General features: G+C 37.3%; 102 protein-coding genes and 2 pseudogenes (2 of these 104 only partly in view). 67 read left to right on the top strand and 37 right to left on the bottom strand.

Features of this window, described 5'->3' with window-relative positions; all coding sequences use genetic code 11:
- Both EGT34_RS01860 and lipA read right to left on the bottom strand, forming a co-directional pair.
- Positions 1–318: the start of a helix-turn-helix domain-containing protein gene (locus EGT34_RS01860; protein ID WP_000367581.1), read on the bottom strand. It extends 822 nt beyond the left edge of the window; 318 of the gene's 1140 nt are visible here — the first part of the coding sequence; its start codon is at positions 316–318; its stop codon lies off the left edge, out of view.
- A 157-nt stretch (positions 319–475) separates the two neighbouring features.
- Positions 476–1462, bottom strand: a complete 987-nt coding sequence (lipA, locus tag EGT34_RS01855; protein WP_000364553.1) for a lipoyl synthase — start codon at positions 1460–1462, stop codon at positions 476–478.
- A gap of 364 nt (positions 1463–1826) precedes the next feature.
- Here lipA and EGT34_RS01850 point away from each other — a divergent pair, with 364 nt between their 5' ends.
- The 6 genes from EGT34_RS01850 to EGT34_RS01825 are packed head-to-tail and all read left to right on the top strand — an operon-like array spanning position 1827 to position 8664.
- Positions 1827–2789, top strand: coding sequence for a thiamine pyrophosphate-dependent dehydrogenase E1 component subunit alpha (locus EGT34_RS01850; protein WP_001177517.1), 963 nt, complete (start codon positions 1827–1829; stop codon positions 2787–2789).
- Between the two features lie 13 nt (positions 2790–2802).
- A complete protein-coding gene (locus tag EGT34_RS01845) occupies positions 2803–3822 on the top strand; it encodes an alpha-ketoacid dehydrogenase subunit beta (RefSeq protein WP_001133052.1) in 1020 nt (339 codons plus the stop codon).
- Between the two features lies 1 nt (position 3823).
- Positions 3824–5350, top strand: a complete 1527-nt coding sequence (locus EGT34_RS01840) for a 2-oxo acid dehydrogenase subunit E2 (protein ID WP_001289746.1) — start codon at positions 3824–3826, stop codon at positions 5348–5350.
- Between the two features lie 10 nt (positions 5351–5360).
- On the top strand, positions 5361–6764 hold the full coding sequence (lpdA, locus tag EGT34_RS01835; RefSeq protein ID WP_001287535.1) for a dihydrolipoyl dehydrogenase: 1404 nt from the start codon (positions 5361–5363) through the stop codon (positions 6762–6764).
- A 26-nt stretch (positions 6765–6790) separates the two neighbouring features.
- The gene (locus EGT34_RS01830; RefSeq protein WP_000238439.1) at positions 6791–7576 is read left to right on the top strand and encodes an acetoin reductase; all 786 of its coding nucleotides are present in this window, start codon (positions 6791–6793) and stop codon (positions 7574–7576) included.
- 29 nt (positions 7577–7605) lie between these two features.
- Positions 7606–8664 carry a 2,3-butanediol dehydrogenase gene (locus EGT34_RS01825; RefSeq protein WP_000642318.1) on the top strand — a complete coding sequence of 353 codons (1059 nt, stop codon included), beginning with the start codon at positions 7606–7608 and terminating at the stop codon, positions 8662–8664.
- A 47-nt stretch (positions 8665–8711) separates the two neighbouring features.
- Here the strand turns inward: EGT34_RS01825 and EGT34_RS01820 are convergent, their stop codons facing one another.
- Positions 8712–9623, bottom strand: coding sequence for a bestrophin family protein (locus EGT34_RS01820; RefSeq protein WP_000636994.1), 912 nt, complete (start codon positions 9621–9623; stop codon positions 8712–8714).
- Between the two features lie 69 nt (positions 9624–9692).
- Positions 9693–10964, bottom strand: a complete 1272-nt coding sequence (locus tag EGT34_RS01815) for a sigma-54 interaction domain-containing protein (protein ID WP_001096440.1) — start codon at positions 10962–10964, stop codon at positions 9693–9695.
- 191 nt (positions 10965–11155) lie between these two features.
- Between EGT34_RS01815 and EGT34_RS01810 the strand changes: the two genes are divergently transcribed.
- From EGT34_RS01810 to EGT34_RS01795, 4 genes are all read left to right on the top strand, one after another.
- Positions 11156–11851, top strand: a complete 696-nt coding sequence (locus tag EGT34_RS01810) for an MBL fold metallo-hydrolase (protein ID WP_000465445.1) — start codon at positions 11156–11158, stop codon at positions 11849–11851.
- Positions 11852–11860: 9 nt separating this feature from the next.
- Complete coding sequence (locus EGT34_RS01805) at positions 11861–13516, top strand: TIGR01244 family sulfur transferase (protein ID WP_000421165.1); 1656 nt, start codon at positions 11861–11863, stop codon at positions 13514–13516.
- A gap of 116 nt (positions 13517–13632) precedes the next feature.
- Positions 13633–14424, top strand: a complete 792-nt coding sequence (locus EGT34_RS01800) for a sulfite exporter TauE/SafE family protein (protein WP_000925654.1) — start codon at positions 13633–13635, stop codon at positions 14422–14424.
- Positions 14425–14533: 109 nt separating this feature from the next.
- Complete coding sequence (locus EGT34_RS01795; protein WP_000822386.1) at positions 14534–15538, top strand: homoserine dehydrogenase; 1005 nt, start codon at positions 14534–14536, stop codon at positions 15536–15538.
- Between the two features lie 32 nt (positions 15539–15570).
- On the opposite strand, the gene EGT34_RS01790 is transcribed toward EGT34_RS01795, so the two are convergent.
- Complete coding sequence (locus EGT34_RS01790) at positions 15571–16488, bottom strand: DMT family transporter (protein ID WP_001023744.1); 918 nt, start codon at positions 16486–16488, stop codon at positions 15571–15573.
- Between the two features lie 166 nt (positions 16489–16654).
- Between EGT34_RS01790 and EGT34_RS01785 the strand changes: the two genes are divergently transcribed.
- Entirely contained in the window at positions 16655–17509 is an 855-nt protein-coding gene (locus EGT34_RS01785; protein ID WP_000331400.1) for a helix-turn-helix domain-containing protein, read from the top strand.
- Here EGT34_RS01785 and EGT34_RS01780 read toward each other — a convergent pair.
- Complete coding sequence (locus EGT34_RS01780; RefSeq protein ID WP_071543088.1) at positions 17506–17901, bottom strand: winged helix-turn-helix transcriptional regulator; 396 nt, start codon at positions 17899–17901, stop codon at positions 17506–17508. The two genes, EGT34_RS01785 and EGT34_RS01780, sit on opposite strands and share 4 nt — an antisense overlap.
- Before the next feature lie 95 nt (positions 17902–17996).
- Between EGT34_RS01780 and EGT34_RS01775 the strand changes: the two genes are divergently transcribed.
- Positions 17997–18605, top strand: a complete 609-nt coding sequence (locus EGT34_RS01775; RefSeq protein WP_024437285.1) for an FMN-dependent NADH-azoreductase — start codon at positions 17997–17999, stop codon at positions 18603–18605.
- A gap of 83 nt (positions 18606–18688) precedes the next feature.
- Here EGT34_RS01775 and chrA read toward each other — a convergent pair whose 3' ends face one another.
- On the bottom strand, positions 18689–20038 hold the full coding sequence (gene chrA, locus EGT34_RS01770) for a chromate efflux transporter (RefSeq protein ID WP_001186380.1): 1350 nt from the start codon (positions 20036–20038) through the stop codon (positions 18689–18691).
- Positions 20039–20279: 241 nt separating this feature from the next.
- Between chrA and EGT34_RS01765 the strand changes: the two genes are divergently transcribed.
- From EGT34_RS01765 to EGT34_RS01730, 8 genes are read left to right on the top strand one after another with little or no spacing between them, the layout of a single operon-like run.
- Positions 20280–21023 (top strand): GntR family transcriptional regulator, encoded by a 744-nt coding sequence (locus EGT34_RS01765; protein WP_000080820.1) that lies wholly within the window; start codon positions 20280–20282, stop codon positions 21021–21023.
- Between the two features lie 28 nt (positions 21024–21051).
- Positions 21052–22785, top strand: coding sequence for a fumarate reductase/succinate dehydrogenase flavoprotein subunit (locus EGT34_RS01760; RefSeq protein ID WP_000448785.1), 1734 nt, complete (start codon positions 21052–21054; stop codon positions 22783–22785).
- 20 nt (positions 22786–22805) lie between these two features.
- The gene (locus tag EGT34_RS01755; protein ID WP_000864074.1) at positions 22806–23051 is read left to right on the top strand and encodes a 4Fe-4S dicluster domain-containing protein; all 246 of its coding nucleotides are present in this window, start codon (positions 22806–22808) and stop codon (positions 23049–23051) included.
- Between the two features lie 19 nt (positions 23052–23070).
- Entirely contained in the window at positions 23071–24501 is a 1431-nt protein-coding gene (locus EGT34_RS01750; RefSeq protein WP_024437284.1) for an ABC transporter substrate-binding protein, read from the top strand.
- A gap of 34 nt (positions 24502–24535) precedes the next feature.
- On the top strand, positions 24536–25390 hold the full coding sequence (locus EGT34_RS01745) for an ABC transporter permease (RefSeq protein WP_000096309.1): 855 nt from the start codon (positions 24536–24538) through the stop codon (positions 25388–25390).
- A gap of 1 nt (position 25391) precedes the next feature.
- Positions 25392–26231, top strand: coding sequence for an ABC transporter ATP-binding protein (locus EGT34_RS01740; protein ID WP_000028992.1), 840 nt, complete (start codon positions 25392–25394; stop codon positions 26229–26231).
- Entirely contained in the window at positions 26228–27226 is a 999-nt protein-coding gene (locus EGT34_RS01735) for a HEAT repeat domain-containing protein (RefSeq protein ID WP_024437283.1), read from the top strand. The genes EGT34_RS01740 and EGT34_RS01735 overlap by 4 nt, the downstream gene beginning before the upstream one ends.
- Positions 27210–27491, top strand: coding sequence for a gamma-butyrobetaine hydroxylase-like domain-containing protein (locus EGT34_RS01730; RefSeq protein WP_001194841.1), 282 nt, complete (start codon positions 27210–27212; stop codon positions 27489–27491). The genes EGT34_RS01735 and EGT34_RS01730 overlap by 17 nt, the downstream gene beginning before the upstream one ends.
- Positions 27492–27530: 39 nt before the next feature.
- Here the strand turns inward: EGT34_RS01730 and EGT34_RS01725 are convergent, their stop codons facing one another.
- Entirely contained in the window at positions 27531–28817 is a 1287-nt protein-coding gene (locus tag EGT34_RS01725) for an MFS transporter (protein ID WP_000222732.1), read from the bottom strand.
- Between the two features lie 518 nt (positions 28818–29335).
- Here EGT34_RS01725 and EGT34_RS01720 point away from each other — a divergent pair.
- Positions 29336–31540, top strand: coding sequence for a TonB-dependent siderophore receptor (locus EGT34_RS01720; protein WP_000546107.1), 2205 nt, complete (start codon positions 29336–29338; stop codon positions 31538–31540).
- Positions 31541–31595: 55 nt separating this feature from the next.
- Here the strand turns inward: EGT34_RS01720 and EGT34_RS01715 are convergent, their stop codons facing one another.
- The gene (locus EGT34_RS01715; RefSeq protein ID WP_000982135.1) at positions 31596–33014 is read right to left on the bottom strand and encodes an aspartate ammonia-lyase; all 1419 of its coding nucleotides are present in this window, start codon (positions 33012–33014) and stop codon (positions 31596–31598) included.
- Between the two features lie 413 nt (positions 33015–33427).
- Here EGT34_RS01715 and EGT34_RS01710 point away from each other — a divergent pair, with 413 nt between their 5' ends.
- From EGT34_RS01710 to EGT34_RS01695, 4 genes are all read left to right on the top strand, one after another.
- Positions 33428–33613 carry a hypothetical protein gene (locus tag EGT34_RS01710; RefSeq protein WP_000922092.1) on the top strand — a complete coding sequence of 62 codons (186 nt, stop codon included), beginning with the start codon at positions 33428–33430 and terminating at the stop codon, positions 33611–33613.
- Positions 33614–33704: 91 nt separating this feature from the next.
- Positions 33705–33926 carry a hypothetical protein gene (locus EGT34_RS01705; protein WP_000668585.1) on the top strand — a complete coding sequence of 74 codons (222 nt, stop codon included), beginning with the start codon at positions 33705–33707 and terminating at the stop codon, positions 33924–33926.
- 777 nt (positions 33927–34703) lie between these two features.
- Positions 34704–35600 carry a LysR substrate-binding domain-containing protein gene (locus EGT34_RS01700; RefSeq protein ID WP_001047847.1) on the top strand — a complete coding sequence of 299 codons (897 nt, stop codon included), beginning with the start codon at positions 34704–34706 and terminating at the stop codon, positions 35598–35600.
- 237 nt (positions 35601–35837) lie between these two features.
- Complete coding sequence (locus tag EGT34_RS01695; protein WP_001983834.1) at positions 35838–36734, top strand: LysR family transcriptional regulator; 897 nt, start codon at positions 35838–35840, stop codon at positions 36732–36734.
- Positions 36735–36793: 59 nt separating this feature from the next.
- Here the strand turns inward: EGT34_RS01695 and EGT34_RS01690 are convergent, their stop codons facing one another.
- The 6 genes from EGT34_RS01690 to EGT34_RS21105 form a co-directional block, all read right to left on the bottom strand.
- Entirely contained in the window at positions 36794–37966 is a 1173-nt protein-coding gene (locus tag EGT34_RS01690) for a thiolase family protein (RefSeq protein WP_000095309.1), read from the bottom strand.
- A 65-nt stretch (positions 37967–38031) separates the two neighbouring features.
- Complete coding sequence (locus tag EGT34_RS01685; RefSeq protein WP_000414929.1) at positions 38032–39441, bottom strand: short-chain fatty acid transporter; 1410 nt, start codon at positions 39439–39441, stop codon at positions 38032–38034.
- A gap of 116 nt (positions 39442–39557) precedes the next feature.
- A complete protein-coding gene (locus EGT34_RS01680) occupies positions 39558–40199 on the bottom strand; it encodes a 3-oxoacid CoA-transferase subunit B (protein WP_000312583.1) in 642 nt (213 codons plus the stop codon).
- Between the two features lies 1 nt (position 40200).
- Positions 40201–40905, bottom strand: a complete 705-nt coding sequence (locus tag EGT34_RS01675; RefSeq protein WP_001045563.1) for a CoA transferase subunit A — start codon at positions 40903–40905, stop codon at positions 40201–40203.
- Positions 40906–41150: 245 nt separating this feature from the next.
- Positions 41151–42032 (bottom strand): LysR family transcriptional regulator, encoded by an 882-nt coding sequence (locus EGT34_RS01670; RefSeq protein ID WP_000172956.1) that lies wholly within the window; start codon positions 42030–42032, stop codon positions 41151–41153.
- A gap of 147 nt (positions 42033–42179) precedes the next feature.
- Positions 42180–42569: a hypothetical protein gene (locus tag EGT34_RS21105; protein ID WP_000989977.1), complete on the bottom strand. Its 390-nt coding sequence runs from the start codon at positions 42567–42569 to the stop codon at positions 42180–42182.
- 197 nt (positions 42570–42766) lie between these two features.
- Between EGT34_RS21105 and EGT34_RS01660 the strand changes: the two genes are divergently transcribed.
- On the top strand, positions 42767–43594 hold the full coding sequence (locus EGT34_RS01660) for an RsiV family protein (protein WP_001044078.1): 828 nt from the start codon (positions 42767–42769) through the stop codon (positions 43592–43594).
- A gap of 202 nt (positions 43595–43796) precedes the next feature.
- On the opposite strand, the gene EGT34_RS01655 is transcribed toward EGT34_RS01660, so the two are convergent.
- A complete protein-coding gene (locus tag EGT34_RS01655; RefSeq protein ID WP_024437505.1) occupies positions 43797–44198 on the bottom strand; it encodes a DoxX family protein in 402 nt (133 codons plus the stop codon).
- A gap of 109 nt (positions 44199–44307) precedes the next feature.
- On the opposite strand from EGT34_RS01655, the gene EGT34_RS01650 reads away from it, so the two are divergent.
- The 5 genes from EGT34_RS01650 to EGT34_RS01630 all read left to right on the top strand — a co-directional run bounded on the left by EGT34_RS01650 (position 44308) and on the right by EGT34_RS01630 (position 49663).
- Positions 44308–44922 (top strand): TetR/AcrR family transcriptional regulator, encoded by a 615-nt coding sequence (locus tag EGT34_RS01650; RefSeq protein WP_000622632.1) that lies wholly within the window; start codon positions 44308–44310, stop codon positions 44920–44922.
- A 101-nt stretch (positions 44923–45023) separates the two neighbouring features.
- Entirely contained in the window at positions 45024–45425 is a 402-nt protein-coding gene (locus tag EGT34_RS01645; RefSeq protein ID WP_024437506.1) for a J517_1871 family lipoprotein, read from the top strand.
- A gap of 687 nt (positions 45426–46112) precedes the next feature.
- A complete protein-coding gene (locus EGT34_RS01640) occupies positions 46113–47534 on the top strand; it encodes a GntP family permease (protein WP_000263714.1) in 1422 nt (473 codons plus the stop codon).
- Between the two features lie 33 nt (positions 47535–47567).
- Entirely contained in the window at positions 47568–48353 is a 786-nt protein-coding gene (locus EGT34_RS01635) for a 3-hydroxybutyrate dehydrogenase (protein WP_000163850.1), read from the top strand.
- A 323-nt stretch (positions 48354–48676) separates the two neighbouring features.
- Positions 48677–49663, top strand: a complete 987-nt coding sequence (locus EGT34_RS01630; protein ID WP_024437643.1) for an AraC family transcriptional regulator — start codon at positions 48677–48679, stop codon at positions 49661–49663.
- Between the two features lie 68 nt (positions 49664–49731).
- On the opposite strand, the gene EGT34_RS01625 is transcribed toward EGT34_RS01630, so the two are convergent.
- The gene (locus EGT34_RS01625) at positions 49732–51075 is read right to left on the bottom strand and encodes an MFS transporter (protein ID WP_000848250.1); all 1344 of its coding nucleotides are present in this window, start codon (positions 51073–51075) and stop codon (positions 49732–49734) included.
- Positions 51076–51405: 330 nt separating this feature from the next.
- Here EGT34_RS01625 and EGT34_RS01620 point away from each other — a divergent pair, with 330 nt between their 5' ends.
- From EGT34_RS01620 to EGT34_RS01600, 5 genes are read left to right on the top strand one after another with little or no spacing between them, the layout of a single operon-like run.
- Positions 51406–52656, top strand: a complete 1251-nt coding sequence (locus EGT34_RS01620; RefSeq protein WP_024437642.1) for a dienelactone hydrolase family protein — start codon at positions 51406–51408, stop codon at positions 52654–52656.
- A 12-nt stretch (positions 52657–52668) separates the two neighbouring features.
- Positions 52669–53454, top strand: a complete 786-nt coding sequence (locus tag EGT34_RS01615) for an SDR family oxidoreductase (protein ID WP_001017888.1) — start codon at positions 52669–52671, stop codon at positions 53452–53454.
- A 43-nt stretch (positions 53455–53497) separates the two neighbouring features.
- Positions 53498–54736: a styrene monooxygenase/indole monooxygenase family protein gene (locus tag EGT34_RS01610; protein ID WP_001252597.1), complete on the top strand. Its 1239-nt coding sequence runs from the start codon at positions 53498–53500 to the stop codon at positions 54734–54736.
- Positions 54737–54764: 28 nt separating this feature from the next.
- Positions 54765–55295 carry a flavin reductase family protein gene (locus tag EGT34_RS01605; protein ID WP_000379658.1) on the top strand — a complete coding sequence of 177 codons (531 nt, stop codon included), beginning with the start codon at positions 54765–54767 and terminating at the stop codon, positions 55293–55295.
- A gap of 51 nt (positions 55296–55346) precedes the next feature.
- The gene (locus EGT34_RS01600) at positions 55347–56294 is read left to right on the top strand and encodes a SphA family protein (protein WP_000843224.1); all 948 of its coding nucleotides are present in this window, start codon (positions 55347–55349) and stop codon (positions 56292–56294) included.
- 58 nt (positions 56295–56352) lie between these two features.
- On the opposite strand, the gene EGT34_RS01595 is transcribed toward EGT34_RS01600, so the two are convergent.
- The 4 genes from EGT34_RS01595 to antA all read right to left on the bottom strand — a co-directional run bounded on the left by EGT34_RS01595 (position 56353) and on the right by antA (position 60810).
- Positions 56353–57411, bottom strand: coding sequence for an AraC family transcriptional regulator (locus tag EGT34_RS01595; RefSeq protein ID WP_001070635.1), 1059 nt, complete (start codon positions 57409–57411; stop codon positions 56353–56355).
- Positions 57412–57860: 449 nt separating this feature from the next.
- Positions 57861–58895, bottom strand: a complete 1035-nt coding sequence (antC, locus tag EGT34_RS01590; protein WP_086241982.1) for an anthranilate 1,2-dioxygenase electron transfer component AntC — start codon at positions 58893–58895, stop codon at positions 57861–57863.
- A 5-nt stretch (positions 58896–58900) separates the two neighbouring features.
- Complete coding sequence (gene antB / locus EGT34_RS01585) at positions 58901–59392, bottom strand: anthranilate 1,2-dioxygenase small subunit (protein ID WP_000076815.1); 492 nt, start codon at positions 59390–59392, stop codon at positions 58901–58903.
- 2 nt (positions 59393–59394) lie between these two features.
- Positions 59395–60810 (bottom strand): anthranilate 1,2-dioxygenase large subunit, encoded by a 1416-nt coding sequence (gene antA, locus EGT34_RS01580; protein ID WP_000204405.1) that lies wholly within the window; start codon positions 60808–60810, stop codon positions 59395–59397.
- A 222-nt stretch (positions 60811–61032) separates the two neighbouring features.
- On the opposite strand from antA, the gene EGT34_RS01575 reads away from it, so the two are divergent.
- The 7 genes from EGT34_RS01575 (at position 61033) to EGT34_RS01545 (ending at position 66447) form a co-directional block, all read left to right on the top strand.
- Positions 61033–61383 carry a winged helix-turn-helix domain-containing protein gene (locus EGT34_RS01575; protein ID WP_000664112.1) on the top strand — a complete coding sequence of 117 codons (351 nt, stop codon included), beginning with the start codon at positions 61033–61035 and terminating at the stop codon, positions 61381–61383.
- Between the two features lie 191 nt (positions 61384–61574).
- Positions 61575–62360: a molybdate ABC transporter substrate-binding protein gene (modA, locus tag EGT34_RS01570; RefSeq protein ID WP_000253144.1), complete on the top strand. Its 786-nt coding sequence runs from the start codon at positions 61575–61577 to the stop codon at positions 62358–62360.
- Positions 62357–63049 carry a molybdate ABC transporter permease subunit gene (modB, locus tag EGT34_RS01565; RefSeq protein ID WP_000971589.1) on the top strand — a complete coding sequence of 231 codons (693 nt, stop codon included), beginning with the start codon at positions 62357–62359 and terminating at the stop codon, positions 63047–63049. Before modA ends, modB begins: the two co-directional genes overlap by 4 nt.
- 4 nt (positions 63050–63053) lie before the next feature.
- Positions 63054–63674, top strand: a complete 621-nt coding sequence (locus EGT34_RS01560; protein WP_000903975.1) for an ATP-binding cassette domain-containing protein — start codon at positions 63054–63056, stop codon at positions 63672–63674.
- Positions 63675–64033: 359 nt separating this feature from the next.
- Entirely contained in the window at positions 64034–64804 is a 771-nt protein-coding gene (locus tag EGT34_RS01555; RefSeq protein ID WP_001257949.1) for an SDR family oxidoreductase, read from the top strand.
- Between the two features lie 72 nt (positions 64805–64876).
- Positions 64877–65518 carry an isochorismatase family protein gene (locus EGT34_RS01550; RefSeq protein WP_000026859.1) on the top strand — a complete coding sequence of 214 codons (642 nt, stop codon included), beginning with the start codon at positions 64877–64879 and terminating at the stop codon, positions 65516–65518.
- A gap of 527 nt (positions 65519–66045) precedes the next feature.
- A complete protein-coding gene (locus EGT34_RS01545) occupies positions 66046–66447 on the top strand; it encodes a transcriptional repressor (protein WP_000207886.1) in 402 nt (133 codons plus the stop codon).
- A gap of 67 nt (positions 66448–66514) precedes the next feature.
- Here EGT34_RS01545 and EGT34_RS01540 read toward each other — a convergent pair whose 3' ends face one another.
- The gene (locus EGT34_RS01540; RefSeq protein WP_031972167.1) at positions 66515–68296 is read right to left on the bottom strand and encodes a bifunctional metallophosphatase/5'-nucleotidase; all 1782 of its coding nucleotides are present in this window, start codon (positions 68294–68296) and stop codon (positions 66515–66517) included.
- Between the two features lie 449 nt (positions 68297–68745).
- Between EGT34_RS01540 and EGT34_RS01535 the strand changes: the two genes are divergently transcribed.
- The 14 genes from EGT34_RS01535 to EGT34_RS01465 all read left to right on the top strand — a co-directional run bounded on the left by EGT34_RS01535 (position 68746) and on the right by EGT34_RS01465 (position 85799).
- On the top strand, positions 68746–70746 hold the full coding sequence (locus EGT34_RS01535) for a type I restriction-modification system subunit M (RefSeq protein WP_024437641.1): 2001 nt from the start codon (positions 68746–68748) through the stop codon (positions 70744–70746).
- Positions 70746–70925 (top strand): hypothetical protein, encoded by a 180-nt coding sequence (locus tag EGT34_RS01530; protein ID WP_038405887.1) that lies wholly within the window; start codon positions 70746–70748, stop codon positions 70923–70925. The genes EGT34_RS01535 and EGT34_RS01530 overlap by 1 nt, the downstream gene beginning before the upstream one ends.
- Before the next feature lie 2 nt (positions 70926–70927).
- Entirely contained in the window at positions 70928–72250 is a 1323-nt protein-coding gene (locus EGT34_RS01525; protein ID WP_024437640.1) for a restriction endonuclease subunit S, read from the top strand.
- Between the two features lie 93 nt (positions 72251–72343).
- Entirely contained in the window at positions 72344–75628 is a 3285-nt protein-coding gene (locus tag EGT34_RS01520) for a type I restriction endonuclease subunit R (RefSeq protein ID WP_024437639.1), read from the top strand.
- Positions 75629–75630: 2 nt separating this feature from the next.
- Entirely contained in the window at positions 75631–76995 is a 1365-nt protein-coding gene (locus tag EGT34_RS01515) for an ISL3 family transposase (protein ID WP_024437638.1), read from the top strand.
- Positions 76996–77169: 174 nt separating this feature from the next.
- Positions 77170–79245, top strand: coding sequence for a polyphosphate kinase 1 (gene ppk1, locus EGT34_RS01510; protein WP_000202690.1), 2076 nt, complete (start codon positions 77170–77172; stop codon positions 79243–79245).
- Between the two features lie 223 nt (positions 79246–79468).
- Positions 79469–79543 (top strand): pyrroloquinoline quinone precursor peptide PqqA, encoded by a 75-nt coding sequence (pqqA, locus tag EGT34_RS01505; protein ID WP_001982218.1) that lies wholly within the window; start codon positions 79469–79471, stop codon positions 79541–79543.
- Positions 79544–79618: 75 nt separating this feature from the next.
- The gene (gene pqqB / locus EGT34_RS01500; protein WP_000548481.1) at positions 79619–80530 is read left to right on the top strand and encodes a pyrroloquinoline quinone biosynthesis protein PqqB; all 912 of its coding nucleotides are present in this window, start codon (positions 79619–79621) and stop codon (positions 80528–80530) included.
- Between the two features lie 8 nt (positions 80531–80538).
- On the top strand, positions 80539–81297 hold the full coding sequence (pqqC, locus tag EGT34_RS01495) for a pyrroloquinoline-quinone synthase PqqC (RefSeq protein WP_000195110.1): 759 nt from the start codon (positions 80539–80541) through the stop codon (positions 81295–81297).
- Positions 81294–81578 (top strand): pyrroloquinoline quinone biosynthesis peptide chaperone PqqD, encoded by a 285-nt coding sequence (gene pqqD, locus EGT34_RS01490; RefSeq protein ID WP_001031359.1) that lies wholly within the window; start codon positions 81294–81296, stop codon positions 81576–81578. Before pqqC ends, pqqD begins: the two co-directional genes overlap by 4 nt.
- Positions 81575–82729, top strand: coding sequence for a pyrroloquinoline quinone biosynthesis protein PqqE (gene pqqE, locus EGT34_RS01485; RefSeq protein ID WP_000134708.1), 1155 nt, complete (start codon positions 81575–81577; stop codon positions 82727–82729). Before pqqD ends, pqqE begins: the two co-directional genes overlap by 4 nt.
- 16 nt (positions 82730–82745) lie before the next feature.
- Complete coding sequence (locus EGT34_RS01480; protein ID WP_001015451.1) at positions 82746–83798, top strand: dipeptidase; 1053 nt, start codon at positions 82746–82748, stop codon at positions 83796–83798.
- Between the two features lie 1010 nt (positions 83799–84808).
- Positions 84809–85045, top strand: a complete 237-nt coding sequence (locus EGT34_RS01470; protein WP_000044010.1) for a hypothetical protein — start codon at positions 84809–84811, stop codon at positions 85043–85045.
- 166 nt (positions 85046–85211) lie between these two features.
- Positions 85212–85799: a uracil-DNA glycosylase family protein gene (locus EGT34_RS01465; RefSeq protein WP_000582742.1), complete on the top strand. Its 588-nt coding sequence runs from the start codon at positions 85212–85214 to the stop codon at positions 85797–85799.
- 8 nt (positions 85800–85807) lie between these two features.
- Here EGT34_RS01465 and EGT34_RS01460 read toward each other — a convergent pair whose 3' ends face one another.
- The gene (locus tag EGT34_RS01460) at positions 85808–87367 is read right to left on the bottom strand and encodes a phospholipase D family protein (protein WP_002086381.1); all 1560 of its coding nucleotides are present in this window, start codon (positions 87365–87367) and stop codon (positions 85808–85810) included.
- 432 nt (positions 87368–87799) lie between these two features.
- On the opposite strand from EGT34_RS01460, the gene EGT34_RS01455 reads away from it, so the two are divergent.
- From EGT34_RS01455 to EGT34_RS01445, 4 genes and pseudogenes are all read left to right on the top strand, one after another.
- The gene (locus EGT34_RS01455; RefSeq protein WP_001136787.1) at positions 87800–88267 is read left to right on the top strand and encodes a hypothetical protein; all 468 of its coding nucleotides are present in this window, start codon (positions 87800–87802) and stop codon (positions 88265–88267) included.
- An 813-nt stretch (positions 88268–89080) separates the two neighbouring features.
- Positions 89081–89167 (top strand): annotated as a pseudogene (locus EGT34_RS21430) (hypothetical protein); the annotation flags it as partial.
- Between the two features lie 41 nt (positions 89168–89208).
- A protein-coding gene (locus EGT34_RS01450) for an IS5-like element ISAba27 family transposase (protein ID WP_076611894.1) occupies positions 89209–90031 on the top strand; the annotation gives its coding sequence in 2 pieces (ribosomal slippage) (positions 89209–89589 and positions 89591–90031; 822 coding nt in all).
- 16 nt (positions 90032–90047) lie between these two features.
- Positions 90048–90332: pseudogene (locus EGT34_RS01445) on the top strand (hypothetical protein); the annotation flags it as partial.
- A 77-nt stretch (positions 90333–90409) separates the two neighbouring features.
- Here the strand turns inward: EGT34_RS01445 and EGT34_RS01440 are convergent.
- Positions 90410–91573 carry a catalase family protein gene (locus tag EGT34_RS01440; RefSeq protein ID WP_024437637.1) on the bottom strand — a complete coding sequence of 388 codons (1164 nt, stop codon included), beginning with the start codon at positions 91571–91573 and terminating at the stop codon, positions 90410–90412.
- A 182-nt stretch (positions 91574–91755) separates the two neighbouring features.
- On the opposite strand from EGT34_RS01440, the gene EGT34_RS01435 reads away from it, so the two are divergent.
- Both EGT34_RS01435 and EGT34_RS01430 read left to right on the top strand, forming a co-directional pair.
- On the top strand, positions 91756–93627 hold the full coding sequence (locus EGT34_RS01435; protein ID WP_024437636.1) for a hypothetical protein: 1872 nt from the start codon (positions 91756–91758) through the stop codon (positions 93625–93627).
- A gap of 229 nt (positions 93628–93856) precedes the next feature.
- Positions 93857–94966 carry an S-(hydroxymethyl)glutathione dehydrogenase/class III alcohol dehydrogenase gene (locus EGT34_RS01430; protein ID WP_000842124.1) on the top strand — a complete coding sequence of 370 codons (1110 nt, stop codon included), beginning with the start codon at positions 93857–93859 and terminating at the stop codon, positions 94964–94966.
- Between the two features lie 57 nt (positions 94967–95023).
- On the opposite strand, the gene EGT34_RS01425 is transcribed toward EGT34_RS01430, so the two are convergent.
- The 8 genes from EGT34_RS01425 to EGT34_RS01390 all read right to left on the bottom strand — a co-directional run bounded on the left by EGT34_RS01425 (position 95024) and on the right by EGT34_RS01390 (position 104476).
- Complete coding sequence (locus tag EGT34_RS01425) at positions 95024–95998, bottom strand: DUF4882 family protein (RefSeq protein WP_005110853.1); 975 nt, start codon at positions 95996–95998, stop codon at positions 95024–95026.
- Positions 95999–96110: 112 nt separating this feature from the next.
- Positions 96111–97139, bottom strand: a complete 1029-nt coding sequence (locus EGT34_RS01420) for a fimbrial protein (RefSeq protein ID WP_024437635.1) — start codon at positions 97137–97139, stop codon at positions 96111–96113.
- Positions 97136–99694: a fimbria/pilus outer membrane usher protein gene (locus EGT34_RS01415; protein WP_024437634.1), complete on the bottom strand. Its 2559-nt coding sequence runs from the start codon at positions 99692–99694 to the stop codon at positions 97136–97138. The genes EGT34_RS01420 and EGT34_RS01415 overlap by 4 nt, the downstream gene beginning before the upstream one ends.
- Positions 99695–99751: 57 nt before the next feature.
- Complete coding sequence (locus EGT34_RS01410) at positions 99752–100486, bottom strand: molecular chaperone (RefSeq protein ID WP_000774086.1); 735 nt, start codon at positions 100484–100486, stop codon at positions 99752–99754.
- An 88-nt stretch (positions 100487–100574) separates the two neighbouring features.
- Positions 100575–101108, bottom strand: a complete 534-nt coding sequence (locus EGT34_RS01405; RefSeq protein WP_000731819.1) for a fimbrial protein — start codon at positions 101106–101108, stop codon at positions 100575–100577.
- 490 nt (positions 101109–101598) lie between these two features.
- Positions 101599–101889, bottom strand: coding sequence for a hypothetical protein (locus EGT34_RS01400; RefSeq protein ID WP_000794351.1), 291 nt, complete (start codon positions 101887–101889; stop codon positions 101599–101601).
- A gap of 1128 nt (positions 101890–103017) precedes the next feature.
- Positions 103018–103848 (bottom strand): aldo/keto reductase, encoded by an 831-nt coding sequence (locus EGT34_RS01395; protein ID WP_031972142.1) that lies wholly within the window; start codon positions 103846–103848, stop codon positions 103018–103020.
- 31 nt (positions 103849–103879) lie between these two features.
- A complete protein-coding gene (locus tag EGT34_RS01390) occupies positions 103880–104476 on the bottom strand; it encodes an NUDIX hydrolase (RefSeq protein WP_024437604.1) in 597 nt (198 codons plus the stop codon).
- A gap of 230 nt (positions 104477–104706) precedes the next feature.
- Here EGT34_RS01390 and EGT34_RS01385 point away from each other — a divergent pair, with 230 nt between their 5' ends.
- Positions 104707–105720: a glycoside hydrolase family 3 N-terminal domain-containing protein gene (locus EGT34_RS01385; RefSeq protein ID WP_024437603.1), complete on the top strand. Its 1014-nt coding sequence runs from the start codon at positions 104707–104709 to the stop codon at positions 105718–105720.
- 52 nt (positions 105721–105772) lie between these two features.
- Here EGT34_RS01385 and EGT34_RS01380 read toward each other — a convergent pair whose 3' ends face one another.
- The 3 genes from EGT34_RS01380 to EGT34_RS01370 all read right to left on the bottom strand — a co-directional run bounded on the left by EGT34_RS01380 (position 105773) and on the right by EGT34_RS01370 (position 109464).
- On the bottom strand, positions 105773–107386 hold the full coding sequence (locus EGT34_RS01380) for a GMC family oxidoreductase (RefSeq protein ID WP_225489022.1): 1614 nt from the start codon (positions 107384–107386) through the stop codon (positions 105773–105775).
- A gap of 20 nt (positions 107387–107406) precedes the next feature.
- A complete protein-coding gene (locus EGT34_RS01375) occupies positions 107407–108276 on the bottom strand; it encodes a sugar phosphate isomerase/epimerase family protein (RefSeq protein WP_024437601.1) in 870 nt (289 codons plus the stop codon).
- 108 nt (positions 108277–108384) lie between these two features.
- Entirely contained in the window at positions 108385–109464 is a 1080-nt protein-coding gene (locus EGT34_RS01370; protein ID WP_024437600.1) for a substrate-binding domain-containing protein, read from the bottom strand.
- Between the two features lie 222 nt (positions 109465–109686).
- On the opposite strand from EGT34_RS01370, the gene EGT34_RS01365 reads away from it, so the two are divergent.
- From EGT34_RS01365 to EGT34_RS01355, 3 genes are all read left to right on the top strand, one after another.
- Positions 109687–110352, top strand: a complete 666-nt coding sequence (locus tag EGT34_RS01365) for a ThuA domain-containing protein (protein WP_024437599.1) — start codon at positions 109687–109689, stop codon at positions 110350–110352.
- A 44-nt stretch (positions 110353–110396) separates the two neighbouring features.
- On the top strand, positions 110397–112187 hold the full coding sequence (locus tag EGT34_RS01360; RefSeq protein ID WP_024437041.1) for a thiamine pyrophosphate-binding protein: 1791 nt from the start codon (positions 110397–110399) through the stop codon (positions 112185–112187).
- 107 nt (positions 112188–112294) lie between these two features.
- Complete coding sequence (locus EGT34_RS01355) at positions 112295–113155, top strand: helix-turn-helix domain-containing protein (protein WP_024437609.1); 861 nt, start codon at positions 112295–112297, stop codon at positions 113153–113155.
- 59 nt (positions 113156–113214) lie between these two features.
- Here the strand turns inward: EGT34_RS01355 and EGT34_RS01350 are convergent, their stop codons facing one another.
- Together EGT34_RS01350 and EGT34_RS01345 are read right to left on the bottom strand one after the other, a co-directional pair.
- Positions 113215–114423, bottom strand: coding sequence for a maltoporin (locus EGT34_RS01350; RefSeq protein WP_044114014.1), 1209 nt, complete (start codon positions 114421–114423; stop codon positions 113215–113217).
- Positions 114424–114580: 157 nt separating this feature from the next.
- Positions 114581–115343, bottom strand: partial view of a thiazole synthase gene (locus EGT34_RS01345; protein ID WP_024437036.1) — the 3' portion only. The gene runs 23 nt beyond the window's last position; 763 of the gene's 786 nt are visible here — the last part of the coding sequence; its start codon lies off the right edge, out of view; the stop codon is at positions 114581–114583.

Below are 115343 nucleotides of genomic sequence, written 5' to 3'. Positions count from 1 at the left end.
TTCAACAAAATGGACTTGTTCGGCAGATGAACGCATAGGCGTACTACTCCATGTCCAGAGTAAAGTACCGTGAGGGTCAGTCACCCCAATTGCCATATCCGCATCTTCAGCAATATGCATCAAATTTCTATGGCACTCTTGGATTGAACGACCAAATAAGGAATGTTGCCATTCATGATCTAGATCAAATATAGGAGCCGCATCTAGATCGAGTGACGGCTTTTTTCCTAAACAGGGTGTTTCAGAGATTGTTTCCGGTCTAAAGAAAGACGGAAGGTTGTCTGTAGAAGGCAATAATAATTGTTTTGACATATCCATATCGAAGTTCCTTTATCGTTGAAATGGCGTATCCGTGGCCGCTCAACAGGTTTAGCTTTCTTATTGTGACTATTTCCTCATTATTTCATTTACCTTAAATAATTTTAAACGGTTTGACTATTATCCTATTGGGTAAGTTTTGTTATTTCGCCTCGCCCTATGACAAAACATCTTCTCTTGAAAATGGCTTTGGTGCAAATTCACCGAAATATTGCCGATCGGCAAAATAGCTAGAACGGACCATTGGCGCACTCCAGATATTTTTAAAGCCTAAACGCTGGCCATGCTGAGTGTATCTTTCAAATTCTTGTAAATTCACAAACCGGTGAATAGGGGCATGTGATTTAGAGGGCTGTAAATATTGTCCAATAGTCACTAAATCTACATCATGATCTTTTAAATCGTTGAGTAGAGCAATAACCTCAGCTTCAATTTCTCCTAGCCCTACCATTAGGCCGCATTTAGTTTTGATATCAGGACAGTATTTTTTAAAACGTTTTAATAAATTTAACGAATGCTGATAGTCCGAACCGGGGCGCATCGCTTTATATAAACGCGGCACTGTCTCAATATTATGATTAAACACATCTGGTGGTGATAAGCTTAATGTAGAGAGTGCTGTTTCTAAACGGCCACGAAAGTCCGGAACTAAAATTTCAATCAGCGTATCTGGACAACGGTTTCTGATTTCTTCAATACACTTCACAAAATGTGCTGCACCACCATCGTGTAGATCATCACGGTCTACAGAGGTAATGACTACATATTTTAAGTTTAGGTTAGCGACCGTCTCAGCTAGATGTTTAGGTTCATTTTCATCTAAAGGCATTGGACGACCATGTGCTACATCGCAGAAAGGGCAACGTCTTGTACAAATATCTCCCATAATCATAAATGTTGCCGTACCACCGCCAAAACATTCAGGTAGATTTGGACATGCGGCCTCTTCACAAACACTATGTAGCTTTTGTTGGCGTAATAAATTTTTGATACGTTGAATTTCTTCGAAATCAGTTATTTTTGCTCGAATCCATTCAGGTTTTTTAGGTAGTTCTTCGGTAGGTAAAATTTTAATAGGAATACGAGAAACTTTATCTATTCCTCTTAACTTAATACCTGTCTCTATTTGCCTTTTTAAGTCCATATATAAAATTCCATTTTATATTAAATAAATTTGCAACTAGACTAGTTATAATAAAAAACCTTATTTCTATAAATAAGAAATAAAGAATTTATTAATGCGTATAGTGCACAGCAAATATTATAAATTAATAAAGGTTGGTTAAAGGTTTGTTTTACAAGTATATGAAATGAATTAAAATTTTTTAATTTTATTTTTGCGGTGTAAGCTTGTGATAAATAAAAATTAATAGCTAGAAAACTTATTTAAAACTTTTTAGTCTAATAGCATATTAAATTAAATTGAGCTTTATTATTTATAGCGAAATATATAACACTCGCTGAAACTTGGTTGATTTTTAATAATCAAGATAATAAAGGAAAAGGATATGCAATTAACGGAAGAGCAATTACTCGCAGCGTATAAACGCATGCGTGATATTCGTGAATTTGAAGATCGACTTCATGAAGAAAATACCAATGGTGATATTCCAGGCTTTATTCACTTATATAGCGGAGAAGAAGCTGTAGCAGTCGGGATTTGCGAAAACTTAACCGACAAAGACTATATCACTTCAACACACCGTGGACATGGACACTGTATTGCAAAAGGCTGTGATATTCACGCCATGATGCTGGAAATTTTCGGTAAAGATGACGGGCTATGCCGTGGAAAAGGCGGTTCTATGCATATTGCCGATTTAGATAAAGGTATGCTCGGTGCCAACGGGATTGTGGGTGGTGGGCCTCCTTTAGCAATTGGTGCAGCGTTGACAGCGAAAACTTTAAAGACTGGTGGCGTCGGACTGTCTTTTACAGGTGATGGTGGTTCAAACCAAGGCCTTACTTTTGAAGCGATGAACATGGCTGTTGTTCTTAAACTTCCTGTGATTTTCGTTTTTGAAAATAACGGTTTTGGTGAGGGGACTGGTCATGATTACGCTGTAGGAAGCAAAGACATTGCTGGTCGTGCAGCAGGCTTTGGTTTACCGGCAGTTAAAGTTGATGGTACAGACTTCTTTGCCGTCTATGAAGCCGCTCAAACTGCCATTGAACGTGCACGTCGTGGTGAAGGTCCAAGCGTGATTGAAACCATCACAAACCGTTTTTATGGCCACTTCGAAGGTGATCCTGGCTTGATTCGTTCTAAAGAAGAAGTCGAGTTCATTAAAGAAAATAAAGATCCTTTGAAAATTTTCCGTGAGAAAGTCAAAGGCAAAATTGATGAAGCCAAACTAGACGAGATTGATGCAGCTTCAAAGGCAAATGTTGATGATGCCGTTGCTAAAGCCCGTGCTGCGGCATACCCAAAACCAGAACAACTCCTTACTGACGTCTATGTCTCTTACTAAAGGAATAGTAAAGATGCCAAATAAAAGTTTTCGTAATGCAATTAAAGAAGCCATTGAATCAGAAATGCGCCGTGATCCAACCGTATTTGTTGTTGGTGAAGATGTTCGTGGTGGGCACGGCGGTAAAAACACTGAAGAAAACCAGTTAGAAGGTTTCGGTGGTGTATTGGGCGTAACCAAAGGTTTATGGACAGAATTTGGTTCGGAACGTGTTATTGATACCCCAATTACCGAGTCTGCAATTATCGGTATGGCTGCTGGTGCTGCAGCAACAGGTTTACGTCCTGTTGCCGATTTAATGTTTATGGATTTCTATGGCGTGTGTCATGACATGCTCTATAACCAAGCCGCTAAATTCCGTTATATGTTTGGCGGAAAAGCAAAAGCACCAATGGTTGTACGTGGCATGATTGGCGCAGGTTTCTCTGCGGCAGCTCAGCATTCTCAGTCACCGTATAACGTATTTGCTGCGGTTCCGGGCTTAAAAGTTGTAGTTCCATCTAGCCCATATGATGTGAAAGGGCTGTTAATTCAAGCTATTCGTGATGATGACCCTATAGTGTTCTGTGAGCATAAAATGCTTTATGACATTAAAGGCGAAGTTCCAGATGATGCCTATACTATTCCTTTTGGTGTAGCAAATTATACCCGTGAAGGGACAGATGTGACCATTATTGCTTTAGGCCTAATGGTACACCGTGCCAATGAAGTAGCAGACAAACTGGCAAAAGATGGCATTTCGGTTGAAGTGGTCGACCCTCGAACAATTTCACCTTTGGATGAAGAAGGAATTTTAGAGTCTGTTGCATCGACTGGACGTGTGGTTATTGTGGATGAATCAGCGGCACGCTGTGGCTTTGGTCATGATGTTGCTGCACTGATCGCCCAAAAAGGTTTCCACTATTTGAAAGCACCTGTTGAACTCGTAACGCCACCACATACGCCTGTTCCATTCTCTCCAGTTTTAGAAAAAGAATGGATTCCAAGTGTAGAGCGTATTGAGCAAGCTGTGCGAAAAACATTGGAGGCTTAGGATGAGCGAAATTAAAACGATGGAGATCCCGAAATGGGGATTATCCATGGAAGAAGGCACGATCGCCCAATGGTTGATTAAAGAGGGTGATAGCTTTAATAAGGGCGATGAAATTTGTGAAATTGAAACCACAAAAATCGTCAATGTGTTAGAAGCGCCTTTTGCTGGAACGCTCCGTAAAATTTTAGCGAAAGATGGTGATACTTTACCTGTTGGTGGTCTTATTGCCGTATGTGCTGATAATGAAGTTTCTGATGCAGAAATTGAAAAGTTTATCGCATCATTAGGTGGTTCAGCAGCTCAAGCACCTTCGGAACAAAGTAAAGCGGAAACATCTGCACCTATTGCTGAAAAAGCAGAACAGCCACAGACTGTAGCAGCTAGTGCTTCAGCTCCTGTAAAGGTCGCTAAAGGTGACTACGCTGTACCAGAGTCATTAAAAGGCTATCAAACATCTAATGAGTTGTTTGCAACGCCGCATGCCTTGAAGCTTGCAGAAAAACACAATGTAAACTTGGCAAAAGTCACAGGTTCTGGTAGTGAAGGACGTATTAGTGTTCAAGACATCCAGAAGGCTGTACAAGCGTCTGGTGGTCAATGGCCTGATGTTAGGCAGCAAACTCAAGCTAAAGTGGTTAAATCTACGGCCGATGATAGCCAAGTTTTAGCAACGCCTGTAGCGCGTCGTTTAGCAAAGCAGTGGGGCATTAACCTAAATGATTGCCGTGTTTCAGGTACTCGTGGCCGTGTCTGTAAAGAAGATGTTGAGGCAGTTTACTATCGTAATAACCCAGTGTCGGTAAGTGAACAACCTGTACAATGTGCAGCCCAACCACAATCAACCGTTACGACGGTGGCGATGAATGGGATGCGTAAAGCGATTGCTTCACGGTTACAGACTGCAAAACGTAATGCACCGCATTTCCGCTTGGTGGTCGATCTCAACGTAGAGGCTTTGCAAAAATTACGTAAGCAGATTAATGAGACTGTTCCACAAGTGAAACTTTCTATTAATGACATGCTAATTAAGGCAGCTGCCGCCGCACTGATTAAAGTACCTGAGGTGAATGTTCAATTTGATGAGGCGACCCAATCAATTTTACAGTTCTCTCAAGCGGATATTTCGGTGGCCGTAGCGATTCCAAACGGTTTAATTACACCCATTGTAAAAGCAGCAAATCAGAAGTCTTTAGCACAAATTTCCGATGACATGCGTGATTTGGCAACGCGTGCTAAGACTGGCAAGTTACAACCTGACGAGTTTCAGGGAGGCAGCTTTAGCATTTCAAATTTAGGAATGTTAGGCATTAAACAGTTCGATGCCATTATCAACCCACCGCAAGGTGCAATTATGGCATTAGGTGCTTCGGAATCTCGCGCTGTTGTTGAAAATGGCAATGTAGTGGTTCGTGAGATTGTCACAGCGACGTTGTCATGCGATCACCGAGTTATTGATGGCGCAGTTGGGGCGAAATTCTTGGCCAGCTTTAAGCAGTTTGTTGAAAACCCTGCTTTAATTTTGGTGTAGGAGAACCCGCATGTCAGAAGCTCAATTTGATTTAATTGTGATTGGCGCGGGACCGGGTGGGTATGTGGCTGCAATTCGTGCAGCCCAGCTCGGGTTAAAAACCGCAATTGTAGAAGAGCGACATTTAGGCGGAATTTGTCTAAATTGGGGCTGTATTCCAACCAAAGCTTTGCTTGCAGGGGCAGAGCTCGCAACCCAGTTTAAACATGCCGGACAGTTTGGTTTTCAGGTATCCCAACTCGATTTTGATATTCAAAAGCTTGTGCAACATAGCCGACAAGTGTCAGCTCAATTAGTACAAGGCATTGATTACTTGTTGAAAAAGAATCAGGTCACTGTTTTTAGTGGTCGCGCTCAACTTACAGCGAAAGAAAAAATTGAAGTGACCGATGCTCAAGGTAATAGGCAGGCTTTGAGTGCACCACATATCATTTTGGCAACTGGAGCTAAAGCCCGACATGTTCCTCAACTTCCTGTCGATGGAACATATGTCTGGAGCTATAAAGAAGCGCTTGTTCCAGAGCAGTTACCGAAAAGTTTACTGGTTGTAGGTTCAGGTGCAATTGGTAGTGAGTTTGCTAGCCTTTATCAAGATTTGGGATGTCAGGTGACCCTTATTGATTTGGCTAAACAAATTTTACCTACTGAAGATGTGGAAGTTGCCCAATTTGTCAGAAAACAATTTGAACAAAAAGGTATGAAAGTCTTAACCGATGCTGTCGTTCAAAGTATTCAGATTGAAAATGAGCAAGTCCACTGTGTGGTTGAAACGGCAAATGATGTTCAAACGCTTGTTTTTGATCGCGTGCTTTCGGCAATTGGTGTACAGCCGAATACCACAGGGCTAGGACTAGAACGTTTAGGTGTAGAACTCAATCCACAAGGTTTTGTGGCAATTGATGACTATTGTAAAACCAACGTAGCAGGGCTTTATGCCATTGGTGATGTTGCTGGAGCGCCTTGTCTCGCTCATAAAGCAAGCCATGAAGCCATGATATGTGTCGAGAAAATCGCTGGTGTGGCAAACGTCCATTCACTCGACCGTAGCCAGATACCCGGTTGTATTTTTACACATCCACAAGTGGCAAGTATTGGTTTAACGGAAAATGCAGCAAAAGCTAAGAATCTACCTATACGTATTGGTAAGTTTTCTTTAACTGCAAATGGTAAAGCTTTAGCAATTGGAGATGCGTCAGGTTTCGTTAAAACGGTGGTACATGCAGAAACGGGCGAGCTGCTTGGTGCACATATGGTGGGTCATGAAGTGACCGAACATATCCAAGGATTTGCCATTGCGAAATATCTAGAAGCAACTGATGAAAGTTTAGCTCAAGTGATTTTCCCGCATCCAACATTATCAGAAGCCATGCATGAATCTATTTTGGCTTCAATGCAACGAGCGATTCATATGTAGAAATTCTACATTTACAGGAGTTGAACATGGTTAAGGGATTAAAAAATAAAGTCGCTTTAGTGACTGGGGCAGCCCAAGGCATTGGCCGTGGGATTGCCCTGCGCTTGGCGCAAGAAGGGGCACATATTGCATTAGTTGATATGAAACAAGATCGACTGAACGATGTGCAGCAGGAAATTCAGGCTTTAGGTGTAAATGCGAGCACTTTTATTGCTGATGTAAGTGACCGCGAGCAGGTGTATGCTGTTATAAATCATGCTGAGCAGGCCCTTGGTGGGTTTGATGTCATGATTAATAACGCTGGAATTGCACAAGTTCAAGCGATTGCGGATATCACACCTGATGAATTTCAAAAAATTGTTGATATTAATATTGGTGGAGTACTGTGGGGAATACAGGCTGCTGCTGCAAAATTTAAACAACGCGAACATAAAGGTAAAATCATTAATGCTTGCTCAATTGCAGGCCACGATGGGTTTGCTTTACTCGGTATTTACTCGGCAACCAAATTTGCGGTACGAGCACTTACTCAAGCTGCGGCAAAAGAATATGCTAGTCACGGTATTACGGTAAATGGATATTGTCCCGGAATTGTCGGAACTGACATGTGGGTTGAAATCGATAAACGTTTTGCTGAAATTACCAGTGCCGCAATTGGTGAAACTTATAAAAAATATGTGAAAGGTATTGCTTTAGGTAGAGCCCAAACACCAGACGATGTAGCCGCATTAGTTGCTTTTCTGGCAAGTGAAGATTCGGACTATATAACAGGTCAATCTATTTTAACGGACGGTGGAATAGTCTATCGCTAAAACAACATCCTGATTTGAGGGAGATAATAATGAAAGCAGCGCGTTTTTATGACAGAGGTGATATCCGTATTGAAGATATTCCTGAACCAGAAGTCACTCCCGGCACTGTAGGCATTAAGGTAGCCTGGTGTGGAATCTGTGGTACAGATTTGCACGAATTTATGGAAGGACCAATTTTTATTCCACCTTGTGGACATCCGCATCCTATTTCAGGTGAATCTGCGCCAATTACCATGGGACATGAATTTTCAGGTGTAGTCTATGCCGTAGGTGAAGGTGTGGATGATATTGAAATTGGTCAGCATGTCGTCGTAGAGCCTTATATTGTGGCCGATGATGTGCCGACTGGACCGGGTGATAATTATCATCTTTCTAAAAATATGAACTTCATTGGTTTAGGCGGTCGTGGTGGTGGTTTATCGGAAAAAATTGCAGTTAAACGCCGTTGGGTGCATCCAATTTCCAATAAAATTCCGCTAGATCAGGCAGCCTTAATTGAACCGTTATCGGTGGGTCATCATGCTTTCGTACGTAGTGGTGCAAAAGCTGGTGATACTGCACTGGTTGGCGGTGCAGGTCCAATTGGTTTGTTGCTTTCGGCAATTTTAAAAGCTAAAGGGCTTAAGGTCATCATTACCGAACTAAGTGCAAAACGTAAAGAAAAAGCCAAAGAGTCGGGAGTCGCAGATTATATTTTAGACCCGTCAGAAGTTGATGTTGTTTCTGAGGTCATGAAAATTACTAATGGCGATGGTGTCGACGTCGCGTTTGAATGTAGTAGCGTTAACAAGGTATTAGATACCTTGGTTGCAGCAGTAAAACCGACAGGCGTTATTGTTATTGTTTCAATTTGGAGCCACCCAGCATCAATTAATGTGCACAGTGTTGTAATGAAAGAGCTCGATGTAAGAGGCACAATTGCCTACGTAAATGACCATCAAGAAACCATTAAACTGGTCGAAGAAGGTAAAATAAATCTGGAACCTTTTATTACCCAGCGCATTCAACTTGATGATTTGATTTCACAAGGTTTTGAAACCTTAATTCATAACAATGAATCAGCCGTTAAGATTATTGTACATCCATAAATAGACACTTAAGCCTATAAAAAAGAGCGATGATTCGCTCTTTTTTATTAAAGTAAATTGTTGTCTTGGGCTTCAATAATGGGTGGTAATGGCTGTCCTAAAGAGCTTAGAGACTCTCGCTCAATCAAACGCACAATTGAATCGAGCGGTAAATCATTTTCTTGCAAACCGAAAGGTTCTTCAATTTGAGCGCTTAATGCATCTAGTCCTAAAAACATATAAGCGATTAAGCCGACAATAAGCGGTGTCCAAATACCTAGAGCTGCTTCAAGGCTAAACGGTAATATGAAACAGAAACAATAAACGGCACGGTGTAAAAGTACTGAATATGAGTAGGGTAAAGGTGTCCCAGCAATACGGTCACAACCTGCTTGGATATTGCCTAGCTCAACAATATGGCGTGTCAGAGTGCCATAGATAATGTCACTAATTTCGCCGTCCTTTAGTATTTTAACTAAATCTTTTTGAATATTTTCGAGTACAAATTGCGGTGCATTAATATGCTCATTTAAATAATTAAGTGAAGAGTTATTTAAATAGGCATGCTCAAGAAATTTGGTGGGTTCGACTGTTTGTTGACGTAGTCGATCACGCAACAAGTTACTAAAAATTAAGACCTGATGAATTAAATGTTCACGTTGTTCATTAGGTAAAACATGGCTATCTCTAACAATATGTCTGGCATTGGCAATTAAAGCACCCCAGAGCTTGCGGCCTTCCCACCAACGGTCATAACATGCGTTATTTCTAAAGCCTGTACAAATGGACAGAATCACACCAAAGATGGTAAATCCGATCGCGGGTACGGTAGGAATTTGAATCCAATGATAATAAGAGAGCCAGACCACACATGCTGAAATAAAGACAACAAAACTCAGTGCTGGCAAGACCTTCGGTAAAATTGTTCCTTTCCAAGCAAATAATAATTTAAATACATTGCTTTTATCACGAACAATCATATAAAGCCTTTGAACTAACGAACCTAACCAAGTGCAATATGATACGCCTTAGATGAGCTAAATACCTAGCTAAAGCTTATGCTTTTGTCTGTATCGCCAAAGCGTGGTACGGCTAATTCCAAAAATATTCGCGACCATATTCAGGTTATGGTTATATTTTTCTAAAGCGGCTTGTACATTTTCTGGACTAAGCTCTGCATTTGTCTCGGGTAATTTAACGTAATCATCTGCATTTAAGAGTTCATTTGGTAAGTCTTCGACTTCAATTTCAACCTTACCATTTGCCATGGTTAAAGCATAAAGCAGGGTGTTTTTTAACTCACGAACATTTCCTGGCCAGTCATAATTCAATAAAACTTGCATGGCTTTTTGATTGACATGTCGAGGCATTGTGTCGAGTTGAGTGGAGCTCTCTTTTAAAATTTGATCGACAATAAGAGGAATATCGACTTTTCTCTCTCTGAGTGGTGGTATGAAAATTGGAATTACGCGTAGACGGTAGAGTAGATCATGACGGAAACGCCCAGCCTTTGCCTCTTCGCGTAAAGCTTTATGTGTTGCTGTAATAATGCGGATATTGGCCTGAATCGGTTTTTCACCACCTACAGGAGTAAATTCACCTGTTTCTAACACCCGTAATAATTTAGCTTGAAGCTCTAAAGGAATCTCGGCAATTTCATCCAGAAACAGCGTTCCGCCTGCGGCACGTTCAAACACGCCTTTATGGTCACGAATTGCTCCCGTAAAAGCACCTTTCACATGCCCAAAGAGTTCACTTTCTAAAATATTAGAATTTAAAGCTGCACAGTTAATCGCTACAAAAATCTTATTTTTACGTTGGCTATAATCATGAATTGCTTGTGCCACCAGTTCTTTACCGCTACCAGATTCACCGCGTACGAGCACTGGAAACTCAGTAATTGCCACTCTTTGAATAATTGAAAACATACGAGTCATTTCTGGTGAACAACTATTGAAAACTTTAGCCAAGTCTTGCAATTGTTCTGTTAGCTCTACTTCATCAACAATATCATTCTCTATGCTAACGGGCTGTAGAATATGCAATTTCCCGATAATTCGATGCTCTGCGATGTAAATATCATGTTCTTGATAGATAAATCGCCTTCTCATTTTAGGAGTATTAACTTCGAGATATTGATTGTGATGGTCTTGAGTAAGCGCTGCCATGCTCTCAACAGAAATATCATCTGTATTAAATTTATAGTGAATTGCTTGAGTCGTTGTGTCTGCTAAAAACAGACTCGCATTTGGGAATAGAGCTTTAAGCTGCTCAAATAAAATATAAAAATCCTGTTCTAACTCAAAATTTAACTTTGCCATTATCTTTGTTTCACAATCGTTTCATTGAAACATACTTGAGTTTCAGGGGAACATCAAGCTGAGTTCATTTTCTAAGTTTAGTTTTACTTGTTATTTTAAATATTTGATTTTTATATTTATTATTTAATTTTAAATAATTGGCATCTTATTTGCAAAATATAGGAAAGAAATAAATTATTGGGGCATAAATCATGTTCTTTAAGCAGTTTTTTGAAAAAGAAAGTTCGACTTATACATATATGCTTGGGTGTGAAGAAACACGCGAGGCTGTTTTAATTGACCCAGTTGCATCAGATATAGAGATTTATACAAAAGAATTAGAGCAGCATCAATTTACGCTCATCTATACCTTAGATACACATGTTCATGCAGACCATATTACCGCTGCAAATTTACTTCGTGAACGTTTTCATTGCAAATCGGTTTTACACCGAAACTCAGAAGTAAGTTGCGGAGATATTTTAATTACTGATGGTTGCATGCTTAAAGTTGGCGACCTCATTATTGAAGCACGTTACACACCAGGTCATACCAATGCTTGTACGAGTTACCTAGTTGGAAACATGATTTTCACTGGTGATGCATTATTAATTGACGGCTGCGGTCGAACTGACTTCCAGCAAGGTAATGCAGGTACACTTTATGACAGTATTCATAAACAACTTTTTAGCCTGCCTGACGAGACTATTGTGTATCCAGGGCACGATTACAAAGGTCGTCTGTCTTCAACAATTGGTTATGAACGCTTAAATAATTCACGTCTAGGTCAGAATCGCTCGCGTGAAGATTTTATTGAATTAATGAATAACTTAAATCTGCCATATCCAAAACAAATCGATAAAGCACTTCCTGCTAATCAGTCTTGCGGCTCAATTTCACAATTATAAGGTGGCAATATGGAACTTAAACGAGTTAATCAAGATTTTTATGTTGCTGGCCAGATTACTGCCGACGATATTGCGAAAATTGCAGATCAAGGAATAAAAACTCTGATATGTAACCGTCCAGATGGAGAAGGTGCAGATCAACCTAACGTGATTGAAATTGAAGAAGCAGCTCAACAATATGGTCTAAATCTAATCTATCAACCTGTTACCAGTGGTAAAATTACCGATCAACAAGTTACCGAGTTTAAGCAGCTTTATCAGAATGCCCAAAAACCTGTTTTAGCGTATTGCCGTTCTGGTATGCGTGCAATCAGTTTGTGGGCTTTGGCTGAAGTTGCCCCACAAGATGTAGCACTGTTAGTTGAATCGGTTAACAAACTTGGTTTTAACTTAAAAGGCTTAGTGCCACGTATTTTAAAACGTGATCATGAACCAGCCACAATTCCTTGTTATAGCGTTGTGGTTGTGGGCGCTGGAGCAGCAGGAATTTCTGTAGCGTCTAGTCTTTTATGTCGTGAACCTCATTTAGATATTGTCATTATTGATCCCGCAGATACACATTATTATCAACCGGGCTGGACCATGGTTGGTGGCGGTATTTTCAAACCACAAGTAACCGCACGCTCAATGACAAGTGTGATACCTTCAAAAGTAAAATGGATGAAAGCTGCGGTTGCTGGATTCGACCCAGAGCATAATCAGGTTATTTTGGAAGGATGCCAACCTATTCAATATAAAGCTTTGGTCGTCTGTCCCGGTTTAAAACTCAATTGGCATGGCATTGAAGGCTTAGTTGAAACCTTAGGTAAAAATGGGGTGACGTCTAACTATCGTTATGATTTAGCGCCGTATACATGGGAACTGGTGCAACAGCTAAACGGTGGAAAGGCAATCTTTACCCAGCCACCTATGCCGATTAAATGTGCCGGTGCTCCTCAAAAAGCAATGTACCTTTCAGCGGACTACTGGTTAAAGCAAGGCAAACTTAAAGATATCTCTATCCATTTTTATAACACTGGTGCTGTTTTATTTGGTGTGCAGGAATATGTACCTGCACTAATGCAATACGTTGAAAAATATGGTTCAGAACTTCATTTTAACCATCAACTTGTCAAAGTAGACGGGCCTGCAAAGAAAGCATGGTTCAAAGTGGTGAATGATGAAAATGCAGCATTGGTCGAAACAGATTTCGATATGTTGCATGTTGTTCCACCACAACAAGCGCCCGACTTTATTCGTGCAAGTACTCTTACTGATGAAGCCGGCTGGGTGAGTGTGAATCCTCAAACCCTACAACACACACAGCACGCCAATATTTTTGCTTTAGGTGATGTGATGAATGCGCCTAATGCCAAAACTGCTGCTGCGGCACGGGCACAAGCTCCGATCGTTGCGGTTAATGTTATAGCCCAGCTCAAAGGTGAGCAAAACTTCTGCGAGTACAACGGCTATGGCTCATGTCCACTCACAGTAGAGCGTGGAAAAATCGTTCTGGCTGAGTTTGGCTACGGCGGCAAATTACTTCCAAGTTTTCCAAAATGGGTGATTGATGGACAAAAACCATCTCGTTTGGCATGGCTACTTAAAGAGCAAATTTTACCGCCGATTTACTGGCAAGGCATGCTCAAGGGCCGCGAGTGGATGGTCAAACCTGAGCGAGGATAAGTAAAGCAACGCTTTACCCTGAGAAGCGACTAAAGCTTCGCAAGAAGACAATATCTACTCACTCATTAACCAGCAGTCTACTGCAAACGATGTATATGCAATTTTAGGCTTTTAATATGTTATTACTTGTCGTTGAAGGCATTGTGATTGGCTTTTTACTTGGTCTTACTGGTGCGGGTGGTGGCATTCTTGCTGTACCCGCGCTTATGACCAGTCAAGGCTGGAGTGTGGCGCAAGCTGCGCCAATTGGGTTATTGGCGGTTGCGCTATCTACTCTCATAGGAACCATTGAAGGCTTATTTAAAAAGATTGTTCGTTATCGTGCTGCGATCTGGATTGCCTTAATTGGTGCTCCTATGGCACATATCGGCATTTTAATAGCTAACACGATTTCACCTATTTGGCTCATGTTAATGTTTAGCTTGGTCATGTTTACAGTGGGCTATCGACTTATCAGTAACCGAGTTTCAGATTTTCATAACCCGCCGTGTCAGGTCAACCCAAGTACGGGACGCTTTATCTGGAATTTTAAAACTGGTGGTGTGCTTGCAAGCATCGGGATTATTGCTGGGCTTTTAACTGGTATGTTAGGGGTTGGAGGCGGCTTTGTAATTGTACCCGCGCTTAGAAAAGTCACAAATTTGGATATGCATAGCATTGTTGCAACCTCACTTATGATTATTTTCCTGATTAGTGGAATGAGTATTGTGATGCATATTGCAGAGGGCTTTCACTATCCAGTCGCCATTACTAGTGCGTTTGCACTCGCATGTGCATTCGGTATGTTATTAGGACGCCGAGCTATTCGGTTTATTCCGTCTGTAATTGTACAAAAGGTCTTTGCTTTAATGGTTTTTGCTGTCGCAATTTATATGGTTATTAAGATTGTTAATCTAACAAATATCTGAGCGATATAGTATTTTAACCTTCTCTATAAATAGCAATTTTTCCAAGATGAGATATTAAAATTATCTTTGGAAAATTGATTTAAACCATTTAATTTTTTGAGAAAGTGAAATGAAGCGAATTAACGTGGCAATTTGTGGTTTTGGACGGATTGGGCAACAAATTGCAGAGCTTCTTTTAAATCGATCGACCTACTATAAACAAAAATATCAAATTGATGCCCGTTTAGTGGGTGTTTGTAACTCATCATCAGGCTTAATTGACCAAGAAGGTTTACAAGCTTCAAAGTGGCTAGATAAAACACAATATCAAGCAGGCCTAACTGAGCAAAAGTTTTTAGAACAGGTTCAAGCAGATGTCATTATTGAAACTGGACCAAGTGATTATGTTACCGGTGGGAAAGGCCTATTTTATTTAAATTATGCTTTAACACATAACATGAATGCGATAGCAGTATCTAAAGGTGCTTTAGTCGTAGAAGGCAAAAAAATAATTAGCTTGGCACATCAACATAATAAAAAACTATTTTTTAGCGGTGCAACTGCTGCAGCTTTACCGACGGTTGATTTGTTTGAATATAACTTGGCGGGCTGCCAAATTTTAGAAGTTGAAGGTGTGTTTACAGGCACCACGAATTTTATTTTGAATGATATGTTGCAACATGAATGCGCATTTACAGAATCTCTTGAAAAAGCTCAAGCAAAAGGTATTGCGGAACCTGACAGTTCTTTCGATGTAGATGGATGGGATACTGCTGCAAAAATTACGATACTAGCCAATACTGTTTTGGGAGCTGATGTAAAAATTCAGGATATTCCAAGACAAGGAATCAGTCATGTTACGGCCGATCATATTCGTGATTGGAAAAAAGGAAATGTAATTCCTCGTCTAGTTGGTTTTATTCATATTAAAAATCAGCAAATTCAAACAGGCGTTGAATTAAGGTTAGTCCCAGCAAATCATCCGTTTGCTCATCTGCAAGGTTCCAATAAATGCATTCGGGTGTTAACGCAAGAAATGGGGGAATTTGTGGTCAGTGGAGGGGCATCTGCGCCCTTAGCCACAGCCGCTGCAGCTTTAAAAGATTTCGAGTTGATGCTAAAAACGGGCTGCTAAAATTAATTATGATTTATAAAAAAAGCAGGCTTTTATGCCTGCTTCTCACAATTTTTTTGACTGCTAAATAACTTCTTTCCAATTTCAAACTTACTAAACATTAAGTAGTTACCAAGTAAGATGAGTAAAATTCCAAATACAGCATTTAAAGTCCACTCATATCCTTCAAAGAAAGTAGAAACTGTTAGAGCAACTAAAGGAAAGAGCAACGTGCTATAGGCTGCTTTAGCTGCGCCAATTCGTCCGACCAGAGAAAAATAAGCTGAAAACCCAATAACCGTGCCAAATACAGCTAAGTATAGTACCGAGCTTAAAAATGGGAAATTCATCGGCGGCATTAAATCTTGTCCTGTAAATAAAGCCAGAATTAACATCACCAATGCGCCATAAGTCATGGCATAACAGTTTGTTGAAAAGATATTTAGGCCACGTTTTTGGTGTCTAACACTAATCATATTCCCTAAAGAAAAACCGTAAGTGCCTATTGCACATAGCCCAATACCCATTAATAACTGCGCATTAAACTGGCTATTAATCAGATCGTGCCAAAATAGTAAAACAATACCACTTAGGCCCAAAAGTGCAGCTGGCGCAAAGTTTGGGGAAGGTTTCTGCTTAAAAAAGATAAGTGCATTAATGGCATTAAAGAAAACCGCCATCGAAAAAATGACAGACTCTAAACCGCTATTTACATATTTAACCGCAGTATAAAAACAAATAAAGTTTAGGCCAAAAACACAAAGTCCTTGCAGCATACAGAACAAGTGATCTTTTAAAGCAATTCGCTGTAATTTTCCTGAAAATAGTAAAACCACCCAAAGTAATAAGGCTGAAATGGCAAAACGCCATAAAATTGCGACAACGGGTGTTGCATAATGGCTTTGAACGGCAATTCCAATCCATGTTGTTCCCCAAATCAACACCACCGCAACATAGAGTAAAATATTCATAACTTCATCCTCGATTACCAAGCTTAAGTATCTAGGAATGCTTCATTTTTCACGTATATATTCTTGTGTTGTACATGCAAGATCTTGCGTTTTTTATAGATCTAAACTAGCTGAATTTTGCTGAATATGGTTAACTTAAGCTCAATCATATTCGTTTTAATTTTGCATGGCTTATCAAACTTTAGAACAGCTGCAGCAGTCTAAAGCCAAGCTTCACGAAACTGTGGTGCTTGATGAAAATATGCAACTTGCATTTTGGTCTAATCAGCAAGATCGTGTAAGTGTCTGTAGCGATCACCACACTTTAAGTCTTTATATTCAAGATGGTTATGAAAGCTATCAAAAAACACCTGCGGGCTGGAAAAATGGTGGTGGGCCGGGACGTTTTTGCCTATTACCCGAACATCAGGAGTCAACTTGGGACATACGTGGTGGGCTTAAATTTGTCCACTTGTACTACACCGACCAACATTTGCGTGATGTTGCTGAAAAAATATGGGACAAAGAGCCGAATCAAATTGAACTAAACGAAGTTGTCTTTAATGACGATGAACGGATTCGAGCGTTATATCAATTTTTCTTATTAGATTGCGATTGGCAAGATTCTTCAAATCATTTGCAAATGAGTACAACGGCAAGTTTATTGTTGAATCACTTAATTCGAAAATATAGCAGTGTTCAATGGCAACAGCCTACTATCAAGGGTGGGCTGGCACCTCATAAACTCAAATATATTCAGGAATGGATTGAAGATCATCTAGATCAGGCACTCACTTTGTCTGATTTGGCAAATGTTGTGAATTTAAGCGAATACCATTTTGCTCATATGTTTAAACAGTCCATGAATATGGCGCCTCACCAATATGTCATGCAAAGACGCTTAACCAAGGCCAAAGGGCTAATTCAGTCATCTCAGCTTTCTTTGCAAGATATTGCCCTAGTATGTGGGTTTAGTTCAGCAAGCCATTTAAGTCATCGCTTTAAACAATTTTATGGCATGAGTCCTTCGCAGTTACGTTAAGTGTCTAATGTAATTGGTTTCTCCTGAGCTGCGTCAAATGCAGCTCTTGCCGCATCAATATCCGCAATATGCTGCTGAGCCCATTGGCCTAAAGCAATTACAGGCTCTGTAAGTGAATGGCCCAATGGAGTTAATTCATATTCAACATGAGGTGGAATTACAGGATAAACCGTACGTTTAACCAACCCATCTCGTTCTAAACCACGCAAACATAAGGTAAGCATACGCTGCGATATTCCATTGATACGTCTCTTTATTTCAGAAAAGCGATGAGGGTGTGATGCAAGTGTCATTACAATGAGTATACTCCATTTCTCTCCAACTCTAGCCAACACTTGACTGACTCTTTGGCAATCTGAACTCTGGATATCATGAGGTATGGTTACAGTCATATTACTTGGTTCCCTAAATGTGCCTTCTTGTGCATAAGAATAATAGTAGTAACATAATTAGCTCAAGTAACAATTTTATACTGTAGGTATAAGCGATGAAACTACTTCAAATTGACACAAGTATTTTAGGTGAGCAGTCTGTTAGCCGCCAACTCACCTCATCTGTTATTCGTCAGCTCAGCACAGCTTATCCAGATGTAGAAATTATTCATCACGATTTTGCTTTAGAGCCAATTCCTCATTTGTCTGATGCTGAGTTTTTAGCATGGCAAGGTGTTGAACCTAATAATGAAACAGCGCAACAACGTGTTGCACGAAACACCCAATATTTGGATGAGTTCTTATCGTCAGATATCGTTGTAATTGGCGCACCTATGTACAACTTCAGCTTCCCATCACAGTTAAAAGCGTGGCTTGACCGACTATCTGTTGCTGGAAAAACATTCCGTTATACGGAAAATGGTCCTCAAGGTTTAGTAGAGGGGAAACGTGTCATTATTGCTTCTTCGCGTGGTGGTGTGTATTCAGAAGGTTCACCAGCTGAAGCTTTAGACTATCAAGAAACATATATCAAAGCGTTTTTCAATTTTATTGGGGTGACTGATATCACTTTTGTGCGCGCGGAAGGGATCGCTTTCGGACCAGAAGCACGTCAAGCTGCCTTAGATAATGCAGCAGCGCAAATTGCACAGTTAGCAGGCTAAAAATATAAATAGCCGAACAGTAATGGGGCTGTTCGGCCTTATTGAGATTATGATTTTGAAAAATCAATTCAATCAGTAAATAACTAGAAGAAAGTGACAGCGAGCCCAACCAAGGCTGAAGCAAAAATGACATATAGCACATTAATGTTAAATCGGAATAAAGCAATAAATGCTGCAGCAGTAATTATTGCTGCAATAGCATCAAAATGGCCTGAAAAGCCTTGTGGCCATAACACGTGATAACTAAAAAATAGTGCTAAATTTAAAATGACGCCGACCACAGCTGCAGTAATGGCAGTGAGGGGGGCAGTAAATTTAATTTCGTTATGTGTAGACTCAATAATGGGCGCACCCGCAAAAATAAAGACAAATGAAAATAGAAAGGTAAACCAAGTCACAATGACTGCACCGAGTGCTCCAGCAAAAAATAAATGCTCAGAGCCTAGTAATGAATGATTTACACCTCCTAAAAAACCAACAAAGGCAACGACCATAATCAGTGGACCGGGTGTAGTTTCACCAAGTGCCAATCCATCAATCATTTGTGTAGGTGAAAGCCATCCAAAATGATTGACAGCCCCCTGATAGACATAAGGTAAAACCGCGTAAGCGCCCCCAAACGTAAGCAGCGCAGCTTTAGTGAAAAACCAAGCCATTTGGGTATAGGAATGATGCCATCCAAAATATGCGCCTAAAGCTAAAATTGGCAATAACCATAAAGCGATTGCCACAAAAATAAGTCTGGCTAACCGTGACCAATGGAATTTAGCGTGCTCTGGTGTTGGGGTATCATCATCAATATATGCCGGACCATAATCTTTTTGACTAGCTTTATGCCCACCCGCGGAGGAAAATAGTTCTGGGTACTTTTTACTCGCTAAATAGCCAGCAATACCTGCTGATAAAACGATAAGCGGGAAAGGAAGCTTTAAGACAAAAATGGCAAAAAACGCTGCAATCGCGACGGCCCATAAAAACTTATTTTTAAGCGAACGACTACCTATACGGTAAGTTGCATGAAAGACAATTGCAGTGACGGCAGGCTTTATCCCGTAAAAAATACCTGCAATAACAGGCACATCTCCAAATTTTATATAAACCCAAGATAGCCCAATTAAAATAAATAAAGAGGGCAATACAAATAGAATACCTGCAACCAATCCTCCCGCAGTTCTATGCATAAGCCAACCAATGTAGGTTGCTAACTGCTGTGCTTCAGGACCGGGTAACAACATGCAGTAGTTCAGTGCATGTAAAAATCTTTTTTCTGATATCCAGCGCTTTTGTTCAACCAGTTCTTGATGCATCACAGCGATTTGTCCAGCTGGCCCCCCAAAGCTAATAAAACCAAGCTTGAGCCAAAATAAGAAGGCTTGCCAGAAGGTGACTTGTTCCACTGAATCATCAGGGGTATTTAATTGTTTTTGTTGCATATTATCCCCTAAAAAATAATATTAATTTTTACGTTTATGGCATAACGGAGTATGTTTTATAGCATAACAAACACAAATGTATTTTTTATGATAACCATTCAACTTTTATAGATAACTATTTATTAATTTATTGATAATCAATGAAATTATTTTTTTAACTAAAGTTATCGCTTTAAATTATTTCCAAAGCTGAAACATTTTAAACATTATTTGCTCAAGTTGTTATAACAGGTTGTGAGCCGTGAGCCAGCTACCCCAAGATCCCAAAAATCACAAGCCTCTTTACGATCAGTTAAGGGAACTCATCCTTAACAAAATTGTAAATGGTGAATATGCCGTGTTGAGTCAAATTCCATCTGAAAACGAGTTTGCTGAACAGTTCGGTGTAAGCCGAATCACAGTTCGCCAAGCACTTAACCAATTACAGTTGGAAGGCTATATTTTTAAGGTGCCAGGTAAAGGGACCTTTGTAAGTAAGCCAAAAACGTTCCAGAACATTTCAAGTTTGCAAGGTTTTGCAGAAGCAATGTCATCTGCTGGTCACGAAATTTTAAACCGTGTCATCTCCGCCGAGCTTAAGCAAGTTCCGATGCATGTTGTACCCAAATTAAAGTTACCCGTTAAAGCCAATGTTTATGAAATTCAACGTGTTCGTTTACTCAACCGTCAGCCAGTGTCGTATGAGTTGACTTATTTGCCAGAACATATTGGTTTGAAACTTAAAGAGAAAGCGATTGATTTACGTACAACCGATATTTTCAAGGCATTAGAGCAAGAGTGCGATATTCCTTTGGGACATGCGGATTTAAGTATTGATGCCACGGTAGCGGATGAAGAATTAGCGGCTTTGTTACAAGTCGAAATCGGAACTCCGGTATTACGGGTCGAACGTTTGACTCATAACGCAAATGGCCAACCTATTGACTATGAATATCTCTATTTCTCGGGCGATACCTTCCAGTACCGTTTACGTATTCATCGTTAATAACTCAAATAAAAATAAGGAATATTCAATGGAAACTAAATATCTTGAGTTCGATATTGTGGTGATTGGTGGTGGAACTGCAGGGCCAATGGCTGCGATTAAAGCCAAACAAGAAAACCCGAATTTAAAAGTCTTGCTCATTGAAAAAGCGAATGTAAAACGTAGTGGGGCGATTTCAATGGGAATGGATGGACTGAATAATGCTGTCATTCCGGGCTACGCAACACCTGAGCAGTACACCAAAGAAATTACGATTGCCAATGATGGGGTAGTTAACCAAACCACTGTATATGCATATGCGAAGCATAGTTTCAAAACCATTCAACAGCTCGATCAATGGGGCATTAAGTTTGAAAAAGATGAGACCGGCGAATTTGCAGTAAAAAAAGTACACCACATGGGGGCATATGTTTTACCTATGCCTGAAGGTCATGACGTTAAAAAAGTTTTATACCGTCAATTAAAGCGTGCTCAAGTCAAAATTAATAATCGGATTGTCACCACAAAGCTTTTAAAAAATGAGCAAGGTGCAATCAATGGTGTACTTGGTTTTGATTGTCGTAGTGGCGATTTCTATGTCATTAAAACGAAAGCTGCCATTTTATGTTGTGGTGCCGCAGGGCGTTTAGGTTTGCCAGCTTCCGGCTATTTAATGGGCACTTATGAAAACCCAACCAATGCAGGTGACGGCTATGCAATGGCATACCATGCAGGTGCTGAGCTTGCTAACTTAGAATGCTTCCAGATTAATCCATTGATTAAAGACTATAACGGTCCGGCTTGTGCCTATGTGACCGGACCTTTAGGAGGTTATACCGCTAACAGTAAAGGTGAACGTTTCATTGAATGTGACTACTGGAGTGGTCAAATGATGTGGGAGTTTTACCAAGAACTGGAAAGTGGTAATGGTCCTGTTTATTTAAAAGTAGATCATCTGGCCGAAGAAACCATTCAAACCATCGAAGAAATCTTGCATACCAATGAGCGCCCAAGCCGTGGACGTTTTCATGAGGGTCGAGGAACCAATTATCGTCAAGATATGGTGGAAATGCATATTTCAGAAATTGGTTTCTGTAGCGGACACAGTGCTTCTGGTGTATGGGTCAATGAAAAAGCTGAGACTTCAGTTAAGGGATTATACAGTGCTGGCGATATGGCGGCTGTACCTCATAACTATATGCTTGGTGCATTTACCTATGGTTGGTTTGCAGGTGTAAATGCCGCGCAATACGTGAATGCAGTTGAAGATAGTGAATTAAACCAAAGCGAAATAGAAGCAGAAAAAGCTCGAATATTTGCGCCACTAGATTGCTCAGAAGGTTTACCTCCAGAGCAAGTGGAATATAAGCTGCGCCGTTTTGTAAATGACTATTTGCAGCCCCCTAAAACTCGCCAAAAAATGGAAATTGGGCTCAAGCGTTTTGAAGAAATTAAACAGGATATTAAGCGAATTTCTGCCAGAAACCCACATGAGCTGATGCGTGCCGCTGAAGTTTCTTTTATTCGAGATTGTGCGGAAATGGCAGCAAGAGCTTCACTGTTTAGAGAGGAAAGCCGCTGGGGACTGTACCACTATAGAGCAGATTTCCCTCAAAAGAATAACTCGGATTGGTTCTGTCACGCGCATTTGAAAAAAGATGAACACGGCAACATGGTCAGTTTCAAAAAGCCAATCGAGCCTTATGTGGTTCCGATTAATCAAGATGAAGCTGTGTCGTATGACCGTTTACGCATTCAAAAAGATGTTGCTCTAGCAGACTAAATAAATCAGGAATTCAAATCATGGCTTTTATTTTTAAAGAAGTACAGCACCGTACTGTCGCACCCGTCATTATCGATGAAGATAAATGTATTGCTGATAAAGGATGCACTGTCTGTGTAGATGTTTGTCCAATGGACTTATTAGCAATCGATCCAACAACCCAAAAAGCTTATATGCAATTTGATGAATGTTGGTATTGCATGCCTTGTGAAAAAGACTGCCCAACAGATGCAGTCAAAGTAAATATCCCATACCTACTCAAATAATTAATTTGGAATACGCAACATGAGACAAAATAAATTGATCAATAAAAAACTATTACTCAGTAGCTTAATTGGTGCCATTGTACTTGGCACTTTGGGGTGCGGCAGTAAAACAGAAACCGTTCGTGTAGCGATTGGTACACAAGACACCACCATTAACTGTGCAACAGGTGGGTTGCTCATTCGTGAATTGAATTTATTACCAAAATATTTACCCAAAGATGGTGAAAACAAGAATGTTAAATATGACATTCAATGGAAAAACTTTACCTCTGGTGCACCACTTACCAGTGAGATGGTAGCTGGGCGTTTAGACTTGGGAGCAATGGCTGACTTTCCTGCGGTTAATAATTTAGCGGCATTTAAAAAAGCTGGGAAAGAAAGCATATTTTTAGCGCCATTGTCAGGCAGTATTAATGGTAGCGGCAATGCGATTGTTGTTCCAATTGACTCAAAAGTAACTTCACTTAAAGAGCTAAAGGGGCAGACTATTTCCGTACCTTTTGCGTCAACTGCTCATGGACTTTTGCTACGAGCAATTCAAGCTGAAGGCTGGCAACTTGATAAAGATATTAAAGTGATTGCTCAGGCGCCAGAAGTGGCGGGACCTGCATTAAAAAGTCATAAGATTGCTGCACATGCTGACTTCGTACCATTTGGAGAGTTATTTGCTTACCAAGGTTTTGCCAAAAAAATCTATGATGGTTTACAAGCAAAATCACCAACATTTCATGGTTCGCTTGCCAGCAAGGAATATGCACAGCAGCATCCGGAAGTTATAAAGGCTTATTTACAGGCAACTATTGAAGCGAATCGTCTGATTCGGGAACAACCAGAAAAATATAGTGAACTTATTGCTGAAAAAACAGGTATTCCTGCCGAAGTTGTTTATCTATTTCATGGCCCTTTAGGTCTGCAAACTCGTGACTTAACGTGGAAACCTGAATATCGAAAAGCGACTCAAATTGCGATAGATACCTTAAAAGTTTTAGGCAAAAACGACGGTACGCTTGATGTAAATAAATTTATTGATGATCAATACATTAAGGATGCATTTCAGGCATCTGGACTTAATTACAGCCAGCAACTGTCTGACTATGCAAAATCACCTTTGGTTGCCAATGATGCTTTAACAGGCCAACCCATCAAGACATTTGATCGGGTGACTCAAATTTGGGTAAAGGGTGAAGAAAAAGTGCGTAGCTATGAAACGCCTGAGCATGCTTTTTCTGATTTAAAGAAAATACAAGCCGATGGAAAAACGGTGCGTGTGGTTTATAGCCAAGATCATCAGTCCGACATTAAGTTACTTGCCAATTTGGCATGGTATGCCACAGACAAAGCAGGACAAATTCAAGCCTTTTTATTAAAAGATGATGCTGAAAAATGGGCTAAACAACAGGGCGGAAAAGTATATGACTTTAAAGCTATTCAGCTTGTAACACAGAGCTGATGTGTTGTCTTACCTAATGATCAGGAGGTGACAAATGAGTAGTTTAGCCCAGACAAAACCTAATAACCAAAGTACATTTTTGACTAAATTTTTTCAGCAGTTGAGATCATATCCGGCGCGTTTAAAAAGCTACGTGATTGCTTTTACATCCATAGCTTTTTGGATAGTCATTTGGCAAGGACTTGCTCAGTTTAAAGTAAATTTAGGCTTTGTGAACTTTAGCAATGTCCCGACACCTTTAGATGTCATTCATGCGCTATGGGCTTTTTTTCAACTCAGCGCTGCATTTGAACATGTTGAATCTAGTGTGTTTCGTGTAGTGATTGGTTTTGTGCTTGCGGCTCTAATTGGTGTAGGTATTGGTTTGTTGGCAGGACGTTACCAAAAACTGGCTGCCTTTCTAATGCCACCATTAGAAGTATTACGTCCAATACCAGCAGTTGCATGGATTCCTTTAGCAATTCTGATTTTTCCCTCATCAGAAGCTTCCATGATTTTTATTACCTTTATTGGGGCTTTATTTCCAATTTTATTAAACACGGTACATGGTGTTGCTGCAGTTGACCCAAGGCTCGTTGCATCTGCAAAAAGTCTAGGTGCTTCTGATCTTGCCATTATTCATGAAGTCATTATTCCGGGTGCATTACCTAACATTATTACTGGTTTATCCATTGGAATGGGCACTTGCTGGTTCTGTTTAGTGACTGCCGAAATGATTTCGGGGCAACATGGAATTGGATACTTCACATGGGAATCTTTCACCTTGCAAAACTATAGCAATATCGTGGTTGGCATGGTGCTAATAGGAGCGTTAGGTATGTTTAGCAGTACATTGGTGCGTGTGATTGGAAACCGATTTACTCCATGGTATCAATTAAGGAAGTCTTAAAATGTCAATTACACAAGGCCATGTACGTATTCAAAATCTATCTCTACATTTAGGGCAAGCTAAAAATCGTTTTCAGGCATTAGATCGGGTTAATTTCGAAATACAACCGGGCGAGTTTATATGTCTACTTGGCCCATCTGGTTGCGGTAAATCTACATTATTAGGTGCCTTGGCAGGGCATTTACCGATTAGTTCTGGGTCTTTAACGGTCGATGATGAATCGATATTTGAACCGCATCCAGATAGAGGTTTGGTATTTCAGCAACATACCTTATTTCCGTGGAAAAGCGTGCTCGAAAATATTGCCTTTGGTTTAAAAATGAAAGGCATCGCTAAACAAAAGCGTATTGAACAAGCTCAGAAAATGATTGATCTGGTCGGACTTAAAGGTTTTGAACATAAATTTCCAGCTGAACTTTCTGGTGGCATGCAGCAACGAGTTGAAATTGCGAGAGTATTGATTAATCAACCTCGCATTTTATTAATGGATGAGCCTTTTGGTGCGTTAGATGCTCAAACTCGTTTAAAAATGCAAATGCTATTACTCGAAATTTGGCAAGAAATTCAAACGTCGGTTTTATTTATTACCCACGATATTGATGAGGCACTTTTTTTAGCCGATCGAGTGTTGATTATGAGCCATCGACCAGGACGGATTATTGAGGAAATTTCGCTTAAGTTTGAACATCCACGGGATGTTGAGCTTGTAACGAGTAGTGAATTTACAGCCATTAAAAAACATTGCATCCAAACGTTAAAAGAAGCCACTCAACAAGAAGAGTTAAGCCGTTTAAATCCATTAGGGCTTGGAAAGAAATCACAAATTAAGGAATACGAATGAGTTTTTATTATCAAGCTTTAGATGATATCGATGAATATAATCAGGAATTTCTTGCGCAGCTCAATCATGCAGATGAAAAGATCCGCTTTGTCGCTTTAATGAATATTGGTGATGAAGAAAATCCGGATTTACTTCCTTGGTTGCATACAGCACTACAACACGACTCTTCAGCTTTAGTTCGTGAAGAAGCAGCAAAAAAACTAGAAAGCTGGGAAGACCCAACCAGTTTGCAGGTATTAGCTCGAGCCTTATTTGATGCTGATCTGAATGTGAGACAAGCTGCCAGCCAGAGTTTAAGTGAAGTTAAAAATGCGGCATCAGCCCAGATACTGGCACCGTATTTAAAGCATACGGATACTTTTGCTCTTAGTGCAATTCTGCGTGCTTTAAAACCTTTACGACCACAGCAATTATTTGAAGAGATATCTGCTTTGGTACACCACGAAGATGCATTTGTACGCCGTGAGGCAGTCAGTGCATTAAGTTGGTTACAACAAGACCAAGCAATTACGATATTGGCAAAAATTGCCGAAACAGATACAGATGATGAAGTCCGCCGTATTGCAACAGGTGGTTTAGCTTATAGTCAGAACATATCGGTTGAAATTATCCAAGCACTTCAACATTCTTTAACTTCGGAAAGTTGGCAACTAAGAGTGGAAGCTGCTCTTACGATTGGAAAATTACGTATTGTTCAGCTCGAAGCTCCTTTAATTCATGCTGTATCAGACTTGTATTGGCAAGTACGTATTGCAGCAGTACGGAGCTTGGGACTACTTAAATCACATCTGGCAGTTGCTCATTTGACTGATAACTTTAAGCATGAAATTAGTAACTTGCGTAAAGAAGTCGCTTTAGCACTCGGTGAAATTGGTACAGCAGAAGCTCAGAAGCTATTGGAACAACATCAAAATGATCCAGATCCTGAAGTACGAAAAGCGATTCGTATTGGATTAAATCAAATTGGTGAGGTGAAGTATGCAAACCAGACCTGATATCCGTGTCGACACTATAAATAAGCAGGTTCACTTTATATGGACCGATGGCTCAAGCGTATGTGTGAGTCATCAAAGTTTAAGGGAAATTTGCCCATGTGGCTTTTGTCGAGCGAAGCGGATTAAACAAATTAAAATAGAGCATCAAAATGTTGAAGTGACAGCTATGTTTGATCAAGGTTATGGTGCCCAAATTTGCTTTAGTGATGGGCATGATAAAGGGATTTTTCCGTGGGCTTTTTTAAAAGAATTTGCTACGGGATAAAAGATGCCTTCTGCTTGGGACAGAAGGCATCTTATTTAATTAATGATCATGTTCTAAATAATCTGGTTTTTTCGGAAGCGCAAGGCTACATAAGAAACAGATAATCAGCATGACAATCACATATATAAAGAAGGTGTTTTCAATTCCGGCAGCTTTGAACTGTAAAGCAACTGAAGGTGCAGAACCACCAAACAGCGCATTACCTACTGCATACGAAAAACCTACGCCTAAAGCTCGCACATGAGGTGGGAACATTTCAGCTTTTACCAATCCACTAATAGAAGTATAGAAGCTGAGTAACATCATCATAAAGATAAGTAGCAAGGTAATGATGATCGGAGAATCTATATAGGCACGCATCCCGATCACCATGACGGGATAAATAAAAATGGCGGACAATAAGCTAAATGCCAACATTGAAGAGCGTCGCCCAATACGGTCCGAAATTGCACCAAATACAGGTTGAGCACACATATAGACAAATAGGGCGAAGGTCATGATATAACCAACGGTTTTTCCGTCCATCCCTAAGTTGGTTAAATAGGTTTTTGAATAAACAGTCTCTACATAAAACGTTAATGAACCAGCAGAAGTGTACCCAACCACCAACAAAAAGGTTTTCCAGTGCTTTTTAAAGAGTTCTCTTAAGCTACCAGACTCTTTTCGTTCGCTGTCTTGATGAGAAAGCGTTTCTTCTAAACGACTACGTGCAAGCAAAGATAAGATTGCTGCGATACCACCAATAACAAATGGAATACGCCAACCGCCATCATGTAATTGTTGTTCACTTAAGAACGTCAACAAAATAACGCCCAGTAAGCTTGCAAGCAATTGACCACCAGAGAGAGTGACATATTGGAAAGATGAGTAAAAACCACGCTGACCTTTTAAGCCTAATTCACTCATATAAGTCGCAACGGCGCCATATTCACCACCCACTGATAAGCCTTGAAGTAAACGAACAAGGAGCAATAGAAAAGGGGCAAATAAACCGACTTGATCATAAGTAGGCAAAGCTGCAAATAAAAAGGAGCTTAAAGCCATCAAACAGATTGATATGATCATCGACTTCTTTCGGCCATGTCGATCTGCAATACGACCAAATAGCCAGCTTCCAATCGGACGCATAAAGAAGCTTGCGGCAAACACCCCCCAAACATAAATAGACTTGGTTGTACTATCCATATCTGGCGCGGTTAAAGCTTGAGTAAAGTAAGCAGCAAATACTGCATAAATATAAAAATCAAACCATTCGACTAAATTACCGGAGGCTGCGCCTACAATCCCACGTATCCTGCTACGTTTTTCTTCCTGAGTATATGTCATATTTCTTCCATCACTTTGTAGACAAAAACTAGGAACTTTTTAGGTGGGCTAAACAGAAAATAGAATGAACTTTTTAAAAATCACTCAACCCTGAGCACGTCCTTAGAATTCCTAACCATTCATTTTTTCTAATTTTAAAATTCGATTCTAGTGTGATTACTTCCTTTTGTTCGATTTAAAGAGATTTTTACCAATGATCGAACACTTCCTTTTATTTAACTGAATAATTAATTGTTTTTAAAATCAGTAAGCTAATTTAATACCAGTATTTTTCTATTCTGTTTCTCCTTTTAAGTGCCATTTTGAGCTTAAGTGTATTTTGAATATTTGATAATACTTAAAAAGTTATAGTATCAATTCCTAAGAAAATAAATGAAATTCATAGAATGATAAGTTGAAAAAGTCGAACTAAATTCACTTAATCGAAAAAATACAGAATATGTTGTTTCTCAATATATGTAGCTGTATTCTTGCGTGGCTAAAAATCGGCTCAGCACTTATTTCTAGCGCTTCAAATTATGCACGGTATGGCAGGTAGTTATTCAATGGAAAGACGTTCGTTAAATCTTCACTTCATGACATGCTCTAAAACAGCATTGGCTTCATCTATTGCACTCATAACATCTGTCGTCTATGCAAATGAAGCAGAGGTTTCGCAGCTCCCAACCATTACTGTGAACGCTACACAAAATAGTGATGCACTATACACATCAAAAAAAGTGAGTTTATCTGGTTTTCAAACTGGTGATGTAAAGAAAGTACCTGCATCTATTACCACCATTACATCTGAACGTATAGCAGATCAACACGCAAAAACACTGACCGATGTGATTAAAAATGATTCATCGTTAGGCGATGGCTACGCTGCTATTGGCTACTATCCAAACTTTGTAGCACGTGGTTTTGCCCTCGATTTAGGTTCAAGTTATCTCATTAATGGCCACAACATACGTGGTGAGCAAAATGTTGCTTTAGAAAATAAAGAGCAAGTTGAAATTTTAAAAGGTATTTCTGCGATTCAAAGTGGAATGTCGACACCAGGTGGTGTGGTTAACTATGTAACCAAAAGACCTGCGGATGTTAAAACTATTACAGTCGATGCAAATTCAGAAGGTGGCTATACGCTGGCAACAGATGTTGGCGGCTTTGTTAATAATAGTTTTGGTTATCGAATCAATTTAGCCCATGAAAGCATCCATCCAAATGTTGATCACGCAAATGGTAAGCGTGAGTTTGGTTCAGTTGCTTTAGACTGGAAAATTAGTGAGCGTTCTAAATTATTGTTCGATATTGAAGCCCAGCATCAAAGTCAACGTTCAGTACCCGGTTATCAACTGCTTGATGGGCAAGAAGTACCAACAAATGTAGATCAAGACCGTTTATTGGGTTACCAGTCTTGGAGTAAACCTGTTGTAAATAACAGTCTAAATGCGAGTTTGAAATATCAATATGCATTTAACGATCAATGGAATGGTAGCTTAAGTGCGTCTCAAAGCCGTGTTGTGATTGATGATAATAGTGCTTTCCCATGGGGATGTTATAGCAGCATTTGTGAAGTTACCGGTTTGGGCAATACTTTTGATAAACACGGAAATTATGACATTTATGACTTCCGCAGCCCAGATGATACACGAATTACTAACCAGTTCGCTGCTGGGTTAAATGGTCAATTCAACACTGGCAATATTCAGCATCAAATCGCTTTCGAATTACAACGTACATATAAAACCTTAAAGCACCATACACCACTGAATGTAGCGGTAGGAACAGGCAATATCTATGAAGATACGGTCGACTACAGTCCTTCATCGGAAAGCCCAGGCGATCGTTACAAAGCTCTAGAGAGTGATCAGACTGCACTTACTGTATCTGACCGAGTTCAATTTAATGATCAATGGTCAACTCTACTCGGTGGAAAACTGATTCACCTTGATGAGCAAGCTTATAATTCAGATGGGCAGCAAAGCCGTGATACGGATTTAAACAAATTCTTGCCACAATTAGCACTCATGTATAGTCCAACTTCCACGACTAATCTTTATGCTTCATATGCCAAAGGATTATCAGATGGTGGTGAAGCTCCGTGGTTCGCTAATAATGCTCTAGAAGTTCTATCTCCTAAAAACTCTGAACAATATGAAGTTGGTGTTAAGCAACAAATTCGGAACTTCTTAGTAACAGCAGCTATTTTTGATTTAAAACAAGACAATCAATATAACAAAGTGAATGCAGAAGGAACTTTCGATTTTATTTCACAAGGCGAACAACACAATCAAGGTATTGAGTTGGGTTTAACAGGTGCCTTAACCGATACACTCGATGTAAGTTCAGGTGTTACCTATACCAAATCTCGTCTTATTGATATTGATACGGACATCTACAAAGGTCATCAAACTCAAAATGTACCGAAAGTACGTGCCACAGCCCAGTTATCTTATAAAGTACCGTCAGTTGAAGGATTAAGATTACTCAGTGGTATGCAATACAGTAGCAGTAAATATGCAAATAAAGAGGGAACGGCAAAAGTAGGCGGATATAGTGTCTTTAATATTGGTGCCGCCTATAAAACAAATTTTGCTGGGCATGACACAACTTTTAGATTCAATATTGATAACTTATTTAACAAGAAATATTGGCGTGATGTAGGGGCATTTATGGGGGATGACTATCTGTTCTTAGGTAATCCTCGCACAGCTCAATTTTCTACAACTTTTAGCTTTTAAAAGTTATGGAACAAATAAAAAAGGAGCTTTAAAAGCTCCTTTTTTATTTCAGGAATTAAGCCGACATTTTTGGTTTAACCATATTATTAATCGACAAGATATCATCAAGCACTTGGGCAGATAATAAACCTTCATTTTGAACTAAAGCCAATACGCTTTGCCCAGTTTCGTTTGCAGTTTTAGCAATACGAGTTGTAGTTTCATAACCTAGGTATGGGTTAAGTGCAGTCACAATACCAATTGAATTTTCAACCAAAGCTTTACAGTGTTCAGGGTTCGCCGTAATCGTATCAATACACTTAGTTTGGAACATTGCCATTGCTTTACCAAGCAAGTCCATCGATTCAAACAGTTTGAATGCAATAAGTGGTTCCATTGCATTTAACTGTAATTGACCAGCTTCAGCAGCTAAAGTTACAGCCAAATCATTTGCAATGATCTGGAAGCAAGCAAGGTTCATTGCTTCAGGAATAACTGGGTTTACTTTACCCGGCATGATCGAGCTACCAGGTTGACGTGCTTCTAAATTAATTTCATTAATGCCAGTACGTGGACCACTTGAAAGTAAACGCAAGTCATTGGCAATTTTTGAAAGTTTAGTTGCAGTACGTTTTAATAAACCAGATAAAAGAACAAAGTCACCCATATCAGAAGTGGCTTCAATCAAATCTGGAGCTGACTTAATTTTCTTACCAGAGATTTTTGCAAGTGCTTGAATCGCGAGTTCACGGTAACTATATTCAGTGGTAATTCCTGTACCAATCGCTGTACCGCCAAGATTCATATAAGCTAAAACATTTGGAATAAGCGTATTAATTTGCTCAAGGTCTTTTTGTAGAGTTACCGCAAAAGCACCAAACTCTTGACCTAATGTCATAGGCACAGCGTCTTGTAACTGAGTACGACCCATTTTTAAAATGTGTGCAAACTCTTGAGATTTATTCAAGAAGCTAAGAATCAAATTGTTAAATGGAAGATTTAACTCATCTAGGCTAAGTAATAAACCTAAACGAATTGCAGTAGGGTATACGTCATTTGTTGACTGCGACATGTTAATGTCGTTATTTGGATGCAAGTATTGATATTGACCTTTAGAATGGCCCATATATTCTAAAGCAACGTTTGCCAATACTTCATTTGCATTCATATTGGTTGAAGTGCCAGCACCGCCTTGCATCATGTCGATTGGGAACTGGTCATGGAAATTACCACGAATAAGCTGATTACAGCTGTATTCAATCGCTTCAAATTTAGTTTGATCTAAGTTTTTAAGATTATAGTTTGCTTCAGCACAAGCTAGTTTAACCATAGCTAATGCTTTAATTAAATTAGGGAAATTTCCAACTTTGCTATTTGTTAAGTTGAAATTTTCTAAAGCACGTAATGTTTGAACTCCGTAATAATGGTCATTGTTGATTTCTCGATGACCAATAAGATCCTTCTCAATACGGGTAGTAATATCAGTGTTCATCATTAAACTTCGAATTAGTTAAGATGATTCATCTTAGAATTCGAAATGCTTCACTTCTAATGCATTTATTAAAGCAATTATGCATTTTTTGCATAACAAAAAAGAGGGTAGTCGAGAAATAATCGTTGGTATATGAGCATATATAGAATGAATACTTGTTCTAAAGTTTAATATATTCAAATATTTATTTAATTTTATAGATTGGTCAAAGGTGTGAAAATATAAGTAAATCAAAATTTATACAGAAAACTAAGCAATCATTTCCGTGTATTAAAATCAAAAAAATATTTGATTTTTCATGTGAAAGTTAATTTATATAAGCAAATAATGAGTTTTGTTTAATAAATTTTAATAAAATTGTGATGCATTTCACATAAAAATACTTATAATACAGAAAATTTTGATTTATTAAGTTTATGTTAAAAGTAACTGCTGCTTTATTAATATTGGGAAGTTTTGCTTGTTATCTCCTTTGGGGTAATGAAGAAAAAGCTGAAACTAAAAGTTCGCACATGCTTAAAGAAGCTGAGCAATCAATTAAGAATGCTGAGTTATCTATTCAAAAAGCTAAACAAAATATCCCTACTGCATCGTATCAATAATTTAGGCATTCAAGATTATTGTCTGTTAAATAATCTTTTGACTGAAATTTTATAAGGTGTAAGCACGCTGTAAAGAGACAAATGCATGAGAATGAAGTTTATTGCATATGACCCTAACTCTGGTGAGAAACTCAGCTTGAAAGAGCATATTCATCACATGGATAAATACACAACTTATGTTTTTTTTAGTGATGAAAAAGACAATATGGTTTTCAATCCACAGAAAAAACAGATATTTGAAATCAGTCAATATACTTCTAATATGATGGTTGAAATTTCAAGAAAGTTATACTACTTGATTGGTGAATATTAGGTCATTTTGATCAACCCGTCTGCGAAAATCGTCACCGCTTTTAAAGGGGACTCAATACGTTTGCGTACACCTAAATAGATACTTTAGTATAATAGTCGGGATTATCTTTTTATCTTATACTCTTTTCAAATATTGTATTTAAATACAATCAATTATTATGACTGCTTAAATCCTGAAATGAGGTAAGGTAATCATTTTCTTATCAATTATTACCTTACCAACCCATTGAGAGAGTAAAAAATCATTTTTCATGTTTTTTGGGTTAGGCAAAGTAAAAAGGGTATGAAAATAGATTTTTTAACTACCTTTTATAGTGGAAAAGTATCTTAATTAAGATTCTGAAAAATTTAATCAATAACATAAGGATCAGTTATTGAAACAGTTTACAGTCCGCATTCTTCCCCAAGGTGCGGACTTTTTTTATCAATAAAATGTACAAATATAAGTTCGTGCCTATTTCTAAAAGTTATCTTGTTAAGTTCACTTATTTATTTTTATGATGGGTTTTTATTGTTTGATTTAAATAATTTTTTTAGCTGAATTGTACTTATGTTCATCTCTTGTCTCGTGAAAACAAAACCTATTATTTTCTTATCTTCTTTTCTATGTCAGAATTATTAAATACTTAATTTTATAGATTGGCTTTGTCCTTTCACTTCTCGCATTTTTGCAGGTACTCCCTATGTTTTATCATTCTTTCTCATCACTAAATTTATTTATGCTACTTCCCAAAAATATTAATTAATAAAATTACAAATCTAAAAGGGAATAGATAAGATGAATTTAGAAGTCCGTTGGGTAGAGGATCTCCTCACATTAGAACGTGAACGTTCAATCTCAAAAGCAGCAGAGAAAAGATTTATTAGCCAGTCTGCATTTACTCGAAGAATTCAACAAATTGAAGAAATGATTGGTGCTGAAGTCATTATTAGGAACAACAAAAACAACATCGAATTTACAGACATTGGTCGAATTTTATTAGTGATGTCTAAAAATATTGAAAAACAGGTAGAGGAGACCGCAAAACTAATTAAAAATATTAAAAATGAAACTGAATCGACCATTCGTTTCTGCGTTGTTCATTCTTTAGCCTCTGGATTTTTAACTACTTTTTTAAAGAAATTTCCTACACTTATTCGTGATTTAAAAATTGAAATTGTCGCAACGAATAGTGGAGAAGGCCTGTCTTTGTTAAAAGAAGGTGCCTGTGACTTTATGATTTGCTATGCAGATAAAAGCAATATTAGAAAAGTTGGGGATGATATTTTAAGTGGTATCAAAATTGCTGAAACGGTTATTGTACCGGTTTCTGCAACTGAACCTGACCACAGTCCTAAACATACAATACAAAGTAATTTTGCTCTGCTAGCGTATAGTAAACACGCGTACTTAAGAAAATTGGTAGATCAACTGATTGAAGGTAAGCTTGTATATAAAACGTTATATGAAACAGATAATGCCACCAATTTAAAAGAGCTGGTTTTACAAGGTCTAGGAGTTGCTTGGATTCCAAAAATTAATGTTGAAGAAGACCTTGCAGCCGGAAAATTAGTCATTTTAGACCAACAAGAATATTGCCTTGCTCAAGATATTTATATCTTCAAAAATAATTTGAGTGATAATAAGTCGGTACAGAAAATATGGAATGGTTTTAAAGGTCAGCAAGATCTATAACGTCTACTCGTTTGAAATAATGAAGTACACGATATTTATATATAAATTAAGCAAATAAGTAGATTATGCTTTGGTCTTTACGATGAAAGGCAGTATAAAGCATTGCCCCTTGTCTAAATTCTTTGATAATTTAGAGTAAATTTCAATAAGTCAAAAGTAGAGTATAGGAGTATTTATCTCTTTCATACCTACTTTGAGCTTATTTCAATGGATTATTGAGTCCAAGCGGAGACAATTTTGTTTGATCTAGACAGTAGATTATTAAATATTTTTTATCATATTTATCGGTTCAAAAGTGTTTCAATGGCTGCAGATGCTATTGGTTTGACACAGCCGAGCGTTAGTAATGGTCTAAACAAAATCCGCCAACATTTTAATGATCCTTTGTTTATTCGAGTCGGTAATGAAATGATTCCGACTGAACTGGCAAAGCAAATTTTTCCACTCATTAGTGAAGTTATTGATAAGGTTGAAAGCATTAATAATTTTAATGTGAACTTTGATCCGTTGACCTCAGATCAGTTGTTTACGATCGCGATGACTGATGTATCTCATTTGGTTTTGTTGCCGCAACTAACCAATTATTTAAAAGAAAAAGCACCTTTGATTCGTTTAAATATTAGGCCTATTACACCAGAAACTAGCTATCAAATGGCAAACGGTGAAATTGATCTAGCCATAGGTTTTTTACCGCAGTTAGAAGAAGGTTTTTATCAGCAGAAGTTTTTTCGTCAACACTATGTCGTAATTAGCTCAAAAAGCCATCCACGTTTAGACCCAAATAATTTCACTTTAGAGGATTATATGCGTGAATCTCACATCGATATTGATGCGGGTATTGGGCATTATCACATTAAAAATGAGCTGCAGAATAAAGGGCTGGACCGAAATATTTTAATTCGCTTACCAAGTTATTTAGGTGTGGGATTGGTCGTTCAGGAAACAGATGCTATTGCCACTGTGCCATATTATTTAAGTCAGGTTTTATTGGTTAGAGAGAACTTACAGATTTTACCGGCACCGCTTGATTTTCCAACTTATGATGTTAAGCAACATTGGCATATGTCTTGTCACCACAAGAGTAGCCATAAATGGTTCCGTCAAACTTGTTATGAACTATTTAAAACTGCTTAAAAGTTTTAATTATAAAAAGAAGATGTAAGAAAATCCTTACATCTTCTTTTAATTTTAAATTAAATTTCAATCGCAACGGCTGTTGCTTCACCACCACCAATGCAAAGGGCAGCGACACCTTTCTTTTTACCTAAGCGTTTTAATGCATAAATAAGAGAAAGGATAATTCTTGAACCTGTAGCACCAATTGGATGGCCTAATGCACATGCACCACCATGGACGTTTACTTTTGCTTCATCAATTCCTAGCTCATGAATTGGTGCCATTGCCACCATTGCAAAAGCCTCATTAATTTCCCAAGCATCTACTTCATCAACAGACCAACCAGCACGCTCAAGTACTTTTTGAATTGCACTAATTGGCGCAATTGTGAATTCGCTTGGATGTTGTGAGTGAGTAGAAGTTGCAACAATTTTTGCTAAAGTATTTAAACTATGGCTTTGAGCATATTCTTCAGTGGTAAGTACTAACGCAGCAGCACCATCAGAAATCGAGCTTGAGTTAGCAGCTGTAATTGTCCCATCTTTACTAAAAGCTGGACGCAATGTTGGGATCTTCTCAAGATTAGCTTTTAATGGTTGCTCATCTTGATCAATAACTTCGACACCTTTACGTGTTTTTACTTCAACAGGAACAATCTCTTCTTTGAAATAACCTTCCGTAATTGCAGTTTGTGCTTTTTTAAGTGAAGAAATTGCAAAGTCATCCATTTGCTCACGGGTAAAGCCTTTGGTATTTGCCATGTCTTGAGCAAAAGAACCCATTAAACGACCTGTTTCTGCATCTTCGAGGCCATCTAAAAACATATGATCCTTAATTTCGCCGTGTCCCATACGATAACCACCGCGAGCTTTAGGCAAAATATAAGGTGCATTCGTCATAGATTCCATGCCGCCAGCCACAATAATATTGGCACTGCCTGCTTTTAAGGTATCTGATGCCATTAACACAGCTTTCATTGCAGAGCCGCAAAGTTTATTAATGGTCACAGCTCCGACATGATCAGGCACGCCAGCTTTACGCATGGCTTGACGAGCAGGGCCTTGACCAATACCTGCACTGAGTACGCAACCGAAAATCACTTCATCTACTTGTTCAGGCTTAACACCTGCACGTTGGATCGATTCACGGATGACAGCAGCGCCAAGTTCTGGAGCAGTTAGAGAAGATAAACTACCCTGAAAACCACCCATTGCAGTACGGCTACCTGAAACTATAACAATTGAACTCATCTTAATATCTCTTATTGGTGTATTTGCTAAATTTGCCTTTAGCCTAAACTAAAGGCGCCACTAAATTAAAAAGTTGGAGGGGTATAGCTGAGCGTTCTACCAAAGAACCACAGCAAGAATAAAACTAAAGGAAAGTGCACAACGAGCTGCGTCACTGTAAAACCAATCACATCTTTTGCTTTTAGTTTTAAAATGCCTAACATTGGAAGCATAAAAAATGGATTGATTAAGTTTGGTAAAGCTTCGGCTGCATTATAAATTTGTACAGACCAACCCAAATGAACCTTTAAATCATTTGCTGCTTGCATTACATATGGGGCTTCAATAATCCATTTTCCACCACCTGAAGGTACAAAAAATCCAAGTACCGCAGAGTAAATTCCCATCACAATTGCAAAGGTTTCTTTTGAAGCGATTGAAACGAAAAACTCGGCAATATAATGTGACAGCGATAAGTCTTGGCTATTTAAAGCTTGGGTCATAATAAAGGCGATACTTCCGTAAAGTGGAAATTGAATTAAGATGCCCGATACTGCCGGAACTGCTTTTGCAACAGCATTTAAAAAGTTCCGTGGTGTGCCATGTAAAGCTAACCCAAGCATTAAAAACACGAAGTTGTAGGTGTTGAGACTTGAAATGGCAATGATGGGATTGCTTTTTGAAAATTCAAAAAACATCCAGATTAAGCCTAAAACCACCACAATAATCGTTAAGATAGGCGAATTTTCTAACCAGTCACCTGGACGAGTAGATTTTGCTTCATTTGTTTTTTCTTCTTCAAATTGCACATCAAAACTATCAATGGTTTTAACGCTATTGCCTTTTGGGGCAGACCAATATGCAATAGCGATTGAAACAATCACTAAAATAATGGTCATTGCAATTGATTGCCAAAGGAAAATCGTTTCGGTAAATGGAATAACACCAGTTAGGTTATAAATTGACTCAGGTAAACTGGTTTTATTTGCCTGAAGCTGTGCTGCTGATGAACTAATTCCAAGAGCCCAAGTTGCTCCCATACCAATGATTGCAGCTGCCGCAGCAGCACGATAATCCATATTCAGCTCTTTACGTTTTGCTAATGCAATCACTAAAAGTGCAGTAAGAATCGTACTTATTGCCCAATTGACTAGTGAAATTAATAAACTAACGGTTGCCACCAAAACAATAGCACCACGTCCAGAACTTGGAATACGCGCCATTTTTTGGATCAGGAATTTTACGGGCTTAGATACAGAAACGACATAACCTACAATAATGAGCATAGTCATTTGCAGGGTAAAGGGAATAAGACTCCAGAAGCCATTACCAAATGAAGTCGCTACATCATGGATTGGAGCACCAATACCCAAGGCGGCAACAGAGACAATAATGACGCCAAGCAGAGCAAAAATATATGAATCAGGAAACCATTTTTCAGACCAGTCACTAATCCGAAGAGCAAATCTTTCAAAAATTCCTTGCTGTTTTTCCATAGCTGAAAAAATCCTTCTCATTCTTATTTATAGACAGCACATCCGGTGCTTGATAGGGCTAAGACTCAAGCTCACTTACTAACTTGAGTCTTGTACAGCTAACTAAGCCTTAGAATTTACGCGACTAAGGTTTTATAAAACTCGACACCTGTAGCAGCTTGAATTTGTTCGAGCGTTACGTCTTTAGCAAGTTCAATGAGCTCTACACCTTGTGGCGTAATATCCATTACGCCTAAGTCTGTAATCACGCGGTGAACAACACCTTTACCTGTTAAAGGCAAACTACAGTTTTTCACGATTTTTGGTGTACCGTCTTTTGCGCAGTGTTCCATTAGAACAACAACTTTTTGAACACCAACAACCAAGTCCATTGCACCGCCCATACCTTTGACTTTTTTACCCGGAATCATCCAGTTCGCTAAGTCTCCTTTTTCAGAAACTTCCATTGCACCTAAAATTGCAATGTTGACATGGCCACCACGAATCATGGCAAAAGATTCTGAGCTTGAGAAAAAGGCTGCACCAGGGCGAGCAGTAACCGTTTGTTTGCCGGCATTAATTAAATCGGCATCGACAGTTTCTTCAGTCGGGAATTCACCAATACCTAATAGGCCATTTTCAGATTGAAGCCAAACATTAATATTCTCAGGAATATAATTGGCAACAAGGGTAGGTAAGCCAATACCTAAATTGACATAAAAACCATCTTCAAGTTCTTTTGCAGCACGTTGTGCCATTTCATTACGTGACCAAGCCATTTTATACTGCCTCCGTGCTTAAAGTTTTATGCTCAATGCGTTTTTCAGGTGATGCGTTTAATACAATGCGGTTCACATATATACCTGGTAAATGGATTTCATCCGGATCCAATTCACCAATTTCAACCACCTGTTCAACTTCTGCAATTGTAATTTTTCCAGCCATTGCGCATTCGGGATTAAAATTCTGAGCAGTTTTACGAAATACTAAATTACCTGCCTTGTCTGCCTTATATGCTTTAACAAGAGCTACATCGGCTGTTAAAGATTCTTCTAAAATGTAATTTTTGCCGTTAAAAATACGTTCTTCTTTACCTTCAGCAATGAGTGTACCTACACCAGTTTGTGTGTAAAATGCTGGAATTCCAGCACCTCCAGCACGTAACTTTTCAGCTAAGGTGCCTTGTGGGGTTAGTTCAACTTCTAATTCACCATTTAAATATTGACGCTCGAATTCTTTATTTTCACCCACATAAGAAGAGATCATTTTTTTGATCTGTTTGGTTTGAAGCAATATACCTAAACCGAAATCATCTACACCTGCGTTATTCGAAATACATGTGAGACCAGTCACACCACTTTGCTTAACTGCAACAATTAGTTTTTCTGGAATTCCACACAAACCAAAACCACCAACAGCAAGTGTTTGATTGTCTGCAATTACATCTTTCAGTGCTGCCTCTGCGTTGGCATAAACTTTATTCATTCTGTTGTTTTCCTATATCCCTTAGTGTTTCTAGTTTTAGCATCACATTTTGTGTTATAGAAGTTAATTTTTTTAAATGATTAATAAGTATAATCAATGAATAATATCAAATTAAGTACAAAACTTAAGACGCATACTAGCTAAAAAATTTAAAAATTACTCTACAACATATTGAAACTTATAAAAATTAAAGAATTTAACTTATCCATAAGCTTAACTTATACTAAAAGACAATCTTTAATTTTTTAAAATTTATATTGAACCAGTGCCTCAATAAATTGAGCAGAAATATTTGAAATTTCAAAGTTCTTTTTATAAACAATTCCTACTGTTTTATGAATGGCTTCGTCTTTTAAATCAATCAGTACGTTATGTTCTTTATCAATGTGTTTAGCAAAATGCCTTGGAATTGCACTTACCCCAATTCCATAAGCAACGAAACTTGAAAGAGATGAAATTTGGTGGCATTCAACTTTTAAATCGAGCGTTATATTATTTCTTAAACAATTTTGCTCAACTAAATATCGAACAATTGAGGGTTTTTGCAAGGTTACAAATGGATTTGAACAAAGCTCATGCCATGTAATAGAAGATGATTGAGCGAGTGGGTGACTCTTAGGTAATAGAGCTAAGAAGTCTTCTTCAAACAACGGTTTAAACTCTAAACCTTCGGTGAGATCAGGTTCAAAACAAATACCAAGCTCAAAAATACCATCTTGTACTTTTTCTATAATGGTCTCATTTGGAATATCGTGAATTGAAAAATTAAGATTGGGATGGACTGCTAAAAATTGATGAATCACCTCTGGCAAAATTGCATGGGTCACAAAGGGCATTGAGGCAATACTTAATGTTCCGCGATTGAGTTTAAAGCGTTGTTTAACATCGTTTTCCATTTCATCCCAATTGGCGAGTAATTTTTTTGCATATGGAATGAGTGATTTGCCTTCTTGAGTAAGTTCAACACGGCGTGTATTACGGTTAAACAGTTTACCGCCTAATTCTTCCTCTAAGCTTTTGATGGTGAGACTTAAAGCAGATTGGCTGAGATGTAACTCTAAAGAAGCATTGGCATAGTTGAGTGTACGCGCAAGGGCCAAAAAAGCTTTTAGTTGTTTAAGCGTCATTTCTTTCCTTTAAATTACTCAACTTACCTAGAAGAGTAATTTATACGAAAATTTGCCTAATATGATGTTTTTTGACAAAAAATTATGAAAAAGAAAAAACATAGACTTATTTAACAGAGAGCTAGAAATAAATGTAAAAATCTTGAATTACTTTAATAAATTGTCCCAACAAAACTCGTCTCTATTATTAGAAAAATATATAAACACGCCAATTATATGGAAAAACAAATAACCTAGCCAAATTGCTTGAGGAGCAACTTTCAAGCCTTCTAATAAAACAGTTGTTGAATAGATTGCCAATAAAAAGGTGAAGAGGATGACGTAAGTAGTACTCACTACAAATTTATATTTCGGTGCTAGATGAGGGATTTTATAACCAATAAGAATTTGCATCCCGCAATTTATGATCAATGAAATTATACCTACAAAGACTTGTGGCATATTTAGAGATGTTAAAGAGAGTTGCGTAATTATAAAAATAGCTTGCCACAGTACAAACATACCAAGAGGATACAAGATAAATTTAATCCACATCATATTTTGTTTTCTTATCAATATCTTACTTCGCTATTGTATTAAATAATTTAAATTAAATAAATATTATTTTTTCAAAATTTATTTTCAAAAAATATCAAGATATAAAGTCATTCTAATTTCAATTAATATATCTATGAATTTTTAAATTCTTTAAAATTTAATTTAAAAGATAAATAAATTATGTAAGGGTATAATTGATGAATAAAACTATTCTTGGCTTAATGGTAGTACCACTTGTATTGAGTGGATGTATAAAAAAAGCAGAGGAAAAACCAACAGAAAAAACGGAAAAAACCTCTACTATAAAAGCAACTGAACAGCCCCCAAAAGAAGAAAATATAATTCCTGCTATGCTAGTACGTAATTTTCTTGTGAAGTTTCAACAACCCAAAATTTGTGCTCCAAATCCAGATGTTGATGGAATTGTATGTACCTCTAAAGAAGCGATTGCACTTAAAAGTAATATTGAATGGATTGATCAAGTAATCGATAAGGAAATCCGTAAAGATTATGCAGATGCTCTTACACCTCCTTCAGAAAAGCAAAAGCAACTAAATCAAACCCAAGCTGAAGGGTTTAATAACTGGTCACAGAGTGTGGTTTATCGCTTTAATGGACAGTTTGGCCAATATGTGCAAATTTCAAAAGTAAGTTCAGAATATTCTGGCGGGGCTCATGGTATAGCAACTTTTGAAGATTATATTTTTGACTTAAAAAGTAAAAAACGCATTGAATTAAAAGATATTGTTATCAATGGAAAGATGAATGCGCTTAAAGAGGAATTGTGGAAACAATACGGATATTGGTGTCAAGAAAAAGATATGCAGCCTTACATTAGTAAAGAAGACTTTAAAGTAAGTGAAAATTTCTATATTAATCAATCAGGCGGACTTACATTTGATTTTCAGATTTACGAATTGGCTCCATATGCCGCAGGTCCTGTGAGTTTAGAACTCTATGATACAGATCAATTGATAAAATCAGATTTTTTACCGCCAATGCCTACTTTAAAAACTGAAATGTAAAAATAACTCCTGCCTAATCCGATAAAGATAGTAGAGCAAAATTTTTATATTAATTTACAATCTCTAGTAAATGGTAATAGTCACAATGGCACAGAATTTTTTGAGGAAGAGGATTATTTGGAGTCTCTATTAAAGAGCCCTGTGAAGACAGAACTCACTATGTATGTAACACAGAAGATTTTGAGTTTTTGATTATCTCAACTTATTTCTTGGTGGCTATTGCTGCTAATAGAAGCCCTCCACTTAAAGCAATATGTTCTAATACAATTTGGAAATCCTGAGTTCTTTGTGGTTCAGCTAATTTCCAAAAAGGATGTCCAATAGGAATACAAAGTAAAGTGAAAATGGCTAGTATTCCTGCACCCAACCATGTAAGCCCTGCAAAATTTGAAATAAGTAGAATTGATCCTATAAGTTGAATGGCTATAGTTGCAAAAGCAAATAATTCAGGAAGTGGTAAAATTGCTCCAATCATTTCATTAACAACAGTATCAAAGTTAAACACACCAAAAATACCAGCGATTAAAAAGAATGAAGATAAAACTATTCGCCCAATAACTAATGTGTAATTACTTGATAAAGTATTATGAATTAAGGATGCCATAAGAAGATTATTCCTATATAGAGTTGATGGTAACGATCGTTACCATCATACTTTTGTACATGGTAATGTCAAGAACCATGGCACGCCTTTTATTTTGTAGGAAAGAATTGTGATAAGTGAAAGTACCAAAACCAATCAAATTGATAATAAAAATCGCCTTATAATTCAAACAGTAGGTGATCTTTTTCTAGAGTATGGTTACTCAAGAGTTTCTATTAATTTAATTATTTCCAAGATCGGGGGGTCTAAAAGAGATCTATATGCTCAGTTTGGTGATAAGGAGGGGCTTTTTAGGAGTGTGATTGCGGATGTGTGCCAGCAAGTACTTGATCCACTAAAAGCCTTACCAGTAGAAGGTGGCTCAATTGAGCAAGCTCTTACTTCTTTTGGAAGAATATTTTTATCAGTACTTTTATCTTCTCGCGTAATTGCTTTACAGAAACTGGTACTTTCAGAAGCGACTCGTTATCCAGAGTTTGCAAAAACATTTGTACAATTAGGTCCAGTTAGTGCATATAACTTAGCAGCAGAACTTTTAATGAAAAGGGCTGAGGTTGGGGAGATAAGAGTTTCAAAACCGAAAGTCATGGGTGCTTTATTTTGCGATATGCTCATCTCAGATCTACAATTTAAAATTATATCTGGTGAAATAGTTACTGATAGTCAAATAGATGAGCGTGTTGAAATGGCAGTTTTAACTTTCCTAAATGGTATAAAAAGCTAAAGTTCGGTTCAACTGAGCGAATACAATTGCTCAAAATCCGTAAAATTAATGAAAAAGATCTGAACTGTTAAATTTTACACATTATTAAAATGGATAATTTCATGAAAAAGATTATTTTATTAGGGATAACAGTTTTATTAAATGGATGTTTAAATCCTGCTAATCAACTGATTAATAATAAGTTTATTAAAGTAAAACCATCCATATCTTCAGTGTCAGGTATATGGACGTTTTCGAGTGGCCCTAACATATCAACAATAAAACTTTACCCAAATGGGAGTGGAATAATTTGTGATGATATTAGTGGAAATATTGTATTTAACAAAGTTAAGTATGCAAATAATATGATTTACATTCAAAATGGTATGGTTCTAGAAGTTAAGCTTCTTAACAAAGATATACTCAAAATTAGAACAATTTTAAGTGCCTCTACTTCAAATATGATCTATAAAGCTGATAACGACTTAAAGGCAGCTTCATTAAAATGTGTTAAAGAAATATAGATACCACTTTATAAATAAGAATTGGCATGACTTTATAACAGCTGATACAGCTTCTTTCAATAACCTAAGTGTTATTATTCCTAATAATATTTAAAACTATTTATTTTAAATCAACATATCGCATCCATAGTCTCAGCTAGCCAGTAACCATGATTTGTACAAGTATAGGGAATAGAAGGGGTGACTTGTGTGGATTTTACTCATATATTTGATTTGTGCTTTAGGTAAAAGAAATTACTCATATTTAAGTCTCATTTCTTTAATTTAAATGTAGATTAGTTAGTTCACTTAGAGGGAAATTTTATCTGGACAATATTAAAAAGAATCAAGTGAAGAGTATTTATAATATTGTTTTAAAAAATATATTATTCAATTGGCTTTATTAAATAATATAGAAACATTAATTTAATTTACTCAATAATTAATAAGTTTTATAAAACAATAATATTTTTTTAATAATTAAATTTTACCAAGAGAGCCAAACAAGTTCTTGTAATTTATTGTTATTTAAAAATTTCAATAAATTACATTGTTTTTAAATATTTTAGTGATATTTTATTTTTAAGCTCATTTACCTATTACCACACATGGATATTGTGATTTTTATCATTATAGGTTTGGGATAACCTAAATATCTTTTGGTAATTTTATTGAACCTAATATCTATTCTTTAGGGAGAAAGAATATATGTGGGAATTATTTGTAATTCTACTTTCGCTTGGGCTGTTGATGTATACAGCTTACAAGGGCTTTTCTGTCATTCTCATGGCACCAATTTGTGCCTTACTTGCAGTTTTACTCATTAATCCAGCCAATGTTTTACCGTTTTATTCGGGTGTTTTTATGCCCAAAATGGTGAACTTTATAAAAGATTACTTTCTTGTGTTTTTGCTGGGGGCAATTTTCGGTAAAGTCGTTGAAATGTCAGGAATTGCTGAGTCTATTGCTCGAACCATTGTAAGATGGATTGGGGCAAAAAAAGCAATTTTAACGGTTGTATTACTAGGTGCAATTTTAACCTATAGCGGTGTAAGTTTATTTGTTGCTGTATTTGCAATTTATCCCTTTGCAAACCAGCTTTTTAGAAAAGCGAATATTCCAAAACGTTTAATTCCAGGAACCATCGCGCTGGGTGCATTTACATTTACCATGGATGCATTGCCTGGTACACCACAAATTCAAAACGTAATTCCGACCACTTTCTTTGGCACTAATATTTATGCCGCACCATTTCTAGGAATTATTGGTGCTATTTTTGTTCTATGCATGGGTTTGGCTTACTTAGAATGGCGTCGCCGAGCTGCTGCAAAAGCTGGCGAAGGTTTTTCGGGTTTTGGCGTAGACAATACACCATCTCAAGAAATTGAAGCCGATATGAATTTGCAAAATAATGGAAGTACGGCTCGTCAGTTTTTAGCGTTTGTGCCTCTCATTCTTGTTGCCGTAATGAACAAATATTTGTCTAAAGCAATCAAAGAGTGGTATCCAAATGGTTTTGATTTTGCCGCAGTTGGATTAGCGGATTACACCGTAGACGTTGCAAAAACCGGTGCGATCTGGGCAGTTGGTCTTGCGCTGATTGTCGGGATTATTACTGCAATTTTGTTTGATTACCAACGTGTAGTGACGAACTTTAAAGAAGGCATTAATGCCAGTATTGGTGGCTCACTTTTAGCTGTGATGAATACAGCTTCTGAGTATGGTTTCGGTGCAATTATTGCGTCATTACCGGGCTTTGCCATGATTAGTCATGCAATGAGCAGTACTTTTACAAATCCACTAGTAAATGGGGCTGTGACGACAACTGTTCTAGCAGGTATTACTGGTTCAGCTTCTGGTGGTATGAGTATCGCTTTAAGTGCGATGGCTGAACAATATAACGCCGCGATTTTAGCTGCGGGTATTCCACCAGAAGTCATGCACCGTGTGGTTGCAATGGCATCAGGCGGTATGGATACCTTACCGCACAATGGTGCTGTTATCACTTTACTCGCTGTTACAGGTTTAACTCATAAACAATCGTATAAAGATATTTTTGCAGTCACAGTAATTAAGACATTAGCGGTATTTGTAGTGATTACGGTCTTTACCGTAACAGGTATTGTTTAAATCAGCACGTTATAAGTATTAAGGAGTAAATAAATGACAAAACTTTTAGACGGTAAGGTCGCTTTTATTACAGGTTCTGCAAGTGGTATCGGTCTAGAGATTGCTAAGAAATTTGCTCAAGAAGGTGCCAAAGTTGTTATTTCTGATATGAATGCTGAAAAGTGTCAAGAAACAGCAAACTCACTTAAAGAGCGAGGTTTTGATGCATTATCTGCACCATGTGATGTGACTGATGAAGATGCTTATAAACAAGCCATTGAGCTTACTCAAAAGACCTTTGGTACGGTTGATATCTTAATTAATAATGCTGGTTTCCAACATGTTGCATCTATTGAAGAATTTCCAACGGCTGTTTTTCAAAAGTTAGTTCAAGTCATGTTAACTGGGGCATTTATTGGTATTAAACATGTTTTTCCAATCATGAAAGCTCAGAAATATGGTCGTATTATTAATATGGCTTCAATTAATGGCTTGATTGGTTTCGCTGGAAAGGCAGGTTATAACAGCGCTAAACATGGTGTGATCGGTCTAACAAAAGTTGCCGCATTAGAATGTGCACGTGATGGTATTACGGTAAATGCTTTATGTCCGGGGTATGTAGATACACCATTGGTTCGTGGGCAAATTGCAGATTTGGCTAAAACCCGTAATGTAAGTTTAGACAGTGCACTTGAGGATGTAATTTTGGCAATGGTTCCTCAAAAGCGTTTGCTATCTGTTGAAGAAATCGCTGATTATGCAATTTTCCTTGCGAGTGAAAAAGCAGGTGGGGTAACAGGCCAAGCTGTCGTGATGGATGGCGGTTATACGGCCCAATAATTTAATTGTTTTATGAAAGCCGCTTATTTTATATAAGCGGTTTTTTACTCGTTAAAAATTTATGATTATCTACTGTTCAAAATAATGCTTTATCTCTACTATAAATTGTTATAAAAAACTAAGAAAATAAGTTCGTTAGGGTATAAATTTATACTTTAAAGGTATTTAACTTATTTCCATTTTTAAAATTTAATAGAGTATGAGAAAGTAATATTTACGCTATTTCCTGATTAGATATTTTCAGGAAAACTCGTCAATTAAAGGGTATTAATTGGCATACAAGTTGCTTTTTTAGCAATAAGTTTTAGCTAGGTGAAAAGGATATGATATCACTCAGCCAACAGATGGAACTCAATCATTATTCACGCAAAGCTGAATTTGCGCAGAATCTGATGTCCACAATTTGTGGTGAACACCGTCTAGACACAATTTACAAAGATAATCTCGATTTCCACTATGACGGAATGCGTTTGCCCAATAAAAAAATGGCAATCGGCACAATCAGTTATGGTGCAAACGTCGCTATCAACATCTCAAATTTAAAAGCTTATAGCATTAGTTTACCTATACAGGGGCGACAAGCTCTCAACATTCGTGGTGCACATTATCAATCTGATGAAAACAGAGGCCTCATTGTTTCAAATAATGATCAACAAGATCTGATTATCCATAAAGACTGTAGAAAATTTCAGGTGGTTATTCCTGAGCGAAGTATGCAGATTGTCCTTGCAGATTTACTGAATAAACCTATAGAAACGCCTATCATTTTTAACCCTGAAATGCACTTAGACTCTGAGCAACTGATTGGAGCGTGGTGGAAGAATATTCAGAATTTTTTACAGCTAAAATCGCAATATAGCAATTTTTATGGTTTACAGATGTTATCTGAAGACTATGAAAATTTTGTAATTAAAGCCTTACTATTATCTCAAGAAAACAACTACTCTGAAGCTTTAAAGTCACTCTCACATCAAGATGAGCCAGCTTATATTCGAAAGGTTCGTAATTTTATTATTGAACATGCTCACGAAGAAATCTGTGCAGAAGACTTGCAGCGTTTGGCTGGGGTTTCAAAATCAAAATTGTATGATGAATTTCAACAATACTACGGCACCAGCCCAATGTCGTATTTGAAAAAATATCGTCTTCAACAAATTTACAAAATCTTGAGCACTACAGGAGCAGATAAAAAGATTTCTATTTCAAAGCTTGCGTATGACTGGGGCTTTAACCATTTAAGCCGTTTTTCTCAAGAATATCGTGAAGAATTTGGAGAAAACCCAAGTGAGACCAAAGGCAAAATTTTCTGATATTTAATTTTCCAAATTAAAAAACTGATTTAGGCAACTAAATCAGTTTTTTATTTATCGATTAATATTTATAGGCTTTCCTCAAACTTTAACACTTGTTTGTGTTTAGATTTTTCATAGATCACTTTGAGACTAAGTGCAATAAATGAGATGAAAGTTGGTATTGCTAGAATAAAGAAAATACCGCTTAAGCTTAAGTTAAAAGTAAAAATGAGCGAGCCAAAGAAAGCACCTAAAATTGCACCGATACGACCAATACCATGCATCCATGAAACACCAACCGCGCGGCATACTGCTGGATAGAACATAGCTGCAAGTGGCAGTAATGAAGACTGTGCACCAGCGAGTAATGCACCAATTAAGAAGATAGTAAGACCCAATAAGAAAATATTTGAGCTCACCAAACCTGCAACAATGAATAGGACGAAAGCAATCAGATATGAATATTTAATGACTGTAGTTGGGTTCAGTTTATCCATGTACCATCCCATAATGGTTGCGCCAATTACACCACCAAAAGGGAAAATCGCAGCAATTAAACTAAACTGTTGGGTACTGAAACCTGCTGTTTTTAAAATCGTTGGCATCCAGCTTGTTAAAAGATAGAACACCAAAAGACTAGTAAAACAGCAGAGCCAAAGCATGCTTGAACCCCAAAGATATTTTCCTAAAACCACTTTAACCGGATGTTCATCCGCTGCAGTTTCTGCTTGAGTTAAAACAAGTTTTACAGGCTCTTCAAAAGAATGACCTTGAATGTTTTCTAAAATACGCTGTGCTTTATCTTGCTGATGACGTGTAATTAAGTATTGCGTTGATTCAGGTAATTTAAGTAATAAAGCAACCACTAAAATTAGGGGAATGCTTCCGCCAATAATAATCACTTTGGCCCAGCCATAGCTTTCTAATAGATAAGCTGACAACACACCACCACAAGAAATACCCAGCATAAATCCACAGCCAGCAAGCCCTGTGAGAAATGCTTTACGTTTTACAGGCATATATTCTGAGACAATAGTACTGATATTTGGCATAGCTGCGCCTAAACCAACACCTGTAATAAAGCGATAAATCATTAAGTCTTGGGTTGAATTGGCAAAGCCACACAAAATGGTAAATATGGAAAACAAGAGGCTGGTAAAAACAATAACGCCTTTACGGCCAAATTTATCGGCTAAGGGTCCCGAAATGATTGCACCAATTGACATGCCAACTAAGGCTGCACTTAAAACTGGTGCAAGTTGAGGCTTGGTAATTCCCCAGTCATCTAATAATGCCGGAGCAACAAAACCAATAATTCCTGTGTCTAGACCATCACAGAAGAAGACAAAAAATCCTAGGATAAAAACCATCCACTGTAATGGAGATAGTTTCTCACGGTTGATAATCGTGTTTGCATCTATCGTTTTCATATGTATTCCTTCTTAAAATTATTTAATTCCCTGAGTAATTCAATGTATTCGTTACAAAACCTGTATCTTTGATTGAACTATTTTTAGCCAGTCTTCACTATCCAATAAGTCCTAATCTTCATCCATTTTTTCCAAATTAGATAAAAAGTATTAATTTCATTTTTTAGTTTAAGTTTTTGAAATATAGATATTTTTCTGTTTTTAATTTTTTATCCAGTTTGATTGTTTTTGATAATTGCGCAGAGATTGGATAATGCTTGCAGCTTTTGGACAGTCTAAAAAAAAATTCGGATAGAAGATAAAGCCATAACAATGTCAGGAGTTGACACTATGGCTGGTCAAACCATTCAAATTAAAACTGCATCTGGAAAGCAGTTCAGTGCATATCTAGCGACACCAGAAACAGGAAAAGGACCTGGAGTGGTGCTTTGTCAGGAAATCTTTGGGGTGAATGCAGCAATGCGGGAAAAGGCAGATTTTCTTGCAGAAGAAGGCTATACCGTTTTAGTACCTGATTTATTTTGGCGTGTAGCACCTAATATTGAACTGGGTTACACACCAGAAGATTTTCAAAAAGCTTTTGAACTTTATCAGCAATATGACGAAAACCTCGGTGTTGAAGATATTCAAGACAGCTTAGCTTTTTTAAAGACACGACCAGAATATGATACCTCTACAGGTCTCGGTGTGGTGGGCTATTGTTTAGGTGGAAAGCTAGCTTACTTGGCAGGCTGTCGACTTTCTGAAGTAGCATGTGCCGTAGGTTATTACGGTGTAGGTATTGAAAAAGCCTTAGATGAGTTAGCTAACGTAAAAGGGCGTTTGGTTTTACATATTGCAGAACTGGACCAATTTACACCGCCAGATGCGAGACAAGCGATTGTCAATGCAGCCAACCAGTATTCAAATGTACAAGCCTATGTTTATGAAGGTGTTGATCATGCCTTTGCACGCCCAAAAAGCAATCATTATCACAAACCTTCAGCACGCTTTGCCCACGAGCGTACTGTAACAGCTCTACATAACACGATTGGACCGAAATATGACCTAGTCGCGCTATGGGAAGAGCATATTCGTCATGAGTTCGATACGCGTGACGTACCAGCAACCATGGCAACAATGGTCGCAGAACCTTATGTCAACCATATCCCAACCTTAACTGGTGGGGTAGGCCAAAGCCAGCTTGCCCGTTTTTATCAATATCACTTTGTTCATCAAAACCCAAAAGATATGAAGATCACTTCGATCTCTCGTACGGTTGGCTCAACGCAAGTGGTAGACGAATTCATTATGAGCTTTACCCACGACGCAGAAATTGACTGGCTATTACCGGGTGTAAAACCAACTGGTAAATATGTCGAAATTCCAATGTTAGGTGTAATTCAGTTCAGAGGTTCAAAGCTGTGCCATGAGCATATTTACTGGGACCAAGCGTCGGTACTCGTTCAAATTGGTTTATTAGACCCGACAGGCTTACCAGTTGCAGGTGTAGAGACCGCGCGAAAACTTCTTGATGAAGATCTTCCTTCCAATACGTTGATGCCATCTTGGTCAAGTAGCGAAGGCAAGCCAGTCAATTAAGGAGTATCTGTAATGAATATAGATTTAAAAGGAAAAGTCGCTGTGGTAAGCGGCGGCGCAACACTGATTGGTAAAGCTGTTGTGCAAGCCTTAGTCAGTGCAGGTGCTCATGTCGCTATCTTAGATATTGATGCCAAAGGCAAGGCAATTGCGGAAAGCTTTAACCATGATGTGATGTTTATTCAAACCGATTTAACCAGTGATGCGGCTATTCAACAAGCTGTGGCAGATATTCACCAACATTTAGGTGAAGTGAGCTACTTGGTGAATTTGGCATGTACTTACTTAGATGATGGTTTTAAATCTTCACGTCAGGACTGGTTACAAGCACTCGATATTAATTTGGTCTCTACAGTTGAGCTGAGCCGTGCTTTATACAATGACCTAAAAAAGCAGCAAGGTTCAATCGTTAATTTTACTTCAATCTCGGCCAAAGTGGCACAAACAGGGCGCTGGTTATATCCAGTTTCTAAAGCCGCGATACGTCAACTCACACAAAGCATGGCAATGGATTTTGCTGCCGATGGTATTCGCGTCAACTCCGTTTCACCGGGTTGGACATGGTCTCGTGTCATTGCAGAAGTCAGTGGCAATAACCGTGAAAAGGCCGATAGCGTGGCAGCCGATTATCACTTACTAGGCCGATTGGGTCATCCCGAAGAAGTCGCCAATGTTGTTTTGTTTTTATTGTCACCCGCTGCGAGTTTTGTCACCGGAGCAGATTATGTGGTCGATGGCGGATATTCAGTGATGGGCCCTGAAGGATCACAGCCCGCTATTCCACGTTTAGCCGAATAGCACAGCGTTTTAAAAGCACATTTAGAAAATTATGGAGAAGATTATGCGCCGTATTGCAATTGTTGGAGCAGGACAGTCTGGTTTACAGCTTGGTTTGGGCTTATTAGATACAGGCTATGACGTGACCATGATCACCAACCGAACTGCTGATGAAATCCGTCAAGGTAAAGTCATGTCAAGCCAGTGTATGTTTCATACCGCTTTACAAACTGAACGTGACTTGGGACTAAATTTTTGGGAAGAACAATGTCCAGCAGTAGAAGGTATTGGGCTAGCTTTAGTTAATCCTGAAAATAGTGCTAAAGCATTTGAATGGAGTGCTCGTCTTGAGCGCTACGCACAATCGGTCGATCAACGCGTCAAAATGCCATATTGGATGGAAGAGTTCGAACGCCGTGGCGGTCAATTGGTGATTCAGGATGTGGGTATAGAAGAGTTGGAACAACTCGCAAACGACTACGAGCTTGTATTACTCGCGGCTGGTAAAGGTGAGGTTGTTAAGCAATTTGAGCGTGATGATGCACGTAGTGTTTTTGATAAACCGCAGCGCGCTTTGGCATTGACCTATGTCAAAAACATGAAGCCAATTTCACCTTATTCACGTGTGACTTTTAACATTATTCCCGAAGTTGGTGAATACTTTTCATTTCCGGCACTAACCATCAATGGGCCTTGCGACATTATGGTGTTCGAAGGTATTCCAAATGGACCGATGGATTGCTGGCAAGATGTGAAAACACCAGAACAGCACCTGCAATGTAGTCTGGACTTACTCAAGAAATTTGTGCCTTGGGAATATGAACGCTGTGCAAATGTTGAGATAACCGATGCTGGCGGTTATTTGGCAGGGCGTTTCCCGCCGACGGTACGTAAGCCCGTTTTAACCTTACCGTCTGGCAAAAAGATTTTTGGCATGGCAGATGCCTTAGTGGTCAATGATCCAATTACCGGTCAAGGCTCAAACAATGCGGCTAAGTGTAGCAAGATCTATTTTGATGCCATTTTAGCCAATGATAATCAAAGCTTTAGCGAACAATGGATGGTTCAAACTTTTGAACGCTATTGGGCTTATGCAGAAAAAGTCGTGGCTTGGACCAATAGCTTGTTATTACCACCAGAGCCTCATGTCGTTGAACTCCTAGCAGCTGCAAGCCAAAACCAGAGCATTGCTTCAATTATGGCCAATAACTTTGATGACCCGCGCGCCTTTGCTCCGTGGTGGTTTGATGCAGATCAAGCTCAGGCATTCTTAGCTTCAAAAAACACAGCAAAAGTCGCTTAAGGTCAAAATATCAAAGGGAGATTTAAAAATGGACACAATTGAAACTTTATCTTTACAAGCGATTAATATTGAAAACCCAAGAGAAATTCGTAACTTGCTTGGTCAGTTTGCAACTGGCGTTACCGTGATTACCACTCGTGGTAAAGATGGCCGGAAAATAGGTATGACAGCCAATTCATTTTCATCTCTGTCGTTAGATCCGCCATTAATTTTGTGGAGCCTTTCAAAAACAGCGCCAAGTTTGCCTGATTTTGTAGAAGCTGAATATTTTGCTATTCACATGTTGGCACAAGAGCATCATCAGCTTTCGGGACATTTTGCTCGAGGTGCGGAAGATAAATTTGCAGGCATTGCCCATCAGCAATGCAATGCAGGCGTTCCAATTTTGACGGATGCACTCGCAACCTTGGTTTGCCGTAATGTAAATCAGTATGAAGGCGGAGATCACCTGATTTTTATTGGTCAAATTGAACAATACCAACAGCGTCAAGGTGAGCCTTTAGTATTCCACGCAGGAAAATATCGGATTGCCGCTGAGCATCCAGAATTAGCACATTAATTCACCATAATCACGATCAATCCGGTCGTGATTTTTTTAGGAAATAAGAAGATGAAAAGCACTTTAATTAAACATGGCTTTTTAGCAGGGACATTGTTAGGTTTGCCGTTGGTTACACATGCCTATGATTTACCGACCGTAAATTTAGGCATGACCAGCTTTCTCGATGGCGGATTACCTGCAGGGCCCGGCTGGTATGCTCAAACCTATTTTCAAAATTATGATAGCAATAAACTGGTTGATGCCAATGGACAAAAACTCGGTTTACCTAAAACAGATTTAAATTATCAAGTACTGGTTGAGCAGATTAGTTATTTATCGAATGTCCGAGTAAAAGATAAAGCTAGTCTAGGCATAAATTTTTTAATTCCTTTTGTCAGCAAAATGGACATGGATGATGGCTTAAATAATGCTGCTATTAAGGCCCAAAGTGGCTTTGGGGACATTATGATCGGACCTTTTATTCAGTTCGATCCAGTCATGGGTGCGCAAGGGCTGAAGTTTGTACATCGTTTTGAGTTTCAGGTGAATTTACCTACTGGCGAATACGACCAGCAAAAAGATATTAACCCAAGTAATAACGCTGTTTCATTTGACCCGTATTGGGCTGCCACATATTGGTTTAATCCCAAATGGACTGCGTCAACACGTATCCATTATCTCTATAACTTTAAAAATGATGACCCAAGCTATGCGTTTGCAGGTGCAAATGATATGCAAGCTGGGCAAGCAATTCATGCAAACTTCGCAACAGACTATGCCATTACTGAACAGTTCCGCTTGGGACTAAATGGCTATTGGCTAAAACAAATCACTGACACTGAAGTGGATGGTGAAAAAGTTAAAGGTAGACGTGAGCAAGTCTGGGCAATTGGTCCGGGGGCGATGTATAGTTTTTCTAAAAATGATCACTTGGTTGCAAATGCTTATTTTGAGCAAGACGCTGAAAACCGACCAGAAGGAACACGATTACAAGTTCGTTATGTTCATCATTTCTAAGTCATAAAAAAAAGCCTTTTATATTTATTGATATAAAAGGCTTTATCTATTTTTTAGTTTAAGAAAAAATAGAAGTAATTAAGCCTGAGCCTTCACTTTGACCAGAACGGCGAGTAGAAGAAGGTAATTCACCATAACGGCGTTTGTACTCTTGAGAAAAACGGCCTAAGTGAGTAAATCCCCATTTAAATGCAACGTCAGTGACCGATAGATGTTCATTATGCATAAGTTCTAAATGGGCTTGTTCAAAGCGTAATTCTTTAAGATAAGACATTGGGGTGGTTCCCAAATAATTTTTAAAACCAGTAAATAGGGTTCTTACGCTCACGCCTGCATGTTCAGCTAAAATCTCGACATTAAGCGGCTCATGCAAGTGTTCTTTAATATATGCTTCTGTGCGCTTCACGAAATAAGGAGATACCGTTTTTTCTTTATATTGATCAATTTTATGTAATGCATTATTGGGCTGACCATAAATCAGTGCATTAAATAAATTTGACTCAAACTGTTTAAAGGCTAAAGGATGATGGAGAGGGTGTTGCTCGCATGCTAAAGCATCCATCAATGTTCTAACCAGCTGCAAAAAATAGGCTCCACCTTGGGTAGAAAAATCTAATTTTGGGTCAAAAATGAGTAAGTTATTTTCTGAATCGGTAATGTGTTGACGGCAATGGTAAGTAAAATCATCCTTTGACACTTTTAGAATGAGCTGTGGTGAGTTTGCATGCCAGCGCATACGTAAAGATTGCTGAGGAGAAATAAGAGAAGCAACTTGAGAATAAGAAATGAACTTTTGCGAACCAAACTCGATTTCTGCATAGCCCTGAGTTGGAATCTGAATTAAGTAAAAGTTATCCAGATGATCTGGTTCAATAATGACATCTGCGCCATATTCCAAGCGACTAATAGACAATGCGCCTGTTTTAACATGGTGCATAGTTGCACTGAAATCTCGCTTCTGATGAGAGATTTTAAGATCATGCGGTTTAAAAATTTGGCCTACATTTCGGCAGGTTTCGCTTAAATCGTGGTGATCGAACACCAAATTATGATCAGTAAAGATCGGCTCATTTTGAAAATGACGTCCATTGAGTTCGTGGGAGTTGGCTTGGTTCATATTTATCCCTTTTGGCTCACTCCTGTATTTACCAATGTTGCAAAAGTTTTAAACTTTCACTGTGCAATAAGTAAATACGGCACTTAAAAATTAAGTTAAGCGTAAAATACAATGAGATATAAGCAAGATATAGACCAATCTAACCGCTAGTTATTGTGATTTTCTCAAACTTTTACGTCGGATTTTGTCCATCAATTTAATACATTCGAGAAATAGAATAGGGGGATATAAAAGGTGCTATAACTTAATCTCATCATGATCTTATTCCTTAAGATCTATCAAAATTTATAACAAATCCGTGCGAACTGGTCAATTTATTTTGTCGGAATTCATTATTTTATATTATTGATATATAAAAGCTTTTAATTTAAATGCAAAAATTCAATATACCCCTTATAAGAGTATATTGAATCATTTCAGGTTTAGTAGTTTTTAAGCTATTTATACTTTTAACGTGAGGTATTGCTCTGTAAAAATTTCTCGCTGTAGATACGGTAGTTTTGCAGAGCTTGCTCATCTAACCAATTTTTAACGGCTTCAATCATTGGCGGTGGGCCACATAAATACATATCAAAAGCTTGCTCGGCCAGTTGATCTTTATTTAAGTGCTCATGGATATAACCGGCTTTACCTTGCCAAGTTTCCGTTGCCTTAGTCACAATCGGGTGATAGCTAAAGTTGGGTAGCTGTTCTGCATAGGCCTGTAAACGCTGTTGTTCACACAAGTCGGTTTCACTATTTACGCCGTAGTACAACTGAACTGCAGGTGAGTTAGGCTGATCAACCAAGTTATCAAGCATTCCCAAGAAAGCTGATAAGCCAGTTCCACCTGCCACAAAAACCAATGGTCGTTCTACTTCACGTAAATAGAAACTACCAAGCGGTGCTTCAATAAGTAAGCTTTGTCCAACCTGACAACGGTCACGTAAGTAATTACTCATCACACCGTCTGGTAAGAGACGAATTAAAAATTGTAATTGATTGGTCGCATTTGGTCTGTTTGCAAAAGAATATGAGCGCCAATCTTCAGTATCTGGTATTTGCAAACGAGCGTATTGACCTGGCAAAAACTGAAGTTGTTCAGCATGACTGCTCGCATCAAGATGTAAAATTGCTGTTGTTTCTGAAACCAGCTCAACCGCAGTCACTTTGGTTTCAATTTTTAAGGTATCACCAGCATTGCAAATAGCAGAATCATGATCGAAATAAAAAGCTGCATCTGATTTTACACGCGTCTGGCAAGCTAACATTTTTCGCTCGGCCAAATCACGTTCACTTAATGCATCTTCATCGACATATTCTTGCTCATAAATGCCGGTTTCACACTGTCCCTGACAGGTACCACAAACACCTTCGCGGCAGTCTAACGGCAAGTTAATTCCTTGACGAACTGCTGCATCAAGCAGCAATTCGTTGTTATTTACTGAAATGAAAAAGGTTTTGCCATCGGCAAAATTAAGTGCAACTGAATGTCCCATTTTCATTCCCCTTAAACGTGATAGAAGTCTAAAACGGAATCAATTTTGTCATTCAGCAAAATGCTGTGCTGACGACGAATACGGAAACTATCTGCTGTTTGGCGTAAAAGATAGGTTGCGTGTCCATAAAAACAGCCTTCTAAACCTTGACGGTTATAAAGCGTTTGCCATACAACTTTTGCTTCGATAAGACCATCTTCCAGTGTTTTAACTCGAATGTTGTTTATGCTGTGCAAAGTACGTGGTAACGGCGTTGCAGAGGCTGCTTTTCCGGTACGAATACGGAATACACGGTCTTCAAGGCCTGTACGGTCCGCATAATAAATATAAGACAAGCCCTGATTTGGATCTTGAACATAGTTATGGTCATCAATCCACTGTGGAATATGATATTCACTATCTTCATCGTAAAGCTCTAGGTAGGCATCCCAGTCATAAGCATCACAAAGCTCTGCCTTTTTGTACAAAAACTGAGATACAGCAAAATGTAGTTCTTGTGACATGGTTACACCTCATCCATTACGGCATTGTTTTCAAAAGTAATATCCTGCATTTTCAAAGCTTTCTTGTTTAAGCCGTCGAGCATGAGACGTTGCCAGTGTCCATGCTGGTTTACATAGAGTCCTTCATGGGTAAATTCACGGCCAGTAATAACGGGTTGAATGCCTAAATCTTGTGAGTTTTTGGTCGCGCCATATTCCCAAGACTGACAACCACGCGAAATATCGCTCCAACGTTCCAGCCGTGCCTGAAAACCTTTTTGTTGCTCACGGAATTCAACCAAATCGTCTGGTGTACCAAGGCCCGACACATTAAAGAAATCTTCAAACTGGCGAATACGGTTACGGCGTGCTTCAGCAGATTCACCTTTAACCCCAATACATTGGCTAATGACTTCAGTTTTATTCCATGCCACAGGGCGAACAATACGAAGCTGTGAGCTAATTTGATCCATAAAAAATAGGCTAGGGTACAAGTTCAAATTTCTTAAACGATGCATTGCCCATTCAGCATATTTTTCGCCGTATTTTTCAACCATATATGGCATAACTGTGCTGTAGCCCGGACGAACTGTCGGATTTGGCATGTCACTAAATAAAACACTATGACCATTCTTAAAACTAAACCAGCCATCATCAGTTTCTGAGTCACCTGCACCTAATTTGCTGTAGTCGAGCGTGTCGAGTTTGGCACCTTTTGATGCATTGACTTGCTGACGGTGTTGAACTGTAGAGACATAGTTATAGTGAACAGTGCTGACATGGTAGCCATCTAAGCCATTTTCATTTTGTAACTTCCAGTTACCTGCAAAGGTATAAGATGACTTACCTTGTAATACTTCGAGTTCACCTGTTGGCGACTGGTTAACCATTAAATCAAGGAACAGTTTTGCATCGCCCAAAAAGTCTTCTAGGGAATCTGTTGCTTGAGTATCAAGGCTTACAAATACAAATCCACGGTAGCTGGCAATACGGCCTTGTTTTAAACCACGGCTTGATTTATCAAAATCTTCACAATATTCGCTAGGCGCTTTGACTTTAACCAAACGGCCATCTGATTTATAACACCAAGCATGAAACGGGCAGGTAAATGTAGATTGATTGCCTTTAGCAACACGTGTTAAGGTCGCACCGCGGTGTTCACAAGCATTCACCATGGCATGTAGTTCGCCTTTACCATCACGGCTTACAATAATCGGTTGGCGGCCAATTTGAACGGTTAGGAAATCATGATTGTTTGGAATTTCACTTTCGTGACATGCGTAAATCCAAACCTTTTCAAAAATAAATTCCATTTCCAAGTCAAATAGTTCTGGCTCGGTAAACATGTCGCGTGCAATACGGAACACGCCATCGTTAGGACGGAAGTCGATACATCCATCTATAAAATCATTCCATTGTTTTAAATTAGATGAGGTCATTTACTCAATCCTCCAATCAATCAGCTTTTAACTGATTGAACCGCGATTAAGCATTGCTCTCTATCCGTTTTTTCCAGATCTTTATCCACTTTGTGCAGTTTTGATTTTTTAATTGAACTCTTTTGAAGAAAGAGTAGAGATTTAAATTTGTATGTGTTTTAAGCTATTAAAGTTTTCTATAATGTTAAGCAGCATAAAAATGAAACTTTGTGAACTAAGTCTATGAAAGAACAAAACTTAAAATTACAAATAAGAATTCTTTTAGAGCAAAATATTGCATTTGGTCCGGGTAAGGCGGATTTACTTGAAGCAATTGCGAGAACTGGTTCAATCTCACAAGCTGCAAAATCTATGAATATGAGCTATCGCCGTGCATGGCAGTTAGTCGACACCATGAATCAATGCTTTGAAACAGCTTTAGTGGAAACACAAACGGGGGGAACACATGGTGGTGGGGCAGCTATCACAGCTTTGGGCCAGAAAGTCTTACAGCATTACCGTCAAATGGAAAACAATGCCCGACAAGCTTTAGAGCATGATTACCAAATCATGAGTAGTTATTTAAAAGGTTAAGATAAAAGATTGCATAACGATGAAATCTTTTGATTTGGTATAGCTTTTGCTTAATATCAAGTGCACGCCGAAAAAGCACTGCTGCATTCCAGTCATCTATAGTTAACGAATTATGCTTTTCATAATCTTCGTGTAGCGCTATATTCTTGGGTATATATCGCTGCAAAAAAAACACAAAAAAGGTAAACATAATGGTAAGTGATACGAAGATAAAAAATTTGGCTTTCGCCTGTTCAGTCCTCAGCATAGGATTGGTCTTTAATGTTCCAGCCAAGGCTGAATCAGTTACTGTTTATGCAGCAGCAAGTTTAACGAATGCAATTAACGATTTAGAAAAAATTTACGAAAAACAGAATAAAGTAGAAATTAAAACTTCATATGCAGGTTCATCGACCTTAGCTAAACAAATTGAAGCTGGAGCACCAGCTGATATTTTTATTTCAGCAGATACTCAGTGGATGGATTATCTGCAAAATAAAAAATTAGTTGCAACAAATGACCGTATAAATTTATTAGGCAACCGTTTGGTTCTAATTACCCCAAAAGGGCAGTCATTAAACATCAAATTAGATAAAGCCACAGATCCTAATAAAGTGTTTACAGGAAAGATTTGTACAGGGGATACCAAAAGCGTGCCTGTAGGCAAATATGCTAAACAAGCTTTTACCAATTTAGGTTGGTGGAGCCGTATTGAGCCAAAATTAGTTGAAACAGAAGATGTTCGAGCTGCTTTAAACTTTGTTGCGCGTGGTGAATGTCAGGTTGGGATTGTCTATGCAACCGATGCAGCGATTAGCAAAGACGTGAAGGTAGCAGGCGTATTTCCAGAAAATACACATTCGCCAATTATTTATCCTTTAGGGTTGATTAAAAAGAACTCAAACTCAGCAAAGTTCTATCAATTTTTACAAAGCAACCAAGCTAAAGCTGTCTTTAAAAAATATGGCTTTAGTGTGTTGGCTCCAGTCAAGCCATGATGTTTTCTCTAACCCCAGAAGAGCTCAGCGTGCTACAACTTTCTTGTAAGGTGGCAGCGAGTTGTCTTGTGGTTAGTATTATTCCTGCAATTTGTGTGGGATGGTTTCTAGCACGTAAAGAGTTCTGGGGGAAGTCATTCATTGAAACATTGGTGTTTTTACCTTTAGTGCTACCACCAGTTGTTCCTGGTTACTTGCTCTTACAAGTTTTTGGGAGCCGCGGCATTCTTGGACAATATTTGGCACCGCTCGGAATTGATTTTGCATTTAACTGGAAAGGCGCCGTTCTTGCTTCGGCAGTGATGGGTTTTCCGCTATTGGTGCAATCTATTCGTCTAGCGATTGAACTGGTCGATCAGCGTTTAGAAATGGCAGCAAAGACATTAGGTGCCTCATCTTTAGGGGCATTTTTCCATGTCACTTTACCTCTTGCCAGCAGTGGTATTTTAATTGGTGCTATTTTATGTTTTTGCCGTAGTTTAGGTGAGTTTGGTGCGACCATTACCTTTGTGGGTAATATTTCAAATGAAACGCGTACTTTGCCCTTGGCTATGTATAGCTTAATGCAACAGCCCGATACAGAAGCAGCTATTCAAAGGCTTATTGTTTTATCATTAAGTGTGGCTTTTTTAGCCTTATGGTTTGCACAGTGGTTTCATCGTGATCAAAAGAAGCGTTTAGGACGGTAAGGTTATGTTGATTGATTGCCGTTTTCAGCTACAGATGGGTCAATTTCATATTGAGCCTAGTTTCCAGTCAGATGCTGCTGTTATTGGATTATTTGGTGCCTCTGGGTCAGGTAAAACATCAATTTTACACGCCATTGCAGGACTGAACACTCCGCATAGTGGACTCATTAAAATACAGGGCCAAACATGGTTTGATTCAGATCAAAACATTAATGTCAGCACGCAAAAGCGGCATGTTGGATTGGTTTTTCAAGATGCTCAACTTTTTCCGCATAAAACAGTCAAGCAAAATTTATTATTTGGTTTTAAGCATCTTTCGCAAAAAGAACGTCACTTTGAAGCAGATTACATTATTGAATTATTAAAGTTAGAGCATTTATTACAACGTATGCCTATCAAACTCTCAGGTGGGGAAAAGCAGCGCGTGGCACTAGGTCGAGCATTATTATATTCGCCTAAGCTGTTACTGCTTGATGAACCATTATCAGCATTAGATGCGAACCATAAAGCTGAAATTATTCCTTTTTTTCAGAAAGTAAAAGAGGAAATTAAAATTCCGATGATTTATGTAAGTCATGATATTCAAGAGATTAAACAACTGACCGAAACAATGTGGATTTTATAATTTTTCATTTTTTATACGCATTTCTAAACTTACGAGAGTCGGAGTTATAGAGAACTCATTCTGAGCCTGCGGGAGATTGAACCCTAAAAAGTTACTAGTTTTGATAAACCATAAATCTGATTTTAGTCGAATAAATCAAAACCCGTCTTATTGAAAATGATTATTAATAACAAAATATTCTTGACCTTTAAATTTTATAAACTGCCTATAAAACAATATTTTAGCTTGTAATTTTAAGCTGTAACTCATTTGTGTAAGATCATAATTTGAACTTTTATATCCATTTGCTCTTGATAAGAATGATAATTATTTGCAATTATATTTATAGATTTCTTTATAATATAAATTGGAGTATTAACATGCGCTCTACCATCGTGGTCACAGGTGCTGCAAGAGGGATAGGAGCGGCTATCGCCAAGCAACTACTAGATCAGGGCTATCATGTTATTGGTATTGACTGTCAAAAAAATCCTGAACAATGGGATATCAGTAAAACAATGACGTCAGATCAATCTTCACAATGGCAAGGCATCTCACAAGACATTACCCATCAACAAGAAACACAAACTTTAATTTCAGAGCTGTTAGAAAAATACGAAATTACGGGGTTAGTAAATGCAGCAGGAGTATTAATTATGCGCTCCATGCTTGAAGCAAAAACGGAAGATTGGGAAACACTTTTTGCGGTCAATGTCATGGCGCCTATCGCGATCAGCCAACAAGTTGCTAAACATTTTTGTGCAAAAAGGCGGGGTAGCATTGTCACTATTAGTTCAAATAGTGCGCGTATGCCACGTATGCAACTTGGTATGTACGCCACCACTAAGGCTGCACTGAGTCATTTTTGTCGCAATCTGGCGCTTGAAATCGCCCCTTATCAAGTCAGGCTGAATATCGTTTCACCTGGATCTACTCTCACTCAAATGCAGCAACAACTCTGGACAGATAATGCACCTCCACCTGCAGTAATTGATGGTGATTTAAGCCAGTACCGAACAGGTATTCCCTTACGGAAACTCGCGCAACCAGATGATATTGCCAATACCGTGAGCTTTTTACTTTCGGACCGAGCGGCCCAAATTACTATGCAAGAAATAGTGGTAGATGGAGGAGCTACACTTGGGGTTTAAAGCTTACTTCAGCACAACAATACACTGAAATTAAAGAACAAATATTTTTAAAGATAGAAAAGGAAAATACCAATGAGTATTCCAAAGATTGCAAGTTACAGCATGCCCCAAGCCCATGAATTTACTCCAAACAAAACAAATTGGCCACTACATACCAGTCGTGCTGTTTTATTGGTTCATGATATGCAGCAATATTTTTTAGATTTCTATGATCTAACCCAAGAACCTATTCCAGAACTAATTAAAAACACAAAAGCATTAATTGATGCTGCTCGCCAGTCTAATATTCCCGTTGTCTATACAGCACAACCTGGCAACCAATCACCTGAATATCGGCAGTTATTAACCGACTTTTGGGGGCCTGGTTTAAAGGATGAGCCAAGCATCACACAGATTTTTCCGAAAATTTCACCTCAAAAAAATGATACGGTGCTTACTAAGTGGAGATATAGTGTTTTTAAATTTTCTCCGCTCGAACAACTCATGCGAGACTCTGGTCGCGATCAACTCATTATCTGTGGTGTATATGCACATATTGGTTGTCTAATGAGTGCTGCGGAAGCATTTATGCTAAACATACAGCCATTTTTATGTGGTGATGCGCTGGCTGACTTTAGCAGAGAAGAGCACGATATGGCATTAAAATATGCCAGTACACGATGTGCTCAAGTCATGACAACACAACAAGTAATCCAAGCATGGATACAAGAATAAGATGCACTACCTCTAGAATAAAAATCATTTAATTTTCTGTATTTAAAATATAAAGAGCAGGTCATTGATCTGCTTTTTATATGGGCCGAAATGAATACTTATAATAGAGGATGGATGCAACTCATCATTATCTAATCAATAAAATATAATGGTTATCATTATGTATTTGATAATTACTTAATATTGAATATTAAAACTTATGTGTATATGATACACCGTTAAACACAAATGATAATAATTATCATATGTTAACCATTATACAAAATAATGTTGAAGAGTGACATTAATGAAGAGGGTCGCCATATGGTTCAGTTCAAGAATGCATCTATTCGCAAAGTGCGCACATGTAGAAAGCAAAGAGAGGGATAATATGGGAGTTATTTTAAAACGTAATAATTAGCTCAGAGCTTATTTATAGGGTAGTAAGTTCTAATTTATAGATCAAATCATTTCCATAATTTTCAGGTAAATATAGTCAAAATAATTTTAAAAAATTCCTATATTTCTAGACATTAAGGTTCAGTAAGATGACGACAATATCAAAATCATTATTAAATGGATTACCGATAAAAAAATCGAGGGTACAAGTTTTTGAGATTTTAAATCAGAACCCACAAGGCTTAAGCGCGGTAAGTATCTATGCGCAAATTAAAAATGAACATAAAATTACCTTAGGTACCATTTATCGAATTTTATCTGAGTTTGAAAACCGTAAAATCATCAAAAGGGTGTTTTTAGGAAAAAGTAAAAGTATTTATAAGCTTAGAAAAGACAAGATGAGCTGTAACCTCATTTCGCTCAAAACCTCTGAAGCCTTGAACTTTGAAAATGAGAAAGTTAAAGAATTACTTCATGAGGTTACGGATATTATTTTTGCAAACACCGGAGTCGACATTAGTAGTGTTGAACTTAATCTTTATACCGAATAAAAATCTTTTAAACTGTTATAAAAATAAAGGACAGCTTCATACTGTCCTTTATGTATTCTTAAATGAGTTATTTAATGACTTTAATACGAGTCGTAGCCGGAATAATTAACGGTGAGTTCTTAGCAACATAGCTTTCAAGCGCATCAATATCTTGACCACCACCGACACGGTTTTGGCCTTCTTTTAATACCGTAAAGTTGTCACCACCATCTGCCAAGAAACTATTTACCGTCACACGGTATACTTTAGTGTCAACTAATGGTGAACCAGCAACCATGATGTTACTTGCTCGTGGTGAAACAGATGTATTTGCCGCATATTGATAACTCAACTCTTTAGACGGCTGTAAAATTCTAGGCGAATTTGCATTTGCACCAGACCACTGCTGTTCAAGCACATCTCTAATCTGTTTACCGGTTAAGCTCAAAGTCACAATCGAGTTACCGAAAGGTTGAACTGCAAAAATATCACCAAACGTAATCTGGTTATTGCTGTTAATTAGTAGATCAGCACGTACACCACCCGGGTTCATTAACGTAAAATCCGAGCCTTGATTACTTGCTTGAAGAGCAGCAGCTTGCTGTGCATCGGCAATCATATCACCTAGTGGGCTTTCACCACTTTCGACTTGTGTACGGCTCACAACGGCAGTAGAAGTTCCAACAACACGTCCAGAAATTGTGGTTACTGCTTGACGGTATTTATCTAAAATCGCTTCGATACTTGGCGTTTTACTAAATTTTTGATAGAGGTCTGTCAGACTTACAGTGGTTGTACCCGAAGTATAGGCCTCACTTTGAACCGGAATTTGTTTAGCATCTTTTTTAATGATATCGCCAGTTTTACCATCCAACTCCACCTTAATATCGGTAATAAGCGTGCCGTATTGGCCAGCTGAGGTTAGTAAAAATGGTTTAGCTGGATTCTTGGTTGCATAATCACAAATATAAGACTGATGTGTATGCCCCGAAACAACAATATCAACTGCCGGATTTAACCGATCTAAAATACCTAAAATTGGTCCACTTAAGCCATCACATGTTTTTTGATTGAGTTTCGTACTTGGCGCTGCACCTTCATGGACAACGACGACAATCGCTTCAATACCTTGTTTTTGGAGTTCAGGAATTAAAGCATTTACCGTATCTGCTTCATCACGGAATTCAACATCCTTAATACCCGCCGCTGAAACAATACTTGGAGTCGCTTTGAGTGTTAAACCAATAAAAGCTACAGGAATCCCGCCATAAGTTTTGACTTTATAGGCAGGAAAAATCGTTTTACTTGTATCATTTTTCATTGCCACGTTAGCTGCAAGGAAATTGAATTTTGCGCCGCTAAAGTTTTTATTAATTTGGCATGGGGCAGTGCTGGTATATTGTTGACAACCGCCATTTTGTAAACGACGCAATTCATCTGTACCACGGTCAAACTCATGATTTCCAACCGCATTAAAGTCAATTTGAATATCATTCATGACTTCAATAGTAGGCTCATCTAGAAATAACGAAGAAGTGAGCGGGGAAGCACTAATTAAGTCACCTGCTGACACAACAGCATTATTGGGATTTTGAGCTTTAAGTTTCTTAATTGCATCTGCAAAGTAACTCACACCACCGACAGGAATACGTACAGTTTGAGTTGCATCATTTGGATTCGCTGCTTCAACGTAACGTTTAGGTGGTTCTAAATTTCCATGAAAGTCATTGAAAGCTAAAATATTTACAGTTTGGTTACTTCGCGGTGCTGGTGTGCTTGAATCATTGTCATCGTTATCATTACAGCCTACCAATAAGGCCATTGCCAGACATAAAGATGTTGTCTTAAATAGTATGTTTAAAGTTGTCATTTTTTTATCAATTGATGAATTAAGATGCATAAAAAATACGCATAGAGTATGAATATTTGATGAAAATTGAAACTGAATCGAAATAGAATGATCTTTAAAAAATTAATGTTAAGATGATGGTAGATATGGATGACTAGAAGGAAGTAAATAAGGCAAAAATAAATATTAATTTGGGTATTTGCATTCTAGGGTGGAATTTTAATTAATTCCACTTTTTTTATTTCTATAATATTTCCCCATTTTTGCAATCTAAGGTTGAATCAAAAAAATAGAAATCATTCCATTTTTGCAATACAGGGTTGAAATTTAGATAATGAATGCCAGTTTTATTTAACTAAAAAAAATAAAAATTGAAATATGAGAAAACTTTGATTTTTGCATTTTAAGGTTGAAATTCATACTTTTTATGATACTATTTTAATATGCATTCTAAGGTTGGAAAATGAAAAATGGCTGTAATACCAAATAACAATGATACGGTACTAACAAACTTTATTTGGAAAAATGCTGACGATCTACGTGGTGACTTCCCACATACACAGTTCGGTAGAATCATTTTGCCTTTCACAATTCTTAGACGTTTGGAATGTGTACTAGAAGAAAATAAGCCGAATGTTCTTGCAACTTATGAACAATTCAAAGATCAAGACCTTGCTCTTGATGTGATTCTAAAGAATGCAAGCCAACGTCCTTTTTATAACATCTCCAATTATGACTTAGCTTCATTAGGTGGTAATAAAACCAAAGCCAACCTTGAAGACTATATTTCAAAATTCTCAGAAAACGTCCGTAAAATTTTTGAAGGTTTTAAGTTTGCTCAAATTATTGCTGATCTAGATGCTGCAAACCTTTTACTTCTAATCTCAAAAAACTTTGCTGACATCGACCTACATCCCAATGTAGTACCTGACCGCACTATGAGTAATGTGTATGAACATCTCATTGCCAAGTTTGGTGCTGAGGTGGGTACAGGGTCGGAAGACTTCATGACACCACATGATGTTGTGCATTTGGCGACAACCTTATTACTACACCCTGATAATGAATTATTTGAACAAAATCTTGGACTTGTCAGAACTTTATATGATATGACCTGCGGTACTGGTGGCTTCCTAAGTGACATGATGAATCATGTTGAAACCTATAAGGACAAATATAAAGTTGCTCCTGTATTAGTGCCACATGGTCAAGAATTACAGCCTGAAACTCATGCTGTTGCTTTAGGTAATATGCTGTTAAAGCGTTTGGAAACAGACCCAAGCCGTGATCTATCAGCAAATATCAAACTTGGTAGCACCTTAAGTAATGACCAGTATGAAGGTAAACGCTTCCATTACCAATGCGCTAACCCGCCTTACGGCATGAAATGGGATAAAGACTCTGCTGCCGTTAAAGCAGAACAAAAATTAGGTTTTGCAGGGCGTTTTGGTGCAGGTGTTCCAAAGAGTAGTGATGGTTCAATGCTATTCTTACAAAATTTGGTTGCGAAGCTTGAAACCCCTGAGAATGGTGGTGGGCGTGGTGCAATTGTGCTTTCAGGTTCGCCTTTGTTTAATGGTAAGGCAAACTCAGGTGAATCTAATATCAGACGTTGGATGCTTGAGAATGATTTGATTGAAGCTATTGTTGCTTTACCTACAGAAATTTTCTTCCGTACTGGCATCACGACTTATATTTGGTTGATTTCAAACCGTAAACCCGCTCACCGTCAAGGTAAAGTTCAGCTTATTGATGCATCAGGTTTGGGTTCATCAATGCGTAAAAATGAAGGTAACAAACGTACTTACCTTGATGAAAACTCTATTGCAGAAATCACCCGTATTTATGCTGACTTTGAAGAAAGTGAAATCAGTAAAATCTTCGATTACACTGAATTTGGGTATCGCCAAGTTCAGGTACAACGCCCTCTACGCATGGATTTCCATTTCACTGAGGACAAGCAACGCTTGCTTCAAGATACTAAGGAATTTAATAAGCTTAGTGCTGTTGAACAAAGCGAAGTGTTGAAATTTATTGAGCAATTAGGAAATGAGGTTAAACCGTTCTCATGGTTTGAATCTGAGTTTCTTGAAAAGCTGCCTGTCAAAAAATTAAGTAAGGCATTCAATCAATCTCTGCTTATGATTTTTGGTGAGAAAAATCCTGATGCTGAGATTGTTTCGCTGAACGGTGAGATTTTATTTGATGCAGAATTGAATGATTCTGAAAATATTCCATTAAATCAAGATATTCATGAATACATGGCGAAAGAAGTATTACCACATGCCCCTGATGCTGTTATTGATGAAAAAGTGGTAGATGCTCAAGACGGTCAAATTGGATTGGTTGGATACGAAATTAACTTTAACCGTTATTTCTATAAATTTGAACAACCTCGCCATCCAAGTGAAACTTTAGCTGAAATTAAAGAGCTTTCAGCAGAAGTTGCTCAACTATTGGGGGAGATTTAATGATGATTTGTCCTAACTGTGAAGAACATATTGTGCTTGAGGATTATGAAGATACTGCCCCATTTCAATGTGAACATTGTGACACTTGGTTGGAGCTTGAGATTGATGAAGGCACTTATTTAGGTGCTAAACATACAGCTTTACGCATTGTTGATGATCAAGATTTGGGTGAGGTGTAATCATGAATTTTAAACAGTACCCAAGTTACAAAGATAGTGGTGTGGAATGGTTGGGTGAAGTGCCTGAGCATTGGTCTGTAAAAAAATTTGGCTATATATTTCGAGAAAATAAAATTAAGAATAGTGGTCTGATCGAAACTAATGTTCTTTCTCTTAGTTATGGGCGTATTAAAGAGAAAAATATTGAAGATAATAAAGGTCTGCTACCTGAATCTTTTGAAACTTATCAAATTATTCAGCCTAATGACATTATTTTTCGTTTTACAGACTTGCAAAATGATAAGCGAAGTTTAAGAAGTGCAATTTCCAAATTTCATGGAATTATAACTTCCGCTTACATAGGAGTTAGAACTACTGCGAATGCAGAGTTTTATAACTATTTATTTCGTGCGTATGATCAACAGAAAGTCTTCTATTCAATGGGAGATGGAATGCGCCAATCATTAAAAATTGATGAATTAAATCGAATGCCGATTGTTTTTCCGAGCGATGTTGAGCAACAGCAAATCGTTTCATTCCTCGACTCCGAAACTTCCCGTATCGACAACTTAATTGCAAAGCAAGAAAAGTTAATCGAGAAGTTAGAAGAACATCGTAAATCTATTATCTCTCATGCGGTAACGAAAGGTTTAGACCCAGATGTACCTATGAAAGATAGTGGTATTGAATGGTTGGGTGAAGTACCTGAGCATTGGAAGCTTTTACAAACACGACATATTTTTAATTTTGGTAAGGGTCTAACAATCACTAAAGAAGATTTGAGTGATGAAGGCATACCATGCATTAATTATGGCGAGATTCATTCAAAATACGGATTTGAATTTAATCCTTTGGATAACCCGCTAAAATGTGTTTCCCATGATTTTATTGAATCCAATAAAAACTGCCTTCTCAATGAAGGAGATTTTATTTTTGCTGATACATCAGAAGACTTAGAAGGTTCAGGAAACTTTAGCTATCTCAATCAAAAATCTACAGTTTTCGCAGGTTATCACACCATTATTGCAAGACCTAAAAGTGGATTAAACCATCGCTATTTAGCCTATATGTTCGATTCCAATGCTTATCGAGGTCAAGTTAGAACTGAAATGAAGGGCGTTAAAGTCTACAGTGTTTCACAAGGCGTTCTAAAAAGTCGTTTAGCTTGGCTACCTCCAATTGAAGAACAAGATCAAATCGTGAAGCTACTTGATGAAAAAACATCAAAAATTGATACTTTGATAGCGAAACAAAGAGAATTAATTGCAAAACTCAAAAACTACCGCACCTCAATCATTTCCCATGCTGTAACAGGAAAAATTGATGTACGTGACCTAGTTGCCTAGTCTGAAAGAAATATTCAGTAAATAAGGCTGTTGTAGTGGTATGTAGAGGGGGTCTACATACCACCAAATAAAACCGAATATGTGAGAATAAATATGAACATGCTACTTTCAGACAAAGCACACTATGAGTCACACTTAGAAGAATATATCGTGTCTAAACTCAAGGCGCAGGGTTGGCTTGTTGGTGAAAGCAAGAATTATGACACTGACACAGCTTTATATACCGAAGATTTGATTGGTTGGATTAAAGATACACAACCTGAGAAATGGGACAATCTGTTTAATAACAATGGTGAAAATACAGAAAAGACCATTGTTAGTCGTTTAGTCGCTGAAATTGAACGTACTGACAACATCAGTGTGTTCCGTAAAGGATTTAAAATGGCGGGAGCAGGTACAGGCGGTATTATTCACCTGACTGAAACAGCACCCGAAGACAAGCGTAATGAAACGACCATTAAGAACTATAAAGCCAATCGCCTACGTGTCGTCCCTCAGCTTAAATACAATCCGACCCGTGATTTCCGTATTGATTTGGTCTTTTTCATCAATGGCTTGCCAATGGCTACGGTTGAAATCAAAACTGATTTTAATCAATCTATTGATGCCGCTAAAGATCAGTACAGACAAGACCGCAAACCGATTGACCCGAAGACTAATCGTAAAGAGCCGCTACTGTTAAGCAAACGTGGGGCGATTGTCCATTTTGCCTTATCAGACTCAGAAATCTATATGACCACCTGCTTAGATGGTGATAACACCTTCTTCTTGCCATTTAACAAAGGTAATGATGGTCACGCAGGCAATCCACCTGTAGGTGAAGATGGTGAATATCCTGTCGCCTATTTTTGGGATTATATTTGCCAACCTGACAACTGGCTCAAAATCTTCCATGATTTCGTCTATATCGAGAAGAAAAAGAAAGCCGATCTAACAGGTAAATACACCGTTCAAGAACGTCTGATCTTCCCTCGTTATCATCAGTTTGATGCTGTTCTAAAAATGCTGAATGATGCTAAAACAAATGGCGTTGGATTTAACTACTTATGTGAACATAGTGCAGGTTCAGGCAAAACTTCAACGATTGCTTGGACAAGTCACGGCTTAATCCGTCTAAGACAAGACGATGGTACTGCCTACTTTAACTCTGTGATTGTAGTGACAGATAGAACCGTACTTGATGATCAACTTCAAGAAGCGATTAAGCAGATCGACCATCAAAAAGGTTTGATTGCTACGATCAGTCGTGAAAATAAAGAAAACGGTGGTGGAACAAAGAGTAAGCAGCTTGAAAATGCGCTGATTTCAGGCACACCGATCATTGTTGTGACCATTCAAACCTTCCCGCATGTGATGGAAGCAATTCTTACAGAGAACAGTCTAAGTGACCGCAGATACGCCATCATTGTTGATGAAGCGCACACCTCACAAACAGGCTCTACAGCATCCAAATTACAGGCTACGCTTGCCTTAAAATCAAGTGCCGAATTGGAGAAGTTGTCAGTTGAAGAGTTACTGGCGCAAGTACAAAAGGCAAGAGGTAATATCAAAAATATTAGCCATTTCGCTTTCACTGCAACGCCTAAGCATTCAACTTACATGCTGTTTGGTCGTACCAAAGATGGTAAGCCTGCAACAGATGACAATCTACCATTGCCATTTCATTTATATACGATGCGTCAGGCGATTGAAGAAGGCTTTATCCTTGATGTGCTGAAAGGTTATGTGCCATATAAAACCGCATTCAAACTTGGTGGTGAAGCCGTTGATAATGATCAACGTGTCGAAAGCAAGGGTGCTAGACGGGCATTGGCTCGTTGGATGTCGCTACACGCTACCAATGTCACGCAGAAGGTTCAATTCATCGTTCAACACTTCCATCACAACGTAGCGCATTTACTGAATAGCCAAGCGAAAGCAATGATTGTGACAAGTTCACGACCTGCTGCTATTCGTTACAAACTTGCTTTAGAGAAATATATTAATGAGAACCCTGAATACAGCCAATATCGTGTTTTAGTGGCATTCTCAGGCACGATTAAAGGTAGTGCTGTAAAGCATGATGATGATACCGATGCTCATGACATTTTCAATTTCAGTGATGATATTGAGTTTAGTGAAAAATCGCTAAATGAAGATAATCCGTGTGCTGATTTAAGAGATAGCTTTGATCGTCCTGAATACCGTTTAATGGTGGTCGCAAACAAATTCCAAACAGGCTTTGACCAACCAAAACTGTGTGCGATGTACTTGGATAAGAAAATCGCCAACCCTGTTGAAGTGGTGCAAACCTTATCTCGACTTAACCGTACTACCACAGGTAAAGATCAAACCTTTATCATTGACTTCGTAAATGACCCTGAGTGGATTCGTACTTGCTTTAAACAATACGATAGCGGTGCTGAGATGTATAACATTCAAGACCCTAACGTAGTTTATACCATCAAAGATACCTTGGATGAGTTAGAGTTATATGATGAAGACGATCTCGAAGCCTTTAAAAAGGCGAAGTTTAAGACCATTCGGGATTTAACGAAAGATGCTCATGATCATAATCAGCACAAAGCGTTATACCAAGCGACTGATAAGCCAACACGCTTGTTTAACTCTAAGTTAAAAAACCTTAAAGAAGCGATTGATGCGCAAGAAGAGTTGCATCAAAAGGCAAGAAAGGATGGTAATGCAAGTGGTCAAAGCCAAGCAGAGTTAGAGCGTAAAATTTTAGATGTGGAGCTTAAAAAACTCCTGAACTTTAAAAATGACTTGCTCAAGTTCGGCAGAATTTATAGCTACATTGCACAGATTATTGACTTTGCTGACCCTGAATTGGAGAACTTTGCAGCATTCAGTAAGTTGGTGGGCAAACGCTTAAATGGTATTGCAGCTAAAGAAGTGGATATTTCAGGTCTTGTGCTTACAGGCTATGGCATCTTCAAGAAAAAAGATGGCGAAACTGAGGGGGACGCAGAAGGTGAAATTTCAACTGTTCCTGTTGTTCCAATTACAGGCTCAGGTTCAACCGACCCTACACCAACGGCTTTATTCTACCTGCAAGAAGTTATTGATCGTATCAGTGCCGCCTTTGGTGATATTTCAACTCGTTATGAGCAAGCTGTTTTTATCAATCACCTCGCTGCAATTTTACGTGAAAATGAAGTGGTAATGGCTCAGGTTGAAAACAATCCTAAAGAAGTTGCATTACAAGGAAACCTTCCGACTGCCGTAACCAGTGCCATTATTCAAGCAATGGCTTCACATCAACAGTTGTCTGCTCATCTGCTCAAGACTGATAGCCAAGCGATGCAAAATATCCTTTTGGCGCTCTATCAGATGCTTAAAGATGGTGAAACGCTTGATGTTGAAAAAATGAAGGGATAATCATGCTAAACATACTGCAATTGGATGGTGCTACACCCACAGATATTCGACATGAAGATGGTTCTATTATTATTTCAATAGAACCATCTGATGATGCTGTAGCGAAGCATTGTCACAATTGCGGTGCTAAAGTTTATAAACATGGCAAACGAGTCAATCACTTTGCTGATACACCAATGCAAATGCAGCCTGTGAGTCTAGAGGTGACTCGCACTCGTTATCGCTGTGCAGAGTGCAAAAGCATGTTTATGCCTGAATTTACGTTCTTGGATGATAAAAGACGGGCAACCAGTCGATTAATTGATGCGATTAAAAAACGCTGTTTAAATAGCACATTTACGCATTTATCAGAAGAAACTGGCTTAGCAATTAATACCATCAAAAATATTACTTCTGATTATATTACTGAACTAGAAAATACGGTCAATTTTGAAACGCCGACCATTATGGGGATTGATGAACTTTTATTGGGTGGAGAATACCGTTGTGTAATCACCAATTTAGGTATGAAGAGCTTGTATGACATGCTGCCTAATCGCAGACAAGAATTGCTCATTCCGTATTTTGAGAAGCTTTCTGATGCAGATAAGGTTGAATGGGTCTGTACCGATATGTGGCGACCTTACAAGCGTTCATTTCGAGATTATTTACCCAATGCAACATTGATCATTGATAAATTCCATGTGGTTCGTATTGCAAATGAATTGATGGAAAGAGAGCGCAAGGTTTTACAAAGTCAATTAACTAAAGTTGCACGGCTACATGCCAAAAAGAATTTACGTTGGTTAACCTTAAAAAGACCTGATAGCTTGAATGATCAGGAACTTGAGATGCTTGAGGACATGGAGGAAACCATGCCAAAGCTTAAGCTTGCCTATGATGTGAAAGAGGATTTCTACAAGATTTATGATTGTGAAACCAAAGAAGCAGCAGAAAAAGCATTTAAAAATTGGGCTGATAATATTCCAACCGATCTACCTCAATTTAATGATTTAGTAAAAACCGTATCCAATAATTATGATGACATTTTTGCTTATTGGGATGCACCGTTCAGTATTACCAATGCTTATACTGAGGGACATAATGGACTGACCAGAGTTGCAAACAGACTTGGGCGAGGTTATTCATTTGAAGTGATTCGAGCAAGGATGTTGTACAACAAAATTGCGAGATCAGTAACAAGCATTTCAACCAAAACAACTTCAACCAAGCCATTAACTGTTACACCCAATAGTCCTGTTACTACTGTATCAAATAAAGATTTGAACTTTAGTTTTTCAACCAAATATAGAAAAATGAAAACAGAATATGGAGCACACATTCCAACCTTGGTTGAATTGTTTGAAGAAGAATATGAGATTAAGTAATTTAATTATTCAACCTCATAATGCGAATACCCATTAATTTTAAGGTTTTCATAAAAAATTCATGAATTTGCAATAAAGCAGTTACAAAATGTCCGGTGAATAAAATCGGTTATACATTAATAAATTAATCTTTTTTATTCATTTTAACTTTTTTACCCAGTATAAGAGTCAAGAATGACATCATTGCCCACTTTAGCTAGCTCAAACCAGCACAATTTAGAAACGTATATTAATAGAGAACTCTCTTTATTAGAGTTTCATAAACGGGTGCTTGCTCAAGCCAAAGATATAGAACACCCATTACTGGAACGTTTGAATTTTTTAATTATTTTTTCGCGTAATCTGGATGAGTTTTTTGAAATTCGTGTGGCAAGTTTAATCCAGAAAATTAGCTTGATGAGTCAGGCAACCGGACCAGAAGGTTTACCGTTAGTAGAAGTATTAAAGCAAATTTCCAAAAATGCTCATGAGGCGGTTGAAGAGCAATATAAAATCTTAAACTATACTTTGTTACCGCAACTCCAAGGCTATGGCGTTCATTTTATTCAGCACGGCGATATATTAGAAAAGCATAAAGAATGGATTAAAGAATACTTTTTTAAAGAAGTACAACCTGTAGTTACGCCAATCAGTCTAGATCCAGCACATCCATTTCCACGGCTGGTCAATAAAAGTCTAAACTTCATTGTAACTTTAGAAGGTAAAGACGCTTTTGGACGTCAAATTGATTTAGCTATTGTGCCGGCACCGCGTTCGTTACCAAGACTTGTTAAAATTCCAGAACATATTTCTGGCGGTGCAGAGCATTACATTCTGCTCTCTGCTATTATCCATCAGCACATTTCGGATTTATTTCCGGGCATGAAAGCGACGGGCTGTCATCAATTTCGTGTAACTCGAAATGCCGATTTAACCGTTTCTGAAGATGTAGAAGACTTGGCTGCTGCTTTAAAAGGTGAATTATCTTCACGCCGTTTTGGCCAAGCAGTTCGTTTGGAAGTAGCAAAAAAATGTCCTGAAGAAATTGCTAACTATTTATTAGAGCAATTCGATTTAGATGCAGAACATCTTTACTACGTCGATGGCCCTGTTAATTTAGCCCGTTTTATCTCAAACTTTGATTTACCAGAGTTACGCTATAAACTATATCAACAAGTTTTGCCTCAGCTTTTATACACTAAAAAACCGATTTTTGATGTGTTAAAAGCAGGAGATGTTCTACTTCATCATCCATTTGATTCTTTTGCACCTGTTATCAAGTTCCTTCGGGAAGCTGCACAAGATCCAAATGTTTTAGCAATTAAACAAACCTTATACCGTAGTGGTGCCAACTCGGAAATCGTACAGCTACTTGCAGAAGCTGCGCGTAATGGTAAAGAAGTGACCGCGGTTATTGAGTTGCGGGCACGTTTTGATGAAGAATCAAATATTGAAGTCGCTAACGTTTTGCAAGAAGCTGGCGCCGTCGTGGTGTATGGCATTGTTGGCTATAAAACTCACGCTAAAATGATTTTAGTGGTTCGCCGTGAACAAGACAAAATCAAAAGATATGTGCATTTAGGTACAGGTAACTATCATGCAGTGAATGCCAAAATCTATACCGATTTTGGTTTGCTGACCAATGATGCGGAAATTTGTGAAGACGTCCATAAAATTTTCCAAGAACTGACCGGTATGGGCAAAATGGCAAAGCTTAAAAAGCTTTTTCATGCGCCATTTACCTTACATTCTCAGCTGTTAGAACTTATTGAACAAGAAATTAAAAATAGCCTTGCTGGTAAAAAAGCACACATCATCATTAAAGTGAATGCGCTTACTGAACCACAGCTCATCAGCGCGCTTTATAAAGCATCACAAGCTGGTGTAAAAATTGATTTAATTATTCGTTCAATTTGCTGCCTGAGACCACAAGTTGCAGGACTTTCAGAGAATATTCGAGTACGTTCAATCGTTGGTCGTTATTTGGAGCATACGCGGGTTTACTATTTTTATAATGATGGCGATACAAAAGTTTATTGTGCAAGTGCAGACTGGATGGAACGTAATTTGTTCTCTCGTATTGAAACCTGCTTCCCAATTGAAAATAAAAAATTAAAGAAACAAGTCATTGAAGATGGCCTAAACAACTATTTGAAAGACAATCGTCAAGCATGGGAATTACAAACTGATGGAACATGGGTGCAATGTCATCCTAAGCCGGAAGAAGAACTTTATATTGCACAGCAACACTTGATGAACTTAGCTGGGTAAGGCATAAGTCATAACAGAACATTGACCTGTTATGACTTTTCAAATGCTTTTGAAAGATCAGGATTTATTAAAATTTGGACAAAAAACACAATTATCGAACAATATCTTGTTCCGAGCTTATCTACAAACGTGGCATTTTTAATTAGAATAAATTTTTAATTGCCTTATGAGATTTAATCAAGTGATTCATTTCACGAGATTAATACTGACTGGAGTAAAATTTATGCAATGGACAAAACCAGCTTTCACTGATTTACGTATTGGTTTTGAAGTAACAATGTACTTTGAAGCACGTTAATCATTTCTATTCAAATCTGTCATAAGCCCTAGTCTTGTTCTAGGGCTTATGTCTTTCTAATAAGATATTAATTTTATGCATATTTATATTTTAGGTTCAGCAGCTGGAGGCGGTTTCCCTCAGTGGAACTGTAATTGTCCTAATTGTCATGGGGTTCGTACAGGTACGATTAATGCCAAAGTGCGGACTCAATCTTCAATTGCAATTTCAGAAAACGGCGTAGACTGGATTTTATTAAACGCATCACCAGATATCCGTCAACAATTATTTGATTTTAAAGCGGCTCAACCAGCGCGAAAATTACGTGATACTGGTATTACCAATGTTATTTTAATGGATAGCCAACTTGACCATACCACTGGACTTTTAACTTTACGTGAAGGCTGTCCAATGAATGTGTGGTGTACTGAAATGGTCTATCAAGATCTCACCACGGGTTTTCCGGTGTTCAATATGCTGAAACACTGGAATGGTGGTCTTCAATATCATCAAATTGATCCTAAACAAGCTTTTAAAATTAATGGTTTCGAAAATTTAGAATTTTTACCCTTAATTATTCAAAGCGCGGCACCCCCATATTCTCCACATCGCCATGACCCGCATGAGGGCGACAATATTGCCTTAATCATCAAAGATCACAAAACACAAAAACAGTTGTTTTATGCGCCAGGGCTTGGAAAGATTGACGATCAAATCATGCAGATTATGCAAGATTCTGACTGCGTCATGATTGATGGCACACTATGGACAGATGATGAAATGCAGCAAACCGGTGTAGGGAAAAAAACTGGCCGTGAAATGGGGCATTTATACATTAGTGGTGAAGGCGGTTCGTTATCTTACTTAAACCAACTCAGTACACCAAAGAAAGTGCTAATTCATATTAATAATACCAATCCGATTTTAAATGAAGACTCTGCTCAATTTGCTGAACTAAAAGCAAATGATGTAGAAGTTGCCTTTGATGGCATGCAAATTGAACTCTAAGGTGAAACATGACTCAAACACCTGAAGCTTTAACGACCGAACAATTTAAACAGGCTATTATCGATAAAGGTCAGTATTATCATATCTATCACCCATTTCATGTGATGATGTATGAAGGAAAAGCCACTCAACAACAAATTCAGGCTTGGGTTGCAAACCGCTACTACTATCAAATCAATATTCCGCTCAAAGATGCTGCGATCATGGCAAATTGTCCTGATCAACGTGTGCGACAGGAATGGATTCAGCGCATGATTGACCAAGATGGTGAATACCCTGATGGCGGTGGACGAGAAGCATGGTTACGGTTAGCCGAAGCTGTAGGCTTGAGTCGTGAGCAAGTGATTTCCGAAGAATTGGTTTTGCCGGGTGTACGATTTGCTGTAGATGCCTATGTAAATTTTGCACGCCGTGCGTCATGGCGTGAGGCAGCAAGCAGTTCTTTAACTGAGCTGTTTGCGCCTCAAATTCATCAGTCTCGTCTTGAGTCATGGCCACAGCATTACCCTTGGATTGATGATAAGGGCTATGAATATTTCCGCTCTCGTTTAAGTCAAGCACGCCGTGATGTTGAACATGGTTTAACAATCACGCTTGATTCATTTACTACTCATGAACAACAACAAAGAATGCTGGAAATATTACAGTTTAAACTGGATATTTTATGGAGCATTTTGGATGCTTTAACACTGGCATATGTACACAATGAAGCACCGTATCATAGCGTGACTCAAGAACGAGTATGGCACAAAGGACTATTTAAATGAATAAAGAACAATTTGATGTAAATCTTGTGCCTACCTGGCGCCAAGGTTATCGCTTTCAATTTGAACCTGCTCAAAATGGTTTTGTCATTTTATATCCTGAAGGCATGATCAAATTAAATGAAAGTGCAGGGGCCATTGGACAATATATTGATGGGAAAAATAATGTTTCTGCAATTATTGCCCAGCTCAAGCAACAATTTGGTGATATAGCCGAAATTGACAACGATGTTATTGATTACATGTTAGTTGCCCAGCAACAACACTGGATTGATTTAATATGACAGAAGGTGTTGGTCTACCTTTATGGTTATTAGCGGAGTTAACTTATCGTTGCCCGCTACAATGTCCATATTGCTCAAACCCTTTAGACTACGCACAGCACAAACATGAACTGACCACGCAAGAGTGGTTTGATGTTTTTGATCAAGCGCGTCAAATGGGGGCTGTACAACTCGGTTTTTCCGGTGGTGAACCTTTGGTGCGTCAAGATCTGGAGCAGCTTGTGGCGCATGCACACCAACTTGGCTTCTACACCAACCTGATTACCTCAGGCATGGGACTTACCGAACAGCGTATTTCGCATTTAAAGCAAGCTGGCCTAGACCATATTCAAATTAGCTTTCAAGCGAGTGATCCGGTCGTTAATGATGCTTTGGCAGGGTCGAAACATGCTTTTGAACAAAAGTATGAAATGTGCCGACTTGTTAAGAAATATGATTATCCGATGGTCCTCAATTTTGTAATTCATCGGCATAACATTGAACAGATCGATAAAATTATTGAGCTTTGCCTAGAACTTAATGCAGATACAGTCGAGCTAGCAATTTGTCAGTTTTATGGATGGGCATTTTTAAACCGTCAGGGTTTATTACCGACACAAGAACAACTCATACGTGCTGAACGTATTACCAATGAATATCGGGAAAAGTTAAAAGCGCAAAATCATCCTTGCAAACTTATTTTTGTAGTGCCTGATTATTACGAAGAAAGACCAAAAGCCTGTATGAATGGCTGGGGTAAAATTTTCTTTACAGTTGCTCCAGATGGTATGGCACTGCCTTGTCACGCAGCAAGACAATTACCGATTTCTTTCCCAAATGTTCGTGAACAAAGCCTATCAAGAATCTGGTATGAGTCTACTGGTTTTAACCACTTCCGTGGTGATGCATGGATGCCAGAAGGATGCCGTAGTTGCCCAGATAAAGACCGCGACTTTGGTGGCTGTCGTTGTCAAGCTTATATGTTAACAGGTGACGCAAGTAACGCAGACCCTGTTTGTGGTAAATCGCCGTATCATCAATTCATTGAACAGGCACGTGCCGAGAGCGAAATTGATTCCTCTCTGGAAAAATTGGTATTCCGTAATAGCCGAAATTCAAAGCAATTCACGGTTAAACAAAACATTCCGGTTCAAAATATTGTAGATGATTAGCTATGAGAAAACCGATATGAACCATGGCACATTTCCTGTTTTTGATGGCCATAATGATGTACTAACCCGATTGTGGTTAAGTGATCATAACAATCCTGCTCAAGCTTTTATTCAAGAAGGTTTAGCCGGACATCTCGATTTAAAACGTTGCCAACAAGCCGGTTTTGTTGGCGGTATGTTTGCTATTTTCTTGCCGCCTTTTCATTATGTTAAGCAGCATCATCCCAACAAACTATTTGACCAAGACGCATCTGACTTCACGCAACAGCAAATTGAACACATTTGTTTGGCACAGCTCGATTTAGCAAAACAACTTGCCGAGTACTCTAACGACATTCAAATTTGCACAACTGTTCAGGATATCCAGCACTGCCTAACACAGCAAAAGTTAGCCATTGTATTGCATATGGAAGGTGCTGAAGCATTACAACATAATCCAGATTTACTCGATGTATTTTATGATGCTGGGCTTCGTAGCATCGGTCCACTTTGGAATAGACCAAGTCGTTTTGGTCATGGTTTAAATGCCAAGTTTCCGCATTCACCTGATACCGGAGCAGGGCTTACAAACGAAGGTAAAGCTTTTATAAAGCGCTGTGCTGATAAAAAAATGGTGATTGATGTTTCCCATATGAATGAACGAGCTTTTTGGGATACAGCTAACATTCTTCAGCAGCCAATTGTCGCAACTCACTCAAATGTGCATGCTTTATGTCCACAAGCCAGAAACTTAACAGATAATCAACTTAAAGCAATTAAGGACTCTAAAGGCATAGTCGGGTTAAATTTTGATGTCGCATTTTTGCGTAAAGACGGGCAGCGTGATGCAAACACATCCATTGAGGTACTTTTAGAACATCTTGAATATTTAATAGATCAAATGGGAGAAAATCATGTCGGTTTTGGTTCTGACTTTGATGGAGCACTGATTAGTCATGAAATTGAAGATGTAAGGGGACTACACCTACTGATTGAAGCAATGCAAAAGCGACATTATTCGAATGAAATTATAGAAAAAATTTGTTTTTCTAACTGGCTAACCGTGCTCAATCGCATCCTAAGTAAATAATTTATTGCTAAATATATTAAAAATAGCGAATTATTTTACATTTTTTATTGGCCGAAATGACTAAAAAAAGTACAACTAGTTTAATTGTCAACCAATTGCTAAGTTAATTAGAATCAACATTACTAAATGTAAGAACATTTGGTATTTCAGGTCTTTAATGGTTTTCACTTACGCTCATTTCTTTTTGAGAAGTAGAAATGGGCGTTTTCTTTTGCTTAATTACAAAATGAGAACCTCATCACAAGAATAGCCAATTAATTGCAAATCATCGCTTTCCTATCTTGACTAAAAGTTCAGCATTAAATACATTGGAATTGTATTTAAACATAAATAAGATTGCTTAAAGCAATTAATAATACTGCTTAATCCTGAAATACAGTAGAAAGCCTATTCTGTTTTGAGAATAGGCTTTTTGCTTTGTATCAAAATTTATTTTCTCAAAATATTATACTTTTTAATTAACATAAAAATTAAATACCTTACAAAAGCGGCTCAAATGAAAGCCCTTAAATAACAAAGAATATGCTATTAATTTAAGTTGATTTCTCAGAAGTTTCTCCGTCAATTGAAGAGGTGCAAAATGTTAAAGTCAATTTTAGTATTAGGAACAGGTATTGCGATTGGCATGTGTATGTACAAGAAAAAGCAAAAGAACAGTAAGAGCTTCTCTACTGATAGTGATACTGACTCATTGATTAGTAAGGATAATAATAAGAGTAAAGATGACAATTCACTCGATAATGCTGTCCAGGTTTAAAGTTAAATGCAAGGGTTCATACGTGAGCCCTTTAAATATTATTTTTTATAAAATTAATTTTACTTAAAATAAAGATAGCTTTAATAAGTTAATTTAATAATAAAACTTATTTTTAAAGATATTCCACTATTCATTTAATTATTAAATAAATATGTTTAAAACAAAAAAAACACTTCAAATGTTAAATTTTACACATTGTAGCAAAACACCCTTTACTATTTTTTATGTTAAGAATAAAAAAATGGAGATTAGAATGTCAAAGCGCCATATTTTAAAAGAAGTTAATGCGAAAAGTATGTGTGGGATGGAAATTGTGGTAGAGCAAATTTTTGAAAATACATTGGAGAAAAATTTAGCTTCGGCTGAAATCGAACAAAACTGGTTACCGCTTTCCAAGATTGTGATTTCAGATAAAGTTATCAATTTAGATCAAGATAATACCTTTGCTCATCCCAGAACAGGGAAAGTCTTTAAAGTTTTAAATTCTTAAATATTTTGGTTTTTAGCATGAATATAAAATTAGAAATGATTGAGGCGAAACAACAAAACGTTTCGCCTCAATACATTTAATTAAGATAATTTGCACTTCTTGACTCGTGATTAACCTTAAAATACGTTAAGTTATTTATAAATTTTGAAGTAAATACTGATTTTTTATGATAATTGAGATAGAGACCCATCCACTGCAACCGTTTTTGCCAGAAAATGCCCGTTTATTAATGTTAGGAAGTTTTCCACCACCACGTAATAAATGGAAGATGGACTTTTACTATCCGAACTTTCAAAACGATATGTGGAGAATTTTTGGTTTAATCTTTTTTCAAGATAAAACTTATTTTTTAAGTGAGAACCAAAAAAGCTTTAACGAAGAAGCTATCCGCAGCTTTCTGATTGAGACAGGCATTGCTATTTTTGATACGGCGTATCAAATTAAACGCCTAAAGGGCAATGCTTCAGATAAGTTTCTTGAAATTGTCACTCCGACAGACTTAGCGGTTTTATTGAAACAGATTCCTCAATGTCACACTATTATGACTACGGGCGATAAAGCCACAGATACCTTAATCTCAGTTTTACCTGAGAACACGGAAAAACCTTTAATTGGGACATCTACATCAACTTATTTTGCAGACCGCGATATTAATTTATATCGATTACCGTCATCTTCTAGAGCATATCCATTAGCTCTCGAGAAAAAAGCAGAAGCCTACCAGAAATTTTTTAAGGAAATCGGTTTCTTGTAATAAGAAAATTACATCATCCACTCAATTGGCAAATAAGAGACAGCTTTAATCATTGTTCTCTGAAAACGGCTAGTTCCCGGGTCTTTATCATATTCAATGACTTGTCCGTTTGCTTGGTAATCTAGCCAAGTAATTTGGCCTTGGCTATTTAGCTTAAGTTGATAAGCTACTTGAGGTAAATGTTGATCTAACATAACAGAAATCTGAGTTTGTAATTGACTGGACTCAATCACCAAACCTACTTCGGTGTTTAAATAGGTAGAGCGGGGGTCAAAGTTAAATGATCCTATAAAGACTTTGCCATCTACATCAAAAAACTTGGCATGCAAGCTCGACTTATTTTTTCCTTTTGCTGGTATAACGCTGCCTGTTACGATTTCGTACCACGTTCTACGTCGTCGTTCCAGAACAGGTTTAAACTCATACAGTTCAATACCATTCTTAAGCATTTCTACACGGTATTGGCTATAAAAGGCATGTACGATCGCAACATCGTTTGCAGCAAAAGAATTTGTTAAAGCGCGGACTTTTATACCTTCAACTCGTAGTTGCTTTAAGTAATAAGTGCCTTGTTGGGTAGGTACAAAATAAGCTGAAGCTAATTCTAAGTGTTGCTTAGGTTTACCCATAATAGACAAGACTTGGCCATAAAGCATTTCATGTTCAGTTGCAGTGCCCAGTATTTTCTTCGGAGAGTCAGCAACAAAATGGGCCTTAGACCATTGAATAGGGTTATGCTCTAAAAGCTCTTTTAAATAACTCTGCGCATCGTAAAGCTTATCTTCAGTGAGGCTATGGTCTTCGTGATGGAGTTGTTCATAGTGCTCTCTTAAAGCTTTTAAATGGTGCTCAGCACAAGTTCCGATAATCTCAGTTGCATTTACACTTAAGGTACTTTCCCAAAAATCAGCAAATACAGCTTGGGCATGGCGTACTGCATGCCCGTAAAATAAGATATCCATATCCGTAAATTGAAACTTACTACTTGCTTCAAAATATTCACTACTAATATTTCTACCGCCTGTTACTGCAATCGATCCATCTGCAATAATAAGTTTATTGTGCATACGATGATTTACTTTTTTAAATCGGAACAGATAATCAAAGATACGTAAGTATCGAAATTTATAAGGATTAAATAATCTAATTTCAAAGTTGGTATGCTGTAAAAGGCTTCTTAATATACCATCGAGCTTTATACCGTTTTGATCATCAATTAATAAGCGAACTTTGATGCCACGATCCGCTGCCTTGAGCAGCTCATGTAAAATAAGGTTCCCCACAAAATCATTGGTCCAAATGTAGTATTGTAGATCAATCGTTTCCTTGGCATTTCTAATTAAATAAATTCGTGATGCAATACTCATAAATGCGTCATCAAGAGCTACAAAGGCAGTAAGACCTTGCTGAGTTTTTTCCTCTGCTGCCTCATCATTCAACCAATTATTTGTCTTTATCACTATATCTTTCTCATTAGGATCATATTTATCTGTATAAGAAGGTAAATCAGTAAAGCCCCAAGCACTTAAGGCCATAGTACTATACTGTTCATATAGCTGATTGATCATGTAAGCATTTAATTTGCATCCAGGTTAGAGCTATAAGAGCATTCTTATATTCAATTTATATGTCAAAATTCACAATAACTGTATGATTTTGTTATAATCTAAGAAGATTAAAATTTAAAATATAATAAAAACAGTGGCTTATAAAATATTTTTTAAATTTTCTATAGTTATATATGACTAATCAGCCTAATTATGTGAGCTGTATTTTATTGCAAACAATTATTTCGATAGTTTACGTTTTTTATAAGTAAAACAGTGACGTAATTCTCTTTGTCGGTATAAGATGCGTTTTATTAGATACTTAGATTTCATAACTTTACAATACTTACAATTAAGTTACCAACAACTACATTACAACACATGATTTCTATCATACTTCCTTAAAAAGCTGAGTAAGCAACCAGCTAGAAAGAGGAAGGAAGGAGATAGGAAATGCCACAATATTTAATGATTGCTGAAAAGGTGTATAAAAAAATTAAAGAAGATGATCTTTTCTCTGATACTCCGACCGAGCATTTAAATAACTTAATAGGTGTGATTCGAAAGGAAATCAAAGGTACAAAGTTTAAGCTTAAATATAATTTTATTGACTTTGACGAATGTTTAACAAAGCCACTAGATGAATGTGCCGTCAAAATTGATATTAGCCTCATGCCTAGTCATAAAAATAAAGATGAATATATTTTATGGTTAGCTGGATTTATAGAACGAATGACGACAGGCGGAGAAACCCATCTTCCACCTATCTCAAAATTTATCCCGCCCGATTTTAAGTTTAATTGCGAATTTGACAACGCTAAGACACCAGCAAAATCTACACATCCAGATGATGAAGGTGAACTGATCATTAACTATTTTAAATCTGAAGCTTTTATGAAAATTATAAACGAAGAAAAATAATGTGATAAGAAATATAGAAGGGTTTCTACTGTACTTCTATTCATAGCTGTTAAAATTCAGCAACCGCCTTTTGGGGCGGTTTTTTGTGGCTTAATCCCTTTTTATCTCGTTCTCTTCACATAAGTTTTCATTGTAAACAGAAATCACTTGTTCCCTATAAAAACAGATACATAGATTAGTGCTACCTTTTACTTATCTTCATTGAGTAAGGAGATAAGATATTTTGAAATATTTTCTTTTTGCTTTAACTTAAGCTTTTTCACATACCTTTCAAAAAAGATATGGTGAAAAATTGTCCCTTTTAGACAATTGAGTCTAGATGTATTCTGAATCTCTAAAAAACTTCCATAATTGTTGGTTTTTTTAAGGAGGTGTCTATGCTCCATAATATTAGACAATTTTTCTGCATACACATCTGGGAATATGATTTTGATATTTCACATGATGAAGTCAGAGAATGCAGAAAGTGTGGGAAAATTCATAAAATGAAGAGTTCCCATAAAATGACTTAAGTTTAAAGTGAAATACTTCAGTCATACTAAGCCAATTAAAGATAAGCTCAATAATTAAAAGTGTTGAGCTTATTTATTTTAAAGAAGAGCATAGTTTAATTCAGTAATCATATAAAACCTATTAATTTACTCAGAATATAATTCAAAGTAGTTCGCACTTTAAAATAATAAAAAGTTGCAACTTACATAAAACTCTATTAATTTTAAAAAATAAATAACACTTCAATAAAAACTGAAAACTTAAATTTATAACTTTAATTTTATACTCATATTTTATAAAAAAATTGATAAGGAGATAGAAATGCCAAAATACTTACTATTAGCAGAAAAAATTTCTAAAAATATTAAACAAGATTCTTCAAGCAATTATCTAAAAAGCTTAAATAATAGACCTCTTGCGAAAGTAAAAACCACCTCAATCTAAATTTCATGAGATATCAGAAATTAAATCGTTTTTCAGATTCTGAATTCCAGCGCTTGGTTGGTGTACCTCGACCAGTTTTTAGTGAAATGATCGAAGTTTTAAAAGAAGTAGAATCACTTAAAAAGAAATCTGGGCGTCCTCATACTTTAGCTATAGAGGATCAATTATTATTAACACTCAATTACTTACGGAATTACAGCACTCAATTGGAGTTGGCTGCAAATTACCATATCGCTGAAAGTAATGTGAATCGAACCATTAAAAAGGTTGAAGATGCATTGATGAAATCAAGACGGTTTACTCTGCCAAAACGAAGCATTACCACAGCAGACGAACAGTTTAACTGGGTCATTATTGATGCGACAGAATGTTCAATAGAACGTCCGAAAAAAAAATCAGAGTAAGTTCTACAGTGGTAAAAAGAAGAAACATACGCTAAAAGCACAAGTGATCTATCATCCGAACAGCAAACAAATCATAGGGCTAGATATATCGAATGGCAGTCAGCATGACATTAAATTGGCAAGAAGAACGGTTAAAAAATTCAAACATTGTAAATATGTTATGACCGATTTAGGGTACTACGGATTAGAGCAAGATGGCTTTAAATTATTGATGCCAATAAAGAAAAAGAAGAATTTACCCTTATTTGATGTTGAGAAAAAGTACAATAAAATGATTGGAAAAATACGAGTTGTGATCGAACATATTAATAGTCAATTGAAAACATTTAGAATATTAAGTGAACGCTATCGAAATAGACGGAAAAGATTCGGTTTACGCATTAACTTAATCGCTGCACTGGTAAATCGGATGAACTTGCAATAACGACTTTCGCAAGAGGTCTAATTTAATTATAGAAATAAAAAAAGCCATTACAGGAACAGAATTAAAATTTTTATATAATTTTTTAGATTTCAGTGGTTCGCTGCTTAACCCTCAAGATGAAGTATTGCTCAAATTTGATAGCAGTCTGATTCCTAGCTATAAAAATGAAGAAGAATTTATTTTATGGTTAGCAGACTTCATTGATCGGATCACCATAGATACGAGTAAAGGAGATTATCCAATAAAAAAGAATTTAGCCAACCTAAGCTCTATTGCTGAGAAATTGATGTATAGACATTAGAAAATCTATGGCCATCCTCATCAAATACTGAACTATAAAGAACTGCTTTGGTTATTGGCAGTTCTTTTATACTTAAATTAGTTTTTGGGTTCTTGTCGGGGAGCTGAGTTGATATCGTGTCTAACTCTGCTTATATTTTCATAAATAATTTTACGCATTCTATTTATTGCGCCAAGCGGTTTATGCTCAGGTAAAGCATGCCACGGTGTAAAAGAGAGATTTTCACAAAATTGATTCTGTTCAGGTGTATCAAAGCTTTGCTTTGGAATATGAATGGTCGCAACTTGATAAAAAGGTGCTTCATTTTCTTTCCACTCGGTCATTGCATCTTCAACCAGCATTTTAGTCGAAGTTCTTGGCTGTATAAGAAATTCCATACACACGTCTTGCTTTTGCAATGTATCTTTTAAGGCATCTCGTAAAAAATTATGGCTAGGATGATCAGGTAGAGCTGCAGTCACTGTAGAGCAATTTCTTACGGAGTATTTAACCGCTTGACGGTCAACACCTAATCCTAATTGATAGGGCACCATAGACCAATACCGTGCATATAGTGGATTTGCAATTTTAGAATTACGCGCACCTAAAGCATTCATGGTACCTTTAAAACCTAAAGCAAACGGCATATGAAGCTTTCTGATCATATTATGGCTATTTAGATCATTCATAAAAGACAGGTATCTTTGCCCGTCATTTACAAAAAAGACGGGGTGATTAATCATAATAAAGTCTTGAGTTGTAGCTTCTTTTTCATTTTCTAAAATTTTCTGACCTGATACATCTAAGATTTTTATTGCCATTCCACGTGCGTCTTTTTCAATATCTGCTCTAGAAGCATCATTAGAAGCATTCGAAAAACGAATCCATGCTTCATAGTTTTTATCTGGAATAAAAATACCTTTTGCAAGTTGAGCTGGTATATTTTTAATTACATGAAATTCAGCACGAACACATCCATGCGCTTTAGGGTGTGCATCACGCAAAGCATTTCCCGCTGTATACTGTTCACGAATAGACTTCTCAATAACTTGAGTTATTTGATGAGCTATTACTTCCTCATTCGGTTGTAACTTTTCTCCTAGTGCTGTATCGATCTCTGGATAGTCGATATTTTCTGAAGAAGACTTTACTGATGGGATTGTTTGGGAATATAGCGCTTCACTACAACCTATTGATACAAACAGAAGAGGAGTAAATATAAACAAAGCCTTAAAACTGATAGGCTGTATTAATTTTGACATTTATAGTCTCCTCGGTAGAAAAAATATTTTAGAATAATATTAAGTTTTTTGTTTAAGTTTATTTTGAGCTTTTTAAAATTATTCACTGTAAATAATTTAAACGTCATTGTTACTTATCTGAACAGTAAAATAAGAATACTTATTTAATATAAAACTTCTTAATACATTAAGAGAATGACGTCATGATAACTAATCGACAAAATGTGCAAAATAATACTAATACATCACCTCATCCAATTACCCAAAATACACTTATTGATCGGTTTAGTCCTATTTACTGGAGAATAGACGGCCCACAAACCACGTCTTTTGCCATTACAAATTATGGAAATGGATTTGAAGCATCTTTTAGATCACGTATGACAAATGACTTGGTAGGGATTAGCTGGGATTCTTATGATACGAAAGATCATAAACTTTTAGCATATGAAACCAAATATAGTTATGCAGGGGTAGTTTGGGATTTTGATATTGAATTATCGGCTTCTATGCCCGTACTTAATAATCCAAGTTTAACGCCAACTTTAACGGTGTACTATCATGACAATGGCGTAGATAAAATTGCATATATCGTCTTATTTAATTATGCAAATAATCCTTCGTCGCGAACGGCGCACATTCATATTAACTGGGATACAGTTAAAGCCGGTTTTTCTGCTACAGATAGCTTTCCGGTAACCAATATTCAACGTATCTCATTTTCAGGCTTTACTAGCCACTATAACGGCCAGTCAGCTACGCCTTTAAGCCAGCCGGAAGATGGTTATATTCGTATTACCAATTCAGTCGTGACTGGAACAAATGCAAAGTTAAATCTGAGTCGTGTTGTTGTACCCCAGCACAATTATGGGATCTGTACCAGCTATGATGACCATTATGACTTGAACCCGCAGCGCCTAGTCAACAATATGGTCGCTTTGGGATATCAGGGATTGGTAAACCACTATTGTGGAATGTCACATTATCCTGAAATGACATGGAAAAGCGATATTAATAAATGGCAAATACCAGATACGTTGGTAACAGGTGAGGCAGTCGTCAACGCATGTACCCGAAAATGGCATGAGAAATATGCCCAAGCTCTACATAATGCAAACATGCAACCCATTTTTGGGGTAAGTTTTGAGATGTATTCACTTGGAGCAAATGAGTTTTGGGCACAGCGTGACTGGAATAGCAATTTAGGTAAAACAGGTTACCAACCACCGAGTTATTTCTTTAGCTTAAGTGATCAAAATGCTTTGGCTTATTTGCACAAAGTTTTTATTGAGTTCGCAGATACAATGGTTGCTGGCGGCTGTAATGTTAACATGCAAATTGGTGAACCTTGGTGGTGGTATAACACGGACACGAATCTACCTTGTGTGTATGACTATCCAACAAAATTAGCCTTTAATGCCGATACAGGACTATATGCGCCAGACCTAGGCACAATCTATGAGGCTATGAATAAAACAGGTACGCCGTATGATGAGTTTAAAACTTGGTTAAGAAATAAGTTAGGACAGACCTGTCAAAATATTCGAGCAGCCATTAAAGCTAAATATGCAAATGCTCAAGTGTGTCCTTTAATATTTTTCCCATCCATTCGTTCTCCAATACAAACCCTAGCAACCTATATCAACTATCCAAGCCAGCACTACTCATATCCAAATTTTGATTACATCATGACTGAAGCTTATGACTGGCTTTTAGAAGCTAAATTAGATTTAGCTCATCAAGCTGTTTCTCAGATACCAACTCAAGATTTAGGTTATCCGGCAAATAAAGTTGCTTATTTATCTGGATTTGTACCAGATGCATCTATTGCTTATATCTATGGATTCGACAAAAACAAACCTTATCGAACTCCAATTTGGCAGAGGATTTTTGGCGATATGAAAAATAACGTATCTCTTGGCCTAATGAAGCAGTTTATCTGGGCCTATCCGCAAGTCATGTTCGATTCAATTACAATTGATACGACCCAAGCCCCAAATGGCTTCTTTGTTGAAAATACACTTTACTCACCAATTAGTGATAACACACCGTATCCACCAGATATTTACCTTTAAGTAAACATAAGCTGTTTATAAGAGAAGTAATCTGATAGAAAACCTCTTCACTTAGGAGGTTTTCTTCTTTTTTTAGTACAGGCTTGCTTAGACGTTTCTGACTGGCTATGCTGTGATGGATTGTCATGAAAGCCAATTTTAATTTAAGCAAAATTAAGCTCTTGTATTACGGTTACATAATCTATTTTGCTCGACTATAAGTACCGAATGATATAAAGGAAACCCAAAGATGAAATCTCGTGCAGCTGTCGCCTTTGCCCCAGGAAAACCTTTAGAAATTGTTGAAGTTGATGTTGCACCACCCAAGGCTGGTGAGGTTTTAATAAAAATTACCCATACAGGGGTATGCCATACCGATGCTTTTACATTATCTGGCGATGACCCAGAAGGTGTTTTCCCAGCGATTTTAGGTCATGAAGGTGCAGGTGTTGTAGTTGAAGTAGGCGAGGGCGTAACAAGTGTTCAACCTGGCGACCACGTGATTCCACTTTATACAGCTGAATGTAAAGAATGCTTATTCTGTAAATCCGGAAAAACTAACTTGTGTGTTGCGGTACGTGCGACGCAAGGTAAAGGTGTAATGCCGGATGGAACTACACGTTTTTCATATAACGGCGAACCGATTTACCATTACATGGGTTGTTCAACCTTTAGTGAATATACAGTAGTTGCGGAAGTCTCTTTAGCTAAAATCAATCCTGAAGCGAATCACGAACAAGTTTGTTTACTTGGATGTGGTGTAACGACCGGTATTGGCGCCGTGCATAACACAGCTAAAGTACAAGAAGGTGATTCGGTTGCCGTATTTGGTTTAGGCGGTATTGGTTTAGCTGTTGTACAAGGTGCACGTCAAGCGAAAGCAGGACGCATTATTGTCGTAGATACAAACCCAGATAAATTTGAACTTGCTAAACAGTTTGGCGCTACAGATTTCTTAAATCCAAAAGATTATGACCAACCTATTCAGCAAGTGATTGTAGAAATGACAGGTTGGGGCGTAGATCATTCATTTGAATGTATTGGTAACGTCAATGTTATGCGCTCGGCTCTAGAGTGTGCACATCGTGGTTGGGGACAATCCGTTATTATTGGTGTTGCTGGTGCTGGTCAAGAAATTTCGACACGCCCATTCCAGTTAGTTACAGGCCGTAAATGGTTAGGTACTGCGTTTGGTGGAGTAAAAGGCCGCTCACAACTTCCTAAAATGGTCGAAGATGCTATGAAAGGTGAGATTCAACTTGAACCTTTTGTGACTCATACTATGCCTCTACAAGACATTAATACCGCTTTTGATTTAATGCACGAAGGTAAATCAATTCGTACTGTTATCCATTTCTAAACGAAATAAAAAAAGGGCTGTGATTCAGCCCTTTTTTACCACTTATAATTTTATATCTTAGATGGCATTACCACACATGTCTGTTGTGCCCTGAGGGTAGTTAAACTGTAGCGCATTACGGTCAGTAATGAGTTCGTTCGACAACTCTTGTCCAAATAATTGTTCGGCATCTATTGATATATCACTTGAAACAAAAAAGCGTATATTCTCAAGTGGCGCAGGCAAAGTAGATTTATATCCTTGATCAACACCATTTATAATAAAGCCAACTTGCTTAGTGTTCTGATTAATATAAATACCTAATCTTTGGTATCCATTTGCATTATTTGTCATGTTTTGACCTTTAGAATATCGACTGTCAGGGCCAGTCTCATCACTAAGTCGGTAAGCTACAGAATAGCTTAATCTAGCAGGATTCTCACCAAAATCTGGATCATAAGTACCCATATTAAACCTAAAATTGGATCTGACGGTATAGCCATTATTTGTTACACCATTAAAACCAATGCCAGAGGAGTAATAAGTAGAATTTCCAAGTGATGAGCTCCCAAGAGCTGAGGTTGGGATCTTAAGCTCTATTTCAAATGCAATAATACCTGTGTGAGGTATTATTAAATCACCAATATCATTAGTAGAATTAAGACTAGCTTTACTTCTAGCTACATACTCTACAGTACCATACTCATTTTCTGGCATAGGCTCTACTTTAAGACTAAATTTTTGGCCAATTATTAATGGGAATATTTTAATTGGCCAATAGTCAGTATGTTCATTGTTCCAAAGATCATAATCTTCTTGAGTCGCATCAAAATTATATTTACAGACTGGGGCAGAGGAATTAAGGGAGGTAGTTTGAGCCAAGAGAGTTTGAGACGCTAACTTTTCATTCTTTGTAGTGGATGGAATGCTTTTAGATACAACTTTTTGGTTAGATTCGCCACGCATTACTGTATTGGTATTTTCAGAAGATACCTCATACATTGCCCAACATAATGTCACTGCACTAACTGCAACTATACCTATTCTTTTCATAAATATTCCTATTAAGTTAAGTATGAAATTCTTAGAAAGTAGTGTTAAAGTAAAATTTATTATTAATATTTAAATATTTGAAATTATTAGGTTTAAAAACTATTGAATATGATTAATCATATTCAATAGTTACAGTAGCCATTGCACGGACCTTACCAGCAGTCACATTTGTTGCTGTTTGATAGTAGCGGGCAGTCATCGGTACGTTATATTGAATTGTCTGGTTAGAAGACAATGTACCTAATGCTAATTTGTCACCTTTTTTGATGACCTGATTCTTATTTTGATAGTTCCAGAGTAACTGTACACCTACTCCGTTTGCTTTTTCAGATGTCGGAGCAGTATTTGCAAGTACCTGAGAGTTTGTTCCATCTTGGGTAAAGTCGTAAGTTAAACTAATAAGGTTTTTCTCTTCATAGCCAGTAGGGTTAATACCACCATTACAGAGAATGTTCATATCAAAAGTTTGGTCGCCTTGAGTTGAGCCAACACCTTTAAAACCTGCCTTTGTAACTGTAGGCAACTGTACAACTTTATTAATATTACCTTGAATTTCACATGAAGAGGAAGCGATGGTAATTGCATTACCATATACTGTACTTGTTAACCAAGGAACAGCTGAATAACCTGAGGCATTATACGTACTATAACGACCAGGTACTAAGGTACCTGAGCCAGTCTGTGCGGCTGTTTTAACAATCTCAACTACAAAATATCCACTTGCTAGTGTATATCTTGTGTTCCTTTGAGTAGCTGCTCGGTAAGGATAATAACCAGAGAAATTTGTAGCATTCTCTGCTTCACGATATAGACGAATACCAATCCCAGGGATATTTGTTGAATAGACACTATTTCCTATGGGGCTGATAGCATAATTTTGTGTAAGATTAGCTTCTAAATATCCTCCATATGAATCACACCAGTAAGTTGAACCATTAGGAGTAATTGGGAAAGTAGCTTTTCTTAATACTTTTCCAACTTCATCAGTTGGGCGAACTACCACACGTCCAACTGCCATAGGAATATCTACAGTCTTAAATATTTTGTTGTATCCAGTTTCAGGGGTACAAGCAGCATTAGCTTCACCATACACACCAAGACCAGCCGTAAATAAAAAACCTGTTAATAATATTCTTTTCATTTGCAGACAGCCTCAGTCATTACCATGCTTTGTTGCTTATTTTGCAACTGATTACTAATGTTGTACTCAACTGAACAACGCTCATTGCTTTCGTCGCCCCATTTTACATAGAGACGATCTTGAGCAAGTGGGGTACGTAAGTAAATCATACTACCTTGTGCAACAATACCTACAGCTTCATCTTTTTGATTAAAGACTTGAGCGCCAAACGGTAAACTGTTGCCATCAGCAGTTTTACTATTAATGTAGACTGCATAACCTGTCTTAGTCGCAAAATCTACTTTCGCAATTGCACCAGCAAAAGGTGCGATACGTTGACTTGTTTCTTCAAGTTCAACTTCGCTCGACATTTCTTGTGGGTCAAGAGTAATGTCATTAAGGCGGTATGGCGTAACATAAGGAACTACTGCATAACCCGCTTTATTTACACTTAGACCAACCGTGTTATTCACTTTTGCTCCAGCGGCATCAGGTGCATGCACAAGTACCATGGTTTGGCCTTGCTCAGGTCCAAATAAAATACCGTCAGAATGTGCAACAACACTACCGCTTAAACTTACCATTGCTTGTTGATAAGAATCAGCAATACTATAAGAGCCGCCAACAGTTGCATAGTTAGTACGGTAACGACCATTTGCGTTAAATGTTGGGTTCGCATAGTCTTGATGTGACACAGAAGCGCCGTAACTAAAGCGATCACCCACCATTCCACTTGCACCAACAGTACGGCTGTCTTCAGAAGCAGTAACGTTGACGTTGACTGAATTCTTCTTAAAGTTAATTGGGAATGAAAGCGTCATTAAATATTCAGTATCATGCGACGCATCATTTGAGCCGTACTCAACCTTACGGTTAATTGCAGATAAACCATAAGTTAAACCATGGTAGTTATTACTATAACCAATCTGATACTGCTTAGTACTCTCGCTACGATTCCAGTAATCTACCCATGAACCTACCACATAGAAGTTACCCCAACCCTCAGGTAACCCTTGGTTTAAAGTAATCTGGAACTCACTACGTTGACGACCAGCAGCATAAGTGTTTACACCTTTTTCTTCCAAGTCACGTATAAGCAGGGCATCGCGCAATTTATAGAAGTTTTCGGTTGAATAACGGTAAGCTGCAAGTGTTAAGTTTGTGTTGGTCGGCGTAATTAACTTACTATAACTTAAACGGAAACTTTGACCTGATTGTGAAGCCTGTTTTTCAAACTCAGCTTCAGAGTGAGTCACGTCGAATGCAATTGCTCCAATTGGTGTAGCAACGGCAGCACCAAGCAATATTGCAGCGTAATTCTCAGATGCTTGAATTCCGGTATAGCCGGTTAAATAGTTATTAATACCTTGTTGGTATTTGCCCTGAATAATCCAAGGGTCCAGATCAATGTCTTGATCACGGAACTGACCTACAGTTAATGAGTAACGGTTCATGCCTGGACGTAACATCTGTACAACGGAGGCATAAGGCACAGAAAATTTCTGTATTTCACCATTCGCTTCGATAACAGAAACTTCAATTTCACCACCAAAGCCGGTAGGGTAAAGGTCATTAATTTCGAAGTTACCTGGTGCAACAGTTGTTTGGTAAATCAATTGGCCCTGTTGACGTACTTCAACTTTTGCATTGGTTTTTGCATTACCACGGATACGTGGAGCATAACCAAGCATACTATTCGGTAGCATTCGATCATCACTTGAAAAATCGATACCACGATAACCATATGAGTCAAATACTTCGCCGTTTGTAAAACTATCCCCGAGTGTTAAAACACCACGATATTTAGGGAAAGCTCTTTGTAAATAGGTGCTTGTTTCTTGATAGTCTGATTTAGATTGATTTTCCGCAGGCGTATCTTGCCATTGCCACTGACCATTATGACGTAATTGCCAACCTGCTAAATTTAGACCAGCCGTAACCCCCATAAAAGCATTAGTCGTTTCGCTTCGGTCACCAGACTGATTAAAAGTTTTATACGCACTACCACTATAAGACAAAAAGCCGGCATTAATCCCGCGATCCCATACGCTTGGGTCGACATAGCCTTGAGCATTTTTTTGTAATGCGACTTGAGGAATTGAAATATCTACACGTAAACGAGACGTATCGAATTCATAAAATGCGTTTTCTACCCATTCTTCAATTTTATAACAACTATTATTTTCTTTTTGAAGGGGAGCGTGCTTGGTTAAAATTTCTTGTTTTACGCCGTATTCAAGAAGATTCATTCCAGTAAAACAAGTTACGGCATTTTGATTTGGATCTAATGCCTTGAAAATCATGCGGCGTTTACCAAACCATTGACCATTTACATAAACGTCAACGTTATATTCACCTGCTAAAACAGGGTTGCCGTACTTAAATCGAGAAATATCGACTTTCTGAGCGTCACCAATTAAAAAAGCAGAATCAAATTCAGCTTCTACAGGCGCACTCGCAGCTGCTTCTTCAGCATGCACGAACACAGGCATTGTCATTGTAACAACGCCAGAAGCCAAGTAATAACAAATATGGCGTTTTAATAATTTATAAGATTCTTGCCTTTTTTTTGGCATAGCTAAGTCCGCCTACTCACATAATAGGTGCTTAAATTTATTAAAAAGATAATCTGATTACTGAAGTTTTATTTGGTGTTCGACTCGACCACCATAGTCGTTGACATTAATAAAACTCATATCCTGAAGGTTGCTATTCTTAAGCTGAATAGAAGCTTCAGAAAAAGGCTTAACCATTAGCCCTTGAGGCAATAAATCAACTTTTTTATCTCCAACCTTTTGATAAACAGAAGTCATCGTAATGTGGAAAGGAGTTGGATTTTTTACCGTTAAATTCTGACCAGATTTAACCCATTGAAGCTTATCTGCTGCTAAATTCGCATCTTCTTTAATTGAAGCTGGACGATAGAAGAATTTGATCCGGGAACGAATTGCAAGTTGTAAGAAGTTATCAGGTGTCGTATCTGCATTTTTTGAGGTAGGTCTTGGTGGAATATCCAAAACGTTTAACCACAAAACAGTTTCTTGCTTCTGGTTAAATTGAGAAGCATTTGGAAGGGCAGTAATACGAAGCGTCTGACTTTTTGTCGCTTCAACACGAGAAATTGGAGGAGCAATCATAAAAGGAACTTTTGATTGATCCGGAGTACTTTTTGGATCACCTTCATCAATCCAAGCTTGGACAAGTGCTGGCTTTGAACCGTTATTGCTAACTTGTAGCGTAACTTCTCTAGCATCCGACGGATAAATTACACGGGTGCCATGAATTACAATTTCTGCTTGAGCGGCAGGAGCAGCAACAGATGAAGCAAACGCCAAACCTAACAAAAAATTATAACTGTTCAATTTCATTTTTCGAGTTCTCAACCAAGAAAGATTCAGGAAAGTGCTACACAAAACAGGGTTTCCATGCGGACATAGAAACCCCGCTATCAATTAATTATTGATAGATAATTGTGTATTGAACAGAAGTAGTTACTTTACCAGCAGTAGAAGCACCAGTTGCATAGTATTCAGCATAGTAGTTAAGGTCAGCACTTGCACCTTCAGCTACGTCAACCCATTGAGAGTTAGCTTGAGCACCGTTTGCACCAGCAGCAAGTACTGGGATAAAGTTATTGTTGCTACCTAAAAGTTGAACGTTAACGTTTTTAGCACCAGTAGCGTCTTGGTTAAGTAAACGACCAGTATTGAAGTCAACAGTTGCACCTGGTTCAAAGTAAGTAGCTACTTTACCTTGTGAACAGTTAGCTAAGTTGATTTGGAAAGGAGTACGGCCAGCAACATCCCCAGCAACAGCTAAAGTTTGTTTAGAAACAGTAGGAAGAGTCACTGTGAAATCTTTACCAGCAGGAGTAACGATGTCACAAGTTTTGTCTGTAACTAAACCATTAATTGTAATTGTACCATCAGCAGCTTGAGCATTCGCAATCCCTACAACCGAAAGAGCAGCGATCAAAGCAAGTTTTTTCATAGTGTTTTCTCAAAAGTCTGGATAAAAGTTTAATTCCTTACTTTTCCAGTGTTTGACATCTTGAAAAGTAATGTAACAATGCTAACACTTTTTAAACAAAATGCAAACTATGTCACATTATTTTTTTATAGTTTTAATTGTGCCACACTTTTAGGATGGAGTTAACAGCTAGTTAACACAGCTTATATAACTGTTTTATAGATAGTTTTTATTGTTTAGAAGAAAGGAATCGTAGAGATAAGAAAATTACATAAGGCTACTATGTAACCGGAAAAAGAATTAAACAATTTACGTGAAGAATAAGCTTAAATTCTTACAATACAATTATATAGAATAAATTATGCAGATGTATATAGAAAAACTATACAAATAGACATTTTTGCATAAAAAGAGTGACCCAATACCCAATTCATAAAAAATTATGCTGAATTGTATGAATCACTCTTTTGCCAGCTTCTATAGTAATAAGATCAAATGTGATGAAATGAGCTTAATGATAATTGATAAGTATAATCTTTCGATTAGAACCTAGACTTTCAATGCTAGTGTCCATCTTCTCTGTATGTTGAGCTAATTTATAGAGACTATCTTTATTTAAATATTCACTATCAAGTTTAATATTCAAATTGTTGACTTCGTTACATTCTATCTCATTACTTTTTGTTGAGCATGTGTCTTCAACAATATTTCCTTTAATCATTATTGTGTTATTTGCATAACAAAATAGTGGGGAAGTAGAAAATACCGCCAAAACCAAAATTTTAAATATATTATTTTTCATTTTATAAGTACCTATTTATTAAATAGTTAATATAAGTGATACAATATTTTTTATTTAAAAACAATATATAAATCAATTTCAATTAAAAAACATAATATAATATGTGACCTATACCTCATTAATTATTTAATTTGTATAAATAGGTTTTATTTCTACATCTATTTTATTAAAACGATAATTAAATCACACTTTACAAATATTAATGTATCTTGGTTATTGTAAAATTAAATTATTGATAATAAATACTTTAATTAAAATTATAAAAATTTAACTTAGAATACCAGATTAAAAAATAATTTAATTAACCATAATATTTGTTGAAATAATATATATTAATGAAAATTAAGAGATGGTTTAGCTCAGATTTTTTATTTATACAAATTAAAATATGAAAAATAAAATTACTTTTGAATAGGTTATAAATAATTCTTGTATTTATTTAATTTTACTTAAGAACATAAGGTAATTATACAATAATAAGGCGAACTAAATTAGAAGATTTAATCTTTAAAGTATTCAAGAGGAATACAGAAATTTGAGTATCAGAATGATTATTTTAAAATTTCCGTAATGATAAAGTTGTTAGAATTTAATTGAGTAGTAAGGAGCATGGTTCATCTGAAATTTAATTTAAATTTTAATTCTTTAGCCAAGGATGATCATCTAAATTTAAGTGCAGCAAAGATTCTAAGAAAAGCTATACGGTGATCAATAAAATTATGTTAGCTATGTAAAGCTAAATAGACAATGATGAGTGTCATATTTTTGCTCAGATAGTGATGTTCAGCCAAATAACTTTAAAGCTACGTAAAGAGAGCTTTAGATCTGAAAGATAGAAATAACTAGGGATTAGTTTAAACTATATAATTGTTCGTATAATGTATATTATGTTAAATAAAAGATTTGGAAACCTACCATATATAAGGCTTTGCTCGTCACGCGACATATAAGTTGTCACTGACGACACATACAATGTCATTATTCCTTTCCTAATATGAGCAACCAAGGCATATCTTTACCTATAGATGTAAAAATGAATTATCAGGTTGATTTCTTCTTCAATACCCTAATCAACTTAAATATTGTGGCTGGTTCACTTTGACCAGCCATATTCACCTGATTAAAGTTTTATTCAAAAGTATCAGGGTCTGGGCCTAAACGCTCTTCTCTATCAAGTAAAGCTATTTTATTGAGATCTTCATCTTCTAATTCAAAATTGAAAACATCAAAATTTTCTTTAATTCGAGCTAATTTAGTCGTTTTTGGAATTAAAATTAAGTCATTCTGGAGATGCCAACGTATGATAATCTGCGCAGGCGTTTTATTATATTTTATAGAAATATCCTTAATAATTTCATTATTTAATGCTTTATTTTGAGCTAATGGACTCCAAGATTGTGTTTGAATATTCAAACTTTTATTCAAACTCCTCATCTTATGCTGTTGCATATATGGATGAAGTTCAATTTGATTTAGAACTGGTGAAATATTAGTTTCTTTTATTACTTTCTCTAAATGTTCCTTATGAAAATTAGCCACTCCTATTGAGCGAATTAGACCTTTTTCTTTTAATTTAATAAGTGTTTGCCAAGTCTCAAGATATTTTTCTCTTTGAGCCACTGGCCAATGAATTAAATATAAATCAATATAGTTGAGCTTTAAAAGATCCAGACTTTTCTCCAGAGCCATTGTAGTAGCCTTTTCTCCATGAGAGTCATTCCAGACTTTAGTTGTAATAAAAATATTATCTCGATCTATTCCACTATCTCTAATACCGATACCTACTCCTTCTTCATTTCCATAAATTGATGCTGTATCGATTAAACCATATCCATGTTGTAAAGCTTCACGTACGGCAAAACTTGCTTCTTGATTTGTTGCCTGCCAGACGCCTAATCCTAATTTAGGGATATTCATACCATCATTTAATGTAATTTGTTCTTTAAAATTTTTAATCATCACTAACTTCCTATAGTTGATTATTATGCCGTTAAGCAATTTCTTGAGAATAAAACGTCCAATCTTTTTTATACCCAACCGTAACTTCAAATAACGAAAGAATTATTCTTGCAGTTAAGCCCCAAATTATTTCTTTATTATATTCAATACATGAAACTTCTACTTCTCCCTCTGGGTATTTCCCTTTGTATGGCTTAACATCGTTAATTAAGAAATAATTTAAAGGTATATAAAAAACTTCAGAAACCTCTTTAATATTCTTTATAATTTTTAAATCCGGTGGAATAATAGCAACTAAGGGAGTAACTTTTAGCCCACCTAAAGAGTTTTGTAGAGGTAACTCACCAATAAATGTAATATCTTTTTCGGTTAAACCTAATTCTTCATGTACTTCTCGTAAAGCTATTTTACGATTCGAACTATCATTTTTTTCACGGCATCCACCTGGTAAAGCTATCTCTCCAGGATGATGAGATATAAATTCAGATCTTTTAGTTAACAAAATCTTAGGTTCAGATTCATCTGTTATAGCTAATAAAACTGCAGCATCTGATAAATTATTACTATATAAACCAAGTTTTCTGATCGAAATATTAAGCAATTCTCTTGATGACAAATTTTTTATCATATCTATCTTCATACTGTCCTTGTTTTAATTCTAAATATAAAAAATTAGTTAAGTAATTAAAACTTCGCAAATTACTTAAAGTTGACGCAAATTTAAGTAATACTTAATTATCTTTATAATAACTTCACATTGCTTCTTACTTATCTAAATTGCGAAGTATAAAAGTAATTTCCTCTAAAATATTATTAAAAATTGATACCAGTTCACTCCATTTAAAAAAAAGGATTCAAATGTCTTATACAATTCAACAAGATACATATGCAGTACTACTGCCAGCGTTTAATGATTTGAATATTAGAAATATTGCAGAGCCTTTTCTAAGGAAAGGTGGATGCAGTATTCTATTAGGTGAAACGAGAGAAGAATATGTAAACAGAAGAATGAATGAAAAACGGATAAATATTGAAAAGAAAACTGATTTTATAGATTTATTCTGTTGGGCGAAAACAATTCAACCTAACCTTAATGTGGCTATAGATTTTGAGCCATATGGTATAAATAGATTAGATGGAAAAGTAGATCTAGAATGGAAAGATTTGAATAATATTAGTGAAAAAGAATTATATAATTATTATAAAAACAAAGCGTTGGCTTTAAAGCAACTGGGTATTACTATGGTATTAGGACCAATAGCTGATATTATAACTGGGTCAAATCCCTGGTTGAAAGACAGACAAATTAAAACAACTTCATATAATATTAGCCAGTTAGTTAAAATATTTATTGAAGCTCTACAGTCATTGGAGATTGACTGTGTTACTAAACATTTTCCGGGATATAATCATTTAGAAAAAGATCCAGCAATGGAAGATACTTTGTTAACTACAGATAAAGAAACAATTATCAGCAACTTAGTTAGCTTCAGTTCAGCTATTAAAGTTAATACTGCTGGAATAATGTTAGGACCAGCAGCTGTAGAGGTTTTTGATCAGGTGAATTCTGCGTCAACCTCTCAAAAGTTAATAAATTTTTTGAAAGAAGATCTAAATTATAAAGGTTTAATAGTCAGTGACGATCTAGATGCTCCAGCAATACTAAGAGGTAAATCAATAGATGAAATTGCTGTTCAAGCACTGAATTCAGGAGTTGATTTATTATTATTGAGTTCTGAAAATGATCTTGATCAAATTGCTCAATATATTAGTCTATCAGTTGCTTCAGGAAATTTAGATAGAGAAAGGCTATCTAATGCTGCAAATAAGGTAAGAAATTTATCATTCAAGAAAAATTTGAATAATAATTAATTTTGAATATCATAAGCTGAGCTAGAAATAGCGTCTAACTCAGCTTATAGTTTTAACCATTTAAGATTAAATCTGCAGCTTTTTCACCAATCATAATCGTTACAGCATTTAAATTTCCTGAGATTACATTAGGCATAACCGATGCATCTGCAACTCGTAGCCCTTCGACGCCATGAACTTTCAATTCAGGATCTACAACTGAGGTAGTTTCATCTTCCCCTATTCGACATGTGCCACAAGGATGAAGACCAGGATAAGCCTCCTTACGAACGAAATTTTCAAAATCTTCCTGAGTTTTTAGTGGTTTTTCTGGAACATGACTTGCTTCAACATAATCTTTAAAAGCCTCTTGGGACATTATGTCTTGCACCAATTTAGCTCCATCCGCTAAAGTTTTTAAATCATTTGGCGATGTAATATAGTTGGGAACAATTAAAGGCTGTTTATATGGGTCAGAACTTTGTAGTTTAATATAGCCTACAGATTCTGGGCGTGTTTGTGTAATACTGATCGTACAACCATTACCACCAGGAACCCCATCTTTACCTTCTTCAATCCCTGCACCTGCTAAGAAAAATAATTGTAGATCTGGTAACGTTTTCCCTTGAGAACTCCACCAGAATGCACCTGTTTCAATAATATTTGATGTCGCAGGTCCAGCATTAAATAACAAAAATTGAAGTCCCGCTACAGCTTGCCACTGTAATTTTTTATATTTGTCATAACTGAAAGCACCTTTAAGCTTATAAATAAGGGACATTTCAATATGATCTTGATAATTTTGTCCAACATTAGGTAAATCTTTAACAACAGGAATACCGTGCTCTTTCAAATCTTCTTTTGGACCTAATCCAGATAATAATAAAAGATGAGGTGAACCAAAAGCACCAGCAGAAACAATTATTTCTTTTTTTGAATATACAGTTTCTTTTTTTCCATTCTTAATAAATTCAACGCCGACAGCTCGTTTACCTTCAAAAATAATTCTTAAAACTTTACACCCCGTTTGAACGGTTAAATTATCTCTTTTATTTGATAAATAAGCTTTGGATGCACTCGAGCGACGACCATTTCGAATTGTAACTTGGTAAAAACCGCATCCCTGTTGCTCACCTGAGTTGAAATCAGCATTAAAAGGAAGACCATATTCTTGACACGCCTTTAACCAAACGCGAGATAAATTATGTTTATACGAACAATCTGATACTCCAAGAGGTCCATTGACACCATGTACTTTATTATGAAAAGTATTGTTATCTTCTGACTTTTTAAAATATTTAATTACGTCTTCATATCCCCAACCTTTTGCACCTGCTTTTTCCCAATCAGCATAGTCGTTTGCATTACCTCTTAAGTAAAGCATAGCATTAACTGAACTCCCCCCACCTAATACCTTGGCTTGAACCATCGTCGCTTTATGTTGTGGTGTTTGTTCTGCGCTCCTTACATAATTATAGCGCTTGAGTAATGGACCTTGAGCTGTTTTATAATAAGTAACAGGAATATGAATATAAATACTTTTATCCCTAGGACCTTCTTCTAACAAAAGAATAGAATTATTCGAGTTCTCACTTAATCTGCCTGAAATTGTACTTCCAGCAGAGCCACCTCCTATCACAATATAATCGAAAGATGGCTTTTTCATTTCAATATTTAAATTACACATCTTACATCCTAAAGATTTGATTAATTAAGAATTAGTGTTTCAAGATACTTATAATGCTTTTGCGCATTTTCTAATGGTGAATCTTGATGCTCTTTCTTATAAAAACTTTCGGATGCCCACCAACCCTCATAACCGGTTGCCTTAACAGCTTCTATCCATTTATCTAATTGAATAACTCCTTGACCTAAGTCGACATTTCTTAATCTAACTTCTTCTGGTATAGCAGAACTATTCTCTAAACCATCACAAACATGTACACCATAAATTAAGTTCTTATCTAGTTTTTTGACATCTTCCGGAGTATTCCCGCAAGTATTCAAATGCCAAAAATCAATAATTATCTTGATATTATTCTTGTTTGCTAATTGAATTGTTTTAATTTGATCTTCTAGCCTTTTGAGCGGGGTCCATGCCAGAGCTTCTAGATAAATTACTAAACCATACTCTTGAGCTACATCTGCCAAGATCGATAAATTTTGTGCTGTTTTTTCTATGATCTCATCAATTTCTAGACCTAACAGGCCTTTATAACCATTAAATTGTTTTTGTTCGGAATGACTAATAACAGCATTTACGTCAAGAGGTCCACTCAAAACCTGAACACCCTTTGCACCACTTTTTTGGGCAAGACTAAATATTTTTCGGGCATCAGTAATTAAATCTTCCCGTTCAAGCCCCTGTCTTTCTATATTAACTAAATATCCCATTCCTGAAATAGTTAAGCCTTTAAGTAAAGTTTTAAGGTCAGACTCTGTAAAACCAGCATCTAGATAATCCGCAACCTTCTTTGCAGATAGTTCAAGGCTTTTAAAACCAGCTTCCTTTGCTGACTCCACTTCCACAACTAGTGAACTATATTTGGCTAAAGTTGTATTATGGGTTAATTCCATTTTGTATACTCACGACTTGTTATTCAGCCGCAATATATAGCATATTGATTTTGTCTCCTTAATTTCGCACTTAAGTTTGAGAGTGCGCAATATGACGCATTCAAAAATTTAATTTATATTTAGAACAGAAGTAGAACTCCTGATTACTAACTTAGTTTCAAAAATTTTCTTATGGATCTTTAGGTTGTTTTCTTCGTTAAGAAGTTCTAAAAGTAACTTGGCAGCGTAAGCTCCTTTTTCTAAAAGTGGTTGTTGAATAGTAGTTAAACCATGTATAGATGCTTCAGGTATATCATCGAAGCCAATAATAGATAAATTATTTGGAACATTAATATCATGCTGGTTAGCAAAATTTAAACTGCCAATCGCCATCACATCAGAAGCTGCCACAATAGCTGTTATATCTTTATTTTTCAGTAACATAGATGTAGCTATATTACCATCTTTAATATTAAATCCTCCTGCCTCATAAATATGCAAATCTGAAAAACTAATTCCATATTTTTTAGCTGCTTCTAGATATCCATATAAGCGTTCTCTAGAAATCATTTCTGTTGATTTTTTTAATCTTTTTTCATCAATAAAACCTTTAAAACCATCTGGTATTAAGCGTTCTATAATAATTCCAATATTTTTATGACCTAAAGATAATATATGTTCCATTTGATTAATTGCTGCATTTCTATCATCTATACCGATGTAATTTATATTTTCAACTAATGGTGCATCCAAGATTACAGCAGGAATTTTTTGTCGAATAATAGCTTTTACTACTGGATGATTATCTGGCAGCGTTGAAATAATAAGGCCATCAACCAATCCTCGTGTTGCAAGACTATATTCATTTGTTCCCACCCCATCCTTAAATCTTGAATTATTAATCGGTATTAAAGTTAATGCGACATCTGATAATTCTTCAACACTACTAATACCCTGCAATAGCGTGATAACCCACGGATCAGTACATGCATAAGCTAATTGATCCATCACCATTAAGCCTATAGCACCTACTCTTCCAGACTTAAGACTTTTAGCCCTAATGTCCGGCCCCATATAGCCTATCTTTTCTGCCGTTTTGAATATTAACTCACGCATTTCTTTTGATACTTTAGGAGATCCGTTATAAGCGTATGAAACTGTTGCCTGTGAGACCCCACACTCTTTTGCAACATCCTTCATCGAAACCATTAATTTTCTCCAAATTAACTTAAAAATAAGTATGAAACTAAACAACTTTGTACTTATAGCATATTTCATTTAAGTCATAGTATGTACGTTATTTCCTACATACAGCCTTTTGACAAAAACTTTATTCATCTTTTAAGGATTGACAATTTTTTTTGTTATCGTTAATTTTACGTTAGGTTATACGTATAACCTAATATGAAAATTGGATTTCGGAGAAGAAAAATGGCTAAAGTTTTGTATTTGTACGGTGGGTGGCCTGGCCATTACCCTTATGAAGTTGCTGCATGGATGCTCAATTTACTAAAAGAGCTAGATTATGTTGTTGAAGAAAGTACTGATATTTTTACATTAGATCGTGATTTAACCAGCTATGATTTAATAATTATTGGCTGGAATAATGCTGTAACAACAGAAACACTAACCCCCTCACAAGAGAATCATCTCCTAAAAGCCATTGAATCAGGAACAGGCCTAGTTGGAATCCATGGAGCTGGCGCTGCATTTAGATCTAGTTTGCGATATCACTGGGTACTTGGTGGCTCATTTGTTGAACATCCAGCTGGCGAGGCTTATCCAAAACCTTATATGGTTAATATGATTGATTCATCTCATCCTGTTACACAAGGCGTTAGTGATTTTGAAGTCCGTTCTGAACAATATTACATGGAGGTAGACCCTAATATACATGTACTTGCGGAAACAACATTCGATGGTGATCCTATGCCATGGCTAAAAGGCCATAAGAGTCCTGTAGCTTGGGTACGTAATTGGGGAGATGGTCGTGTTTTCTATCATTCTATTGGCCATGATACCAATAATCTCTCGGACCCAAATATTCGTTTACTAACTAAGCAAGGTATAGCTTGGGCTACTCGTAAGCAAAATTAATCTTTTCTAATTAGCCACCTATTTATAAACCAAGGAAGTTATTAATGAAGAAGAGATTAACGGGTAGTCAGATTGTTGCCCAAACCCTAAAGAATTATGGCGTTGAATATGTAGCCGGTATTCCTGGACACGGTATCTGGACCCAAACTGATGCTTTCCTTGAGGAAGAATCAAAAATCAAGTTCATTCAGGTTTTCCATGAACAAAGTGCCGTGCACTTGGCTGACGGTTATTACCGTGTTGCTGGTAAACCAATGGCTGCGTTTACCTCAATCGGTGCTGGGGCAAGTAATACAGTTATTGGTATGGCAACAGCATTTACTGACTCAACCAGTGTCATGCTAATTACGGGTGGACCACCAACACACATGCGTGGCCATGGCCTTCTTCAGGAGCTAGAACGTTATACAGATAATGATTTCCCTAAAATCGCTGAAGCCGTATCTAAACGTCACTGGGTTGTCACCCGTGTTGAAGAATTACCTTTTGCCATGCATCGTGCATGGAGTGCGATGACTACCGGACGTCCTGGCCCGGTTCATATTGAAATTCCAATGGACGTTCAGGCTGAAGCTGCTGAAGTTGCGCTTCATCCACTGAGTGAGCGTTTACCTGTCGGCAAAGTTTATCCGGATCCGGAAGCTGTTGCAGCTGCAGCAGATGTATTACGTGATGCCAAACGTCCTGTTATGGTTATTGGTGGCGGTGTAATTACTGGTGAAGCATGGAATGAAGTTCTTGCACTGGCTGAACATCTGCAAATCCCTGTTGTAACAACCTGGAATGGTAAAAGTGGTTTCCCTGAAGATCATAAACTCTTTGCAGGTAGTGTAGGTCAAACAGGTACCCTATGCGGTAATAAAATCGCATCAACTGCTGATGTCATCATTGCTGTTGGTTGCCGTTTCACTGACTGGTCATCATCAAGCTATGCCAAAGGCGTCACCTTTGCTATTCCACCATCTAAGCTGATTCATATTGATATTGATCCGCATGAGATTGGCAAGAACTATCCGGTGACAGTCGGAATTGTATCGGATGCCCGTTATGCCTTGGCTCATATTCTTGAGAATATGAAAGAAGATACGGTAGAACGTAGTGAATACATGCAGGCTTTGAAAGAAGCACAAGATGAATGGGAATCCAAGTTAGCAACCCGTCGTGATTCGAACCGTTTCCCATTTACTTCGCAACGCCCACTTGGTGCATTACGTAAGATCTTCCCACGCAACACGATTGTAGTTGTTGGTTCTGGTAACACTCAAGGTGCAGTTAAACAGACTTTCCCTGTTTATGAACCGCGTACCCATTTAACTTCTGGTGGCTTCTCATCAATGGGTTGGGCAGTTCCAGCAGCAATTGGTGCAAAACTGGCAGCGCCGGATCAACCTGTAGTCTGCATTTTAGGTGACGGTGATTTCTTAATGACCTCACAAGAGATTGCAATCTGTAAAACCAATAATATTCCAGTGGTGTTCATTATTCAGAACAATGCAGGTTATATGTCGATCCGGGGTGGTCAGCGTAAGTTGATGAGTCGCCATGTAGGTACAGAGTTTAATACTCCTGACGGAGAACCATACTCACCTGACTATAAGCTTATGGGTGAATCCTTTGGTTTACGTTCGTGGCGTGTAGAGAGTGCTGAAGAGTTAGAGCCAGTTTTACAGGCAGCTTTAGATAGTAATGAACCGGTATTAATTGAAATCCCGACAGACCGTGATGCAGCAGGTCCATGGGTGCCGGGATGGTGGGATTTCCCGATTCCGGAATACATCACTGACGAGCGTCAGGATGAATACCATGAGTTCCGTCAATCTGAACAGCATTTGTAATCTATTTAAAAGTAGTAACTAAACAAATCAGTTACTACTTTTACTAAAAAATCCTTTTTGATTTATAGAAAACTAAATATTTAATTTTATGTAATATGGTGATTCTTATGAATAATGTTCAGGAAAGAACAAATGTAACTGCTCAAGGAAGAAGCGAGCTCATCAATCATATTCAACAAAATTTAATTACATTAATTTCATCTTGTCGTTCTGTCGCAGATATGTGTCGGAAAATTGATGTAAACAGGCAGCAATTTAACAAATATCTAGCTGGTCAACATATTCCTTCTCAAAAAGTTCTTCAAAAAATTGCCCGCTATTTTATGATTGAAGCTAAAGATCTTTTAATAAATCCTAAAGACTTTAAATGCTTATATGAGGGATTAGAAAATGAAATACCAACAACCCTTCGATACTCAAACCAGTTCAATGATTTTTTACACCTTGCTAGAGCAACACCAGAACTCATGGAGGAATATTTAGGGGTTTATTACAGATATCATTATTCATCTATTTATAAAGGTAAAATTCTTCGTTCTTTAACTTATTTATATCGCAAAGATGCACTAGTTCAATATGTAACTATTGAACACTTCCCTCACTTAGATAACCCTAAAAAAAATGCTTTCAAATTTCGATATGATGGCTTCTGCTTTATGCTTGGAGATAGAGTCTTTATGATTGATATGGAAGAAAAGCAATATAATGAAATGACTTTTTCTATATTAACTACACAGCATAGACGTCCTATTAGGTTTCTTTACGGTATTCTGTCAGGTATTGCTTCTACATCTTTTAGGCAACCTTTTGCCACCAAAATGGCATTCCAATTAATCGACACAGGGCCTCTTAAAAAGCATCATCTTCAAGCTACTACTGTTCTAGAGATAAATGATTCATCAATTCCATTTGAAATTAAAGAATACCTTCTAGCAGATACCTCAAAAACGATATGGGGTGGAGCTTAAGAATTTTGAGTAATTTATCGCAAGGCTCTTACGAGCCTTTTCTTTTATTGTTTTAGCTATTACCACCAATACTCTACTTGCAATCCGAAATTGCTACCATTACGTGATGTCCCGAAATTACCCGTTGACGATAATGTAGAACCTGCATTGTTCAGATCAGCTCGCTCTTGGGCTTCCTTGTTCCAAATCGCATAGGTGTAATACAAACGGAATTCTGGTCTATCCCAAAATCCTTTTCCTTTTGGTGACCATGTTGGTGCAAAGGTTAACTTAGTTAAAGTCGCGGTCTTATCACGTTTAACTGCATCAAAACCCAACTCTCCTACTAACTTAAATTGATCATTCAAGGCATATACCGGTCGTACACCAACTGAATACCACTCTTGTTCATTTGAAGCTTCTTCACGTTCATCTTTCTGGTAAATCAACTCCGCTTGAGCACTAAAGTTTTCAGTAATTTGCCCATCAATAAATTCGACTACACGCCAGCTTTTATCCTTACTCGATAAGCTTGTATCACCGGTATAACTTAAGCCAGTTCCTGGACCATAACCATATTGAAAGGCCAAGGTATTGTTGAGTTTACCTAGTTTTTGTTTATGCTGAACGCTAAATGAAGTACCTGAATGGCTATCTGGTTCATCTATTTTTGAGATATAGCTTACCCCTACACTTAGTGTTCCATTTGGGTTGGTATTAAATCCACTTACAGTAATATCATGGCGGTTTACTGGTTTATCCTGAAATACATCATCCTTACGAGAGAAAACATATGAATAGTACAAGTCGTTATATTTAAAATTATCTATACCAAATCCTGTCGCACTCTGATTCCAGTAATAAAAGTCTGAAATATGAATATCATTACGGTTATAGAAACGACGACCTGCCCAAACATTTGCACCATTTAAGTAGCTGATATTATTCCACATGAGATAGGCTTCAGCCCATTTGGCATAATTATTTCCAGAAAAATCTTTATCATCACCAAAATCTTGTAATAACGCCAATGTACCCTTTAGGGCCACTGTAGAATTATCTTTAAATTTATATAATTCCTGAGTGCCAGTTAACTCTACATACTGTTCACACTCGTTACCCAAACGGTATTTGCTTTTTGCACCGTCCAGAAAAAAACAGCTTTGTGTGTCCCCTTTTTCACTATATCCAATACCCGATCTTATATATCCATTAAATTCAAATGCATGTATGACAGTGAGTGGTAGTAAAAATGTATTAAATAGTGCTATACGTTTATAAAATTCCATATTGAAAAAACTTCCATTTAAATATTAAAAATCCAGAAATAGGTATCCTCCTATCACTGGATTTAATATAAAAATCAGAACATTAATAAACAATTTCTCAACTCTATATTTTATAACGCACTATGACGCATATTTAACCTAAAAAACCTATTCCTCTTTATTTAAAGAAATAACCCGTCTCAGGTGAACTCGCATTTGCCATGCGTTTACGTGGCATACGACCCGCTAAAAATGCTTCACGTCCTGCTTCCACAGCTTTTTTCATTGCAGAAGCCATCAAAATAGGATTTTGAGCAGCTGCAATTGCTGTATTCATCAGTACGCCATCACAACCAAGTTCCATCGCAATTGCGGCATCACTTGCTGTACCAACGCCAGCATCAACTAAAACCGGTATTTTGGCATTTTCTTTAATAATTGAAATGGTATGCGGGTTTAAAATACCTAGACCTGAACCAATCAAACTACCTAAAGGCATAATTGCAACACAGCCCATACTTTCAAGTTCTTGAGCAATGATTGGGTTGTCAGAGGTATAGACCATAATCTCAAAACCGTCATCAATTAAAGTACGAGCCGCTTTTAAAGTTTCGGTTACATTTGGATATAAGGTTTTTTCATCACCCAACACTTCAAGTTTTACTAGGTTATGACCATCAAGTAGCTCGCGCGCTAGCATACACGTACGTACTGCGCTGTCAGCGTCAAAACACCCTGCGGTATTTGGCAAGATTGTATATTTTTCTGGTGGGATGACCGAAAGTAAATTTGGTTGATCTGGATTTTGTCCAATATTCACACGACGAATTGCGACTGTTACGATTTCTGCACCACTAGCTTGAATAGCTACATCCGTTTCATTTAAGTCTTTATATTTGCCAGTTCCAACCAATAAACGAGATTGAAAAGAACGTGAACCA

The organism is Acinetobacter sp. FDAARGOS_558, from assembly GCF_003937785.1.
Classification (GTDB): domain Bacteria; phylum Pseudomonadota; class Gammaproteobacteria; order Pseudomonadales; family Moraxellaceae; genus Acinetobacter; species Acinetobacter baumannii.
The sequence above is the reverse complement of the archived record's forward strand: the minus strand, read 5'-3'. Positions and strand labels throughout refer to the sequence as shown.

What these genes read in the sequence shown, in the direction of transcription:
- EGT34_RS01385 (WP_024437603.1), top strand. Translation starts at nt 104,707, where the DNA reads ATGTCTTATACAATTCAACAAGATACATATGCAGTACTACTGCCAGCG.
- EGT34_RS01525 (WP_024437640.1), top strand. Translation starts at nt 70,928, where the DNA reads ATGAATTTTAAACAGTACCCAAGTTACAAAGATAGTGGTGTGGAATGG.
- EGT34_RS01745 (WP_000096309.1), top strand. Translation starts at nt 24,536, where the DNA reads ATGAGTAGTTTAGCCCAGACAAAACCTAATAACCAAAGTACATTTTTG.
- EGT34_RS01620 (WP_024437642.1), top strand. Translation starts at nt 51,406, where the DNA reads ATGGCTGGTCAAACCATTCAAATTAAAACTGCATCTGGAAAGCAGTTC.
- modB (WP_000971589.1), top strand. Translation starts at nt 62,357, where the DNA reads ATGATGTTTTCTCTAACCCCAGAAGAGCTCAGCGTGCTACAACTTTCT.
- EGT34_RS01660 (WP_001044078.1), top strand. Translation starts at nt 42,767, where the DNA reads ATGAATAAAACTATTCTTGGCTTAATGGTAGTACCACTTGTATTGAGT.
- EGT34_RS01820 (WP_000636994.1), bottom strand. Translation starts at nt 9,623, where the DNA reads ATGATTGTTCGTGATAAAAGCAATGTATTTAAATTATTATTTGCTTGG.
- pqqB (WP_000548481.1), top strand. Translation starts at nt 79,619, where the DNA reads ATGCATATTTATATTTTAGGTTCAGCAGCTGGAGGCGGTTTCCCTCAG.
- EGT34_RS01380 (WP_225489022.1), bottom strand. Translation starts at nt 107,386, where the DNA reads ATGTGTAATTTAAATATTGAAATGAAAAAGCCATCTTTCGATTATATT.
- lipA (WP_000364553.1), bottom strand. Translation starts at nt 1,462, where the DNA reads ATGGACTTAAAAAGGCAAATAGAGACAGGTATTAAGTTAAGAGGAATA.
- EGT34_RS01560 (WP_000903975.1), top strand. Translation starts at nt 63,054, where the DNA reads ATGTTGATTGATTGCCGTTTTCAGCTACAGATGGGTCAATTTCATATT.
- EGT34_RS01435 (WP_024437636.1), top strand. Translation starts at nt 91,756, where the DNA reads ATGATAACTAATCGACAAAATGTGCAAAATAATACTAATACATCACCT.
- EGT34_RS01400 (WP_000794351.1), bottom strand. Translation starts at nt 101,889, where the DNA reads ATGAAAAATAATATATTTAAAATTTTGGTTTTGGCGGTATTTTCTACT.
- EGT34_RS01800 (WP_000925654.1), top strand. Translation starts at nt 13,633, where the DNA reads ATGTTATTACTTGTCGTTGAAGGCATTGTGATTGGCTTTTTACTTGGT.
- EGT34_RS01550 (WP_000026859.1), top strand. Translation starts at nt 64,877, where the DNA reads ATGAGTATTCCAAAGATTGCAAGTTACAGCATGCCCCAAGCCCATGAA.
- modA (WP_000253144.1), top strand. Translation starts at nt 61,575, where the DNA reads ATGGTAAGTGATACGAAGATAAAAAATTTGGCTTTCGCCTGTTCAGTC.
- EGT34_RS01355 (WP_024437609.1), top strand. Translation starts at nt 112,295, where the DNA reads ATGAATAATGTTCAGGAAAGAACAAATGTAACTGCTCAAGGAAGAAGC.
- EGT34_RS01605 (WP_000379658.1), top strand. Translation starts at nt 54,765, where the DNA reads ATGGACACAATTGAAACTTTATCTTTACAAGCGATTAATATTGAAAAC.
- EGT34_RS01845 (WP_001133052.1), top strand. Translation starts at nt 2,803, where the DNA reads ATGCCAAATAAAAGTTTTCGTAATGCAATTAAAGAAGCCATTGAATCA.
- EGT34_RS01455 (WP_001136787.1), top strand. Translation starts at nt 87,800, where the DNA reads ATGCCACAATATTTAATGATTGCTGAAAAGGTGTATAAAAAAATTAAA.
- EGT34_RS01540 (WP_031972167.1), bottom strand. Translation starts at nt 68,296, where the DNA reads ATGACAACTTTAAACATACTATTTAAGACAACATCTTTATGTCTGGCA.
- EGT34_RS21105 (WP_000989977.1), bottom strand. Translation starts at nt 42,569, where the DNA reads ATGATGTGGATTAAATTTATCTTGTATCCTCTTGGTATGTTTGTACTG.
- ppk1 (WP_000202690.1), top strand. Translation starts at nt 77,170, where the DNA reads ATGACATCATTGCCCACTTTAGCTAGCTCAAACCAGCACAATTTAGAA.
- EGT34_RS01790 (WP_001023744.1), bottom strand. Translation starts at nt 16,488, where the DNA reads ATGAATATTTTACTCTATGTTGCGGTGGTGTTGATTTGGGGAACAACA.
- EGT34_RS01640 (WP_000263714.1), top strand. Translation starts at nt 46,113, where the DNA reads ATGTGGGAATTATTTGTAATTCTACTTTCGCTTGGGCTGTTGATGTAT.
- EGT34_RS01730 (WP_001194841.1), top strand. Translation starts at nt 27,210, where the DNA reads ATGCAAACCAGACCTGATATCCGTGTCGACACTATAAATAAGCAGGTT.
- EGT34_RS01760 (WP_000448785.1), top strand. Translation starts at nt 21,052, where the DNA reads ATGGAAACTAAATATCTTGAGTTCGATATTGTGGTGATTGGTGGTGGA.
- EGT34_RS01480 (WP_001015451.1), top strand. Translation starts at nt 82,746, where the DNA reads ATGAACCATGGCACATTTCCTGTTTTTGATGGCCATAATGATGTACTA.
- EGT34_RS01675 (WP_001045563.1), bottom strand. Translation starts at nt 40,905, where the DNA reads ATGAATAAAGTTTATGCCAACGCAGAGGCAGCACTGAAAGATGTAATT.
- EGT34_RS01720 (WP_000546107.1), top strand. Translation starts at nt 29,336, where the DNA reads ATGCACGGTATGGCAGGTAGTTATTCAATGGAAAGACGTTCGTTAAAT.
- EGT34_RS01370 (WP_024437600.1), bottom strand. Translation starts at nt 109,464, where the DNA reads ATGGTTTCGATGAAGGATGTTGCAAAAGAGTGTGGGGTCTCACAGGCA.
- EGT34_RS01755 (WP_000864074.1), top strand. Translation starts at nt 22,806, where the DNA reads ATGGCTTTTATTTTTAAAGAAGTACAGCACCGTACTGTCGCACCCGTC.
- EGT34_RS01715 (WP_000982135.1), bottom strand. Translation starts at nt 33,014, where the DNA reads ATGATGAACACTGATATTACTACCCGTATTGAGAAGGATCTTATTGGT.
- EGT34_RS01635 (WP_000163850.1), top strand. Translation starts at nt 47,568, where the DNA reads ATGACAAAACTTTTAGACGGTAAGGTCGCTTTTATTACAGGTTCTGCA.
- EGT34_RS01700 (WP_001047847.1), top strand. Translation starts at nt 34,704, where the DNA reads ATGAATTTAGAAGTCCGTTGGGTAGAGGATCTCCTCACATTAGAACGT.
- EGT34_RS01365 (WP_024437599.1), top strand. Translation starts at nt 109,687, where the DNA reads ATGGCTAAAGTTTTGTATTTGTACGGTGGGTGGCCTGGCCATTACCCT.
- EGT34_RS01795 (WP_000822386.1), top strand. Translation starts at nt 14,534, where the DNA reads ATGAAGCGAATTAACGTGGCAATTTGTGGTTTTGGACGGATTGGGCAA.
- lpdA (WP_001287535.1), top strand. Translation starts at nt 5,361, where the DNA reads ATGTCAGAAGCTCAATTTGATTTAATTGTGATTGGCGCGGGACCGGGT.
- EGT34_RS01515 (WP_024437638.1), top strand. Translation starts at nt 75,631, where the DNA reads ATGCTAAACATACTGCAATTGGATGGTGCTACACCCACAGATATTCGA.
- EGT34_RS01670 (WP_000172956.1), bottom strand. Translation starts at nt 42,032, where the DNA reads ATGACGCTTAAACAACTAAAAGCTTTTTTGGCCCTTGCGCGTACACTC.
- EGT34_RS01630 (WP_024437643.1), top strand. Translation starts at nt 48,677, where the DNA reads ATGATATCACTCAGCCAACAGATGGAACTCAATCATTATTCACGCAAA.
- EGT34_RS01830 (WP_000238439.1), top strand. Translation starts at nt 6,791, where the DNA reads ATGGTTAAGGGATTAAAAAATAAAGTCGCTTTAGTGACTGGGGCAGCC.
- EGT34_RS01415 (WP_024437634.1), bottom strand. Translation starts at nt 99,694, where the DNA reads ATGCCAAAAAAAAGGCAAGAATCTTATAAATTATTAAAACGCCATATT.
- EGT34_RS01685 (WP_000414929.1), bottom strand. Translation starts at nt 39,441, where the DNA reads ATGGAAAAACAGCAAGGAATTTTTGAAAGATTTGCTCTTCGGATTAGT.
- EGT34_RS01600 (WP_000843224.1), top strand. Translation starts at nt 55,347, where the DNA reads ATGAAAAGCACTTTAATTAAACATGGCTTTTTAGCAGGGACATTGTTA.
- EGT34_RS01645 (WP_024437506.1), top strand. Translation starts at nt 45,024, where the DNA reads ATGAAAAAGATTATTTTATTAGGGATAACAGTTTTATTAAATGGATGT.
- pqqC (WP_000195110.1), top strand. Translation starts at nt 80,539, where the DNA reads ATGACTCAAACACCTGAAGCTTTAACGACCGAACAATTTAAACAGGCT.
- EGT34_RS01465 (WP_000582742.1), top strand. Translation starts at nt 85,212, where the DNA reads ATGATAATTGAGATAGAGACCCATCCACTGCAACCGTTTTTGCCAGAA.
- EGT34_RS01850 (WP_001177517.1), top strand. Translation starts at nt 1,827, where the DNA reads ATGCAATTAACGGAAGAGCAATTACTCGCAGCGTATAAACGCATGCGT.
- EGT34_RS01430 (WP_000842124.1), top strand. Translation starts at nt 93,857, where the DNA reads ATGAAATCTCGTGCAGCTGTCGCCTTTGCCCCAGGAAAACCTTTAGAA.
- antA (WP_000204405.1), bottom strand. Translation starts at nt 60,810, where the DNA reads ATGACCTCATCTAATTTAAAACAATGGAATGATTTTATAGATGGATGT.
- EGT34_RS01545 (WP_000207886.1), top strand. Translation starts at nt 66,046, where the DNA reads ATGACGACAATATCAAAATCATTATTAAATGGATTACCGATAAAAAAA.
- EGT34_RS01785 (WP_000331400.1), top strand. Translation starts at nt 16,655, where the DNA reads ATGGCTTATCAAACTTTAGAACAGCTGCAGCAGTCTAAAGCCAAGCTT.
- EGT34_RS01375 (WP_024437601.1), bottom strand. Translation starts at nt 108,276, where the DNA reads ATGGAATTAACCCATAATACAACTTTAGCCAAATATAGTTCACTAGTT.
- EGT34_RS01655 (WP_024437505.1), bottom strand. Translation starts at nt 44,198, where the DNA reads ATGGCATCCTTAATTCATAATACTTTATCAAGTAATTACACATTAGTT.
- EGT34_RS01530 (WP_038405887.1), top strand. Translation starts at nt 70,746, where the DNA reads ATGATGATTTGTCCTAACTGTGAAGAACATATTGTGCTTGAGGATTAT.
- EGT34_RS01610 (WP_001252597.1), top strand. Translation starts at nt 53,498, where the DNA reads ATGCGCCGTATTGCAATTGTTGGAGCAGGACAGTCTGGTTTACAGCTT.
- EGT34_RS01470 (WP_000044010.1), top strand. Translation starts at nt 84,809, where the DNA reads ATGTCAAAGCGCCATATTTTAAAAGAAGTTAATGCGAAAAGTATGTGT.
- antB (WP_000076815.1), bottom strand. Translation starts at nt 59,392, where the DNA reads ATGTCACAAGAACTACATTTTGCTGTATCTCAGTTTTTGTACAAAAAG.
- EGT34_RS01615 (WP_001017888.1), top strand. Translation starts at nt 52,669, where the DNA reads ATGAATATAGATTTAAAAGGAAAAGTCGCTGTGGTAAGCGGCGGCGCA.
- EGT34_RS01575 (WP_000664112.1), top strand. Translation starts at nt 61,033, where the DNA reads ATGAAAGAACAAAACTTAAAATTACAAATAAGAATTCTTTTAGAGCAA.
- chrA (WP_001186380.1), bottom strand. Translation starts at nt 20,038, where the DNA reads ATGCAACAAAAACAATTAAATACCCCTGATGATTCAGTGGAACAAGTC.
- EGT34_RS01595 (WP_001070635.1), bottom strand. Translation starts at nt 57,411, where the DNA reads ATGAACCAAGCCAACTCCCACGAACTCAATGGACGTCATTTTCAAAAT.
- EGT34_RS01405 (WP_000731819.1), bottom strand. Translation starts at nt 101,108, where the DNA reads ATGAAAAAACTTGCTTTGATCGCTGCTCTTTCGGTTGTAGGGATTGCG.
- EGT34_RS01710 (WP_000922092.1), top strand. Translation starts at nt 33,428, where the DNA reads ATGTTAAAAGTAACTGCTGCTTTATTAATATTGGGAAGTTTTGCTTGT.
- EGT34_RS01840 (WP_001289746.1), top strand. Translation starts at nt 3,824, where the DNA reads ATGAGCGAAATTAAAACGATGGAGATCCCGAAATGGGGATTATCCATG.
- EGT34_RS01725 (WP_000222732.1), bottom strand. Translation starts at nt 28,817, where the DNA reads ATGACATATACTCAGGAAGAAAAACGTAGCAGGATACGTGGGATTGTA.
- EGT34_RS01395 (WP_031972142.1), bottom strand. Translation starts at nt 103,848, where the DNA reads ATGATTAAAAATTTTAAAGAACAAATTACATTAAATGATGGTATGAAT.
- EGT34_RS01350 (WP_044114014.1), bottom strand. Translation starts at nt 114,423, where the DNA reads ATGGAATTTTATAAACGTATAGCACTATTTAATACATTTTTACTACCA.
- EGT34_RS01360 (WP_024437041.1), top strand. Translation starts at nt 110,397, where the DNA reads ATGAAGAAGAGATTAACGGGTAGTCAGATTGTTGCCCAAACCCTAAAG.
- antC (WP_086241982.1), bottom strand. Translation starts at nt 58,895, where the DNA reads ATGAAAATGGGACATTCAGTTGCACTTAATTTTGCCGATGGCAAAACC.
- EGT34_RS01690 (WP_000095309.1), bottom strand. Translation starts at nt 37,966, where the DNA reads ATGAGTTCAATTGTTATAGTTTCAGGTAGCCGTACTGCAATGGGTGGT.
- EGT34_RS01815 (WP_001096440.1), bottom strand. Translation starts at nt 10,964, where the DNA reads ATGGCAAAGTTAAATTTTGAGTTAGAACAGGATTTTTATATTTTATTT.
- EGT34_RS01555 (WP_001257949.1), top strand. Translation starts at nt 64,034, where the DNA reads ATGCGCTCTACCATCGTGGTCACAGGTGCTGCAAGAGGGATAGGAGCG.
- EGT34_RS01520 (WP_024437639.1), top strand. Translation starts at nt 72,344, where the DNA reads ATGAACATGCTACTTTCAGACAAAGCACACTATGAGTCACACTTAGAA.
- EGT34_RS01410 (WP_000774086.1), bottom strand. Translation starts at nt 100,486, where the DNA reads ATGAAATTGAACAGTTATAATTTTTTGTTAGGTTTGGCGTTTGCTTCA.
- EGT34_RS01705 (WP_000668585.1), top strand. Translation starts at nt 33,705, where the DNA reads ATGAAGTTTATTGCATATGACCCTAACTCTGGTGAGAAACTCAGCTTG.
- EGT34_RS01390 (WP_024437604.1), bottom strand. Translation starts at nt 104,476, where the DNA reads ATGATAAAAAATTTGTCATCAAGAGAATTGCTTAATATTTCGATCAGA.
- EGT34_RS01680 (WP_000312583.1), bottom strand. Translation starts at nt 40,199, where the DNA reads ATGGCTTGGTCACGTAATGAAATGGCACAACGTGCTGCAAAAGAACTT.
- EGT34_RS01805 (WP_000421165.1), top strand. Translation starts at nt 11,861, where the DNA reads ATGGAACTTAAACGAGTTAATCAAGATTTTTATGTTGCTGGCCAGATT.
- EGT34_RS01750 (WP_024437284.1), top strand. Translation starts at nt 23,071, where the DNA reads ATGAGACAAAATAAATTGATCAATAAAAAACTATTACTCAGTAGCTTA.
- EGT34_RS01780 (WP_071543088.1), bottom strand. Translation starts at nt 17,901, where the DNA reads ATGACTGTAACCATACCTCATGATATCCAGAGTTCAGATTGCCAAAGA.
- pqqE (WP_000134708.1), top strand. Translation starts at nt 81,575, where the DNA reads ATGACAGAAGGTGTTGGTCTACCTTTATGGTTATTAGCGGAGTTAACT.
- EGT34_RS01535 (WP_024437641.1), top strand. Translation starts at nt 68,746, where the DNA reads ATGGCTGTAATACCAAATAACAATGATACGGTACTAACAAACTTTATT.
- EGT34_RS01460 (WP_002086381.1), bottom strand. Translation starts at nt 87,367, where the DNA reads ATGATCAATCAGCTATATGAACAGTATAGTACTATGGCCTTAAGTGCT.
- pqqD (WP_001031359.1), top strand. Translation starts at nt 81,294, where the DNA reads ATGAATAAAGAACAATTTGATGTAAATCTTGTGCCTACCTGGCGCCAA.
- EGT34_RS01825 (WP_000642318.1), top strand. Translation starts at nt 7,606, where the DNA reads ATGAAAGCAGCGCGTTTTTATGACAGAGGTGATATCCGTATTGAAGAT.
- EGT34_RS01440 (WP_024437637.1), bottom strand. Translation starts at nt 91,573, where the DNA reads ATGTCAAAATTAATACAGCCTATCAGTTTTAAGGCTTTGTTTATATTT.
- EGT34_RS01625 (WP_000848250.1), bottom strand. Translation starts at nt 51,075, where the DNA reads ATGAAAACGATAGATGCAAACACGATTATCAACCGTGAGAAACTATCT.
- EGT34_RS01740 (WP_000028992.1), top strand. Translation starts at nt 25,392, where the DNA reads ATGTCAATTACACAAGGCCATGTACGTATTCAAAATCTATCTCTACAT.
- EGT34_RS01735 (WP_024437283.1), top strand. Translation starts at nt 26,228, where the DNA reads ATGAGTTTTTATTATCAAGCTTTAGATGATATCGATGAATATAATCAG.
- EGT34_RS01425 (WP_005110853.1), bottom strand. Translation starts at nt 95,998, where the DNA reads ATGAAAAGAATAGGTATAGTTGCAGTTAGTGCAGTGACATTATGTTGG.
- EGT34_RS01420 (WP_024437635.1), bottom strand. Translation starts at nt 97,139, where the DNA reads ATGAAAAGAATATTATTAACAGGTTTTTTATTTACGGCTGGTCTTGGT.
- EGT34_RS01810 (WP_000465445.1), top strand. Translation starts at nt 11,156, where the DNA reads ATGTTCTTTAAGCAGTTTTTTGAAAAAGAAAGTTCGACTTATACATAT.
- EGT34_RS01775 (WP_024437285.1), top strand. Translation starts at nt 17,997, where the DNA reads ATGAAACTACTTCAAATTGACACAAGTATTTTAGGTGAGCAGTCTGTT.